The organism is Streptococcus sp. A25 (assembly GCF_043674095.1).
Taxonomy (GTDB): Bacteria; Bacillota; Bacilli; order Lactobacillales; family Streptococcaceae; genus Streptococcus; species Streptococcus suis_V.
In genome coordinates, this window is the sequence record NZ_JBIMJO010000002.1 from 57,672 (window position 1) to 161,907 (window position 104,236).

General features: G+C 41.2%; 108 protein-coding genes, 3 tRNA genes, 4 pseudogenes and 1 other annotated feature (1 of these 116 running past the window's edge). Of the genes and pseudogenes, 33 read left to right on the top strand and 82 right to left on the bottom strand.

Annotation, left to right across the window (positions count from 1 at the left end; translation table 11 throughout):
* The 19 genes from ACHBID_RS01180 to ACHBID_RS01270 all read left to right on the top strand — a co-directional run.
* On the top strand, positions 1-927 hold the 3' portion of the coding sequence (locus ACHBID_RS01180; protein WP_394731426.1) for a tyrosine-type recombinase/integrase. It extends 276 nt beyond the left edge of the window; only the last 927 of its 1,203 coding nucleotides appear in the window; its start codon lies beyond the left edge, outside the window; the stop codon is at positions 925-927.
* Positions 928-1,225: 298 nt separating this feature from the next.
* Entirely contained in the window at positions 1,226-4,834 is a 3,609-nt protein-coding gene (locus ACHBID_RS01185) for an Eco57I restriction-modification methylase domain-containing protein (protein ID WP_394731427.1), read from the top strand.
* A 13-nt stretch (positions 4,835-4,847) separates the two neighbouring features.
* Positions 4,848-5,339, top strand: coding sequence for a hypothetical protein (locus tag ACHBID_RS01190; RefSeq protein WP_248029825.1), 492 nt, complete (start codon positions 4,848-4,850; stop codon positions 5,337-5,339).
* A 237-nt stretch (positions 5,340-5,576) separates the two neighbouring features.
* Positions 5,577-6,329, top strand: coding sequence for an HAD family hydrolase (locus ACHBID_RS01195; protein ID WP_394731428.1), 753 nt, complete (start codon positions 5,577-5,579; stop codon positions 6,327-6,329).
* Positions 6,330-6,540: 211 nt separating this feature from the next.
* On the top strand, positions 6,541-7,875 hold the full coding sequence (gene trmFO, locus ACHBID_RS01200; RefSeq protein WP_394731430.1) for a methylenetetrahydrofolate--tRNA-(uracil(54)-C(5))-methyltransferase (FADH(2)-oxidizing) TrmFO: 1,335 nt from the start codon (positions 6,541-6,543) through the stop codon (positions 7,873-7,875).
* A 76-nt stretch (positions 7,876-7,951) separates the two neighbouring features.
* Positions 7,952-8,980, top strand: coding sequence for a DNA glycosylase AlkZ-like family protein (locus ACHBID_RS01205; RefSeq protein WP_394731431.1), 1,029 nt, complete (start codon positions 7,952-7,954; stop codon positions 8,978-8,980).
* Between the two features lie 91 nt (positions 8,981-9,071).
* Positions 9,072-9,896 (top strand): alpha/beta hydrolase, encoded by an 825-nt coding sequence (locus ACHBID_RS01210; RefSeq protein WP_394731432.1) that lies wholly within the window; start codon positions 9,072-9,074, stop codon positions 9,894-9,896.
* Between the two features lie 27 nt (positions 9,897-9,923).
* A complete protein-coding gene (locus ACHBID_RS01215; protein WP_394731433.1) occupies positions 9,924-10,670 on the top strand; it encodes an esterase family protein in 747 nt (248 codons plus the stop codon).
* A 19-nt stretch (positions 10,671-10,689) separates the two neighbouring features.
* A complete protein-coding gene (locus ACHBID_RS01220) occupies positions 10,690-11,856 on the top strand; it encodes an acetyl-CoA carboxylase biotin carboxylase subunit family protein (RefSeq protein ID WP_394731434.1) in 1,167 nt (388 codons plus the stop codon).
* 137 nt (positions 11,857-11,993) lie between these two features.
* Positions 11,994-12,134 carry a hypothetical protein gene (locus ACHBID_RS01225; protein WP_105144602.1) on the top strand — a complete coding sequence of 47 codons (141 nt, stop codon included), beginning with the start codon at positions 11,994-11,996 and terminating at the stop codon, positions 12,132-12,134.
* A gap of 12 nt (positions 12,135-12,146) precedes the next feature.
* Positions 12,147-12,536, top strand: coding sequence for a NisI/SpaI family lantibiotic immunity lipoprotein (locus ACHBID_RS01230; protein WP_105144601.1), 390 nt, complete (start codon positions 12,147-12,149; stop codon positions 12,534-12,536).
* An 8-nt stretch (positions 12,537-12,544) separates the two neighbouring features.
* Complete coding sequence (locus ACHBID_RS01235; RefSeq protein WP_024410062.1) at positions 12,545-13,297, top strand: ABC transporter ATP-binding protein; 753 nt, start codon at positions 12,545-12,547, stop codon at positions 13,295-13,297.
* Positions 13,298-15,268, top strand: a complete 1,971-nt coding sequence (locus ACHBID_RS01240; protein WP_394731435.1) for an ABC transporter permease — start codon at positions 13,298-13,300, stop codon at positions 15,266-15,268. It begins immediately after the preceding gene.
* 90 nt (positions 15,269-15,358) lie between these two features.
* Positions 15,359-15,598 (top strand): type II toxin-antitoxin system RelB family antitoxin, encoded by a 240-nt coding sequence (gene relB / locus ACHBID_RS01245; RefSeq protein ID WP_024411326.1) that lies wholly within the window; start codon positions 15,359-15,361, stop codon positions 15,596-15,598.
* A complete protein-coding gene (locus ACHBID_RS01250; RefSeq protein WP_024404678.1) occupies positions 15,588-15,845 on the top strand; it encodes a type II toxin-antitoxin system RelE/ParE family toxin in 258 nt (85 codons plus the stop codon). Before relB ends, ACHBID_RS01250 begins: the two co-directional genes overlap by 11 nt.
* Before the next feature lie 38 nt (positions 15,846-15,883).
* Positions 15,884-16,552: a response regulator transcription factor gene (locus tag ACHBID_RS01255; protein WP_024381849.1), complete on the top strand. Its 669-nt coding sequence runs from the start codon at positions 15,884-15,886 to the stop codon at positions 16,550-16,552.
* Positions 16,549-17,490: a sensor histidine kinase gene (locus ACHBID_RS01260; RefSeq protein ID WP_394731436.1), complete on the top strand. Its 942-nt coding sequence runs from the start codon at positions 16,549-16,551 to the stop codon at positions 17,488-17,490. Before ACHBID_RS01255 ends, ACHBID_RS01260 begins: the two co-directional genes overlap by 4 nt.
* Positions 17,491-17,550: 60 nt before the next feature.
* Positions 17,551-19,056, top strand: coding sequence for a phosphomannomutase/phosphoglucomutase (locus tag ACHBID_RS01265; RefSeq protein WP_394731437.1), 1,506 nt, complete (start codon positions 17,551-17,553; stop codon positions 19,054-19,056).
* Positions 19,057-19,223: 167 nt separating this feature from the next.
* Positions 19,224-20,516, top strand: a complete 1,293-nt coding sequence (locus tag ACHBID_RS01270) for a hypothetical protein (protein ID WP_394731438.1) — start codon at positions 19,224-19,226, stop codon at positions 20,514-20,516.
* 98 nt (positions 20,517-20,614) lie between these two features.
* On the opposite strand, the gene ACHBID_RS01275 is transcribed toward ACHBID_RS01270, so the two are convergent.
* Complete coding sequence (locus ACHBID_RS01275; protein ID WP_105123301.1) at positions 20,615-21,238, bottom strand: YitT family protein; 624 nt, start codon at positions 21,236-21,238, stop codon at positions 20,615-20,617.
* A 94-nt stretch (positions 21,239-21,332) separates the two neighbouring features.
* Positions 21,333-22,403, bottom strand: a complete 1,071-nt coding sequence (gene xerS, locus ACHBID_RS01280) for a tyrosine recombinase XerS (RefSeq protein ID WP_105110182.1) — start codon at positions 22,401-22,403, stop codon at positions 21,333-21,335.
* 350 nt (positions 22,404-22,753) lie between these two features.
* Between xerS and ACHBID_RS01285 the strand changes: the two genes are divergently transcribed.
* Positions 22,754-23,188, top strand: coding sequence for a GNAT family N-acetyltransferase (locus ACHBID_RS01285; protein ID WP_394731439.1), 435 nt, complete (start codon positions 22,754-22,756; stop codon positions 23,186-23,188).
* 40 nt (positions 23,189-23,228) lie between these two features.
* Here the strand turns inward: ACHBID_RS01285 and ACHBID_RS01290 are convergent, their stop codons facing one another.
* From ACHBID_RS01290 to ACHBID_RS01310, 5 genes are all read right to left on the bottom strand, one after another.
* Entirely contained in the window at positions 23,229-23,885 is a 657-nt protein-coding gene (locus ACHBID_RS01290; RefSeq protein ID WP_394734385.1) for a SatD family protein, read from the bottom strand.
* 237 nt (positions 23,886-24,122) lie between these two features.
* Positions 24,123-24,770: a glycoside hydrolase family 73 protein gene (locus ACHBID_RS01295; protein WP_105160925.1), complete on the bottom strand. Its 648-nt coding sequence runs from the start codon at positions 24,768-24,770 to the stop codon at positions 24,123-24,125.
* A gap of 217 nt (positions 24,771-24,987) precedes the next feature.
* Positions 24,988-26,439, bottom strand: a complete 1,452-nt coding sequence (locus ACHBID_RS01300) for an alpha-amylase (protein WP_105160924.1) — start codon at positions 26,437-26,439, stop codon at positions 24,988-24,990.
* A 30-nt stretch (positions 26,440-26,469) separates the two neighbouring features.
* Positions 26,470-28,038, bottom strand: a complete 1,569-nt coding sequence (gene ffh, locus ACHBID_RS01305; protein WP_105137850.1) for a signal recognition particle protein — start codon at positions 28,036-28,038, stop codon at positions 26,470-26,472.
* Positions 28,039-28,049: 11 nt separating this feature from the next.
* A complete protein-coding gene (locus tag ACHBID_RS01310) occupies positions 28,050-28,382 on the bottom strand; it encodes a putative DNA-binding protein (RefSeq protein ID WP_105110178.1) in 333 nt (110 codons plus the stop codon).
* A 187-nt stretch (positions 28,383-28,569) separates the two neighbouring features.
* On the opposite strand from ACHBID_RS01310, the gene mazE reads away from it, so the two are divergent.
* Positions 28,570-28,785, top strand: a complete 216-nt coding sequence (gene mazE, locus ACHBID_RS01315; protein ID WP_105160922.1) for a type II toxin-antitoxin system PemI/MazE family antitoxin — start codon at positions 28,570-28,572, stop codon at positions 28,783-28,785.
* Entirely contained in the window at positions 28,775-29,119 is a 345-nt protein-coding gene (locus tag ACHBID_RS01320; protein ID WP_105160921.1) for a type II toxin-antitoxin system PemK/MazF family toxin, read from the top strand. The genes mazE and ACHBID_RS01320 overlap by 11 nt, the downstream gene beginning before the upstream one ends.
* A gap of 32 nt (positions 29,120-29,151) precedes the next feature.
* Here ACHBID_RS01320 and ACHBID_RS01325 read toward each other — a convergent pair whose 3' ends face one another.
* A complete protein-coding gene (locus ACHBID_RS01325) occupies positions 29,152-29,850 on the bottom strand; it encodes a GntR family transcriptional regulator (RefSeq protein ID WP_105123328.1) in 699 nt (232 codons plus the stop codon).
* 272 nt (positions 29,851-30,122) lie between these two features.
* On the opposite strand from ACHBID_RS01325, the gene guaA reads away from it, so the two are divergent.
* From guaA to ACHBID_RS01345, 4 genes are all read left to right on the top strand, one after another.
* Positions 30,123-31,673: a glutamine-hydrolyzing GMP synthase gene (gene guaA / locus ACHBID_RS01330; RefSeq protein ID WP_105160920.1), complete on the top strand. Its 1,551-nt coding sequence runs from the start codon at positions 30,123-30,125 to the stop codon at positions 31,671-31,673.
* 127 nt (positions 31,674-31,800) lie between these two features.
* Positions 31,801-32,268: an MFS transporter gene (locus ACHBID_RS01335; protein WP_394731470.1), complete on the top strand. Its 468-nt coding sequence runs from the start codon at positions 31,801-31,803 to the stop codon at positions 32,266-32,268.
* Positions 32,269-32,328: 60 nt separating this feature from the next.
* Positions 32,329-32,859 carry an MFS transporter gene (locus ACHBID_RS01340; RefSeq protein WP_394731441.1) on the top strand — a complete coding sequence of 177 codons (531 nt, stop codon included), beginning with the start codon at positions 32,329-32,331 and terminating at the stop codon, positions 32,857-32,859.
* Positions 32,860-32,869: 10 nt separating this feature from the next.
* Positions 32,870-33,064 carry a hypothetical protein gene (locus tag ACHBID_RS01345; RefSeq protein WP_394731474.1) on the top strand — a complete coding sequence of 65 codons (195 nt, stop codon included), beginning with the start codon at positions 32,870-32,872 and terminating at the stop codon, positions 33,062-33,064.
* Here the strand turns inward: ACHBID_RS01345 and ACHBID_RS01350 are convergent.
* From ACHBID_RS01350 to ACHBID_RS01375, 6 genes and pseudogenes are all read right to left on the bottom strand, one after another.
* Positions 33,060-33,188 (bottom strand): annotated as a pseudogene (locus ACHBID_RS01350) (DNA cytosine methyltransferase); the annotation flags it as partial. The gene ACHBID_RS01345 and the pseudogene ACHBID_RS01350 overlap by 5 nt on opposite strands.
* 148 nt (positions 33,189-33,336) lie before the next feature.
* On the bottom strand, positions 33,337-34,155 hold the full coding sequence (locus ACHBID_RS01355; RefSeq protein WP_394731442.1) for a replication initiator protein A: 819 nt from the start codon (positions 34,153-34,155) through the stop codon (positions 33,337-33,339).
* A complete protein-coding gene (locus ACHBID_RS01360) occupies positions 34,152-34,325 on the bottom strand; it encodes a hypothetical protein (RefSeq protein WP_394731443.1) in 174 nt (57 codons plus the stop codon). The genes ACHBID_RS01355 and ACHBID_RS01360 overlap by 4 nt, the downstream gene beginning before the upstream one ends.
* 418 nt (positions 34,326-34,743) lie before the next feature.
* Positions 34,744-35,520 carry an aminoglycoside nucleotidyltransferase ANT(9) gene (gene ant(9), locus ACHBID_RS01365; RefSeq protein WP_029750077.1) on the bottom strand — a complete coding sequence of 259 codons (777 nt, stop codon included), beginning with the start codon at positions 35,518-35,520 and terminating at the stop codon, positions 34,744-34,746.
* Positions 35,521-35,650: 130 nt separating this feature from the next.
* Entirely contained in the window at positions 35,651-35,851 is a 201-nt protein-coding gene (locus ACHBID_RS01370; protein ID WP_394731444.1) for a hypothetical protein, read from the bottom strand.
* A gap of 49 nt (positions 35,852-35,900) precedes the next feature.
* The gene (locus tag ACHBID_RS01375) at positions 35,901-36,923 is read right to left on the bottom strand and encodes an IS30 family transposase (protein ID WP_394731471.1); all 1,023 of its coding nucleotides are present in this window, start codon (positions 36,921-36,923) and stop codon (positions 35,901-35,903) included.
* 157 nt (positions 36,924-37,080) lie between these two features.
* Between ACHBID_RS01375 and ACHBID_RS01380 the strand changes: the two genes are divergently transcribed.
* Positions 37,081-37,941: a hypothetical protein gene (locus tag ACHBID_RS01380; protein ID WP_125266347.1), complete on the top strand. Its 861-nt coding sequence runs from the start codon at positions 37,081-37,083 to the stop codon at positions 37,939-37,941.
* Positions 37,942-38,014: 73 nt separating this feature from the next.
* Here ACHBID_RS01380 and ACHBID_RS01385 read toward each other — a convergent pair whose 3' ends face one another.
* The 11 genes from ACHBID_RS01385 to ACHBID_RS01435 all read right to left on the bottom strand — a co-directional run bounded on the left by ACHBID_RS01385 (position 38,015) and on the right by ACHBID_RS01435 (position 47,083).
* A complete protein-coding gene (locus ACHBID_RS01385; protein WP_394731445.1) occupies positions 38,015-38,428 on the bottom strand; it encodes a hypothetical protein in 414 nt (137 codons plus the stop codon).
* Positions 38,429-38,439: 11 nt separating this feature from the next.
* Complete coding sequence (locus tag ACHBID_RS01390; protein WP_394731446.1) at positions 38,440-39,198, bottom strand: SDR family NAD(P)-dependent oxidoreductase; 759 nt, start codon at positions 39,196-39,198, stop codon at positions 38,440-38,442.
* Between the two features lie 52 nt (positions 39,199-39,250).
* Positions 39,251-39,850 carry a lysozyme family protein gene (locus tag ACHBID_RS01395; protein ID WP_167785406.1) on the bottom strand — a complete coding sequence of 200 codons (600 nt, stop codon included), beginning with the start codon at positions 39,848-39,850 and terminating at the stop codon, positions 39,251-39,253.
* Positions 39,851-40,825 carry a nucleoid-associated protein gene (locus tag ACHBID_RS01400; protein ID WP_394731447.1) on the bottom strand — a complete coding sequence of 325 codons (975 nt, stop codon included), beginning with the start codon at positions 40,823-40,825 and terminating at the stop codon, positions 39,851-39,853.
* 2 nt (positions 40,826-40,827) lie between these two features.
* Positions 40,828-42,084: a serine hydroxymethyltransferase gene (gene glyA, locus ACHBID_RS01405; RefSeq protein ID WP_172021442.1), complete on the bottom strand. Its 1,257-nt coding sequence runs from the start codon at positions 42,082-42,084 to the stop codon at positions 40,828-40,830.
* Positions 42,085-42,117: 33 nt separating this feature from the next.
* Positions 42,118-42,720: an L-threonylcarbamoyladenylate synthase gene (locus tag ACHBID_RS01410; RefSeq protein ID WP_185741522.1), complete on the bottom strand. Its 603-nt coding sequence runs from the start codon at positions 42,718-42,720 to the stop codon at positions 42,118-42,120.
* Complete coding sequence (gene prmC / locus ACHBID_RS01415; RefSeq protein ID WP_394731448.1) at positions 42,707-43,540, bottom strand: peptide chain release factor N(5)-glutamine methyltransferase; 834 nt, start codon at positions 43,538-43,540, stop codon at positions 42,707-42,709. Before prmC ends, ACHBID_RS01410 begins: the two co-directional genes overlap by 14 nt.
* Positions 43,540-44,619 (bottom strand): peptide chain release factor 1, encoded by a 1,080-nt coding sequence (gene prfA / locus ACHBID_RS01420; protein ID WP_257104520.1) that lies wholly within the window; start codon positions 44,617-44,619, stop codon positions 43,540-43,542. Before prfA ends, prmC begins: the two co-directional genes overlap by 1 nt.
* 228 nt (positions 44,620-44,847) lie before the next feature.
* Complete coding sequence (locus ACHBID_RS01425; protein ID WP_125266353.1) at positions 44,848-45,417, bottom strand: thymidine kinase; 570 nt, start codon at positions 45,415-45,417, stop codon at positions 44,848-44,850.
* A gap of 98 nt (positions 45,418-45,515) precedes the next feature.
* Entirely contained in the window at positions 45,516-45,734 is a 219-nt protein-coding gene (locus ACHBID_RS01430; RefSeq protein WP_105110162.1) for a hypothetical protein, read from the bottom strand.
* 20 nt (positions 45,735-45,754) lie between these two features.
* The gene (locus ACHBID_RS01435; protein WP_394731449.1) at positions 45,755-47,083 is read right to left on the bottom strand and encodes an excalibur calcium-binding domain-containing protein; all 1,329 of its coding nucleotides are present in this window, start codon (positions 47,081-47,083) and stop codon (positions 45,755-45,757) included.
* Between the two features lie 121 nt (positions 47,084-47,204).
* On the opposite strand from ACHBID_RS01435, the gene ACHBID_RS01440 reads away from it, so the two are divergent.
* Positions 47,205-47,387: a 4-oxalocrotonate tautomerase gene (locus ACHBID_RS01440; protein WP_024413156.1), complete on the top strand. Its 183-nt coding sequence runs from the start codon at positions 47,205-47,207 to the stop codon at positions 47,385-47,387.
* 45 nt (positions 47,388-47,432) lie between these two features.
* Here ACHBID_RS01440 and ACHBID_RS01445 read toward each other — a convergent pair whose 3' ends face one another.
* From ACHBID_RS01445 to ACHBID_RS01465, 5 genes are all read right to left on the bottom strand, one after another.
* The gene (locus ACHBID_RS01445) at positions 47,433-48,770 is read right to left on the bottom strand and encodes an MATE family efflux transporter (RefSeq protein WP_394731473.1); all 1,338 of its coding nucleotides are present in this window, start codon (positions 48,768-48,770) and stop codon (positions 47,433-47,435) included.
* Between the two features lie 83 nt (positions 48,771-48,853).
* A complete protein-coding gene (gene guaC, locus ACHBID_RS01450) occupies positions 48,854-49,837 on the bottom strand; it encodes a GMP reductase (protein ID WP_105160907.1) in 984 nt (327 codons plus the stop codon).
* Positions 49,838-50,121: 284 nt separating this feature from the next.
* Positions 50,122-50,745 (bottom strand): endonuclease III, encoded by a 624-nt coding sequence (gene nth, locus ACHBID_RS01455; protein ID WP_105160906.1) that lies wholly within the window; start codon positions 50,743-50,745, stop codon positions 50,122-50,124.
* An 8-nt stretch (positions 50,746-50,753) separates the two neighbouring features.
* Complete coding sequence (locus ACHBID_RS01460) at positions 50,754-51,548, bottom strand: hypothetical protein (RefSeq protein WP_105160905.1); 795 nt, start codon at positions 51,546-51,548, stop codon at positions 50,754-50,756.
* Between the two features lie 2 nt (positions 51,549-51,550).
* Entirely contained in the window at positions 51,551-52,321 is a 771-nt protein-coding gene (locus ACHBID_RS01465) for a glycosyltransferase family 2 protein (RefSeq protein ID WP_105123345.1), read from the bottom strand.
* Between the two features lie 85 nt (positions 52,322-52,406).
* Between ACHBID_RS01465 and ACHBID_RS01470 the strand changes: the two genes are divergently transcribed.
* Positions 52,407-53,306 (top strand): glycosyltransferase family A protein, encoded by a 900-nt coding sequence (locus ACHBID_RS01470; protein ID WP_161948260.1) that lies wholly within the window; start codon positions 52,407-52,409, stop codon positions 53,304-53,306.
* 39 nt (positions 53,307-53,345) lie between these two features.
* Here the strand turns inward: ACHBID_RS01470 and ACHBID_RS01475 are convergent, their stop codons facing one another.
* Positions 53,346-53,795: a hypothetical protein gene (locus ACHBID_RS01475; protein WP_394731450.1), complete on the bottom strand. Its 450-nt coding sequence runs from the start codon at positions 53,793-53,795 to the stop codon at positions 53,346-53,348.
* A gap of 69 nt (positions 53,796-53,864) precedes the next feature.
* Between ACHBID_RS01475 and ACHBID_RS01480 the strand changes: the two genes are divergently transcribed.
* Positions 53,865-55,355 (top strand): lipopolysaccharide biosynthesis protein, encoded by a 1,491-nt coding sequence (locus ACHBID_RS01480; protein WP_394731451.1) that lies wholly within the window; start codon positions 53,865-53,867, stop codon positions 55,353-55,355.
* Between the two features lie 75 nt (positions 55,356-55,430).
* Here ACHBID_RS01480 and ACHBID_RS01485 read toward each other — a convergent pair whose 3' ends face one another.
* The gene (locus ACHBID_RS01485) at positions 55,431-56,606 is read right to left on the bottom strand and encodes a hypothetical protein (protein WP_394731452.1); all 1,176 of its coding nucleotides are present in this window, start codon (positions 56,604-56,606) and stop codon (positions 55,431-55,433) included.
* A gap of 298 nt (positions 56,607-56,904) precedes the next feature.
* Here ACHBID_RS01485 and ACHBID_RS01490 point away from each other — a divergent pair, with 298 nt between their 5' ends.
* A complete protein-coding gene (locus tag ACHBID_RS01490) occupies positions 56,905-57,849 on the top strand; it encodes a glycosyltransferase family 2 protein (protein WP_394731453.1) in 945 nt (314 codons plus the stop codon).
* 57 nt (positions 57,850-57,906) lie between these two features.
* Here the strand turns inward: ACHBID_RS01490 and ACHBID_RS01495 are convergent, their stop codons facing one another.
* The 4 genes and pseudogenes from ACHBID_RS01495 to ACHBID_RS01510 form a co-directional block, all read right to left on the bottom strand.
* Entirely contained in the window at positions 57,907-58,650 is a 744-nt protein-coding gene (locus ACHBID_RS01495) for a CpsD/CapB family tyrosine-protein kinase (protein ID WP_394731454.1), read from the bottom strand.
* Positions 58,651-58,667: 17 nt separating this feature from the next.
* Entirely contained in the window at positions 58,668-59,405 is a 738-nt protein-coding gene (locus ACHBID_RS01500) for a YveK family protein (protein WP_394731455.1), read from the bottom strand.
* 88 nt (positions 59,406-59,493) lie between these two features.
* Positions 59,494-60,840 (bottom strand): sugar transferase, encoded by a 1,347-nt coding sequence (locus tag ACHBID_RS01505; protein WP_394731456.1) that lies wholly within the window; start codon positions 60,838-60,840, stop codon positions 59,494-59,496.
* Between the two features lie 287 nt (positions 60,841-61,127).
* Positions 61,128-62,198, bottom strand: a pseudogene (locus ACHBID_RS01510) (IS630 family transposase).
* A 33-nt stretch (positions 62,199-62,231) separates the two neighbouring features.
* Here ACHBID_RS01510 and ACHBID_RS01515 point away from each other — a divergent pair.
* Positions 62,232-62,459: a hypothetical protein gene (locus ACHBID_RS01515; protein ID WP_238140780.1), complete on the top strand. Its 228-nt coding sequence runs from the start codon at positions 62,232-62,234 to the stop codon at positions 62,457-62,459.
* A 227-nt stretch (positions 62,460-62,686) separates the two neighbouring features.
* On the opposite strand, the gene ACHBID_RS01520 is transcribed toward ACHBID_RS01515, so the two are convergent.
* From ACHBID_RS01520 to ACHBID_RS01550, 7 genes are all read right to left on the bottom strand, one after another.
* On the bottom strand, positions 62,687-63,757 hold the full coding sequence (locus ACHBID_RS01520) for an ABC transporter substrate-binding protein (RefSeq protein ID WP_105123352.1): 1,071 nt from the start codon (positions 63,755-63,757) through the stop codon (positions 62,687-62,689).
* Positions 63,757-64,527: an ABC transporter permease gene (locus tag ACHBID_RS01525; protein WP_105123353.1), complete on the bottom strand. Its 771-nt coding sequence runs from the start codon at positions 64,525-64,527 to the stop codon at positions 63,757-63,759. The genes ACHBID_RS01520 and ACHBID_RS01525 overlap by 1 nt, the downstream gene beginning before the upstream one ends.
* Positions 64,528-65,328, bottom strand: a complete 801-nt coding sequence (locus ACHBID_RS01530) for an ABC transporter permease (protein WP_105110145.1) — start codon at positions 65,326-65,328, stop codon at positions 64,528-64,530.
* Entirely contained in the window at positions 65,312-66,466 is a 1,155-nt protein-coding gene (locus ACHBID_RS01535; RefSeq protein ID WP_105137431.1) for an ABC transporter ATP-binding protein, read from the bottom strand. The genes ACHBID_RS01530 and ACHBID_RS01535 overlap by 17 nt, the downstream gene beginning before the upstream one ends.
* Positions 66,467-66,598: 132 nt before the next feature.
* Positions 66,599-67,498 (bottom strand): UDP-N-acetylmuramate dehydrogenase, encoded by a 900-nt coding sequence (murB, locus tag ACHBID_RS01540; protein WP_105110143.1) that lies wholly within the window; start codon positions 67,496-67,498, stop codon positions 66,599-66,601.
* 126 nt (positions 67,499-67,624) lie between these two features.
* Complete coding sequence (thrB, locus tag ACHBID_RS01545; protein WP_394731457.1) at positions 67,625-68,485, bottom strand: homoserine kinase; 861 nt, start codon at positions 68,483-68,485, stop codon at positions 67,625-67,627.
* Between the two features lie 2 nt (positions 68,486-68,487).
* Positions 68,488-69,774 carry a homoserine dehydrogenase gene (locus tag ACHBID_RS01550; RefSeq protein WP_394731458.1) on the bottom strand — a complete coding sequence of 429 codons (1,287 nt, stop codon included), beginning with the start codon at positions 69,772-69,774 and terminating at the stop codon, positions 68,488-68,490.
* A gap of 111 nt (positions 69,775-69,885) precedes the next feature.
* Here ACHBID_RS01550 and ACHBID_RS01555 point away from each other — a divergent pair, with 111 nt between their 5' ends.
* Positions 69,886-70,812, top strand: a complete 927-nt coding sequence (locus ACHBID_RS01555) for a polysaccharide deacetylase family protein (RefSeq protein WP_105160892.1) — start codon at positions 69,886-69,888, stop codon at positions 70,810-70,812.
* A 49-nt stretch (positions 70,813-70,861) separates the two neighbouring features.
* Here the strand turns inward: ACHBID_RS01555 and ACHBID_RS01560 are convergent, their stop codons facing one another.
* From ACHBID_RS01560 to pezA, 39 genes and pseudogenes are all read right to left on the bottom strand, one after another.
* Positions 70,862-71,173, bottom strand: coding sequence for a hypothetical protein (locus ACHBID_RS01560; RefSeq protein WP_105110139.1), 312 nt, complete (start codon positions 71,171-71,173; stop codon positions 70,862-70,864).
* Positions 71,174-71,210: 37 nt separating this feature from the next.
* Positions 71,211-74,390 (bottom strand): carbamoyl-phosphate synthase large subunit, encoded by a 3,180-nt coding sequence (gene carB, locus ACHBID_RS01565; protein WP_394731459.1) that lies wholly within the window; start codon positions 74,388-74,390, stop codon positions 71,211-71,213.
* A gap of 384 nt (positions 74,391-74,774) precedes the next feature.
* The gene (locus ACHBID_RS01570; protein WP_105110138.1) at positions 74,775-75,854 is read right to left on the bottom strand and encodes a carbamoyl phosphate synthase small subunit; all 1,080 of its coding nucleotides are present in this window, start codon (positions 75,852-75,854) and stop codon (positions 74,775-74,777) included.
* A 108-nt stretch (positions 75,855-75,962) separates the two neighbouring features.
* Positions 75,963-76,886 (bottom strand): aspartate carbamoyltransferase catalytic subunit, encoded by a 924-nt coding sequence (locus ACHBID_RS01575; protein WP_105160891.1) that lies wholly within the window; start codon positions 76,884-76,886, stop codon positions 75,963-75,965.
* A 27-nt stretch (positions 76,887-76,913) separates the two neighbouring features.
* Positions 76,914-77,435 carry a bifunctional pyr operon transcriptional regulator/uracil phosphoribosyltransferase PyrR gene (gene pyrR, locus ACHBID_RS01580; protein WP_105123364.1) on the bottom strand — a complete coding sequence of 174 codons (522 nt, stop codon included), beginning with the start codon at positions 77,433-77,435 and terminating at the stop codon, positions 76,914-76,916.
* Positions 77,436-77,675: 240 nt separating this feature from the next.
* Complete coding sequence (locus ACHBID_RS01585) at positions 77,676-78,320, bottom strand: Pr6Pr family membrane protein (RefSeq protein WP_394731460.1); 645 nt, start codon at positions 78,318-78,320, stop codon at positions 77,676-77,678.
* A gap of 396 nt (positions 78,321-78,716) precedes the next feature.
* Positions 78,717-79,055, bottom strand: a complete 339-nt coding sequence (locus tag ACHBID_RS01590; RefSeq protein WP_394731461.1) for a zinc ribbon domain-containing protein YjdM — start codon at positions 79,053-79,055, stop codon at positions 78,717-78,719.
* Between the two features lie 74 nt (positions 79,056-79,129).
* A complete protein-coding gene (locus ACHBID_RS01595) occupies positions 79,130-80,026 on the bottom strand; it encodes an RluA family pseudouridine synthase (RefSeq protein WP_394731462.1) in 897 nt (298 codons plus the stop codon).
* Positions 80,010-80,474 carry a signal peptidase II gene (lspA, locus tag ACHBID_RS01600; RefSeq protein ID WP_394731463.1) on the bottom strand — a complete coding sequence of 155 codons (465 nt, stop codon included), beginning with the start codon at positions 80,472-80,474 and terminating at the stop codon, positions 80,010-80,012. The genes ACHBID_RS01595 and lspA overlap by 17 nt, the downstream gene beginning before the upstream one ends.
* A complete protein-coding gene (locus ACHBID_RS01605; protein WP_105110131.1) occupies positions 80,467-81,381 on the bottom strand; it encodes a LysR family transcriptional regulator in 915 nt (304 codons plus the stop codon). Before ACHBID_RS01605 ends, lspA begins: the two co-directional genes overlap by 8 nt.
* An 86-nt stretch (positions 81,382-81,467) precedes the next feature.
* On the bottom strand, positions 81,468-81,923 hold the full coding sequence (locus ACHBID_RS01610) for a GNAT family N-acetyltransferase (RefSeq protein ID WP_394731464.1): 456 nt from the start codon (positions 81,921-81,923) through the stop codon (positions 81,468-81,470).
* 407 nt (positions 81,924-82,330) lie between these two features.
* Positions 82,331-82,624 carry a 50S ribosomal protein L27 gene (gene rpmA, locus ACHBID_RS01615; protein ID WP_009909754.1) on the bottom strand — a complete coding sequence of 98 codons (294 nt, stop codon included), beginning with the start codon at positions 82,622-82,624 and terminating at the stop codon, positions 82,331-82,333.
* Between the two features lie 45 nt (positions 82,625-82,669).
* Positions 82,670-82,984, bottom strand: coding sequence for a 50S ribosomal protein L21 (gene rplU / locus ACHBID_RS01620; protein ID WP_002941330.1), 315 nt, complete (start codon positions 82,982-82,984; stop codon positions 82,670-82,672).
* A 36-nt stretch (positions 82,985-83,020) separates the two neighbouring features.
* Positions 83,021-83,091, bottom strand: a sequence feature (ribosomal protein L21 leader region).
* Positions 83,092-83,155: 64 nt separating this feature from the next.
* Positions 83,156-84,481: a branched-chain amino acid transport system II carrier protein gene (gene brnQ, locus ACHBID_RS01625; protein ID WP_394731465.1), complete on the bottom strand. Its 1,326-nt coding sequence runs from the start codon at positions 84,479-84,481 to the stop codon at positions 83,156-83,158.
* A gap of 216 nt (positions 84,482-84,697) precedes the next feature.
* Complete coding sequence (thiI, locus tag ACHBID_RS01630; RefSeq protein ID WP_105123371.1) at positions 84,698-85,915, bottom strand: tRNA uracil 4-sulfurtransferase ThiI; 1,218 nt, start codon at positions 85,913-85,915, stop codon at positions 84,698-84,700.
* A gap of 1 nt (position 85,916) precedes the next feature.
* Entirely contained in the window at positions 85,917-87,059 is a 1,143-nt protein-coding gene (locus ACHBID_RS01635) for a cysteine desulfurase family protein (RefSeq protein ID WP_105123372.1), read from the bottom strand.
* Between the two features lie 100 nt (positions 87,060-87,159).
* A complete protein-coding gene (locus tag ACHBID_RS01640) occupies positions 87,160-88,188 on the bottom strand; it encodes a threonine aldolase family protein (RefSeq protein ID WP_394731466.1) in 1,029 nt (342 codons plus the stop codon).
* Between the two features lie 65 nt (positions 88,189-88,253).
* A tRNA-Arg gene (locus tag ACHBID_RS01645) sits at positions 88,254-88,325 on the bottom strand.
* Between the two features lie 37 nt (positions 88,326-88,362).
* The gene (gene rpsA / locus ACHBID_RS01650) at positions 88,363-89,568 is read right to left on the bottom strand and encodes a 30S ribosomal protein S1 (RefSeq protein ID WP_105111014.1); all 1,206 of its coding nucleotides are present in this window, start codon (positions 89,566-89,568) and stop codon (positions 88,363-88,365) included.
* A 123-nt stretch (positions 89,569-89,691) separates the two neighbouring features.
* Positions 89,692-89,763 (bottom strand) — tRNA-Gln (locus ACHBID_RS01655).
* A gap of 138 nt (positions 89,764-89,901) precedes the next feature.
* Positions 89,902-89,982: transfer RNA gene (locus tag ACHBID_RS01660), tRNA-Tyr, on the bottom strand.
* Between the two features lie 51 nt (positions 89,983-90,033).
* Positions 90,034-90,267, bottom strand: a complete 234-nt coding sequence (locus ACHBID_RS01665; RefSeq protein ID WP_105111013.1) for a DUF2969 domain-containing protein — start codon at positions 90,265-90,267, stop codon at positions 90,034-90,036.
* Positions 90,268-90,456: 189 nt separating this feature from the next.
* Complete coding sequence (locus ACHBID_RS01670; protein WP_238140782.1) at positions 90,457-90,693, bottom strand: YdeI/OmpD-associated family protein; 237 nt, start codon at positions 90,691-90,693, stop codon at positions 90,457-90,459.
* A 132-nt stretch (positions 90,694-90,825) separates the two neighbouring features.
* On the bottom strand, positions 90,826-91,047 hold the full coding sequence (locus tag ACHBID_RS01675; RefSeq protein WP_238140783.1) for a hypothetical protein: 222 nt from the start codon (positions 91,045-91,047) through the stop codon (positions 90,826-90,828).
* A gap of 4 nt (positions 91,048-91,051) precedes the next feature.
* A complete protein-coding gene (locus ACHBID_RS01680) occupies positions 91,052-91,462 on the bottom strand; it encodes a DUF1801 domain-containing protein (RefSeq protein WP_105123374.1) in 411 nt (136 codons plus the stop codon).
* Positions 91,463-92,406: 944 nt separating this feature from the next.
* A complete protein-coding gene (locus ACHBID_RS01685) occupies positions 92,407-93,126 on the bottom strand; it encodes a CPBP family intramembrane glutamic endopeptidase (protein WP_105123376.1) in 720 nt (239 codons plus the stop codon).
* Between the two features lie 128 nt (positions 93,127-93,254).
* Positions 93,255-93,644, bottom strand: a complete 390-nt coding sequence (locus tag ACHBID_RS01690) for a SpaA isopeptide-forming pilin-related protein (RefSeq protein WP_105160879.1) — start codon at positions 93,642-93,644, stop codon at positions 93,255-93,257.
* A gap of 200 nt (positions 93,645-93,844) precedes the next feature.
* Positions 93,845-94,768: an alpha/beta fold hydrolase gene (locus ACHBID_RS01695; protein ID WP_105111008.1), complete on the bottom strand. Its 924-nt coding sequence runs from the start codon at positions 94,766-94,768 to the stop codon at positions 93,845-93,847.
* A gap of 33 nt (positions 94,769-94,801) precedes the next feature.
* Positions 94,802-95,863 (bottom strand): annotated as a pseudogene (locus ACHBID_RS01700) (recombinase family protein); the annotation flags it as partial.
* 475 nt (positions 95,864-96,338) lie between these two features.
* On the bottom strand, positions 96,339-97,742 hold the full coding sequence (tet(L), locus tag ACHBID_RS01705) for a tetracycline efflux MFS transporter Tet(L) (protein WP_105160878.1): 1,404 nt from the start codon (positions 97,740-97,742) through the stop codon (positions 96,339-96,341).
* Between the two features lie 103 nt (positions 97,743-97,845).
* Entirely contained in the window at positions 97,846-98,229 is a 384-nt protein-coding gene (locus ACHBID_RS01710) for a protein rep (RefSeq protein ID WP_269089472.1), read from the bottom strand.
* A gap of 296 nt (positions 98,230-98,525) precedes the next feature.
* Entirely contained in the window at positions 98,526-98,699 is a 174-nt protein-coding gene (locus ACHBID_RS01715; RefSeq protein ID WP_002779755.1) for a cysteine-rich KTR domain-containing protein, read from the bottom strand.
* A gap of 51 nt (positions 98,700-98,750) precedes the next feature.
* On the bottom strand, positions 98,751-100,670 hold the full coding sequence (tet(O/W/32/O), locus tag ACHBID_RS01720) for a tetracycline resistance ribosomal protection mosaic protein Tet(O/W/32/O) (RefSeq protein ID WP_394731468.1): 1,920 nt from the start codon (positions 100,668-100,670) through the stop codon (positions 98,751-98,753).
* A gap of 389 nt (positions 100,671-101,059) precedes the next feature.
* A complete protein-coding gene (locus tag ACHBID_RS01725) occupies positions 101,060-101,434 on the bottom strand; it encodes a TnpV protein (protein ID WP_044681971.1) in 375 nt (124 codons plus the stop codon).
* Between the two features lie 41 nt (positions 101,435-101,475).
* Positions 101,476-101,736: pseudogene (locus tag ACHBID_RS01730) on the bottom strand (topoisomerase DNA-binding C4 zinc finger domain-containing protein); the annotation flags it as partial.
* Positions 101,737-101,905: 169 nt separating this feature from the next.
* The gene (erm(B), locus tag ACHBID_RS01735; RefSeq protein ID WP_336382959.1) at positions 101,906-102,643 is read right to left on the bottom strand and encodes a 23S rRNA (adenine(2058)-N(6))-methyltransferase Erm(B); all 738 of its coding nucleotides are present in this window, start codon (positions 102,641-102,643) and stop codon (positions 101,906-101,908) included.
* Positions 102,644-102,767: 124 nt separating this feature from the next.
* On the bottom strand, positions 102,768-102,851 hold the full coding sequence (locus tag ACHBID_RS01740) for a 23S rRNA methyltransferase attenuation leader peptide (protein ID WP_001865637.1): 84 nt from the start codon (positions 102,849-102,851) through the stop codon (positions 102,768-102,770).
* A 69-nt stretch (positions 102,852-102,920) separates the two neighbouring features.
* The gene (gene pezT, locus ACHBID_RS01745) at positions 102,921-103,688 is read right to left on the bottom strand and encodes a type II toxin-antitoxin system toxin PezT (protein ID WP_001235242.1); all 768 of its coding nucleotides are present in this window, start codon (positions 103,686-103,688) and stop codon (positions 102,921-102,923) included.
* Positions 103,688-104,164: a type II toxin-antitoxin system antitoxin PezA gene (pezA, locus tag ACHBID_RS01750; RefSeq protein WP_000578719.1), complete on the bottom strand. Its 477-nt coding sequence runs from the start codon at positions 104,162-104,164 to the stop codon at positions 103,688-103,690. The genes pezT and pezA overlap by 1 nt, the downstream gene beginning before the upstream one ends.
* Positions 104,165-104,236 lie beyond the last annotated feature (72 nt).

Sequence of the window (104,236 nt, forward strand, 5' to 3'; positions counted from 1 at the left end):
CAAAAAGTTCAGTCTGTGACATATAAGACGGCTCTTCCTCATCATAAACTTTTTATTCAATATTTTGGTTCAAAGCCATTAAAAGCAATAACTCCTAGAGATTGTGAGGCTTTTAGATTGCATATCATAGAAAATTATTCTGAAAACTATGCGAAAAATTTATGGTCAAGGTTTAAAGCTTGTATGGGTTATGCAGAAAGACTTGGCTATATTTCAGATATGCCTTGTAAAGCATTAGATAATCCTAGAGGTAAGCATCCAGAAACTCCATTTTGGACCTATGCGGAGTTTCAGACATTTATCAAATCATTTGACTTACATGATTATGAAGAATTACAACGATTTACTGCCATCTGGTTATATTATATGACAGGTGTACGAGTGAGTGAAGGTTTATCTTTATGTTGGGAGGATATTGATTTTGATAAAAAATTCCTAAAGGTACATACAACCTTGGAGAAAGATGAAAATGGAAATTGGTATCGTAAAGACCAAACAAAGACTCCAGCAGGTGAACGACTTATTGAATTGGATGATATAACTATTGAAGTACTTCAAGTTTGGCGAAAAAATCAGTTTGCAAATCAAGATACAGATTTTATCATTTCAAGATTTGGAGATCCTTTTTGTAAATCAACCATTTGTCGTATCATTAAACGTAAAGCGCAGCAAGTAGGAGTGCCTGTTATAACAGGGAAAGGTCTTAGACATAGTCATGCTTCTTATCTAATAAATGTTTTGAAAAAAGATATTTTATATGTGGCAAGACGAATGGGACATGCTGATAAATCAACAACTTTGAACACATATAGTCATTGGTTTAATGCTTTAGATAAAACAGTTTCTGAAGAAATCACACAAAATATTAAAAGTGCAGGATTGGATTCAATTTTATGCCAAAATTCCTGCCAAACTTCAAATTTATGAACTCAAACCCCTTGATACTGCACATTTAACAGGTTGTGCAATTGTTACTCTTAAATAATAGAGTATCGCAATTTGATTGCGGAAGCCCAGTATTACAGGGTTTAAGCATTGCTTAGAGCGATAAAAAATCGGGAGAATGTTATTATTCCCCACCAAAACCCCACCAAGATTTAATCTTGGTGGGGTTTTATTTATGGTATAATATGTATATATATCGCTAAGGGTACCCTTAGTCTATTGCTTACACAATAGACTAATACTATCAGCTCTTAGATAAATCTGTTTAGGAGTCTATTTCATGGCAATAAAGGGAATTACATTAAAAGAGAGTATGAATCGCTCTGTTCAAGCAATTATGCCACTTGATGAAGAAAAAGAGGTATTTAATCAAAAATTGGTTAGTTATTTGACTCATTTAAAAGACAAAGAGGATGAGTCAGAGGAATACCAGAAAAATCTTCTCAAGGGATTTTTAGAAAGTGTATTGCCTTATAATTTTATAAATACTTCTAGTAGAATAGACCTTGCTATCTATAATGGTAAAGACGCCAATTCGTCACTAGGTATTCTTTTTGAATGCAAGAGTTTGACTAACAAGTCTGAAATGATGTCAACGGAAAAAATCAATTCCAAAGCACTTCAAGAAGTTGTTTATTATTACCTACAAGAACGCCTATTTAATAAAAATTTAGAAATCAAAAAGTGTATTATCACAAATGGCCTATCTTGGTTTGTGATAGAGGCTAAAGAATTTGAAAAGCATTTTTTCAAAAATATAAAGCTAGTTGACCTCGTGACAAAGTTCAGAAATAATCAACTTTCTAGCAATAAAACAGATTTTTTATATTCTGAAGTTATCGCACCAGAAATTGATAAAGCAATTGAAAAGGGAATCGTTATTGCTCACTTTGATCTTAGTCAAGCTCTAGTTAAGACCAGTAAGTATATTGAAATCAAGAAAAATAATCTGACTCAGCTTTATCGATTCTTCACAGCAGAGAATCTTCTTAATAAAGAGATTTTCACTGATTCAAACAAGCTTAATAAGAATTTCTATGATGAATTGCTTTATTTGATGGGGCTAGAAGAAACGAAGTCAGGGACTTCAAAAATTATTTCACGTTTGAAACCTGCTAAACGCCAACGGTATTCTTTTGTTGAGAATATCATTGATAAATTGGAGATGAAAGATGTTTCAAAAGAAAAGCAGGAAGACATTGCTATTCAACTAACAGTTGTCTGGACAAATAGAATTCTATTTTTGAAACTGTTAGAATCTCAGCTGGTGTTGTTCAACAAAGATGAATCTTATAGGTTCTTGACCTATGAAAAACTGCCTAACTTTGAGGAGATTTATAGCTTATTCTTTGCCGTACTTGCTAAGAAAGTATCGGAAAGAAATGATCGAATGCAAGAAAAGTTCGGTTATGTCCCTTATCTGAACTCATCATTGTTTGAAGAAACAGAATTAGAAATTTCTAGAGATGGGATTGGTATTGATAGATTACCAGAGGGAGATATTGAAATTTTCTCCAAAACAGCTCTTAAAGGTGTAGATAAAAAACGTAAAAAAGGGAACATCAATTTTATTGATTATCTCTTTGAGTTTTTGGATTCTTATGACTTCTCGACCTCCATCAGCCACCATGAGAAATCTAAGAATGACCTTATCAATGCGTCAGTTCTGGGATTAATTTTTGAGAAAATCAACGGCTACCGTGAAGGCTCTTTTTATACGCCAGGCAATATTACCATGTATATGTCACGTAAAGCGATTCGTACAGCAGCAGTGGACAAAGTCAATGAAGCACTCGACTGGCAGTGTGAAACAATCGAAGATATAAAGTTTAACATACGTAATGCTCAGATTGCTAAAAAGGTATCAGATGCGATTGACAGTTTGAAGGTTTGTGACCCAGCGGTTGGATCCGGTCACTTCCTCGTATCAGTCCTGAATGAAATTATTGCTCTTAAAAGTGATTTAAATGTTTTGTTTGACGCTGATGGCAACTATATTGGAAACCTGATTCAATGTTATGTTATTAATGATGAGCTAGTCATTCAAGATATGTCTGGAAATAATTTTTTGTATCAGACAGGTAATCAGCAGTCAGAACAAATTCAAAAGGCAATTTTCAACCAGAAGAGGTATATTCTGGAAAATTCGCTCTTTGCAGTGGATATTAACCCAAGTTCAGTCAATATTTGCCGTTTGCGTCTCTGGATTGAACTCTTGAAGTCTTCTTATTACTATCAGGATACTGATACCAACCAACCTGTTTTGACGACTTTGCCAAATATTGATATCAATATTAAAGTAGGCGATAGTCTCTTACATAAGTTTGATTTTGACTATGAATTTGATATGAGAAAAACAGATTTCAAGGACTATCTATCTCTAGTTAAAGACTATAAGGAGACGAATAATAAACGAGTAAAAGCAGAAATCTGGGAGAAAATTGAAAGGCTCAAACATTCCTTTGATGATACGGCTTCAAGTCCTGAATTAAAGAAATTATCTCGGCTCATATCCGAACGAAATAAGGCTGGTGCCATTAGCTTATTTGAGGAAGAAAACAAAAACTCTAAAGAAGTAGCGGAATTAAATAAGCAACTAGCAAAAGCTGAAAAGGAATTGGAATACAGACTGAAAAATCCATTATTCGCTAAAGGTATGGAATGGCGAATGGAATTTCCTGAGATTTTGGGAGAAGCGGGCGAATTTATCGGCTTTGACCTTGTAATTGGGAATCCGCCTTATATCTTTGCTCGTAATCAGTCCTTTACAGATGAGATGAAAGCCTACTATTCAAGGACTTATCAAGTAAGTGAATACCAAGCCAATACCTATACTATATTCATGGAATTGGCTTATCAACTTTTGCGTAAAGGTGGGACATTCTCCTATATCATTCCAAATAATTTTCTGACCATTCAGACCAATTCAAGAGTTCGTCAGTTTATCACAGAGCAGACGAGTGATGTTGTTCTGATCAATTCTCTGGATAAGATTTTTGCGGATGCTAGCGTGGATAATTGTATCATTTTCTTCAAGAAGAATGCGCCAAACTGGATTGAAGTAGCAGAATTGTATCATGGAGAATATAATACTATCGGACGAGTTGCGCCAGATTTCTTTGGTGAAATCCCTACCTTTTCAATCTCGATGGTCAAGTATCGTCAGGCGATCGACATTTTCTGGAAAGTCAACCATTTTCCAATACTAGGACGACCAGAAATTTCGACTGTAAAATCTGGAATTAAAGCCTATGAAACTGGAAAAGGGAATCCCAAAATGACCGCTCAAGATAAAGATAATCGCATTTATCATGCAAGAGAAAGGTTAGACGATTCATACCGTCCCTATCTTGATGGCGAGAATGTGTCACGCTATAAACTGACTTGGAATGGCGAATATGTCAAATATGGTGAAAATTTAGCTGCACCAAGAGATAAAGAAATTTTTGAAAAACCACGAATTTTAGTTCGTCAGATTCCAAGTAAATCAACTTATGCTGTTGAAGCAGTTTATACTGATAGTGATGTTATTAACGACTTAAACTCCATGGTTATTACAGATATTCAGGTTAATCCGTTTTATCTGTTGGGTATTTTGAACTCTCGCTTAATCTCTCTTTGGTTTTTCATGAAGTTTGATAAATTCCAACGTCGCCTATTCCCACAGTTCAAAGTTAATGAACTAGGAGATTTCCCAATTCCAGATGCTACTGATTCCCAGCAAGAAGACATAGCACAAGTTGTTGAGCAACTGATGGAAGAAATGAAAAAAGATTCTCCTGACACTGACATAGTTCACCAGCTCAATCTAAAGATTGATGACTTGGTTATGGACTTGTTTGATTTGAAAGAAGAAGAAAAACAGATTGTAAGAAATTTTGAAGTATAGAAAGTAGGTATAAATGGCAAAAAGTTTGCAAAGTCAATTCAGAGATATTGAGAGAAATTTAATCAGAGAAACGAATAAAATGGTGAAGAGAGCTAATAAGAAGATAAAGCCTGTTATCCTTCCAACACAACTAGATTCCTCTAAAGCAGCACTAAACTTTAACGAATATCATCAAGATAATAGTACTCATGTTTCTGTTAATGGAGATTTGATAAACTCACAGATTGGTGGACAAAATAATGCGTTAAACATTACCTATACTGAGATGGAAATTGAGAGAGTATTTGAGAATATCAGAGAGTACTCTAGGACATTAGATGAAGAAGAACAGACAGAATTAGTGACAATTTTAAATGAGGTACAAGAAGTCGGAAAAGTTGATAACCATCAAACTTTCTTTGAAAAGCACCCGATACTTGCAATGGCTCTTAGTGCTAGTGTAAGCTGGGGAGTTGAGAATGGAATTGATAGATTAGTTAGTGTCATTTCAAATACATTTAAGTGAAAGTGAGATTTACTTGACTTAGAAAGAATCTTGAAAAAGATAATCACTTGTTCTTTAATACAACTTTCACTCGAAATATTTTGATAAGCTGATCTACCTTTTAAAATGTTAGATTTATTATTAGTAGATTCGTTATATAAAATATTTTTTATAATTCATTAAAGATGACGAAGTTCTTATTGCAAACGATTTCAGTTTTCGGTATAATAGTATATAATGATTGTTGGAGAAAGTTTCATGAAAAGATACAAGAATTATATTTTTGACTTTTATGGTACCTTGGTAGATATTATAACGGATGAAAACAAGTTGGAATTGTGGGAAAAGTTAGCTGAGATTTACCATTCTTTTGGCTGTACCTATGGTGCACGTCAGTTAAGAAGTTCCTTTCAAGAAAAGGCCAGTGAGGCCGAGCTAGATTTGATTCGGATTAGTCCCTATGAAAACGTTGAAATTGACCTTGAGAAAGTCTTTATTCAATTACTAACGGATGAAAAATACCGCCGTCCAACTAAGAATGAACCAGCAGATTTAAAAACATTTGGTCAAGTGGTGGCTTCCATATTTAGAGTCCTGTCACGTGAGAAATTGACGACTTATGCCAATACCTTGTCAACACTTGCTTATCTAAAGGATAAGGGGAATCATCTCTATTTATTGTCCAATGCTCAACGTGTTTTTACGCAGGCTGAAATTGAAATAACAGGTTGTGCTGAATATATTGAAAGTATTTACATTTCCTCTGATTATCGAATCAAAAAACCTGAACCAGAATTTTTACAAGGTGTTTTGAATGAAAATCAGTTAGATCCTGCTGAGACGGTTCTTATCGGAAATGATTTGACTACAGATATTGCAATCGCGCAAGAGCTAGGTATAGATGCTATACTTTTGAACACTTTCCCGTATTCTCCAGAGGAGATTCAAGCTTATCGAGATTTAGGATGGAAGTTTGAAGTCATTGAGGATATTTCAGAACTAGTTTACTAGATGGACTAGAGTAACAGTTAAATCTATCAGGTGCTGTTTGCGTAAATAATATTATGTAAATTCCATCAAACTACTTTCATCTCCATGAGAGTAGTTTTTGTATTTTCCAGCCATTTTTTGATATACTAGATAGGTTAAAAAATTTAGAAAGGTTCTGTTTTGGGTCATTCCCAAACAGTAGTCAGATAGTCTGGCTAGAGGTATTAGTTTCATGTCTCAAACCCATATTAACGTTATCGGAGCTGGCTTGGCCGGCTCAGAAGCGGCATATCAGATTGCCAAGCGTGGCATTCCTGTTAAACTCTACGAGATGCGTGGTGTCAAGCCAACGCCCCAGCACAAGACCGACAAGTTTGCGGAGTTGGTTTGTTCTAACTCTTTCCGTGGTGATAGTTTGACCAACGCTGTCGGTCTTCTCAAGGAAGAAATGCGTCGCTTGGATTCCATTATCATGCGGGCTGGTGAGGCTCACCGTGTGCCTGCTGGCGGTGCTATGGCTATGGACCGTGAGAATTTCTCCCAAGCGGTCACAGATGAGATTCACAACCACCCACTGATTGAGGTCATTCGCGGTGAGATTACAGAAATCCCTGAAGATGCTATCACAGTTATTGCGACAGGGCCTTTGACGTCAGACGCCTTGGCGGAGAAGATTCACGCGCTCAATGGTGGCGACGGTTTTTACTTCTACGATGCGGCAGCACCAATTGTGGATAGCTCGACTATTAACATGGACTTGGTCTATCTCAAGTCCCGGTATGACAAGGGAGAGGCTGCCTATCTCAATGCTCCGATGAACAAGGAGCAGTTCACCGCTTTCTATGAGGCCTTGATTTCTGCAGAGGAAGCACCGCTCAACTCCTTTGAAAAAGAAAAATACTTTGAGGGCTGTATGCCTATTGAAGTCATGGCCAAACGTGGTATCAAAACCATGCTCTATGGCCCAATGAAGCCAGTTGGTCTGGAATATCCAGAAGATTACAAGGGACCTCGTGACGGTGAATACAAGACACCTTACGCTGTGGTCCAACTCCGTCAGGACAACGCAGCAGGTAGCCTCTACAATATCGTAGGCTTCCAAACCCATCTCAAGTGGGGTGAGCAGAAGCGGGTCTTCCAGATGATTCCAGGACTCGAAAATGCAGAATTTGTCCGCTACGGTGTTATGCACCGTAATTCCTACATGGATTCGCCAAACTTATTGGAACAGACCTTTGCGACCAAGAAAAATCCAAATCTGTTCTTTGCAGGTCAAATGACAGGTGTAGAAGGCTATGTTGAGTCTGCTGCCTCTGGCTTAGTGGCCGGTATCAATGCTGTACGCCGTTTCCGTGGCGAAGAACCAGTTATCTTCCCACAGACCACTGCCATCGGTGCTCTGCCATTCTACATCACCCACACGGAAAGCAAGCACTTCCAGCCTATGAATGTTAACTTTGGTATCATCAAGGAGCTGGACGGACCGCGTATCCGCGATAAGAAAGAGCGTTATGAGGCAATAGCAGAGCGTTCCCTCAAGGACTTGGAAGAGTTTTTGTCTTACTAAGATAATCAGCTATCTCCAGACACCTTCGGGTGTCTTTTGTGTTATACTGGGGTTAGAAACCCGAAGGAGAAACACGATGAATCACGATACTTGGAAGGGGATTATCTTGCAGAAGCAGGGCTTATTAGCCCCCCAGTCTGTCCAGCAGATTTGCCAAAATCTCAATGGCTTACAGGCTCAGTTTCAACCCTATGTTCATGTCGGATTTCGTAACCGAATGACAGCGGAGGATTTTCACGAGGGTAGCTGGCAGGAGGAGCTGACACGCCAGTGGTCCATTCGGCGAACGGTTCATGCCTATCTCAAGTCGGAAATCCCCCTCTATATCCACGAGGGACGGATGGCTAGTACCGACTATCTTCAAACCGTCGGCCGCGATGATTTTTCACCTCAAACTAAGCAGAAGTATCATCGGCTCATCCTAGAAGCCTTGGAACAAGCCCCTATGACCCGAGAGGAGCTGAAAATCCTCTGTCGTGCGGAAAAGATGACGCAGGAAGAGGAGAAGCAGGTTTTCAACGCTTGGGGAGGCCTTTTTCGCTACATGGTCGAGCGTGGGGAAGTCTATCAGGAGTACGGTGCCAAACGTTTTCATCGCCTGACAGACTTTCAGCCACTTTCACGGGAAAAAGCAGAGCTGGAAATCGCACGGCGGTATTTTTCAGGTTTTGGTCCTGTCAGCTTAGCGGATGCCCGTTACTACTTCAAGGAAAATAAATCTATGGTCCTAAATTGGATGAAACAATTGGATTTGAAAACTATAGAAGTAGCAGGGGAAGAACGCTTCTATCTAGGAAAATTAGAAGAAGCAGAAGTACCAGACTGCCTCTTCATTGCAGGTTTTGACCAACTTTTGCTAGGTTACGAAAAGAAAGCCAATCCCTTCTTTGATCCCAAGCATATTCGGCAGATTTATACGCTGACAGGCATTGTCAAACCAGTTGTTTTCTACAAGGGACGATTGGTTGCGACCTGGCGACGTGATAAGGACAGGATTGAATTGGCTATATTTGAAAATCTGACCAGTCGTGAACTGAAAGAACTGGAACGTTACCGTCGAGTCTACGAGGAACACTTGAAAACTGAGCAAAAATTGTTCGGATAATCCGAAAAATGACGTAATATAACTAAATTTTCTGAATATTTCAGAAAATCTGTGGTATAATACTAAAAACACTGTTTAGAAAGAGATAGCAATGAATAAGTCCTACTTTTATTTGGATATGAAAACGCATGAATTGGAAGTTCCATTTACTGCTAGAAAACGCCGAGTCCGTGTTTTATTGCCAAAAGGATATGAGGAAGATGTGGATAAAACCTACCCAGTTGTCTATTTTCATGACGGACAAAATGTCTTGTATAGTAAAGAAGCCTTTTCAGGACATTCCTGGAAGGTGATTCCAACTATCAAACGAAATCCTGATATTGAAAAAATGATTATTGTGGCCATAGACAATGATGGTTTGGAGCGCATGCATGAATATGCTGCTTGGAAGTATAGTGAGATGGGCATTCCTGGTATTCAGTTTGGTGGGAAAGGGACCCTGTATGCTGAATTTGTCATGGATGTGGTCAAGCCCTTCATTGACCAAACCTATCGCACCAAGCCTGACAAGGCTCACACAGCCATGATTGGCTCATCACTTGGCGGTAATATCACTCAGTTTATGGGATTGGCCTATCAGGACCAAATTGGCTGTCTGGGAGTATTTTCATCAGCTAACTGGCTCCATCAAGAAGCCTTTGACCGCTATATTGAGCGACAAGCACTGGATAAAAATCAACGAGTTTATATCTACGTTGGAACAGAAGAAGCAGATGATACCGACAAGACCCTCATGGCAGGTAATATCAAACAGGCCTATATCAATTCCTCGCTGACCTACTATCGTCAATTGATAGCGGGAGGCGTTGATTTGGACAATATCGCCTTGGAAGTTGTTTCTGGTGCCGTCCATAATGAGGAAGCCTGGGCAGCTTATTTGCCAGATTGCTTGCGCTTTTTAAGCGAAAAGTGGTAATGTAAAGAATTAGTTAGGAGAATGAATATGCATGTAGAATTTTTAAGTCACTGGTCTGGCCATCTTGGTCGAGAAATGAATGTGAACAGATATGGTCACGCGGGTATTCCAGTAGTTGTTTTTGCCTCATCAGGCGGTTCGTACAATGAATTCGCAGATTTTGGAATGATTGAAGCTTGCCGTGGTTCCATCGAGGCTGGTCATGTTCAATTTTTCACTCTAACCAGTCACGATAAAGAAAGCTGGTTGGCGGATTGGAAATCCATCCATGACAAGGCAGAGGCTCACCGTGCCTATGAGCGTTATGTGATTGAAGAGGCAATTCCGTTTATCAAGCATAAGACTGGTTGGTTTGATGGTATGATGACAACTGGTTGCTCAATGGGGGCCTACCACGCGCTGAATTTCTTCCTCCAGCATCCAGATGTATTTACAAAAGTCATCGCCCTTTCAGGTGTCTATGATGCTCGTTTCTTCAACAACAACCATGATTATGGTCATGATGATGCAGTTTATCAAAATTCACCAGCAGACTATATCTGGAACCAAAATGATGGTTGGTTTATCGACAAATACCGCCAAGCAGATATCATCGTCTGCACAGGATTGGGTGACTGGGAACAAGATGGTTTAGACTCTTTCTACAATCTGAAACGTGCATTTGAAGAGAAGAATATCCCAGCTTGGTTTGACACTTGGGGCACAGATGTGGCTCACGATTGGGTATGGTGGAGAAAGCAAATGCCATTCTTCCTTCACTCCATCGGACTATAAAAATTAGAAAGGACTGCCTATGAATTATCTCGTTATTTCCCCTTTTTATCCAGAAAATTTCCAACCATTTACCATTGAATTGGCTAAAAAAGAAGGCGTTACGGTTCTAGGTATCGGGCAAGAACCCTACGACCAACTGCCTGAGGAGCTCCGCCATGCCCTTACAGAATACTTCCGTGTGGAAGATTTGGAAAATATTGATGAAGTCAAGCGTGCAGCTGCCTTCTTGATATACAAGCACGGCCCTATTGACCGTGTGGAATCCCACAATGAGCATTGGCTTGAAAATGATGCGGCTCTCCGTGAACAATTTAATATCTTTGGAGCTAAGCCAAAACACCTGAAAAAGACTAAATTTAAGTCTGAGATGAAAAAATATTTCAAAAAAGCAGGTGTTCCAGTCGTTCCTGGTGTTGTTGTCAAAACAGAACGTGATTTTGGTAGAGCCTTGAAGAATGTTGGTTTCCCCATGATTGCTAAGCCAGATAATGGTGTTGGTGCATCTGGTACCTTCAAAATCGAGAATAAAGAAGATTTTGATCGATTTATTGAAAACTGGGATAGAACCACTGTCTATTTCTTTGAAAAATTCGTCAATTCAAGTATTATCACTACTTATGATGGTTTGTTAGACCATGACGGCAATGTTATTTTTGAAACAGGCTTGACCTATACTCACACACCGTTTGAGTTGATGCAAACCAAGAAGGACAATGCCTACTTTATCGAGAAAGAGCTGGATCCTAAGTTGGTGGAATATGGCAGAGCTATTATCAAGGCATTTGGTATGAGAGAACGTTTCTTCCATATTGAATTTTTCAAGGAAGGGGATGACTACATCGCCATTGAGTACAATAACCGTATGGCTGGTGGATTTACCGTAGAAGCCTATAACTACGCACATTCCATTGATTTGTTTAAGGATTATGCCAATGTCGTAACAGGTGGTACAGTAGAAGAACGTCGTTTTGAACCTCAATACTGCTTGGTAGCCACACGTCGTGATACAACAGACTATGTTCACTCAGCAGATGATATTCATCAGAAATTCGCTGGTAAGATTAAAACCGTCAAACGCATGCCAGATGCCTTTGCAGAATTGCAAGGAAATGATGCCTACCTCCTTGTGACAGAGAGCAAGGAAGAGTTGGATGAAATGATTGCCTACATTGGTCTAACAAAATAAAACTAACTGTAAGACGCCAGAAATGGTGTCTTTTCATTTTCTTACAAAGCTGTAAGTTATCATATCAGAACTGTAAGGGAGCGAGGTAGTAATATTTTCTATAATAAACTCATAAGAAACAGAAAGAAGGAAATCATATGTCATTCAAATTTCTACAAGCAAAGAGAATAGAAGAAAAGGTATTCTCAGAAAAAGAGAAGATTGAACTCATGGAACAAGCTACATTCTTGGAAGAGCTAGACCATGATTTGCAAAGTATGCGATTTATGGCATACTAGAAGGAGGAAACGATGAGAAAGAAGATATTTGGCTTGCTGGCTTTGGGCAGTATAATGTTAGCTGCTTGTTCTTCCTCTTCAGCAGGCCTTAGCTTTGATGAGGGCTATCAAACTTTCCATTACAAGGGAAAAGACTATGCCGTTAGCAAACAGGAAGTTGCCGAAGATAGTATTCAAGGAACAGAAGTTAAGTTTATGGAATGGCCCGTTGTCAAAGAAGAGGGTTCAGTGAAAAAGACAGTGTCCTTGAATAATCTCTATGTAACATCCAGCAATGACTGGGCCATCGGTGTCCAGGATGGTTATTATAAGGTGGATTTAGAAGATAATATTGCTGAGTCAGACCGAATCGACTATCAAGCATTACTTGATGAAGTTGATTTATCCAAAGAAAACAATTAGGAGTTTGTATGTTATTAGAAATCAATCATTTAGAAAAAGTTTACCGTACGCGCTTTTCAAAAGAGGAAACTCGTGCCTTGCAAGATGTGGATTTTAAGGTAGAAGAGGGCGAGTTTATCGCTATCATGGGGGAAAGTGGTTCAGGTAAGACGACTTTGCTCAATATTCTAGCAACCTTGGACAAGCCAACTCGTGGCTCTGTTCTTTTGAACAATCAAGATATTACCAAAATCAAGGAGAGCGAGCTGGCCGATTTTCGCTTGCGTAATCTTGGCTTTGTCTTCCAAGATTTTAATCTCTTGGACACCCTGTCCATCCAAGACAATATCTTTTTACCTCTGGTATTGGCACGTACCAGCCATGAGGAAATGGAAAAACGTTTGAAAGCTTTAGCTCCAAAATTACGCATTCAAGATTTGCTGAAAAAACGTCCCTTTGAACTTTCTGGTGGACAAAAGCAGCGCGTGGCCATTGCTCGTAGTTTGATTACCCAGCCACAGATTGTCCTAGCGGACGAACCGACAGCTGCCCTAGATTACCGCAATTCGGAAGACTTGCTGAATTTGTTTGAGGACATCAACCTAGATGGACAAACCATTCTCATGGTGACCCACTCAGCCAACGCAGCCAGCCATGCCAAACGGGTTCTCTTTATCAAGGACGGTCGCATTTTCCATCAACTATACAAGGCAGGCAAGAGCAATCAAGACTTTGCCAAGGAAATTTCGCTCAATATGTCTGCACTTTTAGGGGGTGAGTAGATGTTTTACCTCAAACTTGCTGGGCAAAATATCCGAAAATCCATGGGTGTTTTTGCTCCATTCGTTTTAGCCAGTCTTGTGCTATTTACTCTGATTTGTTCCATGTTCTTACTCATGCTAAGTCCAGTTATGGAGACCATGGGCTCTGGTGCCGTTTCTATCGGTCTTGGCGTTGTTATTCTGACCATTTTCTCGGTCATTATGGAGATTTATAGTTTTAATTTCCTGATGAAACAACGGGCGAGAGAATTTGGTCTCTATAACATGCTGGGGATGAACAAGAAAAAAGTAGCCTTGATAGCCAGCTTAGAATTGATGATGATTTTCTTGCTAGTTGTGGTTCTTGGTTCTGTCTTAGCTGGTGTGTTTGCAAATGTTCTCTACTTGATTTTTGTCAATATAACACATTATAGTGATTTGCATTTTGGAATAGCCCCTTTGGCCTTTGTCATGACCGCCTTTCTCTTTGCTGGTATCTTCTTTCTCTTGGAATTGCTAGCCATTCGGACCATTGGTAAGACCAGTCCGCTGATTTTGTTCCGAGCTAGTGAGAAAGGGGAGAAGGAGCCAAAAGGCAATGTTCTTCTAGCTGCTCTTGGTGTAGTGGGACTGGGTATTGGATACTACCTATCACTTTCATCTAAAGCAGAAGGTGTAGCTCTTATCTTTCGGTTCTTTATCGCTGTGCTCTTTGTTATTGCGGGGACCTATCTGTTCTACATCAGCTTTATGACTTGGTATTTGAAGGCTCGTCGAAAAAACAAGCGGTATTTCTATACGCCAGAGCATTTCATTACGACTTCGCAGATGATTTTTCGGATGAAGCAGCACGCAACGGGTTTGGCCAATATTACGTTACTTGTAGTCATGGCCTTTGTGACCATTGCAACAACGACTTCACTTTATACTGGCATGTCAAGCATGACAAGTGGTCTTTATCCAAAGGAAACATCTATTACCTACAAAGTTGCGGATAGAAGTCAGGGTGAAAGTGCCTATCAGCAATCGGTGCTCAGCCATTTTCCAGAAAAAGCGGAAGATAGTCTGTCCTACCTGACCTACCAAGCTGGTCTGGTCTATGACGGTGGGAAGGAGATTGTCATTAGTCCAGAAACCATTGCCAATCCAGACTTTAGCAAAATAGCCTTTACCTACTTCGTCACCCAAGATGATTTCCGGAAGTTGGGCAATGACCTGCCAGAGCTGGCTGCCAATCAAGTTGCCTTTATCCGTCCAAGTGAAATGCCGTTGCTAGAGAAAGTCACTTTGGGAGATAGTACTTTCGAGAATGTAGTAAATCTTGATACAGCTATTTTCCCTGATATTACTAATACGCTAATTGCCGCCGTCATGGTAGTCAGTGATGACACTGTATTGAATACTGTTCGTGAGTATTATGAGTCCAATAATCCGCAAGGCTATCAAGTCAGTCTGGACTACCGTGTCTTTACCGATTTGACGGATGAAGAGGTACTCTCTCTTGGAGAGCAATCTGGTGAAATATATGAAATTCTCGATGAAAATGGAGAATATCTTGGAAATGTTATGCAACGTACGGATTTCAACAATTCACTGATGGGCTTTACAGGCGGTTTCCTCTTTACAGGCTTCTTGTTGGGCATTAGTTTCCTACTGGGTGCAGCCTTGATTATCTACTACAAGCAGTACTCAGAAGGGCATGAGGACAAGAAATCCTACAAGATTTTACAAGAAGTGGGCATGAGTGCAGCAGCTGTCAAAAAGACCATCAACTCTCAAACACTTTTGGTCTTCTTTATGCCTTTGGTCATGGCAACTGTGCATTTTGTGGTATCCTTGGTCATGCTGAAGCAAATGCTACTGACCTTTGGGGTTACCTCATCTCTTATGATTTATACGGTCAGCGGAATTACTTTGCTTGCAGTTGCTCTGATTTACTTCGTCATTTACAAGTGGACTAGTCGCACCTATTATCGCATTATTGAACGGTAGAAGAAGTCTCGCTTATGCGGGATTTCTTGCTTTTTCAGGGAAGTGGTGTTACAATGGTAATACCAAATGAATACTAGAAAAGGTGAGAAAATGGCAGCTATTACATTGAAAGTTTCTGAGCAGGACAAGCTTTTTATGCAGGCTATGGCAAAGTTTGAAGGTGTCAGTTTGTCAGAACTCATTCGGACTAAAACCCTTGAAGCCCTTGAAGACGAATACGATGCGCGTGTGGCAGACCTTGCTTGGGCAGAATACCAAGAAGACTTGGCGAATGGCATTGAACCGATAACATTAGAACAAATGGCTGAGGAGTTGGGCATTGAGTTATAAGGTTATTTTGTCTGCTAAGGCTCAAAAGCAAATTCGAAAGATGGATAAAACGGCTGCAAGTTTGATTTTGCGGTATCTTTACAAGCATATTGACGGGTGCGACAATCCCAGACAATACGGAAAAGCCTTAACTGCCAATCGTTCAGGCCAATGGCGCTATCGTATCGGCAATTACAGGGTGATCGTCAGTATTGAAATCGACAAATTGATTTTGACAAGTCTAAAAATGAGAAATGGAAGTATATAGAAAGCCAAGACCTGTTTCCTGGCTTTTGCAGAATGAAGATGATGAAAAAAGAGAAGATTTATATTGTTGAAGATGATGAGATGATTGTCCAACTCTTGAAGCAGCATTTGGGAAAATCTTATCAGGTAGAAAGTGTGCAGAATTTCCGTGCTGTCAGTCAGGAAGTGGCAGAAATCAAACCAGACTTGGTGCTGATGGACATAAGCCTACCCTATTACAACGGTTTTTATTGGACGACAGAAATCCGTAAAACCATGACCATGCCCATTATCTTTATCTCCTCTAGCGATGATGAGATGAATGCGGTCATGGCTATGAACATGGGTGGCGATGATTTTGTATCCAAACCGTTTTCACTGGGAATTTTGGATGCCAAAATCGGTGCCTTCTTGCGTAGGGTCAATCAATTCAGCAAATCAACTGATTTGTCTATCGACCAATTCCAGCTTAGTTTAGACGGGCGATTTTCAAACGAATCGGAACAGGTTCAATTGTCACCTACGGAAACCAAGATTTTGTCCGCCTTGCTAGAAAGACAAGGGCAGATTGTTAGCAAGGAGGAACTCTTGGAAAAACTCTGGGAAAATGAAGAATTTATCGACCAGAATACACTCAATGTCAACATGACCAGATTGCGTAAGAAGGTGAGCGAGGTCGGTTTTGAACGTATTCATACGGTTCGTGGCGTGGGGTACCTGGTCAAATGATAGCAAAATTTATCCGAGAATACCGTAGTTTTTACATCTCCTACATTGTTCTGGCTACTAGTTTTATCTTGCTTTTCTTTCTCTATCAACTGCCCACCGAATTCTTGCAAAACGCTCTGCTATTGTCCCTAACCTTCTTAATCCTTCTGACTGCAGGGCTTTTCTGGAAGTTTCGCAACCGCATGAGAGCCTTGGAAGACTATGTCCATGAAGAAGCACTACCCCTGCTTAATAAGCCTGTGGACCTTGCCTATCTCAACTTGATTGAAGCGGAGAAGGAGGCGACGCGGGAGCAGCTTTTGGTCTATAAGTCACGAGAAGAAGACCTGCAAGCTATGGTTAAAATGTGGTCTCACCAAATGAAAGTGCCTCTGGCTGCCCTGTCTTTGATGAGCCAGACTGACAATCTCAACCAGCAGGATGTCGATCACCAGCTCTTACGCTTGGATAATTACATGGCAAATCTCCTCAACTACCTCAAACTGACCAACCATGCCAGCGATTTTCGCTTTGAGCAGGTGGAAGTGAGAGAAGTAGTGGTAGATTTGGTCAAAAAATACCGCAATCAGTTCTTGCAAAAGGACATTTCAGTGACCATCAATGGAAATTGGCTACTGAAAACCGACAGAAAGTGGCTTAGTTTTGCCCTGTCGCAAGTCTTAGACAATGCCCTGAAATATAACAAAACAGGTGGTTCAGTGACCATTGCCTTGGACAAGGGAATCACGATTTCTGATACAGGATTAGGCATTTTACCAGAGGATATTCCGCGCCTTTTTGACGAAGGTTTTACGGGCTATAATGGACGTGAACACCAGAAAGCCACTGGTTTTGGCCTCTATCTCACCAAGCGCGTCTTGCACCAGCTAGAATTAGATATTGATGTGGACAGTCAGGTTGAAGTTGGGACAAATGTGCGGATATTTAAATCAGATTAAGAGTTTGCAACCGCCTCCAAAAGTGCTATACTAAGGATAGTATTTCATTGGAGGTTTTTTATGTCTCATCATGTTTTGCAAAATGGATCCGACATTCGCGGGATTGCCATTGCTACTGACGAATATGCTGTTAAATTGACGCCCCAAGCAACCAAGGAAATTGTTAGAGGGTTGATTCATTGGCTGACCCAAAATCAGGAATTGTCCACTCTCTATAAAGAAGGAAAATTGACCATTGGTATTGGTCGTGATAGCCGTCTGAGCGGTCCAGATTTGGCAGATGCTTTTATCGAAGAAGCTGTTGGTCTGGGGGTTCAGGTGATTGACTTTGGTATGGCCACAACGCCAGCTCTCTTCATGAGCACCCAGTATCCGCAGTTTGCCTGCCACGCAGGGGTGATGATTACTGCCAGCCATCTGCCTTATTATTTTAATGGTCTCAAGATTTTTTCGCAAAATGGCGGAGCGGAACACGAGGATATTGACTATATCTTGTCGCATACAGAGGCATTCCCAGCCTTAAGTCTGGGAAGTCTGACCCATGCGGATCTGATTACGCCTTATGCCCAAGATTTGGTTGATAAAATTCGTACAGCCTGCGATGGTCAAGACAAGCCATTGACCGGACTCAATATCATCATCGATGCTGGAAATGGTGCAGGCGGTTTCTTTGCGGAAAAAGTTTTGGCCGAGCTGGGAGCTGATACAACGGGTTCACAGTTTTTAGAACCGAACGGCACCTTCCCTAATCATGTCCCAAATCCCGACAACAAAGAGGCCATGGAAAGTATTCGTCAAGCAGTACTTAAACAAGGTGCCGACTTAGGCATTATATTTGATACAGATGTGGACCGCGCTGCCTTGGTTACCAAGTCAGGACAAATTCTCAACCGTAACAATCTAATTGCTGTCTTGGCTCAAATTACCTTGTCCGAGCATCCGGGTACGAGTATTGTGACCAATTCCCCAACCTCAGAACACCTAAAAGATTTTATCGAAAGTCTGGGTGGCAAGCAAATTCGCTATATTTCAGGTTATCGTAATGTGATCAATCGCGCCATTGCTGCCAACCAAGCTGGTGTAGATTGTCAATTGGCTATCGAGACGTCAGGTCATGCAGCCTTTAAGGAAAATTATTTCTTGGATGATGGTACCTATGTGGCTGCCAAAATTCTCATGCTTCTGCCTCAGTTGCAAAAGGACGGCAAGTCCCTGGATGATTTGATTGCACAGCTGAAACAACCTTTAGAAACGCAGGAAGTGCGCTTTAAGTTGGAGGTTGAAGATTATCGCGCGCTAGGTGAGCAAGTCATTGCCGACTTGCAAGCGACATCCATTGCCGGTTTTATTTTCAATCCAGAGAATGAAGAAGGAGTGCGCTTTGATGTAACAGACCCTTATGGAGACGGCTGGTTCCTTCTCCGCATGAGTCTCCACGAACCGCTCCTGGTCCTTCAAATTGAAAACGACCAATCAGGTTATATGCCGAGCATTTTGAAACGTTTGTCTGAATTCTTGGACGGCTATCCAGCTGTTAATCAGACCAAATTAAAAGAATTAGCATAATTAGATGAAAGTCAGCCACTTGGTTGGCTTTTTGGTGTTTTTCTGGCTAGTTTTAAGCAGTTTTGAAAACATTTACAAGATTTTTTCTTAAATTTTCACACAAAATGCTTGACTTATCAATAATTAGTGATAAAATAGACTTACAGAAAGAAAGTGAGGTACTTAACATGACACTCGTTTCAAATCCTACTCAATTAATTAACGCTTTGGACAATAATGAAAAAGAAATTGTTATCACACGTACCATGACTTTTGCAAGTTCCATCTATCTTCCAGCTGGTATCGACATCAAAGGTCAAGCACAAGAAAATGGCGTTCTGCCAACTGTATTCTTTTCACATTCTGATGGTTTTATCTTGAAAGGTGATGCTAAGATTTCTGATTTAACAATCTCAGCTCTTCAAGATAAGAAAGCTATTTCACTTGTGCCACAACAAGTTCGTGACAACTTTGGTCAGATTTCACTTGAAAACTTGATCGTGGACGGTCAAATTTCAATGATTTTCCGTGCACCAACCATGACTGCACATGTCGACACACACAACGTCTTGGTTCGCAAAGCAGATACGCGCACCTACCTTGAGCAACCACAAAAATATGGCGTAAACGTCCTGCAAGGTGCTTATACCCTTTACAATTTTAACCCCGATGCTAACAGTAAGATTACAGCAGCTATCAGTGAATTGAACATCGGTCAAGACGGTCAACCTGTCATCGGATCTGGTGTCTTTATTTCAGGTTTCAATGATGCTGGTGGTCAAGTTGCGATGGATAAAATGGTCTTGGGTTCAGTTTATTCTACTGGTCTCCTTCCTCAAGGTGCGGCAGATTTCATCACCGGTGGTGTCTTTGTTGTCTATGGTGCCCATGTTCACGAATTGTATCAGCTCGGTAAAACCGTTACTTACGGCGTCAATGACATGGTCTTGGATGCTTGGGGAACTGTTGATAAATGGGTCGTAGAAGATGAAGTGATTTCCTACGGTCAATCTGGTGTTGGTTTCGTAAACTTCGGTAAAGTCAATGATTTCCAAGCGAAAAAAGCCATTTCTACCTACGGTGTCGGAGCTCGCGCCTACAATCAATACGATGGTACCTTGAAAGTCGGTCATTTTGCTGAAATCAATACCTACAATGACGGTGCTGTTGGTATTCAAATTTCCAAAGAAGTCGGTGAACTGCATATTGAAGGCGATATTACAACCCACGGTGGTGTTGGCCAATCTCTTGTAAAAGGTGTCAACGTGGATCTTCCAGCCCATGCCTTTTCTATCAAAGATGGCGGTTACCTTCATAAACTTCATGTCAAAGGCTCTATCCTTAGCCACGGTGATAATGTTACAACTGTCACTATGGAAGAAGGCGGTCGTTTAGACCAAGTCGCAGTGGATGGTAAAGTCGCTGCACTGGGCAACAATAGCAAAGCCTTCAGCGATGAAACTGTTGAAAAACGATTTTAAGAATGAAGCTAAACGAGACTAGGATTTCTTGGTCTCGTTTTTAGTAGTAAATTCCGATTAGAAAATTGGCATAGAAAAATGAGATTGGAAGTACAACCTCATTTTTTTCTTCTGAAAGCAAGTTGTTGCAAGAGCGAGATAATTGGTCCAGTGAAGAGCATGGCAATAATTGTTCCTTCGCGAATTCCTAGAAATGGATTACCAAAGAGGAAAGAGAGAAGAAGCGCTGTTACAACCATTCCAATATCACAGGCCAATTTGACGCTAGAAAATGGTTTATTGGTCACTTGGGCAATTGTTTTGGGCAACCCTTCGCCCGGCATGACAATCGTATCCGCATTGACCTCAACAATGACACCGATTGCCAAGATAAAGACAGAGATAATCAAGACAATCAACTGGACTGGATAAGATTTACTGGACAAGATTGGAGCGAGCAGACCGTAGAAAAAGTTAATAAACAAGCCAAACAAGGTTCCGGGTATTAACTGAATGAGGTAAGGAATTGCCTCGCTCATCTTCTTTGGACTAGCCAAGACGAGCTGAATAACAACTAGCAGGGCTAAGAAGAGCGCCGTGTTCAGACCGATGGATGAACCCATAGATTCTGAGACGACGTTGGGCACAGCAGCAATTGGCGACGTGCCGAGCAGGGATATTTTTGACATGGCAACAGCAATGGCCATGATTGTGATTCCAATAACAAATTTTACGATTTTCATAATTATATTTTAATACAATATCGACAAAAATCAAGCATTAACTCACTAATTAGTAGATTTGTTATTGACTTTTGCATAAAACAAATTATGTAAATCATAGTTTGTCCAATGCATTTTTTTGCTCATCATTGACAATATGGGTATACAAATCAGTAACTTGCGTATTGGCATGCCCCAGTTGATGGCTGACCAAGACCTGCGACTTGGTTGCATCATAGAGTCTGGTCGCAAGTGTGTGGCGGAGTTTGTGGGGCGTTACACGAATTTTGAAATCAGCCGAATACTTGGCAACCATTTTTTCAATAGAAGAGGCATCCATGCGATTGGGTATCCCACGATATTCGGAAAGAAAGAATGCGACGTCAGTCTTTTCTGCCTTGTAGCGTTGCTGCCGGATGGTCATATAGGCTTCCAGATAGGGCTTGGCAAAGCCAGCAATATTAACAGAATCCCGTTTACCACCTTTTCGAGTGACTTCGATAATCATCAATTTCAGATTAACATCCTTGAGGTCCAAATTGACGGCCTCAGACAGACGGACGCCAGAGGCCAAGAGCAGGGCAAGAATGGCTAAATCACGCTCCTTATTTTTTCGGAAAGAAGATTTTGCACGGTTGGAGAGTTTATTTTCGTATTCTGTGTCCACGTATTCCAGAAATTCCATGGTCTCGTCGCCCAAAAAGAGTTTCTGCTTGATATTTTCCGCCCGGGCAGCCAAGGTTTCTTTTTTCTTCTTGGTCGACACCTTTTTCATGACATTACGGTAGAAGTAGGGCTCACCCTGATCATTTTCCACTTCTTCGGTTAAATACTTGAAGAGACTAGAAAGTGCCGACAGAGTGCGGTTAATGGTGGTCTGCGACACACCATTCTGCGTGGTATTGGCGTTCAGCAAGGGGCGCTCCCGCAGATAAAGAATGAAGGCTTCCATATCTTTTTTGGTCAAATGTTCCAGAATATCCAACGGAATGTCAGCAATCCGTTCCACAGATACCAAATCTGAATCCTGTAACCACTCAAAAAAACGACGATATTCTTTGAGGTATTCATAAAGGGTTGTAAAACTATAGGGAACCGCCAACTTGGATTGGTAATAATCCAAGACATACCAAGGCATGATTTCTTTCAATTCCTCAATTTTTTCCAATAATAATTCACGACGCATGATGATTTCTCCGAGATATTTTATTTAAAATTAAGGATTGTATTTTGGAAGAATTCACAGCCTTCGCATTTATTTCGAAATTATAAAGTACATATTTTCGGCAAAAATTTTTTCTAGTTATCATACCAGTAGTATACCATAGTTTTATATAAGTTTCAAGAAAATTATAGTTTTTCGGAAAGATGTTATATAGATTTTCTATTTTATAACCAAAAAATTTTTTTTTAGGAAAAATCAGCTAAAAATGTACTTAATTCAAGGCTAAACTGGAATTTCTAGATACCCTTATTTTTCCATAAAAATGTACTTTATTAACTAGAAAACTGGAAATTTTTTCAGTGGTTAAATTTATGCTAAATTTCATACCTATTAATCCTGACAACTGGCGAATTCCGCTTTCCATTTTTCATTCACAGACAGGCTTTGTTGCTGATAAGATGACCACGCTGGCTCAAGCTTTTGCCTACCGTGAATTTAATAGCCAGGCTTATTTGATTTATGACCATCAATTGCCTGTCGGTTTAATCATGTATCACGATTTACCTCAAGTCCAAGCCTATCACCTATCAGAATTTTTCATTGATAAACATTACCAGGTTCAGGGCTATGGTCGACAAACTATGAATCAATTTTTAGACAATATTCGTAGAGAAAAACGTTTTTCAGCCGTTGAATTATGTATCCTTGAAAACAATGATTTAGCAAGAAAACGATATGGATTCCTTGGATTTGTGGAAACAGGTGATGCTGACGGAGATGAAATCGTATTTCGTTTGAATTTATAAAATCCAAAATTTGCATATTAAATATTATGTAAACTATTTTTTATTTATTTGATAACTGCATCATTAACTCCATAGCCGTTTCTTGATTACGGAGATAGACCTTGATGCCTGTTGATTTGACCCGTTTTGTAAAGGCACTTTGACTGAGTTTCAGTTTCTGAGCTAGTGATTTTTGCTTAAAATGTTCAGAATAAATGCCAGTCTCTACCAATCTTAGGATGAATTGCTTTTGCGAATGACTCCACCGATCTCGCATAAAATCGCTGGTCGCTAAAAGACTGTTAATGACCTTGTCAATATGGGGATAGTCGGAAGAAAATCCGTTGGCTCTACTTCCGTAATCGTCTTGTGTCTGGACTAAAGTTAGGGCTTTCTCAGCCTCATGCTGAGCTTGAGAATTGCTTGAGAAAATGCTGGTTTTCTGCACTGCATCATCCAGCTCACCCAAACCAATTCCTATTTGCAACTGATAACCTTCGGCCAGAGACAGATGTAAATAATCAAGAATTTGCAATAAATCCGCGTTGGGTTTGACTTGAGCCTCTAGCAGTCCACCTCTATGGAGAGTAAAATCAGTCAATAATTGACTAGCATAAACCTGATTTAGACGACTAATAATCGTGAGAATGTTTATTTCTGTTTGTGATTGGCTTGATAAAGGTGTAATCTGGCCAGTAATCATCATCATTTTATTCATCATTCTATTTTAATGGAAAAATATAAAAATGTCCATTATAATAGAATTATTTAAAATATTTATTATGTAACTAGGTCATTACTAAACTTCTATCAAGACTGAAAGAAACTATACTAGCACTTCCCTGACTTTTTTACATTTTACATATTAAAACCCAGCTAAATGGAATAATCAGTCTAGCTGGGTTTAGTTAATTAGTTCATTGTGGTACGGATAAATATAGATGAATGGAAGATTCTAGCGATTTGCCCAGGCGATATCAAGATTTAGAGTCTCTTGAGTTGTATATTGTGCGCGATATGGATTCCAAATTAAATTAGCTACTGACGAAACATTCTCATTAATATAATATCCATCGTATTGTGTCAATCCATGAAGTTCAATGATATCATTAAGTTTTTCAGCGTAGGCTGTATCTGTTGCGTATGTACCAGTTAAAGCATTAGTAGCATCCAAGTAGCTACTGGTGTTGGAACGCCAAAAACTGTTAAAGCGAGGTTGGCGAACAATATTTACGTAATCAGCTAAAGACTCATAATAACTTGGATAAGTACGAAAATAATCAACGATATCATAGGTATTTCCATATCCATCATCTTCCCATGTTTGAAGGGATACAGATTGTCCATTGTATGCTCCCTTGATACCAAATATGTTATTGTACGGGGAAATTGATAACCCAGATTGTCCATAATTAGATTCATGTATAGCCTGTGCAATCATGACAGATGGATACAAATCATAGGTGTTGGCTAATTGCTGCGCAGATGGTGCAATTGTATTGATGAATTGTTGTCTATAATCTGCCACTACATATTCTGTAGCTTCAGCCTGTCGAATCGTCTTATTCCAAAATACAAATAAACTAATCGTTAAAAAGACCATACCACTGCCAGTAATATTGAGAGAGGATGTTTTTTCATTGATTGAAAATATTGACTTCTTGAATACTGCATAATACCTAAATCCTTTTTCATAGTTTAATGGTAATCATTATACAATTTTCAGACATTAATACTCAAGATAGTTTACTTTATTACTTTGTTAATTTTATATTACAAAAAAGTTTGCATAATATTTGTTATGTAAACTTAATTGTTAGTTATTCTTCTACCCATACGGAAACCGAGCCTGGATTGACATAGAAACGCCCCCATCCATTTTCATCTAATTGAACGGTGTCTTGTCGATGACCGGTTGCATCTACAAATACTTTTCCAGCATTTAAAGTTCCCATATCCATGTCTTTGTATCCTTCATCTGCATTGCTGATAACGCAGGCTAGACCTTTAGGATGCTCATTATCCCCTTGGCAAACCCAACCAATACAATTTGGATGATCGAGATAATCAATCTGTGGACCGTAGGTATGATGCTGACGGATAGCAAGTAATTTATCCAAGATCTCATTGAAGGCAGCTTGTCCAAATTCACCTGAAATGCCGTAATAATCACCGTAGAATAAGGTTGGCAATCCTTGTTGACGTAGCAAAATCAAGGCGTAAGCAGCTGGTTTAAACCAATCTGCAACTGTTGATTCTAGCGCCTGTCCACGTTGTGTATCATGGTTTTCGACAAATGTAACAGCAAAATCAGGCTTTGTTTGCACCAAGCTACCATCAAAAATGGTCCGTAAATCGAAAGATTGCCCTTCATCACCCGCCTGAAAGAAATTCATGTGAAGCGGAACATCCACCAAGTCAAGTTGGTAATCTGTACCGTCGATATAACTTTGACTATCTACTTCACTGTCTTTCCAATATTCTGCGAAAGCATACAGGTCAGGTTTAACTTCTTGTCGGATAAATTCCATAAAGGAAGCGATAAAATCTTCCCCAATATGCTTGGCAGCGTCAATCCGAAAGCCATCAACCTGAGTTGTTTCGATAAACCATTTTACCCAATCTTTGAGATGCTCTACTACTTCTGGGTGTTTGAAATCAATGTCATTGAACATCAGGTAATCGTAGTTCCCGTGCTCTCCGTCGACCTGATCTTGATTGGCCCAGCCCTTGTTCTCTCCTACGATTTGATAAATGCCCGTTTCATTGTGGGCGGCATCAAAATCAAGCCCTGTGAAATGGTACCAATGCCACTTAAAATCATTGTAGACATCGTTACGACCTTGGAAATCATAACCAGTATAACCCTTGATTTCATAGGGCTCAGAAAGACTTTCTTGCCGATTATCAGGGTTCATCCGACGAACTTGGAAGCTTTCTTGGTAGTCTCCACCAGCCTTGTGGTTGAGGACAATATCCGCAATCACTGCTATCCCTTGTTCGTTGAGAGCATGAATAGCAGCTAGATACTCATCTTTTGTTCCGTATTTGGTTGGAATGGTGCCTTTTTGGTCGAATTCTCCCAAATCAAACAGATCATAAATCCCATAGCCGACGTCATCTGGTCCTGTCGCTTTAAAGGCAGGTGGCGTCCAAACATGGCTAATTCCTAATTCTTTCAGATGCGGAGCGTCATTTTTTAGCCGATTCCAATGGTCGTGATCAGCAGGCAGATACCATTCAAAGTATTGCATTAATGTAGAACGTGTCATCAAATCTTCTTTCTATTTGTGGAGAACGAATTATTTACGCTTTTTCTTAGCTTTTTTCATCTTGTTGACTTGACGTTTCATGGCCTGCTCCATGGCAAATTTTCCAATCTTGCCTTTGAGCCCACCACCAAACATGGATGACATGTCAGGCATACCAGCCCCGCCCATCAGTTGGCTCATATCGGGCATTCCGCTACCACCCATCATATCTTCTAAGGCAGACATATCCATATTGTTTGGCATATTTTTCGGAAGATTATTAGGGTTAATACCCATCTGTTTCATCATTTTGCTCATGTCACCAGACATCATGCCTTGCATGAGGGATTTTGCTTGGTTGAAATCCTTGATAAATTTATTGACTTCGACAAAGCTATTCCCTGAACCTTCCGCAATCCGACGGCGACGGCTCGGAGTTAATAAATCCGGATTTTCTCGTTCTTCAGGCGTCATTGAGGACACAATGGCACGCTTACGAGCAATCTGTTTTTGATCAACCTTTAGATTTGCCAGAGCTGGATTGGTTGACATACCAGGAAGCATTTTGAGCAAGTCTTCCATCGGTCCCATGCTTTGTACTTGGTCGAGCTGGTCAATGAAATCGTTGAAATCAAAGGTGTTCTCGCGCATTTTTTCCGCCAGTTCCAATGATTTCTTCTCGTCGTACTCCTTGCTGGCCTTTTCAATCAGCGTCAACATATCCCCCATACCGAGAATACGAGATGACATACGGTCTGGATGGAAGGTTTCGATGTCTGTGATCTTCTCACCAGTACCAGTGAATTTGATAGGTTGGCCAGTAATGTGACGAACAGAAAGCGCCGCACCACCACGCGTATCACCGTCAATCTTGGTCAAAATCACACCAGTGATCGCCAACTGGTCATTAAATTCCTTGGCAACATTAGCGGCCTCTTGACCAATCATAGCATCGACTACCAAGAGGATTTCATTTGGTTGGACAAAGTCTTTAATATCGCGCAATTCCGCCATCAGGGCTTGGTCAATCTGCAAACGACCGGCCGTATCGATGAGGACATAGTCATTGTGGTTGGCTTTGGCTTGTTCCAAACCTTGGCGCACAATTTCAAGGGCAGGAACTTGGTTGCCCAATTCAAAGACAGGAACGTCAATTTGTTGCCCTAGCGTTTTCAACTGGTCAATGGCCGCTGGACGGTAAATATCCGCCGCAATCAAGAGAGGACGCGCATTCTCCTCTTGCTTGAGTTTGTTGGCCAATTTACCGGTAAAGGTCGTTTTACCAGCACCTTGGAGACCAGCCATCATGATAACGGTTGGAATTTTCGGTGATTTGATAATCTCAGCCGTTTCCGAACCCAGAACCGCCGTCAATTCTTCGTCGACAATCTTGATGATTTGTTGAGCTGGATTGAGGGTATCGATGACTTCGTGGCCAATGGCACGCTCACGCACCTTCTTGATAAAATCTTTGACGACTGGCAAGGCTACGTCCGCCTCAAGCAAGGCCAAACGGATTTCCTTGGTCGCTTCTTGAATGTCGCTCTCGCTGATTTTTCCTTTTCCACGCAGATTTTTAAATACGTTCTGCAAACGCTGGGTTAAATTTTCAAAAGCCATGTGTTCTCCTTTTAATCTCGATTATCAATGCTGGTTAGGACAGAGATTTTTTCATGCAAAAACGCATCTTCTGGATATTTTTCCAAAATCTCATCGAAAATTTGGCTGCGCACAACATAGTCCGAGTACATGTGCAACTTCATTTCGTAGTCCTCTAGCAATTTTTCGGTTCGTTTGATGTTATCATAAACCGCCTGACGGCTCACCTGAAATTCCTCAGCTATCTCTGCTAAACTATAATCATCCGCATAATATAGCTCGATATAGTTCATTTGCTTGTCCGTCAATAAGGCAGCGTAGAATTCAAATAAGGCATTCATTCGATTGGTTTTTTCAATTTCCATAAACTTTATTATATCAAAAATTCTAGCGTTAATAAATAAGAAAATCCGTTTCTAGTGGGAAAACGGATCATTTGTTTGCATAATTTTATTTACGTCTATTTAGAGAGTTTTAAGACGAGCGAAAATACTCAAAAACCTTTGACTTTTTTGTCAAAATCGTGTATACGATGTACGGAGGTATCCTTTTATGAATATTGTGAAAACGCGTAAGGTGGGTAATTCACCGGCAGTAACCATTCCTAAAGAACTAGGTATTCGTGAGGGCAAAGAATTCCTTGTCTACAAAGGAGTTGACGATGTGATTGTTCTTGCGCCCAAAATCCCTAATCCCTTTGACAATATGGAACCCTTCATCATGGAAAATGACTTTGAGGGGGAGGTGTTACTCGATAATGAAGGTTGAGTATATTCCTCAAAAGCAGGATATTATCTGGATTGATTTTGACACTTCTATTGGTAAGGAAATTCAGAATCGCCGTCCTGTTTTAGTTATCTCCAGTCAAAAATACAGCCGAGCAACAGGTTTCGTCGCTGTCTGTCCTATTACACACGGTGCAAAAACTTTAGAGAGCCGTGGGCTATCTGTGCCGATTGACTCAGAAAAAGTCGACAGATTCGTCAATCCTATGCAACTCTATACTTTTGATTTCATATCTAGGAATGCCAGCAAAATCACACAGTTAGATACTTGGACTTTCCAGAAAGTCGTTCAGCTTTACAATTATATTTTTGAATAGAGTCGAAAGGCTCTATTTTGCTTGCTCTTTTCCTAATTATTCTCCAAATAAAACTCAAACCGTTCGCCAACGTACTGGCTGTTAACAAATTCAAAGGCCTGGCCGTCATCCAGGTAGGAAACCTGTCTCAGAGCCAAAATTGGCTGATTTTTGCTGATGTCTAGGTAGTTAGCCACCTTCTCATTGGCCAGCCGTGCAAAAATGGTCTGCTTGCTGGTGCCGATTTTATAGCCATTGTCCGTCAAGGTCTTGAAGAAATGGTTGGTCACTTCCTCCTTGGGAACGCTTTTAATCAGACGCTCCGGAATGCTGGCAACTTCATAAACGACAGGGACATTATCAGCATAGCGAACCCGTTCCATCCGGACGACATATTCCCCCTTGGTCAAGGCTAGCTGTTCAACTTCTTTCTCATTTGGTTTGGTTCGAGTATAAGACAAGAGCTTGCTACTCGGCTTTTTGCCCTGCAAGAGAACCAACTCTGTAAAGGAGGTCGTGCCGCGCATCTTTTCTTGAACCCGAGTGCTGGCCACATAGGTGCCGGAACCGACCTTACGCTGGAGCACTCCTTCTTCGACCAGGAGGGTGATGCCTTGGCGCAGGGTCATGCGGGAAACGCCGAACTCATCGGACAGGTCACGCTCGCTGGGCAGGCGCTGGCCAATCTTCCAAACACCCTGGTCAATCTGCTCCTTAATCTTATCGTGAATGGTAATATATGCTGCTTTCATTTGTCAAACCTCTCTCCGTCTAGTCTACCAAAATTAGACCAATTTTACAAAGGTCAGCTGTTTTTTATGAGTAAAAATAAGGCAGGCAAACAATGACTGGTAATCTGCTTTAATAAAATGAGTAAAATCTAGAAAAAAACGAACATGGGATTTCAAAAAAATCGCCATAGTTTGGAAAACTGATAATTGGCAAATATAGTTTGGAAAATGTTCGTATTTATGGTAAAATAGCTATCAGTATTTGAATGATTTTCAAATGGAAAGGGAAAAACATGACAAAACAAGATGTCCAAAAAATTATCGTTCTGGATTATGGTAGCCAGTACAACCAGCTGATTTCACGTCGCATCCGTGAATTCGGTGTCTTTTCAGAACTGAAAAACCACAAAATTACTGCTGAGGAGGTCCGCCAAATCAATCCGATTGGTATCGTTCTTTCTGGTGGGCCAAACTCAGTTTACGCGGAAAATGCCTTTGACATTGACTCAGAAATTTTTGAACTGGGGATTCCAATTTTGGGGATTTGCTACGGTATGCAGCTAATTACCCATAAATTGGGCGGTAAGGTGGTGCCTGCTAGCGAGGCTGGTAACCGTGAATATGGTCAGTCAACACTTGAACTCAAGGCTGAGTCTGCTCTTTTTGCTGACACTCCTTCTGAGCAATTGGTTCTTATGAGCCACGGTGACGCTGTGACGGAAATTCCAGCTGACTTCCACTTGGTCGGTCTGTCTACGGATTGCCCTTATGCTGCCATTGAAAATATCGAACGTCGCATCTACGGTATCCAGTTCCACCCAGAAGTTCGTCATTCCGTATACGGTAATGACATCTTGAAGAATTTTGCCTTTGGTATCTGTGGTGCGCGTGGTGACTGGACCATGGAAAACTTCATCGAGACTGAAATCGAGAAAATCCGTGCAACTGTTGGAGACAAGAAGGTTCTTCTGGGTCTGTCTGGCGGTGTGGACTCGTCTGTTGTCGGTGTCCTTCTGCAACGTGCAATCGGTGACCAGTTGACCTGTATCTTCGTTGACCATGGTCTTCTTCGTAAGAATGAAGGCAAACAGGTTATGGAGATGTTGGGTGGCAAATTCGGTCTCAATATCATTCGCGTAGACGCTTCTAAACGTTTCCTAGATTTACTTGCTGGCGTATCTGACCCTGAGAAGAAACGTAAAATCATCGGCAATGAATTTGTTTACGTATTTGACGACGAGGCAAGCAAGCTGACAGATGTAAAATTCCTGGCTCAAGGCACGCTTTACACCGATATTATCGAGTCTGGGACGGATACGGCTGAGACAATCAAGTCTCACCACAATGTGGGCGGACTTCCAGAGGATATGCAATTTGAGTTGATTGAGCCGCTCAATACCCTCTTCAAGGATGAAGTACGTGCGCTAGGAACGGCACTCGGTATGCCTGATGAGGTTGTGTGGCGTCAGCCATTCCCAGGTCCTGGACTGGCTATCCGTATCATGGGCGAAATCACCGAGGAAAAACTCTACACTGTCCGTGAGTCAGACGCTATCCTCCGTGAGGAAATTGCCAAGGCTGGCCTGGACCGTGATGTGTGGCAGTATTTCACGGTCAATACTGGAGTTCGTTCGGTAGGTGTCATGGGAGACGGTCGTACTTATGACTATACCATTGCTATCCGTGCTATCACTTCTGTCGATGGAATGACGGCTGACTTCGCCAAACTTCCTTGGGAAGTTCTTCAGAAAATCTCTGTCCGCATCGTCAACGAAGTCGACCACGTCAACCGCATCGTCTACGACATTACAAGCAAACCACCAGCAACAGTTGAGTGGGAATAGAATAAGTTACTCAAAAAACCGCATGAAATAAAGTGTTTCATCGGTTTTCTTTTATCGTTAGCACCAGTTTAGCACCAAAATATAAAAACTACCAAAATTAATGGTAGTTCATCCTACTTAAAAGCAAATATATTCTTTCTCTCTTCTCCTACCCTATTTTGGTGCCTTGTCTGACAGGTTCAACAGCCGGAACGGCAAGCGGATTCCCTTCGTCTTTCTAGGCAGTCTGCTAACCTGCTTTGGACTGGTCCTTCTACCCTATGCGACCAGCCACAAACTTTTCTGGCTCTTCAATCTTGGCTTGGAACTTGTCTTATTTGCCATGTCCATTTCTCGGGCTCCTGCTATTGCCCTCGTGCCCGATTTGACACTCAAGCCTTTGCGTAGCAAGGCTAATGCCATCATCAATCTTATGGGTGCTGTCGGTGCAATTCTAACGCTCATTGCCCTAGCCCTGCTGGTCGATAAGTCAGACCAGCCTGACTATACTGCCCTCTTCCTGACAGTTGGACTCATTTTGCTAGTCAGCTTTGTCATTCTCCTCTGGAAAATTGATGAGAAAAAAATGGTCATCCCAGTCCAAAATGAAGAGTAAGAGACTGGAGGAACGGGCGAGCTCGACAAGGAAGTCAAGATTTCCCTCTTTTTCCTGCTGGTGTCCATCTTCCTGTGGTTCATGGCCTACAACGGCATTACGACTGCTTTTTCACGCTATGCTATCGCTGTCTGGGACATGGATGCTGGCCAGGTGGCACCCTCGCTCATGCTGGCTACTATTGCAGCAATCATTACCTATATTCCCTTTGGATTTTTAGGGACAAAAATCGGTCGCAGAAAGGCGATTTTGTTAGGAATTTGCCTGGTTTCTGCGACCGATCTTCTCGGTATCATCCCGACCGCTTTTTCAGCCCTGGTCTATCTATCTTTTGCTATTATGGGGGTGGGTTGGGCCTTCATCAATGCTAATTCCCTGCCTATGATTGTAGAGATGAGTCATGTTTCGGATGTGGGCAAGTACACTGGCATGTACTACACTGCCTCTATGGCGGCGCATATTGTGACTCCCATTTTGTCTGGTTTTCTCATGGAGGTGCTGGGATTTGGTGCCCTCTTTCCCTATGCCCTCCTCTTCTCCATCCTGTCCTTGCTGACAATGATTTTGGTCCGGCACGGGGATAGTTCCTAGAAAGGTTGCTATGCTTTATTTACTCGGATTCCTCATTCTCATTGGTTTATTGATTTTTTTGCTCAAGCCTCACATGGGGCGGGTTGACTTTGGTCCCTTTCTGGGCTGGGATTATGCTCACAGGGGTTTTTATGATAATAGCGGAGCTGCACCGGAAAATAGTCTGGCAGCCTATGCTCTAGCTGTGCAGAAAGGCTACGGTTAAACATGGCTTTATAAGATGTTCTGGCGAATTTATCAATTTCACAAAAGCCCAGGCATTTATGACCCTGTGATTCCATCCCTAGCCTAAAACCGCCTATCCCAGCAAATAAATCTAAAAATTTCATTTTTCCTCTCTTTCCAACTAAAAAAGAGCCTTACACATGTAAAACTCTTGCCTATATATGATCATCCATATCTGGTGCACGGATGATTTCAACAATCAAAATGACGATAGAAATCAGATAGATTCCACCTAGTATCCACCAAATCAACTTAATCACCTCCCTTTACTTCTTGTCGTCTCAGTTGCTTGGTCCACTCCGATAGCACACCATTAAATACATATTCAGCTATTACTTCCGCTGACCGAGCAAATCGCATATGTTCCAATGCATACTGATAACGGTCACTAAAATAAATCATGGCATAGTCACTAGCTGACTGAGATAGACCCGTCTGTTTTAACTGGTCATGAACCAAACCCCAAATATAGTCTCGATCGTACTTGGTCACGCCATCGACTTTTGAAGTAAAGTTTTCTTCTTGTTTCTCATCTACTTGCTGCCTCTCCTCCTCGTCCTCAATAAGGAAATCACTCCCTTTAGTTTCACTATATTTAGTCTCACTTCCTTCAGTCTCACTAGGGGCTGAATTTAAGACCGGCCCCGTCTTTCTTTGAGACCCCCCTAGTGTTTTTTTAACACTAGCCCCGTCTGTATGTAAGACTGGGGTAGTTTCATGTTCTAATTCCCCCAAGTAAATTTTATTTGCCATTCGACCTTTTTCACTAGAGGACTGTTGGACTTCATCAATTAAGCCATAGTCACGTAAGGTTTTCTTGATAGAGAGTAATTTTGACTTTGAACAGCCTAAAAGTGCCATCAGATTTGAATTGGAATAAATCAAGTAAATAGCCCCATCCTCATCAATCCAGCCCTTACTCAAAGACAGCTCCAACCTATCTTTTAAAACCGCGTAGGCTACCTTAACCTCCAGCTTTATATCCTTATAACGTTCACTCTCAAACAAAATTTTAGGGAGTTTATAATAACGCTCTGATGTCTGATACTGATTAGCGGTAATTCGTTTCATGATTGTCCCTCCAAGACTAATATTCCAACATTTCCAAATTCATCAAATCGGATTAAACCTAGTTGTTCCAATTCATCAACCAGATGAGTTGCTTTCACAATATCAACTCCTAAGATAGTCACGAGATGACACATCACGATTTGGCGTGATGATTGTTCCTTTTTTTTCATGAATTCCTCCTGAAAATAAAAAAACGAGAACACTTAGTAAAATGTTCTCGCTGAACTATTATATTTTATGACGTATCTATTTTTTGTCTACGCAGTCGACATCCAAACAGACATTCACATCAATGTACTTTTTTTGAACCTTTTTTATGTCAAAATCACTCTTTTCAATAAAGACAAAATGCTTGAAAAAGTGCTTAAAATAAAGGATTTTTACCCGTTGCTTCGTTGTAGCAACACTACGCACTCCACGTGGCTCGAGTTGATGGCATTGATGTCATATTACTTTGCCCGTCTGTGGAAACATATCAGCAGCATTTTTGGAACTATCGGTAGACGGGAACATATCCAGCGGTTTTTGACCATTTTAAGAAATTTCGGTATGAGAGAACCTATCAATGGAATTCTCAACACCAGCCTTTTAGAGATTAAGGGAAGATTCTATAGACTTCTTCATATAATTAACGAGTTCAGTCACCTCAGACTCCATTCCTTTCCACTTATCAATATACTCTCCCAGATAAGCCTTGCTTGCTTTGTCAAGTAAAATGGCATACTCAAAGGGTAATTGAGGTATTGCCCATTCAGCTGCCAGATCTTTTGATCTGATTTCACCAGTAGATGCTGTCAGCCACATTCTGGCTAAAGTTAAAATCACATTGCGTTCATCACCTTTAATGCTAGCTATCAACCCAGGCAAAGATTCTTTAATTGCTTTTCGAATATCTGTCATTGGCACAGGCTCAATTACTTCTGTTGCCTTTGGTCCCAAAAGGTTAATACTATTTTTTCTTAGTTGTGCTAAAAGTATTGCTAAATCCGGATCATAAGTCGGCTCAGGAATTTCTCCCTTTTCAAACTGCTCTCTAAGCCACTCGCCGTACATAAATTCATATTTGGGAGGAAAATGCCAAGGAATAATATCTTTTTGATTAATGACTGTAACTTCAAGAGGTCTCATATCTTTTGTGTTTCCTATTTTCCCAGATATAAGCATTAGTCTGTCTGTAAGATCTCTTCGAGTTCTTTCAGATAAACTACGATTTATTACAACCAAAATATCTACATCGCTATTAATGCGTAATCCTCCCATAACAGCAGAACCGTACAAATATATACCCACTAATATACTATCGAGTAGCTCCTCTATAATTTTCGATGCTTGAATTGCTTCTTTCGGTATTTCTTTGTTATTCATATTCTCGAATGCGAGCTCCTTTCGCGCAAACTTTCTGGGCATCCCGACACATATCTCGAGACCTTTATGGATGTAATTGGGGATGATTCCTTGGGCTTATCCCGTACATTTAAATTCCCGTACATTTAAATTAAAACTGGTTTATTTTAGAAGATTTTACTGCTTTCAAAAAATCCTCAGGTGCTTCTGCAAATTGCAGCTTTTCAAAATCTTTTTGCGGCATATGTTCTTTTAGAATGGTTAAACATTCCTCCAAATCATTTTTTCTATATCCGATTATTGGGTCTGTTAAAAAAGCAAATCCAAAATCAGAATACAATTTTATTCGCACATTGTCAAGTCAAGTGCAACAAGTTCATTGATAACTAGAGATCCAGAGGTTAAGCTGTCTGGGCTAGCCCAAACAGAAATTTCGAGGATTGATATTGAAGAAGTCGTCTGGGGCGCTCATTGATGGCAGTGATATACTTGTCTAGTTCTTCAGAGGTTAGTGAATTAAGTGAGACTCCTTTAGGGACATATTCTCTGAGGAGACCATTGAAGTTCTCGTTTGTGCCTCTCTCATGTGAAGAATAAGGATGTGCAAAGTAAACATCAACGGCTTCCAGGTCTGAGAGTAAACTAAACTCCGCACCATTATCTGCTGTGATGGATGCAATAGGATACAGACTGGTGAGATGCCTTACAGCACTATTAATGGTGTGGGACTGTTTGTCTTCTAGCTTAACGCCCAGTGCATAGCGTGTCTGGCGCTCTACCAAGGTCAAAATAACTGCTTCACCTTTGGTTTTCTTGCCAAGAACTAAATCAATCTCCCAATGCCCAAATTCAGAACGGTCATTGATACACTCTGGACGCTCTTCGATAGACTTACCTAAAGTCTTCCGATTCGTCTTCGTGACTTTCTTAGAACGTTGTCTGATACAAACCATCTTAGGCAAATCGATTGGTTTAATAGCTAACAGCCCCTCTTTGATATAACGATAAATCGTTTTGGTAGAGGGGACGACTTCTTCAGGATGGCTTGCTTTATAAGTCTGAACAAAACTATCTACGCTATGGAGACGGACGTTAGCCTTCAAGGCATCTCCTAATTGTTCAATGAACCTAGCGGAGCAGTCATTCAACTTGAGATAAGAACACTTTCGGCGATTGGTCTCATAGACACGTTGTCCACTATCAGCGAAATAGGCGCTGAAATAAGTTCGTTTCCCATTTTTATCCTGTACCTGATCTACTGAACCACGTTTGATTTCTCGACAGATTGTAGACCGGTGACGACCCAGAAGCCGAGCGATTTCAATTGGTTTCTTTCCCATTTTAAGATAAGCTGCAATTTCACCACGTTCTGTGGCTGAGAGATGAGAATAGGATGAGTTTCTGGTAGAATGAGTGTTGGACATGTTCATCTGCTTTCTATACTGAGTTGGGGAATTCTAGTATATCAGACGAACATGTCTTTTTTGTTGCACTTCATTTTACAACGCGGGTTTTAAAAATAAGTTTAACAAGTTTTACTTTTTGCTGGATTTGCAGAAAATTTTCTGCTATACTGGTCTTATGAAAAAAATGAAACTTGGACAACTCCTGGATTTACCCACTTTTCACCAATTATACAGCATTCCTATCGAAAGAAAAGCCGAACAGCATGAGAATTATATAATCGTTTTTAGCCAGGGCGAAACGCTTTTTGTAGACAGCCAGAGTGAGAACGGTCAGACTTCCCAAGCCCGCTTTGCCAGTCATTTTACAAGGGAGCAACTCCTGATTGGCCTTGGCGCAGTCCCTCACGATAGCTTGGATACCTGCCGTATCCTTGACATCCAGCCAAATATCAGCCATAGAGGTGCTACGACATCTTATTTGCTGGAAAACTATGGTAGCTTGCCTCATTTTAAGAAAATGGCAGAGCGTTACCGAGTTCATGAACGGTCGATCATCTTTGACCCCTACCGCTATTCTTACACGGTAGATGAGAAAAAAATTGCCAAGGACAGAGGATTTACAATCGTTGACCAGAAGGATTACAAAAACTTCCGTGATTTCAAGCCTTTCTTGCAAACCAATCGTGGCACGGTCTATGCCCTTCCCTGTACGTATCAGGATATCAAACGCCAGCAAGAAACCAAGATTTATATCATGGGCTGGTATTTTTATGACCAGCAAATCAAAATCTCCTGGAAACCGTCCCATTCACGAAAGTCCCGCTGGCGCTCCTCGATCATCTTTATTGACAAGGTTACTGATAAATTCTTCTTTCAAGGAGAACTCTATAAAAAGGGAATCTTCCCAATTTTCTTAGAAAATCTAGCCCTTTCCACTGGAACCTCTCAAAAATTCCCCGCCGTTAAACAGACCTATGACCACTTCTTGGACACAGTAAACCAGCAGAAAATTGGAACCGGTGTACGGAAAAAGTAAAAACTGGGCATGAAACCCAGTTTTAGAATATTTACCTGTAGAGCTAAAGGACATTCAAATCTTCACCTGTTTCTTATGGCTGGTGGACCAGTTTGTTGTCTTTATCATAGATTTCGCCATCTTGGTAGACCCAGTAGAGCGAACCGTCATTCCCTTGTAGCAGATTGTAGGGAATAGACTCTGTCCGAGTATAATTTCCTTCAATGACAATCCAATCCTTGTCGCCTAAGATCATTTTGGCATAGTCAATGGTATCCTGCCCACTCTCTAGTTGGATCCCTATGTTTAATTCTGAAAAATCTTTTCCAGAAACTTTTGTGGTCTCAGAGCTACTGGTGCTAGTTGAACTACTTGCCCTTGTCGATGAAGAGCTGCTAGATGGGGAACTGCTGGTGCTTATCTGCCCTATTCTTGTTTTATTGGTGCAGGCACCTAAGAACATGGCAGATAGAAGTAAGATGGATAAACTGCTTCCAAACTTTCTCATAGCAAGACCTCCTACTCACGGTGAATGGTAAATCCTGTTGCTTGCTTGGTGGCCATGATCGTCATATCTGAAATCTGCACATGGGCTGGTTGATTGGCTATAAAAATGGTGCAGTTGGCAATATCTTCTGCCTGAAGTGCATCAATCCCTTGGTAAACTGTTGCTGCTCGCTCCTTGTCTCCATGGAAACGCACCTGGCTGAAGTCCGTCTCCACAATTCCTGGTTGCAATGTTGTCACCTTGATGTTTTTATCAATGGTATCAATGCGGATACCGTCGCTCAAGACCTTGACAGCGGACTTGGTTGCAGCATAAACAGCCGCACCTGCATAGGCATAAATCCCAGCAGTTGAGCCGATATTGACGATGTGACCATTATTGTTTTCTACCATTTGTGGCAAAATCTGACGGGTCACAGTCAGCAGACCACGAACATTGGTATCAATCATAGTCAACATATCAGCCAAATCATATTCTTGGAACTTATCCAGTCCCAAAGCCAGACCAGCATTGTTGACCAAGACGGCCACCTGTCCAACTTCTTTCATAATCTGCTGGCACTGCTCTATAACTTCTTCTACATTTGTTACATCAAACACAGCCAGAGTCACATTGATGCTATAACTTGTTTCCAAGTCCTTTTTAATCGTTTCTAGCTGCTCCTTCCGGCGCCCAGTAATAACTACATTATCACCGTTTTTGGCAAAGGCATATGCAATGGCCTTCCCAATTCCGCTAGTTGCACCAGTAATCATACAGGTTCTTGTCATCTTGGCACACCTCCGTTCATATTTCTATTATAACACTTTTTAAGAGGGAGGGTTAAAAAAGATTGATAAAGCGCATCAGATACATGTTAAATTGGACCTGGCGTGAATAGTACATATTGCCCCCGTTGACATAGAGCTTGCCGCCATTGACAAGAGCAAGTGGATGCCAGTAGGTATAAGTTTCTAGACTAGTATTACCCAAACTTGGTGCGACTACTGTTTTGGAATACTCCTCAGCCAAATCCAGGGAGTTCTCACCTCCATTTGCAGCTACATAATCAATATAAGTCTGCCCAAAATTGTAGGCCTGGACTGCTGTCCAAACATCCACACCACGTTCTCCTGCCAACTGCAAATTCTGACTGAGATAGATAACGCCTTGGCGGATGCTCTCCTTGCTATCTGTAATGGCATTGATATAACCCGTCGCAGACTCGCTAGACTGCATTACGTCGACCTGTTTTCCTTTTGTCTCTGTATAAATCATAGCCAGTACCAGTTCTTCATTTGCTGCGGTATCATTTTCAGCCAGGACTTCTTGGACCAAGGGCTGAAAAGTCATGACCTGCTCAACCGCATGATAGGTCTGGTACAATTGATAACAAAGAAAAACAAGGACGACAAGAAAAATCGTTCTTGTAATTTTTTTCATTTATTTACTCTTAATATCTTCGATGTTTTTAATCAAAATGGAGTAGGTTCCGTTAGGATTTTGGATGAACTCCACCGACTCTGCATCCTCATAGACTGAATTCGGTACAATCAGCTCGATGCCATTTGATAGGGACAATTTCTGATTTTCAAATTTTTTGAGCTGACGGCTGGCATCAATCTCATCAAAGGAAACCTTGTCTGGGATGACTTCCTTCAGCTGGTCGACAAAATTCAAGCGGGCTGTGAGATTGTTGTCAAAAAGCTGGTCGGCCAATTTCTCAGGCGATAACTCATTATCCTCTTCCAAATGATTATAGATAGCCGACTTGACCCTGGACTGGAATTGGAAATCCCCCTGATGAAAACTATCCGCAATTTTTTGTGCGGTCTGCTCAAGGGCCTTAATGGATTTTTTGGCAGAATGAGCTGGCGTAACTTGCAAAAGATTATCTGAAAAATAGTTGAGAAAGGCTCCGTTGTGCTTGATTCTTTTCTCAATCAGGTGGTATTTGTAGGTCTGCAAGTTGATGATGAGGGCTTCGTCAGGTGCGGAGCCTGGACCAGGCAGATTGTTCTGGGTAATCTTCAACGGGCTGTCGCTTTCCGAGCCAACGTGGGCCAGGTTTTCACGTAGAGAAATCCGCAAAAATCCAAAATGTTCAATTCCATTTTTCTCAAAAGCCACAAAAATTAAGTCATTGGTCTTAAGGTTTTCAGAAATTGAAAACTTTTCCTTCCAGAGATTGGCAATTTTGACCGAATTTTCCATCAGATTACCTGACAGATTTTCTAGGAAGGGATTTTCTGAATCAAATTGGCCAGTTTTGGCCTCGTCTGAAAAGACACGTTCAATTTTTTTGCGTAAATATTCTTCTATTTTAGGACTGACAGTCAAAAGCTGGTCGGCAAGGACCAGCTCTGTATCGTCAGGACTAAATTGATGTATGATTGCTTGTTTTACAAATATATCCATTTTTAATTTTCATAGAGTGGGAAGCGGTCTGTCAAGCTGCGAACATCTTGGCGGACTTGCTCCAACACAGTTTCATTTTCAGCATTTTTCAAGGCTGTAATGATGAAGTTAGCTACCTGGCGGCACTCTTCTTCCTTGAAACCACGAGCTGTCACAGCCGCTGTCCCGATACGAATACCAGAGGTCTTAAATGGAGACAAGGTTTCAAATGGAATAGAGTTCTTGTTAAGGGTGATACTTACTTCATCCAGCAAGTTTTGGGCAACTTTTCCGTTTTCAACGACTTTAGTCACATCAACCAAGAAGACATGGTTGTCTGTTCCACCAGAAATAACACGGAAATTCTCGTCAGCTTTGAAGACATCTGCCATTGCCTGACAGTTTTTGATAATCTGGCTTGCGTAGTCTTTGAAGGCTGGGTCCAAGTTTTCCTTGAAGGCAACAGCCTTAGCAGCAATAACGTGCTCCAATGGACCACCCTGCATACCTGGGAAAACTGCAGAATTGATTTTCTTAGCCAATTCTTCGTCGTTGGTCAAAATCAAGCCACCACGAGGGCCACGAAGGGTCTTATGAGTGGTTGTGGTAACAATATGTGCATGTGGAACGGGATTTGGATGAAGACCAGCTGCAACAAGACCTGCGATATGAGCCATATCTACCATCAAGTAAGCACCAACTTCATCAGCAATTGCACGGAATTTTTCAAAGTCAATGGTACGAGAATAGGCAGATGCACCTGCAACAATCAATTTGGGTGATACTTCTTTTGCACGAGCCAAAATTGCATCGTAGTCCAAGACTTCTGTCTCCTTATCAACACCATAAGCTACGAAATTGTAAGTCTTACCTGAGAAGTTGACAGGAGAACCGTGGGTCAGGTGACCACCAGCTGACAAATCCATACCCAAAACAGTATCACCTGGCTGGATGAGCGCCATATAGGCTGCTGCATTAGCCTGGCTACCAGAATGCGGTTGTACATTGGCAAAGTTAGCACCGAAAATTTCCTTAGCGCGCTCGATAGCAAGATTTTCAATCACGTCAACTACTTCTGTACCACCATAATAACGTTTACCAGGGTAGCCTTCCGCATATTTATTAGTAAGAATAGATCCCTGAGCTGCCATAACAGCCTTAGAAACGACATTTTCAGAGGCAATCAATTCAATATTGTGTTGCTGACGATCTTCCTCGTCCTTAATCGCATCCCAAAGTTCTTTGTCAAATTCTTTATAATCAACTAAATCGAAAATCATCTATGATACTCCTATTTTATGGTTAGACGTGGGTCAATCTGCAAATTCAATTTCAGGTACAGCAGCCAAAATTTCTTCCTTGGTGATAGCACCTTGACGCAAAATTCGTGCTTGCTGACCAGAAAGGTCCAAAATGGTCGAATCTACACCAGTCAGGGCTTGATCATCCTCAAAGCCTACCAGCTCTTGAGAAAACTGGGCCTGAATATCCTGGAAATATCTTCCGCTTTCTTTTCCTGATAAATTAGCAGATGGACCAATGAGAGGGCCAATCATGTTTATCAATTGTAAGGTTATTTCGTGCTTTGGCACCCGAAAACCTACAGTTGCCAGACCTGAATTTATCCAAACAGGAACATTATTGTTCGCTTTTAGGATAATTGTTAGGGGGCCAGGCATAAAACTATTATACACTTTTTCAAGAAAAAAGGGAGGATTTTGACTAAAATAATGGATATCGTTCAGGTTTGACACATTTAGGTTCATAGCCTTATCGCGCGGGCGTCGCTTGAGTTCATAAACATGATTAACAGCAGTTTCCGACAGGGCCTTGGCAAAAAGCCCGTAGACGGTCTCCGTCGGCATAATGACTGCACCGTCGTTTTCAATTATTGTTCGGAATTTATCCATTATCATCAGCAACCACCTTTCTATCCTGGCCAAACTGGTCCTTCAGTACTCGGACATTTTTTTCTGGGAAATGCTGACGCAGTAAATCAGACACCTGCTGCCCTTGTTTGTAGCCAATTTCAAAGTAGATTTTTCCATTATTAGTCAAAAATTGACCAGCTTGCTCAATGATATTTCGATAGATAGCCAAGCCATCTTCTTCTGCAAAGAGCGCTACATGTGGCTCTGATGCAAGGACATTTAGCTCGACCTCAGCCTTATCATCTGGCGAAATATAGGGCGGATTGGAGACGATGATGTCAAAGGTTCCAGAAATATTTTCAAACAAATCGGACAGGATAAACTGGACGTCAACCTTGTTGCGCTCAGCATTTTCCTGGGCTAAAGTCAGTGCGTCGGGTGAAATATCTACTGCAACTACATCCCAATCTGCTCTAGCATGAGCAAGAGAAACCGCAATAGCACCGCTGCCAGCTCCAATGTCCAAAACTCGTAAATTAGCTCTGCTATTTTCCGACAAAACCAAATCAACCAACTCCTCTGTCTCCGGTCTCGGAATGAGCACCCGCTCGTCCACCTTGAAACGCAATCCGTGAAAGTCCTCGTAACCAAGGATGTACTGAGCTGGCTGATGCGCTTTGAGCTGCTGAAAAATCTGCTCGATTACGTCCCGCTCCTCAGCCGACACTTCTTGACGAAGTAGCAAGACAAAGGCGGTCAGATCAAGATTTTTCAGACCTCGATAGACAAAAGAGAGGCTCTCAGGCTCCTCTCCCACTGCCAAAAGCTCTGCCTCATAGACAGAAAAAAGTTGGGCGTATGTCATTACTTATTCAGCTCTTCCAGTTTTTGCGTTTGATCATAGAGTACCAAGGCATCGACAACCTCATCCATCTTACCAGACAAAATGGTGTCCAGTTTTTGCAGGGTAAGACCGATACGGTGGTCGGTCACACGGTTTTGCGGGAAGTTGTAAGTACGAATCCGCTCCGAACGGTCACCAGTGCCGATGGTTGACTTGCGCTCAGCATCTTGCTCGTCTTGGGCAATTTGGGCAAAATGGTCAGCCACACGCGCTCGGATGATTTTCATAGCCTTGTCACGGTTCTTTTGCTGGGTACGCTCTTCCTGCATTTCGACCTTAATGTTGGTCGGCAAGTGAACGATACGAACGGCAGTCGCCACCTTGTTGACGTTCTGACCACCAGCACCAGAGGCATGGTAAATGTCGACACGAAGGTCTTTTGGATCGATGTCATATTCCACTTCTTCTACTTCTGGCATAATTAGGACAGTTGCTGTTGAGGTGTGGACACGACCTTGGCTTTCTGTCACAGGGACACGTTGGACACGATGTGCTCCTGATTCATACTTGAGTTTTGAATAAACGGATTGACCAGAGACCATGGCAACTACTTCCTTGATACCGCCGACACCATTATAAGAAGCCTCCATGACTTCAAAGCGCCAGCCTTGGCTTTCTGCGTATTTTTGGTACATGGTCAACAAATCGCCAGCAAAAAGTGCGGCCTCATCACCACCTGCTGCACCACGGATTTCCAAGATGATATTTTTGTCATCGTTAGGGTCTTTTGGTAAAAGAAGGATTTTCAGCTTTTCTTCGTACGCCTCTTTATCAGACTTAGCTTGTTTAAGTTCTTCCTTAGCCATTTCCTCCAAGTCAGCATCGCCAGAAGATTCTTTGATCATCTCTTCTGCATCGATGATGTTTTGAAGTACAGTCTTATATTCGCGGTAGGCTGTTACTGTATCACGAGTTGCCGCTTCTTCTTTGGACAACTCCATAAAACGCTTGGTATCACTGACCACATCAGGGTCAGACAACAATTCACCAAGTTCCTCGTAGCGATCTTCCACCGCCTGTAATTGATCGTAGATGTTCATAAAATTAAGATACAAAGCCCGTTAAACAAGCACAGTCAAAATAGGAATTTCGGCCAAGCGTTACAAACACTTGGAGAAATTATCTTTTTGACACAGCTTGTAGGGCGTGTTCAATTCCCTTCTATAATGTGTAGGTCATGAAACAGGCACAGTTCGTAGCCCGTGTTCAATTCCTCTCTAAAAATTGTTTGGAACAAAATGTTCCACTCTTTTTATCCTATTAAATGACTATATTTCAGGTGAAAAATAGTGTCTGCGGCAGACTGGAATATAGGTTTCGTTGCCTCCGATTTGGATTTGCTCTCCCTCGTAGGTCGGTTTGCCGTCCTGAGTTCGCAAGACCATGGTTGCTTTCTTTGAGCAATACTGGCAAATGGTTTTGATTTCTTCAATCTTGTCCGACAAGAGTAACAAATGTTTCGAGCCTTCAAACAATTCATTTCTAAAATCATTTTTAAGACCGAAGGCCATAACTGGCACACCGAGTTCGTCTACCACACGGGCAAGGTCATAGACGTGATGACGTCGGAGAAACTGAGCCTCGTCGATGAGGACACAATAAGGAAGCGGGTCCATTTTCTCAATATAACCAAATACATCCATCTGGTCGTCAATTGCCACCGCATCTCTTCTCATACCAATTCGACTAGAAACGATTCCGAAAGCATCACGGGTATCCAGTGCCGAAGTCATAATGACAACGGGTTTTCCCTGCTCCTCGTAGTTGTGGGCTACCTTGAGAATTTCAATGGTCTTACCAGAGTTCATGGTACCGTATTTATAGTATAATTGAGCCATTTTTCCTCTTCCGTTCTAAAATTTCACTCCCTCCATTTTATCATAAAATCACTATTATGGGAAAGAGAAAAACAAGCCCAGTTGAGCTTGTTTGGAAATCATGGCCACATGAATAAATTTAAAACCAACTCTAATAGCAGCTCACCCCATTTGGGCTTCCATTTATAGAGAACCAGGATGGTGTAAATAGCAGAAAACAATGTTATGGTTACCAGGATGGGTCCGATGATGGTGCTGATTGGAAACACTGCCATTGCAAAATAAAGGGTAAATAGACCTAGTAACAAAGCTAAGATGATGCGGTATGCAGGTTTCATAACAGTCCCTCCTGTTTTATCTACTCGCAACCAATTCCGTCGCCATCTCTGTCTAGGTGACTTCCATAACCAGGTTGACCTTGATAGACCGGAGCTGCTCCTGCTGCTCTCGCTGCCTTACAGTTCGGATAGTAAACATTGCTTGCAGGTGCTTGCGCAAAACCATGGATTTGACCTTGTGATTGAGCCGCCGCTTGAGCCTGGGCTGCAGCTTGCTCTTCAGCAATTCGTTTGGCCTCAGCCGCCTGGCGCTCTTCCTCCTCTTTACGAGCCTTTTCTGCGATAGCCTTCTCAGCATTCCAGTATTTGATGACAACCTTGCTATTTTTCTTATAAACAGTATCCTTCTGGGAATCCCAAGCCTTCCCATCTATTTCAATAACGCTCACCTGACCATTTTTACTGATATCATCTGTTTCGGTAGCAACTTCGGAAATCTGAGTGAAGCCCGCAGCAGTAAATAACTCCTTATTTTTTTCTACTGTTGCATTTGAAATATTCTTAGGTACTTCAGCAAAGTTTGAAAAATCATAGTAACTGATGACGATTGGCGTTGCTTTTTTTAAGATAATATCTTGCTTGGTATCTAGTCTTAGTTTCTCACCATCTACTGTAATATCGCGGATGGTCCCGTGTTTTGACTTGTCCTTTTCTTCAATTTTATCCCACTTTACCTGTGTAAATCCGACTTCAGTCAGGGATTTTTCTAAATCTGCCTTATTTTTAGTCTCTAAAGCATCCTGTGGAAATTTCAAATTATCCTTGCTAGCATCAAAATAAGTTACTTTGACAGGAAGACTTGTCGAATAAAAGTAGCCTTTCTGATAGGAATAGGGACCAATTTCCAAATTCTCTACTTGATCGTGCTTGTCATTATTTCCTTCTGCCAACAACATAACAGAAGATAGCTCAATATTGTCAAACCCTGCCTCTGTCAACTCTTTTTCAAGCTCAGTGACATTTCCAGGATAGGAAAGATTGCTTAATTCAACCGCATCATCTTTCGGGGCATGATAAGATATAGAAATCGGTACATTTTTTGAGGCAGTCCCTTCTTTCCATTCTTCGCCATCAACAAGAACAACTTCTACCTTACTACTTTCATCAATTTTTCCGTACTCTAAATCTGCAATTTTTAAACTTTCCTTGATATTTTCAAATCCAGCCTCTTTATAGATTTGTAGAACTTTTTCAATAGGTTGGCCGTAAACTTGTTCTTTCGCCGGCAACTCAGCAGTCGTCAATTGAATTCCTGCAACACTTGCTACCAACAAACCACCTGCTACAGTAGCTGTTTTTCTGTTGAAAATCTTTCTGATTTTACTTTGATTTATAATCTTATCTAGCATATCTATCTCCTTTCTTTCACAATATTATTATATAGAACAAAGGATAAAATTGCAATTATTTATAAAATACTTGAATAATTTTTTTACTGTGATAAAATATTCAACAAAAAGGAGAATTTATATGCCATTTGTACGTATTGATTTATTTGAAGGTCGCACTGAGGAGCAAAAAATTGCCCTAGCTCGTGAGGTGACAGAGGTTGTTTCGCGTAATACCAACGCCCCGAAGGAAGCTATCCATGTCTTTATTAACGACATGAAAGAGGGAACTTATTTCCCGCATGGCGAAATGAAACGCAAATAAGTAAAAACTGACTTGTCTTCTTTCAAGTCAGCTTTTTCTTATTGCTTATCTTTTTTTTACAATATATCGTAAGCGTAGATTCAAGGAAATCCCGCAGGTGAATATCCCGACAATCAAGCCAATCCAGTAAGCTTTTGGTCCCAAGTCTGTCAGACTATCCAGCAACCAGGCAATAGGGAAGGTCATGGACCAGTAGGACACCAGGCCTAGCACAAAGGGAAAGGTGGTGTCCTTGTAGCCCCGTAAAATCCCCTGAATCGGTGCTGTAAAGGCATCTGCCAGTTGGAAAAAGAGGGCAAAGACCAGGAAGTCAGATGTTAAGGCGATAAATTCAGGTTCTATACCATAAAGACCTGCTACCATTTCCCGATTAAAATAAAGGAAAGTCAAGGTCAGACTGGCAAAGAGAACGGCTGTCAAGCGGCCAATCAGACTGTACTGCTGGACATCTTTCAGGCGTTTTGCCCCGTGTTCGTAGGAAACCAGAATAGGCAGGGCCATGGAAATGCTGAGCGGGAAGGCATACATGAGAGTCGCAAAATTCATAGCTGCCTGGTGGGCCGCAATGGTCTGCGCAGAATATTTGGACATGTAGAGCCCGACCACTGCAAAAATGGCTACTTCTGCGAAAACCTGCAGACCGATGGGAAGACCGATTTTTACCCCTTCTTTGAGCATGGCAGGATTAAAGGATGTCCAGTCCCACACTTGGTAGGATGCAATCTGCTTATTTTTCCTCATGACCAGGACAACCACTGCTAAGACTGCCCAATAAGCCAAAGCAGTCCCAAGTCCAGCACCTGATCCGCCCAGGGCCGGCAGTCCCAATTTCCCATAAATCAAGAAATAGTTAAAGAGGGTGTTAAAGGGAACCAGGAGCAACATGAGGTACATGGACAGTCGGGTCAGACCGAGGGCATCGAAAAAGGACCGGCAGACGCTGAAGATGAGAAAAGGCGGGATGCCAATGGAAATATAGTAGAGATAGGACAGAGCAACTCCTGCAACTTCAACATCTAAGCCTAGCCAGCTCAAAATAGGCCTAGCAAAAACAAAGACCAATATATACAAAATTAAGGCCAAAAAGCCAGACAAATAGACAAACTGGTGAAATTCTTCGCGAATCTTGTTCTTATCGCCCTTGCCCAGATGATAGCCGATAATGGGAACCAAAGCCGACACAATCCCTGTCAAAAAGGAGAAAAATGGGTTCCACAAACTGGTCGCCATAGAAACACCCGCCAAATCAAGGGTACTAAACTGTCCCGTCATCATGGTATCGATGAAAGAAGCCGAAAAGTTAGCAAATTGATAAATCAAAATCGGCAGAAAAATTTTTAGAAAGAGAAGAAACTTTTCTTTTATTGTTTTAGTTGGATACATAATCGGTCCTTTAATCTTAGTCAATCTATTGTTTCAAGAAAAGGACCTGCACTGCAAGTCCTCTATTTCATTACAAACATAAATTAAATCGAATCGCCGTTCCAGATGGAATTTTTCACGACGACATAGTCCACATGGCGCAGGCTGTTCAAATCACGACCACCTGCGTAAGAAATGGATGACTGCAGGTCCTGTTCCATTTCCACCAAAGTATCCTTGAGATGCCCCTTAGCTGGCAGGAGAATTTTCTTGCCTTCTACATTTTTATAAGCACCTTTTTGATATTCAGAGGCCGATCCGTAGTATTCTTTGAATTTCTCGCCGTCCACTTCAATGGTTTTACCCGGACTTTCAATATGCCCTGCAAAGAGGGAACCAATCATGACCATGCTGGCACCGAAACGGATGGATTTGGCAATGTCACCATGCGTACGAATACCACCATCCGCAATAATGGGTTTACGAGCCGCTTTAGCACACCAACGAAGGGCTGCCAGCTGCCAACCACCTGTACCAAAACCTGTCTTAACCTTAGTAATACATACTTTACCCGGACCAATGCCGACCTTGGTTGCGTCAGCACCCGCATTCTCCAACTCACGAACCGCTTCAGGCGTCCCAACATTTCCTGCGATAACAAATGTCTCTGGTAACTCTTTCTTAATATGCTTGATCATCTTGATGACACTGTCCGCATGACCATGCGCAATGTCAATGGTGATAAATTCGGGCACATCGTTTTTCAAGCTAGTCACAAAATCATATTCGTAGTCTTTGACACCGACCGAAATAGAAGCAATCAAACCTTGGTCATGCATCCGTTTGATAAAGGGAATGCGTCCTTCTTCGTCAAAACGGTGCATAATGTAGAAATAACCGTCCTTAGCCAGCATCTCCGCCACATCCTCATCAATAATGGTCTGCATATTGGCTGGAACTACAGGAAGTTTGAAACTGTACTTGCCCAAAGTCACCGTCGTATCCGCCTCAGAACGGCTGTTGATGATACACTTGTTGGGAATTAACTGAATATCCTCATAGTCAAATACCGGCATTTCGTTGTACATAGCTTTACCTCATTTTCTGAACTATCTTACGAAAAATACATTGTTTTTTCGTTTTTTAATCAACTTACAGAATAAATTATATACTATCGTTTGGTTTTTGTCAAATACAAAACCATACAGATGATTAACGTTCGTTTATTCTCGTTTATTCAACGTTTAGAACGTCACTTCATTCGTATTATTCGATTTTTGAGAATATTTTAGAACAAATTCAAAAAATCATTCTTGTTTTCTGAATGAAATTGTCCTAACAATCAAAAAAATCTCCAAAAACTGAAGATTTTTTAATCAAATTCATATAACTGCGGAAATTTTGCACATTCTGGATTTTTCGGATGGCAGACTTCCCGTCCAAAATAAATCATGGCCTGATGGGCTGGGAGCCAGAGTTCTGGTGGCAAAACTTCCATGACCCGTTTTTCTGTTTCCAGTGGCGTAGCGGATTTTTTAACAATATCATGGTGTTTGCAGATGCGACCGACATGCGTATCCACCGCAAAAGCTGGGATGCCAAAGCCGACACTCATGACGACGTTGGCGGTCTTTCGCCCTACTCCTGCCAAACTTTCCAATTCCTCGCGTGTCTGTGGAACTACACCGTCAAATTGATCCAACAACTGCTGGGCGCATTCTTTAAGGAATTTAGCCTTGTTACGGTAAAGACCCAAGCGTGAAATATAGGGCTCAATGTCTTTGACCTCGGCTGCTGCCATAGCCTCTGGTGTCGGATAGGCCTCAAACAAGGCAGGTGTTTCCTTATTGACCGCCACATCTGTCGTCTGAGCAGACAACATGACCGCTACCAGCAGTTCAAAATGATTTCTAAAATCCAAACTTGGCTTGGCGTCTGGATAGAGGGCAATAATTTCTTCAATCACTTTTCGTGCACGTTTTTTTGATAATACCATGTAAACCTCTAGTCCTTATTTCTTGAAAATTCTCTTGCTCCTTGGAACATATAGCGAATATTGTCCGCTATTTTTATTTCTGGTAGCATCATTTTTCGTTTTCGTATGGCAAATTGCAAAATCAATAACCAATACCAGTTGGCTGTCATCCGCTTGAAGATTGCACCTTTTTTTCGACAAAATTCTGGTGAATTAGACCGATCCCAATAAGAAGCTCTAGCATCTATCAAAGTTGCAATTTTGACAGGATAACTATAAATTTTCAATCCCTTGCGAAGAGCATCGAATAATAAAATATTTTCTTCACCCGAACCATATTTAGCACCAATTCCGAACCGTTCATCAAACACAATTCCTTTTTGTAATATACTAGATTTTTTAAAGCTAATCTGCACAGAAGAGGTTCTCATTGCCCCAATATGATGAATTCTTCCTTTTTTCAATGGTTTCTTGGCCATGGTTGCCACCTCATTGTCTACATAAAAGACAATCACATCCGCATCTGGAAATTCCTGATAGGCCTCAGCCACAATCTCCTGGTAGTTATCGACAAAAACCATGTCATCATCTGCAATTTGACAAATCGCATGCTCAGGTGCTAGGGCAAGAGCATCGTTTCTACTGGCACTCAAGCCCAAACGATTGGAATGCAGTATGGTCGAACGCTCTTTTGTTACCAATTCAGACTGCTCACGACCTGACCGATACTGATTAACAATAATCGTGACAACAGATGTTAAATTCATCGTCTCAAGTAATTTGTCTACATTGTGATTATCCACTGTTGCTACTAATACAACCATTCCTATATCCTCCTCTTCACAGCGTTATAGGCATACCCAATGAAGGGAATAATCGTTTGAATTAAGGATAGACCTTCTACTTTTCTAAATAGATACCATGTCCGTTTGATGGCCTTTAGTTTGTTTGCAGATAAGGAAGAGTTGACGCGGCGGTAGATAGACAGAGCTTCAGGTAAGCTATAAGCGTAACCTGTAACTTTCAGTATCTTCCACCAAGTAGCAGTATCCTGTCCTCTACGGACATCAGGCATCGCAATCTGCTCTTTTGTCAACTGGTGTAAATCCAGCATAACGGTTGAAGTGAAAATCGTGTGATTGCGTAGCGATTCCTGGTAAGAGATTTTAGCAGGAACTTTGACTATTTTGTTTAAACTTGTACCGTTTTCGTCAGCAAATTGGTAGGCTGTAAATGTAAAAGCATGACCGTTTGCTTCTGCGAAGGCAAGTTGCTTTTCTAATTTTGTTGGCAACCAAAGGTCATCTGCGTCTAAGAAGCAAATATAGCGACCATGCGCCGCTGCTACCCCTTTATTCCTAGATATTGCCACCCCTGAATTAGTGGGATTCTCCAAGAGATTCAAATCGGGTACCCAAGTCATCATCTCTTTAACAAGGACAACAGACTGGTCTGTCGAGCAATCGTCTACCACGATAATTTCATAATTCTGATAGGTTTGTTGTAAAACAGAGTTAATTGTCTCAGTAATATAGTCAGCTGCATTATACATGGGTATAATTACGCTAACCAATGGACGAGATAGGTCTTTATTCATTGCATATCCTCAGCAAATATATTTGAAAATTAGTATCTATTATAGTAATATTAATAGCGATAATAGACGAGAAGGAAAAAACAAAATGTCTTTACCATTAATTTCAGTAGTTATTCCCAACTACAATAGAGGTCATCTACTGCAAGAAGTCGTCAAAAGTGTCATTAGTCAAACCTACTCCAATTGGGAAATTATTGTTGTGGATGACTTTTCGACAGATGACTCACTAGCTGTCCTAAAGCAATTGCAGGAGCAAATCCCTCAGCTTATTGTACACCAATTAGCTGAAAATAGTGGCGCTAATGTTTGTCGCAATAAGGGCGTTGAGCTAGCTAAAGGTGAATTGATTGCCTTTCTGGATTCCGATGACTATTTCTTGCCAAGTAAGTTAGAAAAACAAGAACTTATCTTCCGAAAATATCCCGGAGTAGGATTTGTCGTGACTGGATTTGGCTCAACTGCTATCCATGTACCATCGGAAGGACTTCTGTATGTTGGAGATACTATTTTACAAAATAATCTCGGTGGTTTCTCAACCTTGATGGTAAAAAAATCCTTGTTCCTACAGATTGGTGGCTTGGATAACAGCTTATTAAGCTGTCAAGATTGGGATCTCTTTTTAAAACTCCTAGAAGTTTCCAAGGGCTATAAGATTTCGGAAGACCTAGTTGTCTATGAAATTCAAGATGACAGCATTTCAAAAAACAGCAACAAGGTCATTCAAGGTTATCAGATTGTTTCCAAACGTGCTGCCGAGATAAATAGCAGACTAAAACTCGTGCCTGCGAGAAAACTAGCTAGCTACCAGGAATATTATCTAGCTCTGCGCTACTATGGTTTAAGAGACATTGGTCAGGTACGCCATCATCTGTGGCAGTCACTGCGTATCCAACCAACTCCACTTGCAGCTATCTATCTCCTTGTTTCTTGTTTTGGTTGGCAAGCCCTTCGTGGTTTTATTAACCTAAAAAATAAAATAAAGTAAAAGCGTAGAATCTGTGTTCACAAGTTGTAAATACAGGTTCTAAGGAAACAAAACCAAGCAAGAGGGATGACAGCCGATAATTGGTTGGCAGTAGATACAAAATAGCAAGAAAAACAGGTAAGAATACTCATTTTTTAAGAGACTATACAAGTATTTGTTCTTTCTGAAATCCAATCTTTTCAGGTATGCTTTAGCAGATTGATAGGTTTCTTTATTGTTTTCTTTGATGGAAACCATCAATAATTGCAAGAGCGCCTCAATCAATTTAAATTCATAATACTCTTTATGATTCTTGCAATTTTTAAGCAAAAGCTCGCAGGAAGCAACTAATTCGAGAATATTCTTTACTCGGAAATCTGAACTGAGCGAATTTGCACAAATACGATAGGTGTACATCTGATCATGAACACTTGTAATATTATTAGCTGCAACCATTAAGTCAACATAGACACCATCACTATTTCCTTTTAAAATTATGAAACCCTTCACATCATTCTACCAAAAAAGGGTTTACTTTTCAAAAAATGTTACCAAAAAATTCACAAGGAAAGGCTTGGAATGAATACAAAATCACTGAAAATCAACGGGATTATTTCCCTTTTGAACAAATGTATTTCAATCGTCTGTAGTTTAATTCTCCCTCGGCTTTTCATCACAGCTTATGGTTCAGAAGTCAATGGGCTCATGTCCAGTATTACTCAATATCTGACCTTGATTAGCCTATTGGATATGGGAATGGGAACTGTCGTCCAAGTTGCTATGTATAAACCATTGTTGGACCAAGATTATGGGAAGCTGTCCACCATTTATTATAAGTCTCAGCAATTTTTCAATAAGATTGGACTCTTTTTAATCGTTTATGTCGGTGCGCTCTGCCTCTTTCTCCCTCAGGTACTGTCCAGCCATTTCTCACAGCAACAAATAATGAGTCTGATTGCTATTCTTTCTCTGTCGCATCTCCTTCAATTTTTTGTTGGCATCACCAGTCAAATCATTTTAGGCTCTGATCAAAAAGCCTATATCAAGGAAATCTTACAAGGATTGACCAATATTGCCAATCTCTTACTTTCCATGTTTCTCATTAAACAGGGACAAACTGTATTTCTAGTTAAATTCGTTTCAGCATTGGTCTTTATAATCCCACCAATCTCTATCAGTTACTACGTCCACAAGCATTACCATATTTCCAAGCAAGGAATTGATAAAAACTTTAAAATCAATCAACAATGGTATGGAATTGGTCAGCATATCGCCTATACTGTTCAAGAAAGTACCGATATTGTCATCCTTTCTATGTTCTCAAGCTTGAACAGTGTATCTGTCTATGCGATTTATAACACGGTCTTTCAGGGAATTAAAACTTTTCTCAATGCAGCAACCAGTGGCCTGCGTCCCTTTCTTGGGCGTGCCTTACATTTGGACGATCACCAACTTCTCTTTCGGCAATTTAGAAAGTTAGAATGGCTCTTACATACTGGTTCAACCATTGTCCTTGCGACAACCTTTCAATTGGTGACGCCATTCATCCTTCTCTATACGGATAAGGTGACCGATGCCAATTATAACCAGCCCTTGTTTGGTTATATCATGACCCTTTCCCTGCTTCTCTATGCAATTCGCTTGCCTTACCGGACCTTGGTTTTCGCTAGCGGTGAATTTAAGAAAACACAGTTTGGAACCTATACCGAAGCTATCTTAAACTTAGCGATTTCTCTGATGTTAGTTGTACCTTTAAACATTGTTGGCGTTGCCATAGGCACAGCTGTTTCGCAAGCCTTCAGTCTGGGCTATTATATCTGGTATACCTACCGTTTTATCATTATAGGTCAACCCGTTTCAATCTCTAAACAATTACTGATGGATGCGGCTATCTTTACCTTGTCCAACCTCCTGCTCCTTCCATTTACTGGAAGTATTGGTTCCATTGTCGGTTGGATTGTCTTTGGCAGCATCAGTATCCTTGTCACAACCATTATCAGTTTGATGATCAATTATGCTTTCTCTCGGAAAGAATTATTTGACTTTTTAAAACGAAAACTGCCAGCATAAGAAATACCATACTAGTTCAAGACAAGTTTGTCCATCTAGTATGGTATTTTTCTATATGGCTACGCTAAGGTAGATTTAATCCTTCCACATCTCTTGCCGATAAACAGCATAGACTACTGAAAGCATGATGATGAGACTATAATCTCCATACATACTCCCCGTTACAAAGAATTTCAAAAAGAAGGCTGAGACTGCAAAAACGACAACTTTCTTATTGGTCATAGATGCTCGGAAAAAGGTTGTGCCGATAAAATAAACGAGAAAGAGCAAGATCATTGTCCCCAAAACCCAGCCAAAGCTCAGATAGGTTTCCAAGATAAAATTATGGACATATATACCATCCGGCATCAAGGTTCTGTCAAAAAAGGCCCCGTTGATTTCCCCACCCATGATTTTCAAATGCGCGATAGCCGTCTCTATCATAAACTTACGCCCTGTGCTCTCGCCAATAATCCCTTGATTAATACGGTTGAGAATATAGGAACCTTCTATATGAACAGAAGCAAGTACCCGTCTAAGAAAGAGGAAAATTCCGGCAAACAGGGCCAAGCCAGAGAAAATTTGTAAGAAGGTTTTTAAGGTTAGGTGACGCAGGACTTTTTTTTCAATCAAATCTATGAACAAGCATAGAAAACTACCCACTGCCAACCAAATCAAGGGACCACGCGCCCCATAAATAACCCCTTCTAGCAACATAACAATCGCAATGCCTGCTTTCAACAGGCTTGGGCGATGAATGAAATTAAAGACAAACAACAGCCAAATCGGTAACAAGTTATAGGAATATGGCATGTAATTTGTCGCATTATGAAAGACATATTTTGCGATAAAAGCACTGACAATAATCACATAATTCATATATTCTATGAACTTGCTGGTAAAGAGATAGGAAAAATCAGTTATTCGGGATAAAATCAAGACCGCATAGGGTAAATAAAAGGTGTAAATCATCACCATCTCAACCCCTGTAAAAGTCCTTTTGACAAATCGATTACTGGTCAAATACAAAATAATATACAAGAGATAGATGAAATATAAACTCGTCAGCCGTTTCATGGACAAAGGGAAACGCACAAAGATAACAAAAGCAAATAGATAAATAAGCGCATAGAAGAAAAAGATGCTTTTGCTCGCGAGATAGGCAAATCCCAGCCGTTGTAAGGCCGTCGCCATCACCATACTGAGGGGATAGATGCTAATCGAGACATAAAAGAAAATGACACTCCACTTATTGAAGGTATTATTCTCCATACCTGTTTACCCATAACACAAGTTTTTCCCTACAAGATTGTTGTAGAAACATCGATTGTGGCCCTCCCATATCCTGTTCTTTCCGGCGTTCGTACAATTTATGTACTCCTACTTCTCTAATCATTTCTCTTCCTTCGTCTGATAATATTTACTAACACCATATTATAACACCTCGATTTCAAAAATAGAAATAATAGATATTCTCGAACCCAAAATCCCCATTTTAAAAGTGCCCAACCAAGGATAAAAGACTTCTCTGTGCTATAATAGTAGCAGGACAGAAAGGAATAGGTAAAATATGGTAGCGCCTAAAGTTTCTATTATCGTACCCGTTTACAATACGGAACAATATATCGCGGAATGTATCCAATCCATTCTCCAACAAAGTTTGAAGGATATTGAACTGATTTTGGTCAATGATTGTTCAACAGACCGTTCTTTACAGATTTTAAAAACGTATCAACAAGAAGATAGTCGTGTTACTGTGATTGACCTGCCTGAAAATGTGGGGGTCGGCGATGCTCGCAATAAAGGCATAGATATTTCTAGTGGCGAATTCGTTGCCTTTGTCGATTCAGACGACTTGGTCAAGGTAGATATGTTTGAAAAACTGTATCAGCAAGCCAAGAAAGATCAGGCTGATTTAGTATTGTGCGACACAGGCACTCTCTCATCTGATGGGCGCGAAAAAACTGTTTGGCACAAGCCAATATACGGGAAAGCAAGGCTGCAAGACATCTATCACAATACACAACCCACGGCTCGCATGGTCGCTCGAACACTGATTGACCAAACGAACTTTCGTTTTCTATCGGGTATGGGTGAAGGTATCTATTTCGAGTTGATGATTGCTGCTAACACTATCACAACGGTTCCCGAAAAACTCTATATTTACCGTTCACGCCAAGGTTCACTCAGTACCACTCCTAATCCTGATAACAACCGCAAGTCTATGGAAAATAGCCGCATTATGGGCCAACGTAATCCTGACTATGCTGATTATTTCACCTTCAAAATGATTGAAGATTTACTTCAAATGGTTGCTAATGCAGTCAAAATCGGTGACCAATCAGCCTATCAGGAGGCTGTTGCAGAGCTCGAAAAATTAAACTTTAAACAAAACCCATTTATTCCAACATTTTATAAAAGGGAATATAGCTGGCACCGCTATTATCTCAAAGTCTATTTACTCCCGGCAAATTATTATCTGGGACGAATGATTTCCTTGTTACTATTTAGATAGCCTGCTGATGTACAAAAGAGTTGAGCCAACGCTCAACTCTTTTGTACAATCTATTTTTTAATCCTGAGAACCTTGTTCCCGACCATAATAATACTGGTAGGAATCTTTGCGCTCTTTAGGAACATCGTTCATGACATAGCCAAGCAATTGTGCATCGACATTGTTTAGCAAGCGCAAGCTTTTTTCCAATTCATTTTTCTGAACATAGCCTTGACGTACCACCAATATCATGCCATCGACCTTTCGAGCCATAATCTGAGCATCCGTCACACTGTTGACAGGAGGCAAATCATAGATGACAAAATCAAAAGAATGTTCTAATTCTTCCATCAGACTTGTTATATTATTAGACAACAATAATTCCGCTGGATTTGGTGGGATAGCACCCGAAGTTAAGACATAGACTCCCAAATCTTCAGGATAGTCTAACAAATCTGCAAATGATTGTTTTGTGTCAATCACTAAGTCAGTCAATCCACGTAAATTGGACAATTTAAAGGTCCGGTGAACGGTTGGCTTTCGCAAATCTGCATCCACAATCAACACTTTCTTACCAGCAGCCGCCAAGCTATGAGCTAGATTGGCTGATACAGTTGATTTTCCTTCACCCGGTATCGAAGAAGTCACCCCGATGGAAGTAATCTTACCATTCAACTGGGCATATTGTAGGTTGGTCCGCAGAACACGGATTTGTTCCGCATTTAAGCCAGTTGGCTGGGTTGCAGAATACAGTGGCGCCCCTTGTAATTGTTGTTTATTTAGTTCTCTTTGTCTTCTTTTTCTTCCAAAAAACATCAGCATACTCACTTTCTAAGATGCTATTTATCTAATTTATAATGGGCATTACTGATTTCACTAGCAGTCATATCATATAATTCCGTCAGTAATGTTAAGTTCTGCGCCTGAAGGTAGGCATCATTCTTCACTGTTTGATCAAATAGATTTCTAGAAATGATGAAGCCAAATGATAGGAAGATTCCTGCCAGAATACCCGTCACGACATTTTTGATAATACTAGGTGAAACTTTATTGGCATTGTAAGAAGCAGGTGAGAGGACGACCACCTTACCAAATCCTTCACTGTAAATATCTTGCAAGGTGTCACTAAAGACCGTTGTAATTTCCTCAAGTACAGCCTGGGCTTCCTGAGCATCATCCATACGCAAATTGACTACAAAGGCTTGAGAATCTTCTGTCTGAGTGAAGGTCAAGCGCTCTTTCAAGTAATAAGCCGGATATTTACCACCAAATGAATCTGCAACCTTACCCAAGACAGGCACACCAAAAAGAATATCTCGATAGGTCGGAATCATTTCAAGGTTTGTTCGGATTGAGTTAGCCGCACTGACATAAGCATTCTGATTGCCAACATCAATAGGATCCTGAGCAACCAGCAACTGAGCGCTAGATGCATACTGGGGAGCAACAGCCAAACTAGCGTATAATCCCATAAATGCTCCCCCAATGAGAGAACCAATGGCAATGATCACGATATTTTTCTTAAAAAGTGCTATCAACTCAAAAATATCTATGAAATCATCTCTCTGTTTATTCATTAACTTGTTTACCTTTCATACGGTGAGATTTTTTCCAAACAACATTATATCAGAAAGTTTCTAAATGATGTATTTCTAGGACTGCTTTCTATTTGACAACGATCGAATAAGCTTCCAATTGCTTCAAGCTCGTGATTTTGTTGTCAGTATTTTCATCTACACCCTTCGCACTTAACTTATCCAATAAGATATTCAATGTACGCAATACCAGTTTGAGATCAAAATAGAAAGAATAGCGTTGAATGTACAATAAATCATACTTTAATTTACTATTGAAATCTGAATTATAGGTCCCGTAAATCTGAGCATAGCCTGTCAAGCCAGCTCTTACTCTATGCCGAAGATGATAATAGGGACTCTGTTTTTCATATTGTTCGACAAAGTGAGGACGCTCGGGTCTCGGACCAACGATAGACATATCTCCCCTTAAAATATTAAACAATTGTGGCAATTCATCCAGGCGAGTCGCTCTTAAAAATTGGCCCAAGCGTGTTACCCGACTGTCATTAGATGTAGCAAGGACTGGTCCAGACTGACCTTCAGCATTATTGACCATAGAACGGAATTTTAAAACTTGAAACAGTCTGCCATTCATTGTGACACGCTGCTGGGTATAGAAGACCGGGCCTTTTGAATCCAGCTTGATTGCTAGAGCGACTAAAAGCATGATAGGCCATGTCAGCATCAATAAGACTAATGAAATAAGAATATCAAATATTCTCTTGAAAAAACGTTCCACTTTTGTAAGCTGAAAGGTCTTGAATCCTAAGAAAATATCATCGCCGAATTGATAGATGGAAGACTGAATTTCCAGACCAGAACGAAAATATACAGCATTGTAAATCCCCTTATTCTCCCTTATCAGCATAGTGTAAATTACTTCTCGATCGCTTCCGACCTCGCCAGCAAAGTAAACTGCATCAATATCATCGAGATAGTTGGTGACATTTGTAACAAAATCTGTCGTAAAGGCATGAGTGACAGTAAAAATCGTATTTTCAAACTTCATCAGATTTACTACTGATTTGACTACTTCATCCTCATGTCCAATAACACATAATCGTTTACCACTAAAAATTTTCCGATAAACATATAAGGCCAGATAATTATATAAATGAGTACAGCTTGTGGCCAATAATAGAGCTAGTAATAAAGTAGGCCAATCTGGATACCTTATCAGGTGAAAGGCTGCTAAGATTGTCAGAATAACAAAGACAATCAGCTGAACTGAAGAGGTTACATAGGCCAGCGTTTTATAAGACTTGTTGTAAAAGTGATGATTACCAGCCATCAAAGCTACCAGAGCCTGAATACCCCCGATATAAGCATATTCCAGTGTAGACAAGGACTTGTCACAAACAATGGCAAAACTAATCGAGAAAATGATTGCGCTAATTGTAAGATAGAAGATGTGAAATAATCTTCTATATTCCATATTATTCCCTTCTTTCTGTTTATGATATGGATTGTCAAAAGAGATTTTTAGTAAATACTGAATAAACTTAATTATCCAACGAAAAAACTACTTCTCTTAAAATTACCAAAGAAAAGTATATTTTTGTAATTTTATACATTTGTATTCCGAGCTGTATAGTAATTATTTTCCAGATAGAATCCTTTGATACATCAATTCATTTTATCATAAAATGATGAAATTATTACTAATTATGCTTATTGAAAATATCCTGAAAACGTTTCATATCAGTCGTTTTTAATTAATACTCAACTAAATTCAAAAATAGCCAAGCTCCAATCTCTACGTGCAATTGATTTGAGTTGAGAAGGAGATAGGTTTTGAATAACCTCTTGAAGTTTATCAATAACCTCATTCAAGCTTCTAAATATCTTATTCTTGAAACCACGTTTGCGGATTTCGGCCCAGACTTGCTCAATAGGGTTCATCTCTGGTGTGTAAGGTGGAATAAAGGTAAATTCTATATTCTCAGGGATATTCAATGTCTGAGATTTATGCCAGATGGCATTGTCCATGACTAGAATAATGTAGTCATCTGAATAATCTTCTGACAATTGGTGTAGAAATTTATTCATCCAATCACTATTACAACCACCTGCTATGATGAAAAATGATTCTCCTGAGTGGGCGTCCAAAGCACCATAACAATAGCGATATTCACGGTTATGTTGACTTGCGACACTAGGTCTATACCCTTTTGGAGCCCAAGATTTTCCTAGTTTACTAATAGGACCAAAACCCGCCTCATCCTGATACATAAGGCGGATTTTTTGATACGATTTCCCATTACTAAAGCGCTTACTCAATCTCTCCTCGCACAAAGATTTTATTTTTAGACGCTAAAATGGCTTCCGCATCTGCTTTTTTAGGATGTTTGGGCGTGGGCTGACTTTTGTTGCTTACTGCGTAAGCTTTATCTCCCACCTCAAAGAATCTCTTGATTCTTTGACCCAACCATGGCTTTTTAAGAGAGCTTATAATCCTTCTCGAGTCGTTTTTCGACCAACTTTTGCCTGATAGGCTGCCAAAAGAGAATTAATCGTCACCAATTCTCCCTTAAGAGCAGAAGAAAGTTGCTCATTCAGGAATTGTTCTTCCTCTTCTTGTGTCATGTAGGCGCGACGACGTCCGCCACGATTGTCAGTAAGGAGTGCCTCTAAGCCTCTGTCAAGATAGCGATTCAAGAGGTTTCGAACTGTTTGATGGACAAAGCTCACTGATTTTGCGCTAGCTGTTAGGTTCTAGTTTTCTGAGTAAAGAATGAGAGCCTGAATTTTTCTGTGATGTGGAGCATTTGTCTGAAAGGAACTAACATAAATGACTTATACCCATGAACCACAAATGAACTCATAATGATAGAAGATTATTACCAAGAAGGTATAAAAGTTACAGATATCATGGTAGCTCTTGGAAGATCAAAGCAGACCGTCTATCATGTTATCAACTTTCTCAAAGACGGACATTCTACCTACGACTATTATGAACACAATAAAGCCAATAAGAAACGCTGTGCTCGGAGGAAAAGAAGTCTGTCGCAAGCAGAAAAAGACTTTATTCAAACTCATATAGATCAAAGCTAGAGCCTTGATGTCATTAAAGGAACTTATCCAGATAGGATTTCTTGTTCTATGAGAACTCTCTATCGACTGGCTGACCGTGGTGTTTTCAAGAAGGAAGACCTCCCTTGGAAAGGAAAACGAAAACTAGAAACAGAATGGTAGATATGAACCGCACCCCAAAAGTTAGATTTTTCTCTCTAACTTTTGGGGTGCGGTTCAATCCAGTAGTAAGTCTTCAGTCTTATCCTCTACTTCCGATACATTTTAAATTGTAGGAAGAGGTCATTATAGAGACCGAGCATTTCCTTGCCCAGGTTGTCATAGACTTCCATCTCTTTCATGGTTTCCTCGGAAGGATAGAAAGCCTCGTCATTTTGAGTTTCTTCATCCAACATAGCCTTGGCTGCAGGAATCGGCGTTGAATAGCCAACATATTCCGCATTGCGAAGGGCATTTTCAGGACGAAGCATGAAGCTCATAAATGCATGGGCCCCGTCGATGTTCTTAGCTGTCTTTGGAATAACCATATTATCAAACCAGAGGTTAGAACCTTTTGACGGTACGACATAGTGCAGCTTTTCATTGCCATCCAGCATTTCACTGGCCTCACCTGAGAAACTAACAGCAATAGCCGCCGCATCCTGAATCATGTAACCCTTGATTTCATCAGCAACAATGGCTTTGACATTCGGAGTCAAGTTATAGAGATGTTCCGCAGCTTGGGCAATTTCAGCCTTATCCTGCGAATTGAGACTGTAGCCGAGAGATTGTAGACCAAAGCCCATGACCTCACGGACACCGTCAATCAGCATGATATTGTCACGATATTCCTCAGACCACAAATCCTCCCATTCCTGTGGCGGATTGTCAACCATGGTTTCATTGTAAACAATTCCCAGGGTTCCCCAGAAATAAGGAATGGAGTAATCATTGTTCTCATCAAAGCTGAGCCCCATAAATTGTGGGTCGATATTTTCCAATCCCTCAATTTTCGACTTATCCAACTTGATCAGCATATCTTCTTCAGCCATCTTAGAAATCATATACTCAGACGGCACAGCCAAGTCATAGGTTGTCCCACCCTGCTGAATCTTTGTGTACATGGACTCGTTGGAATCAAAGGTCTGGTAATCAACCTGGATACCGGTTTCGGCGGTAAATTCGTCCAACAATTCTGGGTCGATATAATCACCCCAGTTATAGATGACCAATTTATCAGTGGTTCCTTGGGTAGAATCAGCCTCTAGTTTGCTAGAAATTCCCCAAAGCACGAGAATGATAGCAAGAATACCAACAAAAAATGATGTCAATCGTTTCATTAGTTTGCCTCCTTCTCACGCGAAATAAAATAATAACCTACGACAAGCACAATACTGAAGAGGAAGACCAGGGTGGACAGGGCATTGATTTCCAAAGAAATCCCCTGACGAGCCCGTGAGTAAATCTCAACAGACAGGTTTGAGTAGCCATTTCCTGTGACAAAGAAGGTCACGGCAAAATCATCCAGCGAATAAGTAAAGGCCATAAAGTAGCCTGCAATAATGGCTGGAGTCAAATAAGGCAACATGATTTCTCGGAGCATTTGCGGTTGCGTTGCCCCCAAGTCATAGGCTGCGGAAATCATATCAGCATTCATTTCTTTGAGTCGTGGCAAGACCATGAGGACCACAATCGGAATCGAAAAGGCAATGTGGCTGAGTAAGACAGAGACAAAGCCCAGCTGGAAACCAATCATGGTAAAGAGAATCAAGAAACTCGCACCAATCATAACGTCCGGTGCTACCATGAGGATATTGTTGACCGATAAAAGGGCATTCTGAAACCTCTGCTTGGACTGGTAGATATAAATGGCACCGAAGGTCCCGATAATTGTCGCAATTAGCGAGCTGAGGAAGGCTAAAAAGAAGGTTTGAGCCAAAATCAACATCAGGCGACTATCTCCCAGCATGGCTGAGAAATGCTCTAACGTAAAACCAGTAAAGCCATTCATATCCCCACCTTCATTGAAGGCATAGAAAATCAAATAGAAAATTGGCAGATACAAGACAAGGAAGGCAGTGGTTAGATAAATCTTTGCAAATTTTTTCATTTATTTCTTCCTCTCTTTCGTTAGCCACATAATGGCCAGCATGGCAAGAATCAAGACGACACCAATGGTGGAGCCCATGCCCCAGTTCTGGGTTGTCAAGAAATGCTGCTCAATGGCTGTACCCAGCGTAATCACACGGTTACCACCGATAAGGCGGGTCAACATAAACAAGCTCAAACTTGGGATAAAGACCGCCTGCACACCTGAACGAACACCATTCATGGACAGAGGAAAAATAACTTTTGTAAAGGTCTGCCAAGGAGTTGCCCCCAAATCTCGACTAGCATTGATAAGATTAGGATCTAAATCATCCAAGGCATTGAAAATCGGCAAAATCATGAAAGGAATTTCAATATAGGCCGCAACAGTGATAAATGAAAAATCTGTAAAGAGAATTTGCTGGGCACCCAGGCCAATAAATTCCAAGAACTGATTGACCGAGCCATATTGACCAAAAATCCCGATAAAGGCATAGGCCTTTAGCAAGAGGTTGACCCAAGTCGGCAGGATAATCAACATGAGCCAGAGCTGCTTGTGCTTGAGCTTGGTCAAAAAATAGGCTGTTGGATAGGATACCAACAAAGTAACCAAGGTAATCAAACCTGCGTAAAAAATGGAGTTAAAACTCATCCGCAAGTAAGTATTATTTGGCGAGTTAAAGTAAGTTTGGTAGTTGGCTAGGGTAAAGTTGCCATGAATATCAAAGAAAGACTTAAAGACAATCAGGGCAACAGGCGCCAGTACAAAGAGGAAAACCCATAAAGCATAGGGGATGGCAAAGAGCTTAGAGGTTTTCTTCATTGCGTTCCTCCTCAATGGCATTGATCAAGCCATCTTCCACTTCTTCGACTTCTACATATTCCTCGATACGGGCATCAAATTCTTCTTCCGTTTCGTTGAGACGCATGATATGGATGTCTTCTGGTTCAAAGTCCAGACCGATGACCTCACCGACAATAGCCTTGCGCGTCGAGTGAATCATCCACTCATTGCCCAAATCATCATAGGCGATGATTTCGTAATGAACCCCACGGAAGAGCTGGGTATCCACCTTAACCTGCAACTTGCCTTCTTCAGGCAGGGTAATCCGCAAATCTTCCGGACGGATGACCACTTGTACCTCTTCATTTGGACGCATACCACCGTCCACAGCCTCAAAACGCTTGCCGTTGAACTCAACCAGGTAGTCCTCAAGCATGCGACCAGGCAGGATATTGGACTCCCCGATAAAGGTCGCTACAAAATGGTTGATTGGCTCATCATAAATGTCAACTGGTGTCCCTGATTGAACAATTTCACCATCATTCATGACGAAAATCCAGTCAGACATAGCCAGCGCCTCTTCTTGGTCGTGAGTAACAAAGACAAAGGTAATGCCCAGACGCTGCTGCAATTCACGCAATTCGTATTGCATCTCGGTCCGTAGTTTCAAGTCAAGAGCTGACAAAGGCTCATCTAGCAAGACAACGCGCGGTTGGTTGATGATTGCACGCGCAATGGCCACACGCTGACGTTGACCTCCAGACAATTTCTGGATGGCACGGTTCTCATAACCAGATAAACGAACCATCTGCAGAGCCTCTTTGACACGGCGGTCAATTTCAGCCTTATCAACCTTGCGTAATTTTAGTGGAAAAGCCACATTTTCAAAGACGGTCATATGCGGGAAAAGGGCATATGATTGAAAGACAGTATGGACATCCCGCTTGTTGGTCGGAACATCATTGATCCGCTGTCCATCCAGATAAATGTCACCAGACGTCGCATCCAGGAGACCTGCGATAATATTCAAAATCGTTGATTTACCGGAACCAGAAGCACCAAGCAAAGTGTAAAACTTGCCTTCTTCCAGTTCAAAACTAATGTTTTTCAAGACAGTTGTTCCACTGTCCTCGAAGACCTTAGAAACGTCTTTAAATTCAATAATTGGCTTTTTCAATTCTCATAAATTCCTTCTTTAGGTAAACTAACAGATTCCAGGCTCTGTTGGGCCTATACCACCTCGTGGGCAAGAAAACTGCTCGTCATACTACCTGCTACGATAAGCCTCACCCCTCAACTGTACCGATGATTACAAACTATCACCGATAATCCGAACCTCTCTCTCCAAGGTTACTCCTGAAAATTCTTTGACTGTTTCAATGACATGAGCAATCAAGTTTTCATAATCCTGAGCTGACCCATCTGCTACATTGACCATAAAGCCTGCATGCTTTTCCGAAACTTCCACACCGCCAATACGATGCCCCATGAGACCGGCCTCCATGATGAGCTGGCCAGCAAACATTCCTGGTGGACGCTTAAAGACAGATCCACAAGAAGGGTACTCCAGTGGTTGCTTAAGCTCGCGCAAATGTGTCAATCGGTCCATTTCATATTTGATAACCGGATGATTACCAGGCTTCAAAGCAAATTTGGCAGATAGGACAATTGCCCCATTTTCCTGCAGGATGGATGACCGATAACCAAAGCGCAAATCACGATTATCCAATGTTTCGACATAACCAGCAGGAGTTAAAATTTGTGCAGATACCAAGATATGGGCCACTTCACCACCATAAGCACCGGCATTCATATAAACAGCACCGCCGACACTACCAGGAATGCCGCAGGCAAATTCAAAGCCAGTCAAGGAATGAAAGAGGGCAACCTTGGTCGTCTCAATCAGGTTGGCACCTGCCTCAGCCTCAATCGTATAGCCAGAAACCGTCACTGAGTTGAGCTTATCCATCCTGATAACAAAGCCCCTGATGCCACCATCACGGACGATAATATTACTAGAATTTCCTAAAACCTGCCAGGGAATACCTTCACGATTGGCAAATTCTACGATGCGTACGATCTCATAGCGATTACGTGGAAAAGCCAGGTAGTCTACTGCACCCCCGACTTTTGTATACGTATATTCCTTTAAGGGCTCATCAAATCGAATATCGATTCCCTCAAGCTCCTGTCTAATCTTATCCTTCATTATCATTCTCATTTCAAAAATAGATATACGGTTCATATTATACCAAAAATTTAACTAGATTACGATTATTTTTGGACAATTGCATCAAAAACAAAAAATACAGTTCCCTCAAGAACCGTATTTTGTTTAGGATACCTTAATCCCGTCTTTATCTACCTGTAGGATATGCACACTGCCGTCCAATTCAAGCTTTTCTATGGCAAGTTTAATGGCCTCTTCCTTATCCTTAGAGGCTAGTACCATAACGGTTGGACCTGCTCCAGAAAGGTAGGTTGCATAAGCACCCAACTCCTGAGCTGTTTGCTTGATGGGGCAAAATTCCTTGACCAAGAGTTGGCGATGAGGCTCGTGGAACATATCTGATTGGATAAGTTGACCAGCTTTTTCCAAATCACCGGACATAAGACTGGCAATAGCGACGTTGGCAATACTGCTTGCTGCCACGGCCTTCTTATAGCCCATCTGCGATGGCAGAACTCCACGGCTTTCACTGGTCCGCAGAGGATAGTTAGGAATAAAAGCGATAAAGCTGGCCTCTGGGAAGTCCGTCACAACAGCATGGACTTTCTTATTGACATAGCTGGCAATAACTAGATTTCCATAAATAGCTGGCGCTACATTATCAGGATGACCTTCTATCTTAGTTGCCAATTGCAACTTTTCTTCCTGGCTTAGGTTCAATTGACCCAATAGATTGGCCAACTCAATCCCTGCTACAATGACAGAGCTGGACGAACCCAAGCCACGGGCCAAAGGAACATCGCTTGTCATTTTCAAGCGGTGAGGTGGCAGGTTTTTGGAAACTTTCAAAGCTGTCTTAATCAGCAGATTACTCTTATCAGATGGAACATGCTCTAGGTCATGCTCAATAAACCATTCATCTGCAGGCGCTAGAATTTCAATGGCCAGGTATTTTGAGAGGGCAACACCGACCGAGTCAAAACCCGGTCCTATATTGGCTGAAGTAGCTGGAACTGTAATTTTCATGCTTATTCTCCCAAGACCTTGAAAGTATTTAAGACAGTGAAGTCCTCAGCCTGGGCAAGCTTTTCAGTCACATTTTCTAGCTGGGTCTTGCTCATCTCATGGGTCACGATAACCATACGAGCTGTCTCACCGTTTGCCTCCTTCTGCAGAATTTGCTTGAAGGAGATTTCTTCAGAGTTGAAAATTTCTGCCAAACGGAGCATTTTTCCGTTCTGGTCAGATGCTACGATAGAGAAATAATATTCGCTCATCACATCAGACGGAGCTGCCAACTGGAGCGGACGGCTATACTCATTAAATGCTTTGCCAATCGTACCGTCTTTCAGACGACGAACAATGCGAATCAGGTCGGCAGTCACGCTAGTAGCTGTTGGTTTTTGTCCAGCACCTGGTCCGTAGTACATAGACTGGCCGATACCAATGGACTCGACAAAGACCGCATTCATAACGCCATTGACACTAGCAAGCGGGTGATTTTTTGGCAGGAAGGTTGGTGACACTTCTGCTGCAATTCCAGAAGCTGTTTCACGAATATCCCCTACCAACTTGATGACATAGCCAAGCTCTTGTGCTACTGCTACATCTTCAGGTGTGATATTGGAAATTCCCTTGTGGGCAACGTGGTCAAAATCAACAGTCATACCAAAGGCAAATTGGCTGAGGATAACGGCCTTATAGGCTGCATCAATTCCTTCAACGTCGTTGGTCGGATCTGACTCTGCGTAACCTAGTTCCTGGGCTGTCTGCAGGGCTGTTTCGTAAGTCCATCCTTCGTCTAGCATCTTGGTCAGCATGAAGTTAGATGTCCCATTCAAGACACCCAAAACACGGGTAATATTATCCGCAGCAAGAGAATTGACTAAGGTACGCAAGACTGGGATACCGCCTGCAACCGCTGCTTCGTAGTAAAGGGCCAGTCCTTTTTCCTGAGCCAGAGTACGCAATTCACTGCCATGCACAGCCAACAGGTCTTTGTTAGCTGTCACGATATGCTTGCCTGCCTCCAAAGCGCGTGTGATGAAAGTTTTTGCTGGCTCGATACGTCCCATAAGCTCAACGACAATAGCAATGTCGTCGTCTGCCAAAATCTCGTCAATGTTGGTCACGAAATCATAGTCATGGCCTGCAGCCAATAAACGCTCTTTTTCCGCATCGTCCTTTACAAGAACCTTTGAAATCTCTATGCTGTCTTGGGCTGCCAATTCAATCTTTTCCTTATTTTCTGTCAGAAGGAATGGCACACCACTCGCTACCGTACCAAACCCCAATAATCCAATCTTAACTACCATATTATCTCCTTAAAACTATTTTTCCTATTATACCAAATATTCTGACTATTTGGCAAAAATTTTGGTATAATTAAAGTAGTAAGAAGAATTACATATATTGAGGTAGTGAATATGGCGAAGAGAAAGCATGGGCGGCACAAGCATCAAAAAGTGAAAAGATTTCCAGTAATATTTACTCTGCTGAGTGTTTTGCTGATTGGAACCCTTGTTTTTTGCCTCGTCTACTTCTATCAAGACCCAGGATCCAGAACAGACTTGGTCCAGCAAACTCCAGAAACCCCTAAAAAAGAGATTGATACAACTCCTTCACAGAAAACTGGTCCTGAAGAAGTAACTTGGGTTAAGCAAGAAAGTCCGGTCCGTCTGCCCATTCTGATGTACCATGCTATCCATGTCATGGCTCCTGAAGAGGCTGCCAACGCCAATTTAATTGTGGATCCTTCTACGTTTGAAAGTCATCTCAAGGCCCTCCAGGAAGCTGGCTATTACACCCTTTCACCTGAAGAAGCTCTGCGGGTTCTCAGGGACAATGAAGTTCCTGACGGCAAGAAAGTCGTCTGGCTAACTTTCGATGATAGCCTCTGGGATTTCCATAGCCATGCCTATCCTTTGCTTAAGCAGTACCAGATGAAGGCTACCAACTTTGTTATCACTGGTTTTACGGAAAATGGCACAGCGGGCTACCTGACTGTCGATCAGATGCTGGAGATGAAAGAGCACAAAATGTCTTTCCAAGGTCATACGGTCAATCATCCCGACCTGGCACAAAGCAGCCTTGAAAGCCAATCCATTGAGCTTTCCTACTCCAAACAATTCCTAAACCAGCAACTTAGTCAGGAAACCATTGCTCTAGCCTATCCTGCTGGTCGCTATTCAGCCGATACCCTGGCTTTGGCAGAAAATACCGGCTACCAATTGGGATTGACCACCAACCATGACCTAGCAACTGTTGATAACGGAATGCTTAGTTTAAATCGTCTGAGGGTATTGCCAACGACCACTGCCGACATCTTGCTAGAGATGATTCAAGCCGACTGACATAGAGATACAAGAAAAGATGACCTCATACGAAATCATCTTTTTCTTTTTATATTCCCTTGGACTGCAACAGCTGCGCATCAAAGTCTGTTGCTGGGCGCCAACCCTTGGCTAATAAGTCTCTGATATGGAGTTTATTATAGAATGCCGCCATGACAATATTGACGATAAAGACAAGATAGCCCTTTTCTATTGAGTAGGCGTAGTTACCAAGAGCTGCATTGGCCAGTAGCATAATAGCCGCCCATTTCCAATCCCGTCTAAAGACGGCAACCCACATGGTAAAAAACAGGGTCGTCCAAGAAAAACCAAGGGGAGCCTGTTTAAATTGCCCCCGATGATTGGTCAGATTTACTTTCATTTCTATCTCCTCTTCTAATGCATAATCCTATTATACACTAAATAGCCTGGGTCATGAAACTTCTGCTTTCCAAGACTTTGACCATAGCCGCAGCTGTATCAATGGCTGTAAAGAGTGGGATACCACCTTCAATGGCTGAGCTACGAATGACTTGACCATCCGAGTCTGCCACACGCTTTTTACCAACTGTATTGACAATGGCTTGAATTTTTCCAGCTCGAACCAGACTTGGAATATCGAAACCACCTACATCACCAACTTTATTGACCAAGGTAACAGGAAGTTGGTGGTCCGTCAGATAGGCTGCCGTTCCGCTAGTCGCAAAAATGCCATACCCCAAATCGTGGAAACGACGCGCCAGCTCCAAGGTTTCTTCCTTATCTTCATCCGCAATGGTAAAGACGACATTGCCAAATTCTTCCAAGTGCTGGTAGCTAGCTTCAAATGCCTTGTAAAGTGCTTTTTCAAGCGTCACATCTGAACCCATGATTTCGCCCGTTGACTTCATTTCAGGTCCCAAAAGACTGTCAACCTTCGCCAATTTTGTGAATGAGAAGACTGGAGCTTTGACGTGGACCTGCTTGCTTTCTGGATAGAGACCGTCTGCATAACCAAGTTCTGCCAAGGATTGACCCAAAATCAATTTGGTCGCGACTTGAGCCATCGGAATGTCTGTCACTTTTGACAGGAAGGGAACGGTTCGGCTGGCACGTGGATTGACCTCAATGACATAGACCTTTTCGTCCTTGATAACAAACTGAATGTTCATCATACCGATACAGTTGAGACCAATAGCCAATCGCTTGGTGTAATCAGCAATGGTTGCTTGTACCGCTGGCGACAGGGTTTGCGGTGGGTAAACTGCCATCGAGTCCCCCGAATGGACACCTGCCCGCTCGATGTGTTCCATAATTCCCGGAATGAGAACATCCTTGCCATCAGAAATCGCATCTACTTCACACTCTTGACCAACGATATAACTGTCAACGAGAACAGGGTGCTCAGGACTAGCCTTGACCGCCGTCCGCATGTAGGAACGTAGGTCATTTTCATTTTCAACAATCTCCATGGCACGCCCACCCAAGACATAAGATGGACGGACAAGGACTGGAAAGCCAATTTTGCGGGCCGCTTCAAGAGCCTCTTCTTCATTGGTTGCGGTTTGACCTGGTGGCTGCGGGATGTCCAAGTCTTTCAGAGCTTTTTCAAACAAATCGCGGTCCTCAGCCCGGTCTAAATCTGCTACCTGAGTTCCCAATATCGGAATACCAGCCTTGGCAAGCGGTTCAGCCAAATTGATGGCTGTCTGCCCACCGAATTGCACAATGACACCTTTGGGCTGCTCCAAATCAATCACATTGAGTACATCTTCCAAGGTCAAAGGTTCAAAATAGAGCTTGTCCGAAACCGAGAAATCTGTCGAAACAGTTTCAGGGTTGGAGTTCATGATAATAGCCTCGTAACCTGCTGCCTGAATGGCTTTGACAGAGTGAACCGTCGCATAGTCAAATTCAACCCCTTGACCGATGCGGATTGGCCCAGAACCTAACACAAGGACCGATTCCTTGTCTGATTTGATGGATTCATTTTCCCAAGCATAGGTTGAATAGAAATAAGGCGTCGCGCTCTCAAATTCTGCTGCACAGGTATCCACCATTTTGTAAACTGGGACAATGCCATTTTCAGTCCGGAGCTGGCGAATGTAGCATTCCGTTCGCCCCCACAGCTCTGCTATTTTACGATCTGCAAAGCCGTATTTTTTCGCTTTTTTGAGGACATCTAAGTTATCAAAATGAGTCGCCAATTCCTGCTCAAGCTCTATAATATGCAACAACTTATCAAGGAAGAACAGGTCAATCTTGGTTAATTGGGCTAGTTCCTCAATCGTATAGCCACGATGAATGGCCTCAGAAAGGTAAAAGAGTCGGTCGTCCTGCGCTTTGACAATCTTTTCCACTAAGTGATCGTCCGGCACTTGGCTGAGTTCTGTCATTTCATTGTGATAAACACCGATTTCCAAGGAACGGCAGGCTTTCAAAAGGCTTTCTTCAATGTTCCGTCCGATGGCCATGACTTCCCCTGTCGCCTTCATCTGTGTTCCCAGACGGCGCTCCCCTTTTTCAAATTTATCAAATGGGAAACGGGGGATTTTAGCAACTACGTAGTCCAAAGCAGGCTCAAACATGGCATAGGTTGTCCCAGTTACTGGGTTAATCATTTCATCCAAGGTCAAACCAACCGCAATTTTTGCCGCTAATTTGGCAATAGGATAGCCAGTTGCTTTTGAAGCCAAGGCTGACGAGCGTGACACGCGCGGATTAACTTCGATGACATAGTATTTGAAACTATGGGGATCCAAGGCCAACTGGACATTACAGCCACCTTCGATTTTCAAGGCGCGAATAATGCTGAGGCTGGCATCGCGGAGCATCTGGTTTTCAATATCCGAAAGCGTCTGCGTTGGAGCAAATACGATAGAATCTCCTGTATGAATTCCCACAGGGTCAAAGTTTTCCATGTTACACACCACAAGTGCATTGTCTGCCGCATCGCGCATCACTTCGTACTCGATTTCCTTGAAACCTGCAATTGAGCGCTCAATCAAACATTGAGTTACTGGCGACAATTTCAAGCCATTTCCTGCGATTTCGCGGAGTTCTTCCTCGTTGGCACACATACCGCCGCCTGTACCGCCCAGCGTGAAGGCCGGACGCACAATAACAGGGTAGCCGATAGAATTGGCAAAGTTCAACGCCTCATCAACGGTCGTCACAATTTCAGACTCAGGAATGGGCTGATTGAGATCCTCCATCAATTGTTTGAACAAATCGCGGTCCTCAGCTTGGTCAATGGCCGACAATTTTGTTCCCAAGAGCTCAACACCCAGCTCTTCCAAAATTCCAGCCTTGGACAATTCCATAGCCATGTTGAGACCTGTTTGTCCACCAAGGGTTGGCAAGAGAGCATCAGGACGCTCTTTTCGCAAAATACGACTGACAAATTCCAGCGTAATCGGCTCGATATACACCTTATCCGCAATTTCCTTGTCGGTCATAATTGTTGCGGGGTTAGAATTGACCAGTACAACGCTGTAGCCTTCTTCTTTCAAGGCCAAACACGCCTGCGTCCCCGCATAATCAAACTCCGCAGCCTGACCAATAATAATCGGACCAGATCCAATCACCATAATTTTTTTAATATCGTTTCTTTTTGGCATAATGTATGATACAAAGCCCGTTAAGAGGACAAAGCGAAAATAGGAAACGCGCCGCTGATGCTTCAAGCAGCCAAACGACGTTTATCTTTTACACACAGTCCTTAGAGCATGTTCGAATTTTAAAATCAAATCGTACTCGAACCTGTATCTTCTCCTTTCTATTTGTCAACTCACAGGTTGACATTAAATAAGATCAGTCCGACGTTAGGAAAGTCAATTCGATACTAATTGGCTTTCCTAACTAGTGCAAGGGATAGCCTGACCTCCATAGAGGCAGGCGTAGGGAAATGAGTTGCGTGCAACCATTGACCTGTCCCTTGCCTTTCTATTTTCTATCTCTCTGGATAGAATTAAATAACTTTCTGACGCTTAGCAACCATTCAACTAGCGTTCTTGCTTAAATGAATCCATCAAGTCCATAAATTCGTCAAATAAATAGCTGGCATCATGCGGACCGGGTGCTGCATCTGGGTGGAATTGCACTGAAAATCCGGGAAGGTATTTGTGACGGACGCCTTCGACAGACTTGTCGTTGATTTCCTCGTGGGTAATCATCAAGCAATCCGGCAGTTCCTCGCGTGACACTGCATAACCGTGGTTTTGACTGGTAAAATCAACACGTCCTGTCGCAATTTCGCGCACGGCATGGTTAAATCCACGGTGACCGAATTTCATCTTGTAGGTCTGGGCACCATTTGCCTTCGCATACAATTGATGGCCCATACAAATACCGAAAATCGGAATCTTCCCTTGAATACCACGAATCATATCAAGCGCCTCTGGAACATCATCTGGGTTCCCCGGTCCATTGGACAACATAACACCGTCTGGAGCCAGAGCCAAAATTTCCTCTGCGGTCGTGTCATAAGGAACGACAGTTACATTGCAATCACGCTTGGCCAATTCACGTAAAATCGAATGCTTGAGACCAAAATCGACCAGTACAACGCTCCGACCGACACCCGGAGCAGGATAGGCTGTCTTGGTAGACACCTGCTCAATATTATTGGTCGGCAAGACTGTCGCCCGTAGCTGATCGGTCAAATGTTCAACACTATCTCCAACATTAGCCAAGGTCGCCTTCATCGTCCCGTGCTGACGAATAATCTTGGTTAAAGCTCGCGTATCAATCCCTGAAATACCGGGAATTTTTTTAGCTTTCAAAAATTCATCCAAGGTCAATTGGTTGCGCCAATTACTAGCACGACGGGCCCACTCACTGACCACCACACCCTTACAAGTTGGCGTGATAGATTCGTAATCATCGCGATTGATACCATAATTTCCTACCAAAGGATATGTAAAGGTCAAAATCTGACCGTTATAAGATTGGTCGGTAATGGACTCCTGATAGCCTGTCATTCCAGTAGAAAAAACCAGCTCTCCAGTCACATCAATATCCGCTCCAAAGGCCTCGCCCTCGAAAATTGTTCCATCTTCTAAAATTAATCTTCTTTTCGTCATATCTACCTCGTTGATTCTCTCAGGAATCCTTTAACGTTTTGAAATTATATTCACAAAGGGGGCAGAAAACCAGCCTTAGTTAAATGTGCCGAGCTGTGAATACAGGTTCTATACCTTACCATTTACAATCGCCTCCAAAATCGCCATTCGGACAAAGACGCCGTTTTGCATCTGACGAACAATCCGCGATTTGGGAGCCTCTACCAGCTGGTCATCAATTTCAACATCACGATTGACAGGCGCAGGGTGCATAACAATCGCCTGTTCCTTCAAGCGCTTGTACCGTTCCCCCGTCAATCCATGTAGACGATTATAGGTTTCTTTTGAAAAACTTTCTGATCCATCGTGGCGCTCATGTTGGACACGCAGAAGCATCAAGACATCCACTTCCTCGACAATATCATCAATCGCAACATGTTGACCGTAGACATCAAATTCCGCCGAATACCACTCTTCTGGGCCGGTAAAGTAAATATCTGCCCCCAGTCGCTTGAGGATTTGCATGTTGGACTTTGCAACCCGCGAGTGAGTAATATCGCCTGCAATGGCAATTTTCAGATTTTCAAAGGTGCCAAATTCTTCATAAATGGTCATCAAATCCAGCAAGGACTGGCTTGGGTGTTGCCCAGAACCGTCCCCACCATTGACAATGGAGGTCTGGATGCTCGGACTATCAATCAATTGTTTGTAGTAATCAACCTCGGAATGGCGGATGACACAAATATCAACGCCCAAGGCTGACATGGTTAAAATGGTATCGTACAAGGTCTCGCCCTTGTTGACCGAGCTGGTTCGAGCATCAAAGTCAATCATGCCCATATCCAAGCGCAGCTCCGCCATTTCAAATGACTTATGCGTTCGCGTCGAATCTTCAAAGAAGAGATTGGAGGCATAATACTTCCGACTTAATGTAACGGACTCGCCTTTCTTGAAAGCCAGTCCGCGTTGAATGAGACCCAACACCTCTTCATTCGAAAGTGTTTCCATTGTTACCAAGTGTTTGAGAGAAACCTTACCATCTACAATTGTCATGATACTACCTGCCTTTTTGTGCCTGACCTATTCTGCCTCTACTAATAAAACTGCGTCATGACCGTCAATTTCAGTCATGTGAACGATAATTTCCTCCACCCGACTGGTCGGGATATTTTTCCCAACATAGTCCGCACGAATTGGCAATTCCCGGTGGCCACGATCGACCAAGACAGCTAAACTAACACGAGCAGGTCTGCCCAACGATACGAGATTGTCAATGGCGGCACGAATGGTACGTCCAGTGTAGAGAACGTCATCCACCAAAATAACATCACGATCATTGACATCGGCGGTGATGCTGGTGGTATCTTCTTCTACTTTCACATCGTCGCGGAAGGGCTTGGTATCTAATTCTCCCAGAGGAACATCAATTCCTTCCAACTGTTTCAGACGTTCTTGAATCCGTCGGGCAATGAAAACACCTCGTGTCTTGATACCAGCCAAGACGATATTGTCCAAATTCTTATTGCGCTCGATAATCTCATAGGTGATACGGGTAATTGCCCGTTTCATGGTCATATCGTCTACGATTTCTTTGGTTTTCATTCTAAACCTCCATAAATATGATACAAAAAAACTCTCCCTTTCAGGAGAGTTCAGAAAATACAGGACCAGTGCATGAAAAACTCCAACAGAATTTCCCATCTTGTATGTCCACATTTGCTCAATGCTCTCCTTGCCTGTCTCGCTGGACAGCACTTAAAGGATCTCTAGCATCAGTATAGCACACTTTACCTACGGCGACAAATTCTTACTATAAAAAATTTAATAATCTTCGTATTTTGCTTAGAATGGTGCTGATTGAGCCAAAAAAGACTGTGGTTTTAGGGATTTTACACCCGCCAAAACATAACCAAAGAGCAGATAGGTCACAAAGATAATGGCGCAGTAGGTCAAAACGTAGTTCCAGCCATACTTGGGAACATTGAGAAAGAAATAGGCAAATGGACTATCCTTGGCGTCAGGAATAGGAATTTTGAGGAAAAATCCATTGACCAAGCCAAAAGCCATGTAGGCAAGTGGTAGACTGGTCCACCAAACGGGGTCCAACCGCTTGTACTGTCGCTGCCGATCGACAATAATCGTATCCAGCAAGAAATAAATGGGAACGATATAGTGGCAGAGAAGATTTTCCACGCGCCAAAAATGCTCAGCCAGCGGTGCCAACATGATATGATAGACCACACAGGTTATCATGATGGACATAGTCACACCAGCCTTGATTCGCAGAAAGTTCTGGTCTTGCAAATTTTGGCCCTTGTTCATGGCATAGACCATATAGACCGCAAACACAGAAACCAGCAAGTTGGATTGCACCGTGTAGTACATAAGCATGCCAATACCATATTTAATGATTTCTAGAGCTGTTCCCGTAATCGCTAAAGCAGCCAGCAGACAGCGACTGTAAAATAAAATACTTTGATTCTTCATACTATCCTTTCTTATGTTAAAACCTTTTTCAAACTTTCCTGAGGTGATGGCGGACGGTAGTAAACTTTCTTGTTTCTAGGTTTACTCCTCAAACAGTCCCCCAGACCATTTGGGCTACCTACGGAATTCCATACCTGTATTTGAGACATTTGTCGCTTTTTTATTTCCAAGCAACAACCTACAAAGGTCTGGGAGTCCTTTGGAGCCCGAAATACTCCGAATGCCTGAAACGATAACGTTTCAGGCATTTTCATCATAGCGGAAAGTCGTGGTTTGGGCTCGCTCCGCTCGCAAAATAAAATAATTTTTTGTTTTATTAGCAGAGCTACTCAGATTATTTGAGCCAATACATAGTTTGTCTACGTCTTGAAAAGACTGGATTTCCCAGTCTAATTGCTAAATCTTCTTCACAAATTCTGATTTGAGTTTCATGGCTCCGAATCCGTCGATTTTGCAGTCGATATTGTGGTCGCCTTCAACGATGCGGACACCTTTAACGCGCGTGCCCTGCTTGAGATCCTTCGGTGCGCCTTTGACTTTCAAATCCTTGATCAGCGTCACTGTATCTCCATCAGCCAAGCGATTGCCATTGGCATCAATAGCGACTGGACCGCTCTCTTCCTCAGCAACCTCGGCTGGGTTCCATTCGTATGCGCATTCTGGACAGACCAAAAGCGCGCCGTCCTCATAGACATATTCTGAATTGCACTGTGGGCAATTTGGTAAAGTTTCCATTCTCGTTCTCCTTCTTTTTCATCTGTATCAGTCTATCATCTTTTTGGAAAATGGGCAAGATGCTCTTATTGTCACTACTGAGTGGCTTGACGTAGTTTTTCCAATGTTTCTTGGAAAATAGCTGGCGCATCAGCCGTAAATTCTACCAGCTCTCCCGTTCTCGGATGGGTAAATCCAAGCGTCTGAGCATGCAGAAATTGACCCTGCCCCTTGAGCGTTTTACGTGGTCCATAGGCCTCATCGCCAGCCACAGGATGACCGATATAAGCCATGTGAACACGGATTTGGTGGGTTCGTCCCGTTTCCAAGGTTAATTCAACCAAGGTATAGTCACCGAAACGTTCCAAGACTTGAAAACGTGTGACTGCTTCCTTGCCATTGGCTGTGACTGCCTGTTTCTTACGATCTTTCTCCGAACGACCAATCGGTGCCTCAATCATACCGCGGTCATTTGGCAGATTGCCGTGGACAATGGCAATATATTTGCGGAGGGATTTCTTGGCTTTCAATTCCTCAGCCAACCTGGTGTGGGCCTCGTCATTCTTTGCAATCATGAGAAGACCAGATGTGTCCTTGTCAATCCGATGGACAATTCCTGGACGAAGCACACCGTTGATACCTGATAAGTCCTTGACATGATACAAAAGAGCATTGACAAGTGTACCAGATGTATGACCAGCAGACGGATGCACGACCATGCCCTGTGGCTTATTGACAACCGCAACATCCGTATCTTGATAGACAATTTCTAAAGGAATATCTTCTGCTACATAATCGATTTCTTCCACTTCTGGCACCTGATAGGAAATCATATCTCCTGCCTGCACACTATACTTAGCTTTCTTGGCTTGACCATTGACCAAAACCTGCCCAGCCTTGATTTGCTCATTGGCAACCGAGCGGGACAATTCCGTCAAATCCGCCAAAGCCTTATCCAGACGAACACCGCCTGTCTCAACTCTTACTTCCATTACTCTCTTCTTTCATGATACAAATAAACAGGAGCCCAACTCCCACCGACAGACACATATCAGCCACATTAAAGACCGGGAAATTGATAAAATCCAGCTGGAACATATCCACCACGTAGCCCAGACGGACACGGTCGATAAAATTTCCCAAAGCCCCCGCCATCATCAAGGACAAACTGAACAAGGTCAAGAGATTTCCCTTGATATTTTTGACATAATACCAGACCAAGCCAATCATGACAACTACTGTAACAATGGTGAAAAACCACTGCTGTCCCTGCAAAATAGACCAAGCCGCACCATAATTTCTCAGATAGGACAAACTCATAAAACCTGGCAAAAATTCCCGACTGGCGTGCAATTCAATATTGGCTACGGTCCAAGCCTTGACCAACTGGTCCACACCGATAAAAGCCACTGCCAAAAGTGGCAATCCAAACTTACGCATTTTCTTCCTTCTTCTTATCAAAATAAGCCTGCATGGTATCGACAAAATCAAGCGCACAATGGCTCAGTTCATCGCCAGCCCGCTTGACATAGACCATGCGGTTATCCACCTTCCCCTTAAAGGGAATGACCGTAATCCCATTGACCGACTTGTCGTCCAAAAATCCCGAACCCGTCGCATAGGCGTCCGTCCGCTCTAGAATCCCGTTCAAGGTAGCGCGATCCGTCACATCAAAAACAACCGACGAATCCGACGTGTCAATCAAATTCTCAGAATAATAAAGATAAGCCTCTTTTTCTTGGGTAAATCGGACCGTTGGCAAACCAACCAAATCCTCAGCCTCAATCTCTGCCTTTGCAGTCAAAGGATGATCCTCCCGCAGGTAGATATGGGTCTGAAACTCCGCCAACTCAATCGCCTGCAAATGCAATTTGTCCAGCTTTTGCATAATCCCCTTGGTATTGCGATCGTTGAGATAAATAATTCCCAGCTCACTATACCCCTGCGCCACCTCATCCAAAATTTGTACCGTAGTCGACTCAAAAATCCGAAAATGTGGATATTGAGGATGCTGCCGAGAAAAATCCGTAATCAAGGGAGGCAAGAAATCATAGTGCTGACTGCTGATAGAAAAAGTTTTTTCACCTTCTTCTGATTGCAAATAAAGATGCTCAAATTGATCAAAGCCCTTGACTAAACTCTGAGCCTTCTCATAAAATTCCATTCCTTTTTGGGTCAAAAAAGTTCCAGAACTGGTCCGACTGAAAATCTGAAAACCTAGCTCTTTTTCTAAATCTTTGATGGAAATGGATAGGCTAGGCTGAGATACGTACATTTTCTCCGCTGCCTCACGAAAAGTCCCGCTGTTGGCAATCGCCACCACATAGCGCAATTGTTGAATATTCATCAACTCGTCCTTTCTTCATTCCATTTTACTATCTTTCTATTATACCACATAATAAAACCACCAGCAAAATTGCTGGCGGTAAGTGACTATAACTTTTTAATCATGATAAGACAGGGATTCCATTCGTCCCGCAAGTTTGGAAAAACTTCCAACTTAGCAAAGCCACAAGAGTGATAAAAGCCAATCGTCTGATCATATTCTTTATAATGCTCTTGGTCAACCGTTTTGACTTGTAGATAGGCATAAGATTTTCTCGCCTCTCCTTCTAATGCTTGCATCAACGCTCGTCCCAGTCCTTTTCGATGATGAGATTTTTTAACACCCATACAGTGAACTTCCCCACAATCGTCGGAGGTGCTCGTTAAGGTTACGAATCCTACTGGCTCATCTTCGTCAAATGCAGCCCACAACGGCAGCAAACTCCCATCCTGGATATATTCTTTAGTGCTTTCAGGTAAGCCAAACCACTCAGGTAAATCTGCTAATACCGTTTTAATAATCTCAGCTTTTTCAACTGAATCCCTTATTGCAACAATCTTCATTATTTTCTCCTTTCGGAGGTTAATTTGCCCTAACCTCCTTACTCTTGATTCCTTGTTTTCTGAAATATCTTACTATTCCTTTCATTTGAATCGCCTCCCTTCATTCTATTATATGGTTATTCTAGCATCTATTGCCCTTGTCAGTCAACCTATATTTACATGTTCATTTTCAACTGATAACTTTTTATATAACTACCAATGCCTGACCATTTCACACCAAGCCCTTGGTAAATGAAAAATGGGTATCAAAACAAAAAAAAGGCCTTCCGAAATCTCGGAAAGCCTATTGTTTGCTATTTCTAGCTCAACTCTCTCTTTTATTTCAAGGAGAGTTGCTAAAAAGGTTCGAACCTTGCCTTTCATTTAATTCAAAAAGGCAAGAAAAAATGGTCCACTGGACCATTTTTTTACTTAGCGATTGGGTAAACAGATACTTGTTTCTTATCGCGACCTTTACGTTCGAAGCGTACAACGCCTTCTACTTTAGCGTAAAGAGTGTCATCTCCACCACGACCTACGTTAGCTCCTGGGTAGATTTTTGTACCACGTTGGCGGTAAAGAATTGAACCACCTGATACAGTTTGGCCGTCAGCAGCTTTCGCACCAAGGCGTTTCGCTTGTGAGTCACGACCGTTTGACGTTGAACCTCCACCTTTTTTGTGGGCCATAAATTGCAAGTTAGCAAGATTCAAGTTTAACATATGTTATTCCTCCGAATTTCTGTAATGATTGCTTCAAGCTACGCCTTAAGCGTTGATAGCGTTGATAACAACTTTTGTGTAAGGTTGACGGTGACCTTGTTTGCGGTGGCTACCTTTTTTAGGTTTGTACTTGAAGGTAACAACTTTTTTCTGTTTACCTTGTTTTTCAACAGTACCAACAACAGTAGCGCCTGCTACGAGTGGAGTACCCACAACAGTTTTCTCACCACCAACAAGAACTACTTCTTCGAAAGTAACTTCTTGACCTGCTTCAACGTTCAATTTTTCAACGTAGATAGCTTGACCGACTTCAACTTTAACTTGTTTGCCGCCAGTTTTAATGATTGCATATGTGCTCATTATGCACCTCCTATGAATTTTAGGGCTCAGCCCGAATTTAATGTGAAGACTCGCCTAGTACCGTGGGACGAACCACTTAAACGGTAGTCGTGCGGTTGCACAGGGTGTGCATAGTCAACACTCCAATTATAACAAAAACACCTGCAAATGCAAGTGTTTTGTATGATTTTTTTACATTTCAAAAACTTCGCTCTCCTGCTTGTTTGGCAAGAAAAGTGAAAGAACGATTCCGACAAGAGCAGGCAATAACCATGCTAATGATTGTCCGGCCAATGGCAGAGCTGAAATGATTGTTGAAATAGCTGTCCAACCAAATTGACCAGCCAAAACTTCTACCAATGACAAAGCTGTCACTAGTCCCACAGTTAATTGCATACCGTAAGTAGAAAGCGGTACAAATTTGTTAACAATGGTAATCAAGACAATACAGATGGTAATTGGATAGAGAACCAAAAGAACAGGAACTGAGAAAGTGATGATATTGTTCAAACCGAGGTTGGCAATCCCAAAACCAATCAAGGTAAAGACAGTTGCATACACTTTATAACTAAAACGTGGGAAACGCTCCGCGAAAAATTCACCTGAAGATACGATCAAGCCAGCTGTTGTCGTGAAACATGTCACGATAACCATAGCTGCCAAGAAAATCTGTGCACTTGGCCCAAAGATGGCTTGTGTTGCTTGCGAAAGAATGTAAACACCTTTGTTAGTATCTGATACCAAAACATCAGCAGGCACAGGGAAATGATTTCCTAAGAAAGCCAAACCAACATATAGTGCTGAGAAAGCTAAGGCCACAACAAGACCAACTGACCAGATGGTTGAGACGTATTCCTTCTTGCTAGAGAAACCAAGTTGTTTTAAGGTATTGACCGCTACCACACTAAAGGCAACCGCCGCAAGAGCATCAAGGGTATTGTATCCTTCAATAAATCCTGTACCAAAGGCCTGTCCAACTGAATAAGCTTCTGCTGCTGGCAGAGGACTGGTCGAACCATATTTGGCAATACCTAGCACCACCAAAATCACAATCAAAATAGCAAAAACAGGGGTCAAAATTCGTCCGATACTGTTCAAGATTTGAGACGGTTTAAGGGCAATCAGGTAGGCTGCCACAAAGTAAAGAGCTGTAAAACCAAACAACCAGAGACTCGGATTCCCATCGCCCAATAATGGCGCAATACCAATTTCGAAGGACGTTGTAGCCGTACGCGGAATGGCAAAGAAGGGACCAATGGCCAAATACAAGGCAACAAGATAGCCCGTTGCAAAAGCCGGTGAAATCTTGCGAGAAATTTCATGTACATAACCTTTGGGATTCAATGTCCCGACAATCAGGGCAATGACAGCAATACCGACACCTGACACAACAAATCCTAATATAGCTGGCCAGAAATTCTCACCAGATAAGACACCAAGTGCAGGTGGGAAAATCAAGTTTCCTGCACCAAAAAACATACCAAACAGGAGTAATCCTGTTAGAGCTCCTTTTTTCATAAAAACTCCTTCTTATCTTTTTCGAAAGTCCATTATACCACAAAAATTCGATTTTTTCCGAACGTTAGGTTATTAAGGTAACGACACCTAAGTCAAATAATTAAAAAACGCATCAAATCAAGTTAAAATTAACCTTCATTTGATGCGCGAATGAATTTCTTTCTAAAGCTGTCTATTCTTTCCCAACCGTGTCAGACATTAAACTTCATCAACAGTTTACAGTAAATCTTCGATTAAATTGTCAATCTCATCTTTTGCTTCCACTTTTGGAGTAATTTCTGTCACAATAATTCCTGCAACAGCACGTTCTACCAATCCTTCTACATCCATGCGAGCTTCGTACTGCTCGACATGTTTGATTTTCGGATTGGTTTTTGGACGGTCAGGGGCAAAGATGGTACAGCAATCCTCAAATGGCTGGATGGAAATATCAAAGGTATCAATTTCCTGAGCAATATCAATGATTTCCAACTTGTCCATGGTCACAACTGGACGGATAACAGGTGTATTTGTCACCGCATTGATAGCCTGCATGGATTCCAGGGTCTGACTTGCCACTTGTCCTAGACTTTCACCATTGATAATAACCATAGCACCACGCTCTTCCCGTACTCGGTCTGTAATCCGCATCATGAAGCGGCGTGTCAAGGTCATCAAATAAGCTTCAGGTGCTTTTTCCTTGATTTCTTCCTGAATTTCTGTAAATGGTACTTCGATAAAGGTGATATTACCACCAAAGGCAGTCAATTTACGGGTCAAATCATGGGCTTTTTTAAGAGCACCTGGACTAGTGTATGGAGGGCTAGCAAAGTGAAGAGCTTCAATTTCTACCCCACGTTTCAGTGCTAAATAGCCCGCAACAGGCGAATCAATACCACCTGATAACATAAGCGTTCCTTTTCCAGATGTTCCAACTGGAAGACCGCCTGCCCCCTTGATTTCTTCATGGGAAATATAAGCTGCGTCTGGACGGATTTCCACTCGCAAGGTAATATCTGGCGACTTCATCTGTACCTGTACATTTGGAATGGCTGTGAAAACCACATCTCCTAGGACTTGGTTAAGGTCACGGCTATCCAATTCAAAGCTGTGGTCGCTACGACGCGCAGCAATCTTGAAGGTCATCCCTTCCTTGTAAATGGACTGCATAATCTCCACAACCGCTTCTTTCAAGGCTGGAACAGACTTCTCAATCTTATAAGACGGTGCGAAATTTTGGATCCCAAAAATCTTCTTCAAAGAAGCTGAAACTTCCTGATAATCTGCCCCGTTCAAATAGACATGACCACGATCACGGTCAAAATAAACGGTCACTTCTGGGTAGACAGAAAGGACATGTTTGATATTATTGCGGAGTTTGTTGACAAACCGCATCTTGTTTTTCCCTTTGGTTGACAATTCGCCATAGCGAATCATAATTTCTGAATAGTTCATTCTACCTTACTTTCTGTGTATTGTGATAAATTTGCTTGAAAATCGTGAGGAATTGCTCGATTTGCCCCATGTCATTATCATCGTCTAAGCTGATACGGACGGCCGTTTGAGCCAGCTTCTGCGGTACTCCCATGGCAATCAAGGTTCCAGCCGGTTTTCCAGCCTTGGACGAGCAGGCTGAAGTGGTCGAAATGTAAATCTGGTGGTCTTCAAAGGCATGGACGATGACTTCACCACGGATATTTTTAATGCCAAAGGTCAAAATACTTGGTGCAAAATTATCCATGCCTGAAAAAACAGTCACATGGTCAAATGTGCTGAGTTCTTCCAAGAGGATTTGCTTCATGGCAGACAATCGTTTCTGGCTATCCTGCGCCTTGTCCAAACTGAGGCGGAGCGCTTTAGCAGTTGCTGCAATACCAGCCACATTTTCCGTTGTTGATCTCTTGTCACTCTCTTGACCACCGCCTGTCAAAAGCGGAGAAATTTTCTTACCAGATTTGACATAGATAAAGCCGACTCCACGAACTGAATGGAATTTATGACCAGAGAAGGTCGCAAAATCAACGCGTTCCGTCAAAAATCGTTCTGTCGGGATTTTAGTGATAGCCTGAACAGCATCCACGTGGAAGGAAATAGTCGGTTTGTCCATCAGCAAGTTTGAAATTTCCGCAATCGGCTGGATAGAGCCAATTTCATTGTTGACTGCCATGACGGATACCAAAATCGTATCGGGACGTAACAAGCTCTCCAATGCCGAAACGTCCACAAACCCTTGGGCATTGACCGGCGCAAAATCCACCTCAAATCCCTGCGATTGGAGCCAAAGGGCGGATTCCTTGACCGCTGGATGCTCAATGTCAGACACAATGATATGCTTGCCCAAATGCGACCGTTCAAAGGCAACCCCCTTGAGAACCCAGTTGTCCCCCTCTGTACCACCAGAGGTAAAAAAGATTTCCTTGCTATCCTTGCCTAGCAATTCTGCAATTTGCTTACGGGAGGCCTCTAAGATACGGGTCGCCTGACTGCCCAAATTGTGCAGACTAGACGGATTGCCCCAAATTTTTGTCGCTACTTCTGTATAGGTCTTGAGCGTCTCAGGATAGACCTGAGTCGTCGCTGCGTTATCAAAATAAATCATGATATCATTCCTTTGTTTGCAATAGTCCTATTTTATCACTTTTTACCAGCTTTTGCCAACCATCACTACGAAAAGACAGCCCACGGACTGTCTTGCATACCTATAAAATTTCTTTCAACCGTTCGATGTCAGCCTGGCTAGTTGACCAGCTAGTTGCAAAGCGTATGATACTGTGACTATCATCATATTTTTCCCAGAAACTGTAAGCAATGCCTGATTCAGACAATTTCGGCAACTCTTCATTTTTGACAATAATAAACTGCTGATTAGTCGGCGAATTGAGATAAAACCGATAGCCTTTTTCAACTAAAACTGCCTTGAGTTGCTCTGCCATGTCGATCGCATGCCGTCCGATGCTCATATAGAGATCATCAGTGAACAATCGATCAAACTGGACTCCAATCAATCGTCCCTTAGCTAACAAGGCACCGTGATGTTTGACAATAGATACAAAATTCTTTGGCTGATTATTCTTTGTAAATACAAGAGCTTCTCCCAACAAGGCGCCAAGTTTTGTCCCTCCGATGTAGAAGACATCTGTCAGCTCTGCTATGGCCTGCAAATCAAGATCCGTATCGCGTGCAGCAAGCCCATAACCCAAGCGAGCACCGTCTAAAAAGAGCGGAATATTGTGCTGCTGGCAAACTTTGGACAAGTCTTCTAACTCTGTTTTGCTATAAAGCGTACCATATTCAGTCGGGTGAGAAATATAAACCATTCCTGGATGAACCATATGGGCATGATTAGCATCAGCATAGAAATCTTTGATGAAATTATCAACCTCACTTGCCGTTATTTTCCCTTCATGATGCAGCAGTGTCAAAACCTTGTGTCCAGAAAATTCAATAGCACCTGCCTCATGTGTAGAAATATGGCCTGTATTTGCGGCAATCACACCCTCATAAGAAGCCAGCATGGAATTGATGGCAATCTGATTGGTCTGAGTACCTCCAGCCAGAAAAGTGATTTGAGCTTGAGGACAAGCGATCGCCTTTCGAATTTTCTCAATAGCTGACTGGGTATATTTATCCGTTCCATAGCCAGATAAACCTTCTTGGTTGCTAGCAACCAAGGCTTCAAGCAGAACTGGGTGGGCACCTTTGTTGTAGTCATTTTCAAAATGTAGCATGGTTGGCCTCCAAAATCAAAAGAATATAGAAAAAGCCTGCACACCAGGCTTCTTCTACTATTTAGTCCACCCTGAGGGAATCGAACCCCCATCTCAAGAACCGGAATCTTACGTGATATCCATTACACTAAGGGTGGAAAGGAAAAACTTGCGCAAGGCAAGTTTTTAATCGAATTACAATTCAATGTCACCGAAAAGGTCTGCCATTGAGAAACCAGTTTGTGTTTCTGGCAATTCGAAGTCACGTTTTTCTTCGCGTTTTTGACGACGTGGACGTGGTGCACGTTTTTCAGCTTTTTCTTCGCCTTCAGCTGCTGCTGGACGCTCTTCCAAAGCCTTAATAGAAAGTGATACACGCTCATCAGCTGCATTCACTTCAAGAACTTTAACAGTAACTTCTTGACCTACTGACAAAGCATCTTTTGGATTTTCAACACGTTTGTGTGAAATTTGTGAGATGTGTACCAAACCATCGATACCTGGCAATACTTCAACGAAAGCACCGAAGTCAGTCAAACGTTTCACTTTACCTTCAATCACATCACCAGCTGCCAATTTTTGCTCAACGCCGTCCCACGGACCAGGCTGTGTAGCTTTCAATGACAATGATACGCGACCTTCAACTTCGTCGATAGCAAGAACTTTAACTTCAACTTCTTCACCAACAGTAACTGCTGATTTAGGAGATACGTTACGCTCATGTGACAATTCAGTTAAGTGAACCAAACCATCAACACCACCAAGGTCGATGAAAGCACCGAAGCTAGTGATACGAGCAACTTTACCAGTTACAACTTCACCTACTGACAACTTACCAAATACTTCTGCACGTGCTGCTGCTGCTGATTCTTCAACAACGTCACGTCGTGACAAGATGAAGCGGTTTTCTGCTGGATCAACTTCTTTGATTTTAGCATCAAATTCTTGACCTACAAAGCGCTCAGTGTTACGAGTGAAACGGCTATCGATCATTGAAGCTGGGATAAATCCACGAAGACCTTCAAATTCAACTGCAAGACCGCCTTTAACGGCACGAGTAACTTTAACTGTAACAACTTCGTCTTCACGACCAACAAGCTTGTCCCATGCTTTACGTGCTTCCAAACGTTTCTTAGAAACAAGATATGTAACAGTGTCAGTATCTTTCCCTACTACTTGACGAAGCACAAGCAATTCAAGTGTTTCACCAACTTTAACAAGGTCGTTGATATCAGCATCACGGTCGTTTGTCAACTCACGAAGAGTCAATACGCCTTCTACACCAGTACCTGAAATAGCTACATTCGCTTGACCAGCATCAACTGTCAATACTTCTGCAGTTACGACATCACCAGGTGTAACTTCGCTTACACTGTTCAACAAATCTTCAAATTCGTTCATTATAAATAAACCTCCGACAATCGGGCCTCCCGACCCAACATAAAATATATTTTATTAAGGCACACGCAAGGACAACAACAATATGGACATCTTTGACGAATTAGGATAAACCTAATACCTTGACTGGGGTAGCTGGATTCGAACCAACGCATGAGGGAGTCAAAGTCCCTTGCCTTACCGCTTGGCGATACCCCAAAATACACCACTAAGATAACGTTCTGAAATGAACTCGGGCTAAACGCTGTGTAAAAAAGATAAGTTGCCTAGCAAATCAGGATTTGCTGTCAACTTCCTATTTTTACTGTGCGTTTGACGCCCTTAGTATCTTAGATATGGAGAGAGAGGGATTCGAACCCCCGAACCCGAAGGAGCGGATTTACAGTCCGCCGCGTTTAGCCTCTTCGCTATCTCTCCGCGCACTAACATTCACTATTCTACCATAGAATAGTGATAATTACAAGTCTTCTAATTGCTTAAATTGTAATTTTCGATAATATTTGCTACTGCTGATTCCAAAGATTTATAAAAACTATCAACAGCTCCGTTTTTTACCACTGCAAGATTTTTTTCTTCAAATTCAGCAATCTCACCGATAACTTTTTTTCCGATAACCAAACGATAGCCTGAAAATTCTTCTTTATTAACCACAACCTTGCTATCTTCTAGTTGGATTTCAATTTTTTTATCTTTTTTACTCATTTTAAAACCTCACTTTTACTATTCTACAAAAAAATAGAAGAGCATGCAAGTGCAAGCGCTCCTATTTTACTATTTGTTCGGATTTACATTTTTTACTATGATAAACAATTATTTTTTACCTTCTCGATACAATTGCTTTGTCTTGTAGCCTTGTTCTAAAATATCAACCATTTCAGCCAGACGCTTGTTCTACGTGGCCTCTGTCTTGGCTGAGTAAACATACCTGGCCCAATCTCGTTGATAGCCTGGCGTTAAACTCTGATAAAAGCTCAATTCTTTTGGATGATGTTCCAAAAACCCCTCAATGTCTGCGACCTTATCCAGATAATCGCCTACTCTGGCTGACGATCGACTGCTTGACTGGACCTTTGTTTCTGGTTGGAATTTGACTGCCACCATGGTGTAGTTGTCATCAAGCGCTACCATTCGATTGAACTTGTAGGCTGTGCCCTTGATATAGCCATCCTCATCAGTAACTTCTAGATAGGGAAAAATGTGATCTCGATGAATGGGAGCGTGCCCTAGCTTGTTTTTATTTTTGGGATAGAAGAGATAAAGCTAACCATTTTCAACTAGGAGATGTTGTGCAGATGCCTGCAAAATTATGTTCTTCATCTCCTCTAAGCTATAAACGTAGGCTAGCCCAAGCTCAAGTTTCTCCGCTACTTCTGTCGGAAAGCCATAGCCATCAAAAGCAGTTTCTTCCTCCTGCGCTGGTTTCATCATAGCCACATCTGTGAACTTATCCAACTTTAGCTTTTTCAATAAGGTTTCATCCATGATTTTACTCCCCTTTTTGACGGTGGTATTCAATAGATTTGACCAGAATTTCCTCTAGAACTTCCATATCAATGTCTGCCAATTTATTAACATAGACACAACCAACTGCTGCCTTATGCTTGCCCAAACGGTCCAATAGCTCCTGGCGTCCAGGCAGATTTTGATCAATATAAAGACTAATCTTGGCCTGTCTGGCCGCAAAAGCGAGAATGGGTGAATCTCCTTCCGTCCCACTATCATACTTATAATGGTAGCAACCAAAGCCAATAATGCTGGGATACCAAACGACAGCTTCCTCCTGGCTGATGCGCTGGTGCAATTCTAGTAATTTGTAGGCATCTTCCTGCTTACGGACTGTTTTCAATTCTGCAAACAATTCATGGACCGACTGTCCAGTAGGGGAAAATTTTGACATAGATTTCCTTTCTGATGAGTGGCTCTAATAATATCCAAGGATTATAAAATTTAGTTACAACATTTCCCTAGTTTTATATCCAAGTGTACGTAGACTATCTTGCATCTATTTTCTCCTTAATATCTTGTTTTATTTTTGATAGTACAATTGATTTTAAAACTAAATTCCATCCAATATTTGGAATTAAAGAGTGTTTTTGAAAAGGTATCTTGGTCTTCAATTCCAATTTTTCTAAATAATCACATAATTTTTCAGAAAAAATATACTGATCAATCCGATTATCCTCCAAAAAGGAAAATTGAATATACTCTCCAAATAAGTAAAGCTTTGATATTCTTAAACTCTATAGAACTGAAATCCATTATAGTTTCTTTTATGAAGTCATTATATTTCATACTCTCTTCTCATTCTATACAATAATTTTTCTTTTATTATATCACATTTCACATCTACTCATTTCCCTTTCTCTCCACTTTCAGGGGTAATCATTTAAACGATTTAAAGGTAGTTACGTTTCTATTCCCCAAAACTCCTTGTCAATGGAAATAAACACGTACCCACAGGGTAAATGGAAATAGAATTGGATAATTTCTAGCTATCACTTCTACTCCCTCTAAAAATTTTCTTACTCTGATACTTCCCCACCCCAAGCTAAAAAGCCTTGTCTCCAAGGCTTTTCAATATGCTTTCATTCAAAGGTTTCTAGGCTTTCACCAGCAGAGCGACTACCTCATAAGGAGGATTGGTGGTAAAAACAATCACATTCCGCTTTCGCATCCCTCTCATTTTAACTTCGGACACCAGAAAAGACGATAGATTTTGGGGTATGATACTCCATTTCTATCGCCTTATATCTTTGAATTCAGTTTTATTCAGTTTTATTAAGTTTCGTTCACCTCGACCAATCTGAATGTCGGAGAAGCATATAAAATTGTATTCCCTTACTAGCTGAAAAAACTTTCTTTTTTCCTTAGAAGTTTAATTATTATTACAAGGGAAATAACCACCTCTAAAACATATACCCCTATCAATACTATAGGCAGAATTTGAACTTCTGCAAGGCTACCGCTGAGCAATATGTAATCCCAAAGAGAATGGAAAATTATAGGGAACAGTATTTTTCGTGTGTCCAAATACATAGCTCCTAAGAACACTCCCATAACAAAGGTTGAGCAAAGTTGTCCCATTAGCTCGGAGACTGATAGACCTCCTATAACATTTATTAAATGTAATGCACAAAATAGCACTGAAGATAGCAGTATGGCAAGAGCCGGATTCATCTTCTTCGCCATTGCACCAAGCAATATCCCTCTGTACATGCCTTCTTCAGCTATTCCAATCAAAGCAGTATCTATTATCAATATAACAAATGCTAAATCCGGACTAAATCCTCTGACAATTGAATATAGTCCAAACCCTACTACAGGGATGAACAAAAGTGCTGAAAATACATAGCTCGGCTTGCTTTCTGAGTGCAAGGTTAATTCATTTTTATTTTTTATGCCGTAGTACAAAACCAATATCGCTAATATAAACATAAACGGCAAAAACTTCCTGCTGAACTCCGTTGAATTATATGGAGTATTTAAGAAATGATTACTTATAAAAAGTCCTATTCCCATTATAATCATATACGCTGTTAATAAAATATAGTTCTTCTTCATATACAACCTCCTGCTTTCATCTATCAAAAAGTCCTCCAATTATTTGCTTGAAGTGCTTTGATTTTGCCTCTAAGTCCACTACAATATAGAGATAGCTATATGTAAGCCATTCTAATTCATCTGACTAATCAATTATTCTTTCTATGGTTCTTACCAATCAATCCAAGCAACATAAACAAAGCAACAACGCCTGTCACCAAGTAAAAACTAATGTTGGAGCTATCTCCGGTTTCCGGAGCTTTATATTTCTTAACTACCGTAGGAACATTTGCAGGAGGATTAGTTTTGTTATCCTTATCATTTTTAACAGAAAGCTTTATAACGGCTTCACCCTCATCCAAATCTTTTACATTAACTTTTACAGGTTCCTTATTTAAAACATATCCGTTAGGAGCCTTTGTTTCAACCAATATATACTCTTTGTCATAATCCAGCTCATCAATTATAGCCTTACCGTCAGCCCCTGTTGTCACAGTTTTTATAGGTTTACCTGAGCAGAGCCGACTTTTACCAAGAATAAATCAAATGTTGCATTTGCCAATCCCATATTACTTTTCAATATCTTCTTTTTGAAATTTTCTAATCATACCTTTACCATCCAATCTGTTCCATTCTATTAATAATAAATAGTTTTTGCAAGCAGTAACATTAGTCCTGTCCAATACAGAACTAAATCCTTTCAATAATTATTTGTCCAACTTTTTGGGGTCAGTACATTCTAAATCTTTTCTTTTTTATTTGTATCAGAGCGTAAAAATTCTAGCACGTCCTGATAAATAGTTTCTTTATCTCTTTCATTAAGTATTTCATGTCTCATACCTTTATAAAGCTTGCTTTTAATGTTTTTATATCCAAGACTTTTTAAGAATCCTTCTAAACCCTTAAACTTTTCGTTTCCTTGAATAACAGGATCATCTTCTCCAGCTATTAAAAATATTGGTAAAGCAGTGTTTTTTGGTCTCCAGTCTTTGCCATTGTACGCTGATTTTAATAATTTAAAAAGATTGATAAATGCATTTGTAGTAAATATAAAACCACAAAGCGGATCTGCATCGTATTCCTTGACTGTGTCTGGATTAGCGCAAATCCAATCTAGCTGGCTTTCATATCCCTTGCTATATTGACCGGCTGATAAAGAATTAAAAAATTTATTGGGCTTATATTTGCCATAAAAAACACTGCTTATTTTTGCTAAAAATACTGCAAATCCCGCTAATTTATTCTCAGTTGGTGGCCCACATAAAACTATTTTATCAAGCTCGTAATCGTATTTCTTTAAATAATTTCTAGAAACAAGAGTGCCCATGCTATGACTAAATATTGAAATACTTAACGAAGGATATCTTTCTTTTAAGTATTCTGTCACTTGATAAGCATCGTCAACAATAACAGAGCTGTCCTCTGTATAAAAATATCCTAAGTGAGATGAGTCTTTAACGCTAGCTCCGTGACCTCTATGGTCATGAATCGCACAGACATAACCGTTTTGAGCTAAGTAATTCATAAAATCGTAGTATCTTTCTTTATGTTCTGACATTCCATGAACTAACTGAACAATTCCAATAGGATTAGAGCTTGGCTCTATAATAGCAAGTTCGAGCTCCAGTCCATCTCGCTTAGATTTAATTTTTTTAGTAATCATAATTTCACCTACTATCTAATTACAATATAATTATTAATACACTTCGTTTACGCTCGTGACATCAATACTACACTCTCCACATGTGTAGTCTGGTCCTTGAGAATACAATTTTTTATCCTCGTCACTGTTTTGAGGACACAATTTATCTGTTTCTAGTTTAGCATTTTTACGTTTACTTTTAAATTGTTTACCATCCTTGTTTTGAGTTTCACCTGTTTTGAATATTATGGTTAACATTGCAGGATCAATTTCTCCGTCGCTATTAACTCCACCTACAATAATTTTCTCAACAATACTTTCAAAAACTGCACGATCAAACTCCGTAAGCATTTTCTGTGAAGATAGCAAGTGCTTAAACTCAGTTAGTCTTTTCTTTACATCGATTTCTGATTTTAAGGTTGTTTCAATATTTACCTTCTCTTCTGCTAGAAACTCTTTTTCTGAGGAAATTTCATTGTACTTTTCATTGTATATGGTATCGCTAATTTTCCCTTTGAGCCTTAGATTTACAAGATTTTCCTCTTTTTTTAGTAATGTTCGAAGTTTGTTTGTAATCCTTTTTAATTCCTTGCTAAGGCTATTGTCATTCAATTCAGATTCAATCGTTTCAAGTAAGTCTGTCATTAAGTTTTCATTTGAATGATAAAGTTGTCTGTAAGCTTCCATGAAAGCCCCCTCAATAGCGAGCTCTTCTAATCCTTTACTATGCTTACAAAATTTCTTTCCTTTCTTTATCGATGTAACACAGTGCCACACAACCTTACGATAATCTGAACGGCAGTGCCAACTTCTTCTAGATAATATTGAACCACAAAAACCACATTCTAACATGCTACTAAAAGCATACATTTTTGAATAGCGTTCACGCTTACCATTTACATTTGCAGCAGTCTTCTTATTTCCTGCTCGACGCAGTCTAATCTCCTGAGCTTTCTCAAAGTCTTCTTTAGATATTATAGGTTCATGATTATCTTTGATGTAGTACTTATCTTCTTCACCAAAATTACTTAAACGTCTCTTGCTTATTGGATCCACTGTAAAAGTTTTGCCCATTAGAATATCGCCTTTATATTTTTCATTCTTTATGATTCCTATACTTTATATTCATAAAGTGTGTGCTCTGCGAGGCTGTCGGCAGTGCCGACCAAAACCATAAAACCTTTAAGACCTTTCTTTTTTTTACGAGAAAAAAGAAACAAAAAAACCTGCCCTCTGCCACCTCAGCAAAGGGGGGTTTTGCTCTCGTGCTCGTTTAAAAATCAGCAAGGGACAGGTAGTATTTTTTGAGAAGATCACTCAAAAAATCTCCACCTTTAAACCCTTGCCAATTTTTATTTTGTCCGTTTTGTCTAGCTTACCGAAAGCCAGACTCAGCAAGAATAAAATTTTTATTGTCTTTCGGTTTTCTAGTGTAACGGACAAAACCACTCAAAATAAAAAAGATACAAGAGAGGTCTCTCGTATCTTTTATTCAGCAATCGCGCCCTTTAATGGAACAAAAAGATTTGAATTCCTGTTATAAAAAAAGGATCAATTTTGAACTCTCTCCCAAAGTTGATCCCTTAACGATTTAGAAATCCCTTTGAGAATGTTTATATACATTCAAGGTAACCAGCCAACTAATGACAATGATTCCTGAAAAAAGTAATAACAAATTACTATACAGATAAGTTGACTGATCAACTTCCATAGGTAACAACCTTTGATCAAGTAAGGGTATGGATAATAAACCACCTACAATTGCAATACCTGTTCCCTCTGATAAAAAGCTGGTAAAGTTAAGCAAACTCATTCCAGCACCAGCTTCCTGCTGTTTCAAGCTACTTGAAACAATTGTTGATATAACTGTTTTGGTGAACGAAAGCCCACCTAAAACAAATACGATTATAATTGTCATGAACCATGATGTTGTTTCTAAAAGAAAGGAAGCAGTTAAAAAGCTAACAGAAAGAAATGTAACTCCGATGTTTAACACGTATAAAGGACCTCTTCTATCAACAAGTATCCCACCAATGTAGCCGAAAATAATGACACTCATTGTTCCAGGGAAAATAATTACACTTCCGATTTCGGCAGTACTTAGCTGGTGAACATCTTTCATCATATAAGGAACCATAGAGACAAACCCTGCTACTGTTCCAAATATAATTCCCCCACAAAGAACTCCAATCATAAAAGGTATATTTTTCCCTAATCCGGGATCAACAAAAGGATCTGTTACTTTCCTGATATGTTTTACAAATATCAGGAATGACAGCACGCTAACGATAAGAAAAGAAATGCTATATGATGTTGTAAACAACATAAAAAATACAATGCCTACAGACATTAGTATAATTCCTTTGATATCAAAATGACCTTTTATCCTTACTTCTTTCTTTAATAATTTCATAAGAAACGGAACAGTGATAATTGTTATCATAGGAATGAGTAGAAGATAGGACCAATGAATATAATGGGCTATCATTCCACCAATAGCTGGACCGATACCTTCTCCCATAGCTACTATGGAGCCAATAAGACCAAACGCTTTACCCCTATTTTCCTTTGGAATATAGCGCGCAACTACAACCATCACGAGTGCTGGAAATGCAGCTGCACCAGCTCCTTGAATAAATCGAGCCAGAATAAGTATGGGAAAAAAAGAATGTCCAACAAACCCAATTACCGACCCGAAACAATTTATTATAATTCCAAATAGGAGTAACCTTTTGATGCCTAATTGATCAGATAGCTTTCCATATAGAGCTGTTCCAATAGAAAAGGTTAACATAAAGGCTGTGTTCACCCAGCTTGTACTCGCCGGTGATTTATTAAAATCATTTGCAATATCAGGTAATGAGACGTTCAAAACCATTTCATTTAATACGCTAAAAAAAGATAAAATGCAAAGCCAAATTAAAATTTGGTTGTGTCGTAAAAATGATACGCTTCCCTCTTTTAATTGAACCCTGTTACATTCATTACACTTCATAATTAATTCCTCCTAAACTTGATTAAAACATTTTACCACATATAAACTAAGTTTTAAATTCAGTATTTCATCACTTATACAACAATATGGCCCGTTTGTTGAACTACTCTTTAATAAAATAATTTTTCCGTTCCCAATTCCACATTGCAATAATAGAAAATCCATCTTCATCGGCTTTTTCGTCATCATCTGTATGAATCAAATCGCCTTCTTCTGTGTCATCAAGGTTTAATTTTTTATGTATTTCTTTTAACAAACCACCATAGGAGATTAACCTTTTACGGTGTAAACCTTCCTCCAAATCAGACAAACGTTTCAAATTCTTTTCTTCATCATCGGTCATAAAATCCGTATCCTTTACAGGATATTTTGCAGTTTCGTCAATTGCCGATTGTATATCCGATTTATATTTATTTTTCGGTCGAATCATTTGAACTTTTACATTTGGATCATAGTCTAATTTCATTGCCTTTTTCCAAAATTGAATCCATTTCTAGCAATTCATTTTCAGCAAAAGAAACAGGCTTATTTTGAGGGTTATATTTCTTTTTCAATAAGCTATACATATCTTTTATGCTGTTTTTATCAACACCTAAAATTAATCTAACAGCTTCTTCTTCAATAAATCTATTATGCTGCTAAATAGTTTATAGGACAAATAAGTATAACAAAATAACCCACCCGAATATCGTTTTTTTTATTTGGTGAGTTTGTTCTTTCAAATACGAAACAAAAAGAGCCGATGATTCGTGAATTGTTCCACAATTTCATCGGCTCTGCGTCTTAAGCGTCTGGCTCTTTGATGACAGTTATCTTCAAGTTGTCAACTTTAATCAATCTTTCTTGTCTGCATTTTGGACAATAAAGGGGATAATTCTCCAAAACAGTGTCCTTCCTAATTTTATTACGGGTTTTGCTCCCACAAACAGGACACAATATCCATTCGCATTTCATCATAATTAGTCTCTAATCCTTTCAAATCTCATTTTATATGACTTTTGCAAGCTGTTAAGCTAACTTGTGGAACATATGCCGAACCTTATCTATACGGCTATTCGGGCGGCGGGGTTGGCAAATAAATTTACCAATAGCTGGCTGGTATCCTTTTAACTCTGTCAAGCAGACTCCCTGCCCATTTGTGAAATAAGTTAAATCGTTCCTGTATTCTTGAATACATCTAGCAGGGATTTCTCCTTTCAGAATGACCTCGTCATTCTTTATCTGAGTACTTACAATATCTGCACAATACCTTGGAGCATCATGATACGCCCGTGAGAGATATTCCTGCGGTGCATAAATTTCAAAGTGGAGATATGGCTCTAATAGTTCTGTCCCTGCTTTTTTTAAAGCCTGCTCCAATACGATAGGGGAAAGCAGCCGAAAGTCTGCGGGGGTACTTACAGGACTATAATACAATCCATATTCAAAACAGATTTTACAGTCTGTCACTTTCCATCCATACAGCCCCTGCTCGCAGCCATAAAGAACCCCCTCCATAACCGCATTTTGGAACGATTGATTTAAATATCCAAGTGAAACTCTGCTTTCATACTGCACTCCGCTTCCAATAGGGAGCGGCTCTATGGACAACCCGACAGAAGCCCAGAAAGGATTTGGCGGGACTTCTATGTGGATGGTATATTCTGCTTTTCTAAGCGGTCTTTCCAGATAAATAACCGAAGGCTCTTTCATAGCCACGCCCACATGATATTTTTCTTCTAATAGCGAACAAATAACTTCTAACTGTACTTTTCCCAAAAAAGATAACATAATCTCATGTGTAACAGTATCAATGTCAAAATGCAAAAGAGGGTCTGTATCAGCAATCTCTGCGAGGGCATTTAACAGGGCTTCCCTTTGCTCCGGCTTTTGCGGCTCTACCGTTGTCCGAAGTAATGGCATGGGATTATCAATCCGTGTTTTATGAGGCAGGAGTTTTTCATTTCCTAGAATGTCGTTCAGTTTCAAAGTATCATCAGCTAAAATAACAATTTCTCCCGGATAAGCGGTGTCTGTCCGAACAATTTCCCCTTTGGATGGAATACGCATCTCTGTGATTTTCAGCTTTTCTCTCCCGGCCAGGGCCACCGTATCCCGCAGGCGCAGCGTTCCGCTGTATAGCCGTAGATAGACACGCCGCTGGCCGCAATCTGTATACTCCACCTTGAAAACGCTGCCGCATAGGGCGGCGCTCCCCTGTTCCCCAATCGGTTGGAACAGCCCTGTCACCGCATCCATCAACGGTTGAATGCCAAGGCCCTTTTTGGCGCTGCCATAATAGACCGGGAACAGGGAGGCGTCTTGAACCCGCCGCTGTTCCTCCCGCACAAGTTTTTCCCGGCTGATTGGTTCTCCTGCGATATACTTTTCCAATAATTTATCGTTATTTTCGATGACCGCATCCCATGCTTCTATGTCGGTATTTTCCTCCAGGACTATTTCCGGGGACAGCGACACCGTCTGCTTGATGATAATATCGGCGGAGAGCTTATCCCGAACAGACTGAACCACGCTCTGCAAATCAATCCCCTCTTGGTCAATTTTATTGATGAAAAAAATTGTCGGAATCTTCATTGTCTGTAGTGCATGAAACAGTATACGGGTCTGTGCCTGTATGCCATCCTTTGCAGAAACTAATAATACTGCTCCGTCTAATACGGATAAAGAACGGTATACTTCCGCCAAAAAATCCATATGGCCTGGCGTATCTATAATGTTGACTTTTACATCCTCCCACTGAAAAGATGTCACTGCTGTCTGGATAGTGATTCCCCTTTGACGCTCCAAATTCATTGTATCTGTCCTTGTTGTGCCTTTATCTACGCTCCCTGGTTCTGCAATTGCACCACTGGTATACAATAAACTCTCCGTTAATGTTGTCTTTCCTGCGTCAACGTGAGCCAGAATGCCTAAGTTAATTATTTTCATGTGATTTTCCTCCTATCAACACCCAAAAAAGGGCATAAAAATACCCAGTGATAAATACTCCTATCACTGGGTAAATAACTCCAATAGCCCCAAAACACTTATATGTTTTCGGGCATATAAAATTACATGATAAAAGTATTCTTAAACTGGGTACAAAAAACTAAGCCCCATATTAAAAGTGAAACGGGACTGCTACTTTTTGTTCCCACTATCAAATTGACAGTTTATTTAAGAATACCTTGCCGCATATTTATTAACTCCTTGTATAATACTGAATCTAATTATATTCCTTAACCCTTTATTTGTCAAGTCCTTAACCCTTTATTTGTCAAGCTGACAAACTAAAGCAGAAAAAGCGGCAGGATTTCCCCCTGCCACTAATCATCTGTTTATGCAAAAATAATTTCCTTTTCCACAATCTCCCTCGCACAAGCCCTTATGTTATTGAGGCATCCTGTCCATTCTAAGGCGTTTTCTGCCTTTAGCTGTTCCGTTATGCCCTGTGCCTGTTTCATACCCTCTATGAGCCTTTCAAAGCGTTCCTGTGCCTGTCTGTTGATGTCGGCAAGGTAGGCGTTTAGCCTGCCGCTTGTAAGAAGATTGGTGTATGTAACTTTGCAGTGATGCTTCAGATAATCCAAATGCCGCTGTCCCCAGATGCCTATCGGCTGTTCTTCTTCGGCGGGTACAGTTAAGCACGGTATTAAATAATCGCCTTGCCTTTCGTATTTGCCGCCCATTTCCTCAAAAATTGTCTTTGCCATTGTCTGTTACCTCAAAAGCCCTCTTTAAAGGGCTTTTATGCTTATTTTGAAAAAGAGATAAAATCAATATATCCCTTTTCTCCGATTTTTACAACGGCATTGTAGGACTTTCTATCTTTCGTTTTGATTCCTTTTACCAGGGTTTCTTTTCCCTCTAGTAATTCTTTTACATTTGTTTTGGTGAGTTTTTTCTTTCTAAAATGTTCAGCTAAAGTGAAGGTACATTCAGGATAATTTGAACAACCATAAAACGATTTTTTTAATACAATATTGTTGCCACACTTAGGACATTTTCCTACAAGGGGTCCCGAGCGCTTAGTGGGAATTTGTACCCCTTATCGATACAAATTCCCCGTAGGCGCTAGGGACCTCTTTAGCTCCTTGGAAGCTGTCAGTAGTATACCTAATAATTTATCTACATTCCCTTTAGTAACGTGTAACTTTCCAAATTTAAAAAAGCGACTCATAGAATTATTTCCTCCCGTTAAATAATAGATAACTATTAAAAATAGACAATACTTGCTCATAAGTAACGGTACTTAAATTGTTTACTTTGGCGTGTTTCATTGCTTGATGAAACTGATTTTTAGTAAACAGTTGACGATATTCTCGATTGACCCATTTTGAAACAAAGTACGTATATAGCTTCCAATATTTATCTGGAACATCTGTGGTATGGCGGGTAAGTTTTATTAAGACACTGTTTACTTTTGGTTTAGGATGAAAGCATTCCGCTGGCAGCTTAAGCAATTGCTGAATCGAGACTTGAGTGTGCAAGAGCAACCCTAGTGTTCGGTGAATATCCAAGGTACGCTTGTAGAATCCTTCTTCAACAATCAGATAGATGTCAGACGCACGGCTTTCAAAAACCACTTTTTTAATAATTTGTGTGCTTAAATGGTAAGGAATATTCCCAAAAATTTTATACCTCTGTTTGTTAGGGAATTGAAACTGTAGAATATCTTGGTGAATTAAAGTGACACGAGTATTCAGTTTTAATTTTTCTGACGATAAGTTGAATAGATGACTGTCTAATTCAATAGACGTTACCTGTTTACTTATTTTAGCCAGTTTCGTCGTTAAATGCCCTTTACCTGTTCCAATTTCGTAAACGGTATCGGTTTCTTTTAAATTCAATTGTTTTATTATTTGGTTGAGTACTTTTTCACTCGTTAAAAAGTTTTGAGAATATTTTATATTTTTGTTCATGTTATCACTCCTGAAGTGATTACATCTATAAACAAATACAGAAGTTAAACGATTTGTTTGTAATTTTAGTTATCTGTTTAAAAAGTCATAAGATTAGTCACTGGTAGGAATTAATCTAACGTATTTATTTATCTGTGTAATCACTGTTTTTAGTCTGTTTCAAAACAGTAGATGTTTTATCTACATTACGCATTTGGAATACCAACATGACGAATCCCTCCTTCTTAATTACAAATTTTTAGCATCTAATTTAACTTCAATTCCTATTATACAAAATTTATTTATTTTTCTCAAGTAATTCCTTAAGTAGGAGTTCACTCTCCTTCACCATCTCCTCCTCTACCTTGCTCCATTTTCCAAATAGGCATTCTTGTAGCACTTCTGCTGCGGAACCTTCAGCAGTTTCAGAATCATAGATACAAGTTCTATCTCTTTGATAAATTTGAATCTGGTCAAAGAGATTTTCACTTTCTAACTCCCTCAAGTTATCAACCAAGTTCTCAACAATCCCATCGTGGTGTTCTTTTGGTGTTGCTCTAGCCTGAGTCGGATCGATGGCATAAAGCTCTTCGTAACGAATCAAGGTGCTGAGATAAGAAAGCTCTGGTTTGGTACCAATCACTGCTAAGGAAACTTGGTAACCTTTAGAAGATAATAATTGAGCAGTCTGACGAGGAACTTGAGTAGTTCGCAAGGTTCCCTCAATCAGCAAATGGTAGCCTTGCGTACTGAGTTCATCAACCAACTGTTCTACCATTTTTCCTGCAAATCCCTTGGTATAGTCCACGCTATCCTTGCCATACTTTTCTTGCAGGGCTAAGTAATTGGGATGCTGAGAACGGTAGCTGTCACCATCGATAATAATGATATTACCTTGAAATTCCTTTTGCTTGATACGATGAATAGTCGTCTTACCTGCTCCGCTTTGTCCACCAAGCAAGATAGCTTTCGGTTGATCTGGAATCGTCTTTCCTCGGGTTAAGGCCCGAATGGTTCGCTGCAAGGCCTTCTGAAACTCAGCCTCACTAAATTCTTCCAGTCTCATTAAGCCACCACCCGATGATGCACCATGTCTAACATCCGCTCTATACCATCTAAATAGCCATTGTAACGCTCTATTTCATCGAAAGTAGCGACAAGGTAAATTTTCGTATTGATCAATTCGGCCAAGTCATCACTCATCAAAATCCAAGGATTAGATTCATCATCAAAAACAATATCTTGACTATCCTGGTATCTATAAAGCTTTGATAAAATGGCTGCTCCACGTTCTTTTATCACTTCTACTTTTAAAGTCAGATGGTAATCTTCGACAGGTGTTAACATCTTGTCCTCTCCTACAATATCGACATAAGAAACGTTAAATTTCTGACAAATACGGTCGATGAGTTCAGTTGAAACAGTGCTGGTACCATTTTCGTAGCGACTCAGGCTATTGCGTGAAATCCCAACCATTTTCGCAAATTCTGGCTGTGTTAAATCGTGTGTTCGGCGTAGTGATTTTATATTGTCTCCGATCATAGATAAAGACCTCCTCATATTTGCTTTCATTATACCATAAAAAACGGATAACGCACCATATTTGGTGCATTA

What these genes read in the sequence shown, in the direction of transcription:
- ACHBID_RS01185 (WP_394731427.1), top strand. Translation starts at nt 1,226, where the DNA reads ATGGCAATAAAGGGAATTACATTAAAAGAGAGTATGAATCGCTCTGTT.
- ACHBID_RS01190 (WP_248029825.1), top strand. Translation starts at nt 4,848, where the DNA reads ATGGCAAAAAGTTTGCAAAGTCAATTCAGAGATATTGAGAGAAATTTA.
- ACHBID_RS01195 (WP_394731428.1), top strand. Translation starts at nt 5,577, where the DNA reads ATGAAAAGATACAAGAATTATATTTTTGACTTTTATGGTACCTTGGTA.
- trmFO (WP_394731430.1), top strand. Translation starts at nt 6,541, where the DNA reads ATGTCTCAAACCCATATTAACGTTATCGGAGCTGGCTTGGCCGGCTCA.
- ACHBID_RS01205 (WP_394731431.1), top strand. Translation starts at nt 7,952, where the DNA reads ATGAATCACGATACTTGGAAGGGGATTATCTTGCAGAAGCAGGGCTTA.
- ACHBID_RS01210 (WP_394731432.1), top strand. Translation starts at nt 9,072, where the DNA reads ATGAATAAGTCCTACTTTTATTTGGATATGAAAACGCATGAATTGGAA.
- ACHBID_RS01215 (WP_394731433.1), top strand. Translation starts at nt 9,924, where the DNA reads ATGCATGTAGAATTTTTAAGTCACTGGTCTGGCCATCTTGGTCGAGAA.
- ACHBID_RS01220 (WP_394731434.1), top strand. Translation starts at nt 10,690, where the DNA reads ATGAATTATCTCGTTATTTCCCCTTTTTATCCAGAAAATTTCCAACCA.
- ACHBID_RS01225 (WP_105144602.1), top strand. Translation starts at nt 11,994, where the DNA reads ATGTCATTCAAATTTCTACAAGCAAAGAGAATAGAAGAAAAGGTATTC.
- ACHBID_RS01230 (WP_105144601.1), top strand. Translation starts at nt 12,147, where the DNA reads ATGAGAAAGAAGATATTTGGCTTGCTGGCTTTGGGCAGTATAATGTTA.
- ACHBID_RS01235 (WP_024410062.1), top strand. Translation starts at nt 12,545, where the DNA reads ATGTTATTAGAAATCAATCATTTAGAAAAAGTTTACCGTACGCGCTTT.
- ACHBID_RS01240 (WP_394731435.1), top strand. Translation starts at nt 13,298, where the DNA reads ATGTTTTACCTCAAACTTGCTGGGCAAAATATCCGAAAATCCATGGGT.
- relB (WP_024411326.1), top strand. Translation starts at nt 15,359, where the DNA reads ATGGCAGCTATTACATTGAAAGTTTCTGAGCAGGACAAGCTTTTTATG.
- ACHBID_RS01255 (WP_024381849.1), top strand. Translation starts at nt 15,884, where the DNA reads ATGATGAAAAAAGAGAAGATTTATATTGTTGAAGATGATGAGATGATT.
- ACHBID_RS01260 (WP_394731436.1), top strand. Translation starts at nt 16,549, where the DNA reads ATGATAGCAAAATTTATCCGAGAATACCGTAGTTTTTACATCTCCTAC.
- ACHBID_RS01265 (WP_394731437.1), top strand. Translation starts at nt 17,551, where the DNA reads ATGTCTCATCATGTTTTGCAAAATGGATCCGACATTCGCGGGATTGCC.
- ACHBID_RS01270 (WP_394731438.1), top strand. Translation starts at nt 19,224, where the DNA reads ATGACACTCGTTTCAAATCCTACTCAATTAATTAACGCTTTGGACAAT.
- ACHBID_RS01275 (WP_105123301.1), bottom strand. Translation starts at nt 21,238, where the DNA reads ATGAAAATCGTAAAATTTGTTATTGGAATCACAATCATGGCCATTGCT.
- xerS (WP_105110182.1), bottom strand. Translation starts at nt 22,403, where the DNA reads ATGCGTCGTGAATTATTATTGGAAAAAATTGAGGAATTGAAAGAAATC.
- ACHBID_RS01285 (WP_394731439.1), top strand. Translation starts at nt 22,754, where the DNA reads ATGCTAAATTTCATACCTATTAATCCTGACAACTGGCGAATTCCGCTT.
- ACHBID_RS01290 (WP_394734385.1), bottom strand. Translation starts at nt 23,885, where the DNA reads ATGAATAAAATGATGATGATTACTGGCCAGATTACACCTTTATCAAGC.
- ACHBID_RS01295 (WP_105160925.1), bottom strand. Translation starts at nt 24,770, where the DNA reads ATGGTCTTTTTAACGATTAGTTTATTTGTATTTTGGAATAAGACGATT.
- ACHBID_RS01300 (WP_105160924.1), bottom strand. Translation starts at nt 26,439, where the DNA reads ATGACACGTTCTACATTAATGCAATACTTTGAATGGTATCTGCCTGCT.
- ffh (WP_105137850.1), bottom strand. Translation starts at nt 28,038, where the DNA reads ATGGCTTTTGAAAATTTAACCCAGCGTTTGCAGAACGTATTTAAAAAT.
- ACHBID_RS01310 (WP_105110178.1), bottom strand. Translation starts at nt 28,382, where the DNA reads ATGGAAATTGAAAAAACCAATCGAATGAATGCCTTATTTGAATTCTAC.
- mazE (WP_105160922.1), top strand. Translation starts at nt 28,570, where the DNA reads ATGAATATTGTGAAAACGCGTAAGGTGGGTAATTCACCGGCAGTAACC.
- ACHBID_RS01320 (WP_105160921.1), top strand. Translation starts at nt 28,775, where the DNA reads ATGAAGGTTGAGTATATTCCTCAAAAGCAGGATATTATCTGGATTGAT.
- ACHBID_RS01325 (WP_105123328.1), bottom strand. Translation starts at nt 29,850, where the DNA reads ATGAAAGCAGCATATATTACCATTCACGATAAGATTAAGGAGCAGATT.
- guaA (WP_105160920.1), top strand. Translation starts at nt 30,123, where the DNA reads ATGACAAAACAAGATGTCCAAAAAATTATCGTTCTGGATTATGGTAGC.
- ACHBID_RS01345 (WP_394731474.1), top strand. Translation starts at nt 32,870, where the DNA reads ATGCTTTATTTACTCGGATTCCTCATTCTCATTGGTTTATTGATTTTT.
- ACHBID_RS01355 (WP_394731442.1), bottom strand. Translation starts at nt 34,155, where the DNA reads ATGAAACGAATTACCGCTAATCAGTATCAGACATCAGAGCGTTATTAT.
- ACHBID_RS01360 (WP_394731443.1), bottom strand. Translation starts at nt 34,325, where the DNA reads ATGAAAAAAAAGGAACAATCATCACGCCAAATCGTGATGTGTCATCTC.
- ACHBID_RS01375 (WP_394731471.1), bottom strand. Translation starts at nt 36,923, where the DNA reads ATGTCCAACACTCATTCTACCAGAAACTCATCCTATTCTCATCTCTCA.
- ACHBID_RS01380 (WP_125266347.1), top strand. Translation starts at nt 37,081, where the DNA reads ATGAAAAAAATGAAACTTGGACAACTCCTGGATTTACCCACTTTTCAC.
- ACHBID_RS01385 (WP_394731445.1), bottom strand. Translation starts at nt 38,428, where the DNA reads ATGAGAAAGTTTGGAAGCAGTTTATCCATCTTACTTCTATCTGCCATG.
- ACHBID_RS01390 (WP_394731446.1), bottom strand. Translation starts at nt 39,198, where the DNA reads ATGACAAGAACCTGTATGATTACTGGTGCAACTAGCGGAATTGGGAAG.
- ACHBID_RS01395 (WP_167785406.1), bottom strand. Translation starts at nt 39,850, where the DNA reads ATGAAAAAAATTACAAGAACGATTTTTCTTGTCGTCCTTGTTTTTCTT.
- ACHBID_RS01400 (WP_394731447.1), bottom strand. Translation starts at nt 40,825, where the DNA reads ATGGATATATTTGTAAAACAAGCAATCATACATCAATTTAGTCCTGAC.
- glyA (WP_172021442.1), bottom strand. Translation starts at nt 42,084, where the DNA reads ATGATTTTCGATTTAGTTGATTATAAAGAATTTGACAAAGAACTTTGG.
- ACHBID_RS01410 (WP_185741522.1), bottom strand. Translation starts at nt 42,720, where the DNA reads ATGATAATGGATAAATTCCGAACAATAATTGAAAACGACGGTGCAGTC.
- prmC (WP_394731448.1), bottom strand. Translation starts at nt 43,540, where the DNA reads ATGACATACGCCCAACTTTTTTCTGTCTATGAGGCAGAGCTTTTGGCA.
- prfA (WP_257104520.1), bottom strand. Translation starts at nt 44,619, where the DNA reads ATGAACATCTACGATCAATTACAGGCGGTGGAAGATCGCTACGAGGAA.
- ACHBID_RS01425 (WP_125266353.1), bottom strand. Translation starts at nt 45,417, where the DNA reads ATGGCTCAATTATACTATAAATACGGTACCATGAACTCTGGTAAGACC.
- ACHBID_RS01430 (WP_105110162.1), bottom strand. Translation starts at nt 45,734, where the DNA reads ATGAAACCTGCATACCGCATCATCTTAGCTTTGTTACTAGGTCTATTT.
- ACHBID_RS01435 (WP_394731449.1), bottom strand. Translation starts at nt 47,083, where the DNA reads ATGCTAGATAAGATTATAAATCAAAGTAAAATCAGAAAGATTTTCAAC.
- ACHBID_RS01440 (WP_024413156.1), top strand. Translation starts at nt 47,205, where the DNA reads ATGCCATTTGTACGTATTGATTTATTTGAAGGTCGCACTGAGGAGCAA.
- ACHBID_RS01445 (WP_394731473.1), bottom strand. Translation starts at nt 48,770, where the DNA reads ATGTATCCAACTAAAACAATAAAAGAAAAGTTTCTTCTCTTTCTAAAA.
- guaC (WP_105160907.1), bottom strand. Translation starts at nt 49,837, where the DNA reads ATGTACAACGAAATGCCGGTATTTGACTATGAGGATATTCAGTTAATT.
- nth (WP_105160906.1), bottom strand. Translation starts at nt 50,745, where the DNA reads ATGGTATTATCAAAAAAACGTGCACGAAAAGTGATTGAAGAAATTATT.
- ACHBID_RS01460 (WP_105160905.1), bottom strand. Translation starts at nt 51,548, where the DNA reads ATGGTTGTATTAGTAGCAACAGTGGATAATCACAATGTAGACAAATTA.
- ACHBID_RS01465 (WP_105123345.1), bottom strand. Translation starts at nt 52,321, where the DNA reads ATGAATAAAGACCTATCTCGTCCATTGGTTAGCGTAATTATACCCATG.
- ACHBID_RS01470 (WP_161948260.1), top strand. Translation starts at nt 52,407, where the DNA reads ATGTCTTTACCATTAATTTCAGTAGTTATTCCCAACTACAATAGAGGT.
- ACHBID_RS01480 (WP_394731451.1), top strand. Translation starts at nt 53,865, where the DNA reads ATGAATACAAAATCACTGAAAATCAACGGGATTATTTCCCTTTTGAAC.
- ACHBID_RS01485 (WP_394731452.1), bottom strand. Translation starts at nt 56,606, where the DNA reads ATGGAGAATAATACCTTCAATAAGTGGAGTGTCATTTTCTTTTATGTC.
- ACHBID_RS01490 (WP_394731453.1), top strand. Translation starts at nt 56,905, where the DNA reads ATGGTAGCGCCTAAAGTTTCTATTATCGTACCCGTTTACAATACGGAA.
- ACHBID_RS01495 (WP_394731454.1), bottom strand. Translation starts at nt 58,650, where the DNA reads ATGCTGATGTTTTTTGGAAGAAAAAGAAGACAAAGAGAACTAAATAAA.
- ACHBID_RS01500 (WP_394731455.1), bottom strand. Translation starts at nt 59,405, where the DNA reads ATGAATAAACAGAGAGATGATTTCATAGATATTTTTGAGTTGATAGCA.
- ACHBID_RS01505 (WP_394731456.1), bottom strand. Translation starts at nt 60,840, where the DNA reads ATGGAATATAGAAGATTATTTCACATCTTCTATCTTACAATTAGCGCA.
- ACHBID_RS01515 (WP_238140780.1), top strand. Translation starts at nt 62,232, where the DNA reads ATGATAGAAGATTATTACCAAGAAGGTATAAAAGTTACAGATATCATG.
- ACHBID_RS01520 (WP_105123352.1), bottom strand. Translation starts at nt 63,757, where the DNA reads ATGAAACGATTGACATCATTTTTTGTTGGTATTCTTGCTATCATTCTC.
- ACHBID_RS01525 (WP_105123353.1), bottom strand. Translation starts at nt 64,527, where the DNA reads ATGAAAAAATTTGCAAAGATTTATCTAACCACTGCCTTCCTTGTCTTG.
- ACHBID_RS01530 (WP_105110145.1), bottom strand. Translation starts at nt 65,328, where the DNA reads ATGAAGAAAACCTCTAAGCTCTTTGCCATCCCCTATGCTTTATGGGTT.
- murB (WP_105110143.1), bottom strand. Translation starts at nt 67,498, where the DNA reads ATGAAGGATAAGATTAGACAGGAGCTTGAGGGAATCGATATTCGATTT.
- thrB (WP_394731457.1), bottom strand. Translation starts at nt 68,485, where the DNA reads ATGAAAATTACAGTTCCAGCTACTTCAGCCAATATAGGACCGGGTTTT.
- ACHBID_RS01550 (WP_394731458.1), bottom strand. Translation starts at nt 69,774, where the DNA reads ATGGTAGTTAAGATTGGATTATTGGGGTTTGGTACGGTAGCGAGTGGT.
- ACHBID_RS01555 (WP_105160892.1), top strand. Translation starts at nt 69,886, where the DNA reads ATGGCGAAGAGAAAGCATGGGCGGCACAAGCATCAAAAAGTGAAAAGA.
- ACHBID_RS01560 (WP_105110139.1), bottom strand. Translation starts at nt 71,173, where the DNA reads ATGAAAGTAAATCTGACCAATCATCGGGGGCAATTTAAACAGGCTCCC.
- carB (WP_394731459.1), bottom strand. Translation starts at nt 74,390, where the DNA reads ATGCCAAAAAGAAACGATATTAAAAAAATTATGGTGATTGGATCTGGT.
- ACHBID_RS01570 (WP_105110138.1), bottom strand. Translation starts at nt 75,854, where the DNA reads ATGACGAAAAGAAGATTAATTTTAGAAGATGGAACAATTTTCGAGGGC.
- ACHBID_RS01575 (WP_105160891.1), bottom strand. Translation starts at nt 76,886, where the DNA reads ATGACAATTGTAGATGGTAAGGTTTCTCTCAAACACTTGGTAACAATG.
- pyrR (WP_105123364.1), bottom strand. Translation starts at nt 77,435, where the DNA reads ATGAAAACCAAAGAAATCGTAGACGATATGACCATGAAACGGGCAATT.
- ACHBID_RS01585 (WP_394731460.1), bottom strand. Translation starts at nt 78,320, where the DNA reads ATGAAGAATCAAAGTATTTTATTTTACAGTCGCTGTCTGCTGGCTGCT.
- ACHBID_RS01590 (WP_394731461.1), bottom strand. Translation starts at nt 79,055, where the DNA reads ATGGAAACTTTACCAAATTGCCCACAGTGCAATTCAGAATATGTCTAT.
- ACHBID_RS01595 (WP_394731462.1), bottom strand. Translation starts at nt 80,026, where the DNA reads ATGGAAGTAAGAGTTGAGACAGGCGGTGTTCGTCTGGATAAGGCTTTG.
- lspA (WP_394731463.1), bottom strand. Translation starts at nt 80,474, where the DNA reads ATGCGTAAGTTTGGATTGCCACTTTTGGCAGTGGCTTTTATCGGTGTG.
- ACHBID_RS01605 (WP_105110131.1), bottom strand. Translation starts at nt 81,381, where the DNA reads ATGAATATTCAACAATTGCGCTATGTGGTGGCGATTGCCAACAGCGGG.
- ACHBID_RS01610 (WP_394731464.1), bottom strand. Translation starts at nt 81,923, where the DNA reads ATGAAGATTGTTGCAATAAGGGATTCAGTTGAAAAAGCTGAGATTATT.
- rpmA (WP_009909754.1), bottom strand. Translation starts at nt 82,624, where the DNA reads ATGTTAAACTTGAATCTTGCTAACTTGCAATTTATGGCCCACAAAAAA.
- rplU (WP_002941330.1), bottom strand. Translation starts at nt 82,984, where the DNA reads ATGAGCACATATGCAATCATTAAAACTGGCGGCAAACAAGTTAAAGTT.
- brnQ (WP_394731465.1), bottom strand. Translation starts at nt 84,481, where the DNA reads ATGAAAAAAGGAGCTCTAACAGGATTACTCCTGTTTGGTATGTTTTTT.
- thiI (WP_105123371.1), bottom strand. Translation starts at nt 85,915, where the DNA reads ATGAACTATTCAGAAATTATGATTCGCTATGGCGAATTGTCAACCAAA.
- ACHBID_RS01635 (WP_105123372.1), bottom strand. Translation starts at nt 87,059, where the DNA reads ATGATTTATTTTGATAACGCAGCGACGACTCAGGTCTATCCTGAGACG.
- ACHBID_RS01640 (WP_394731466.1), bottom strand. Translation starts at nt 88,188, where the DNA reads ATGCTACATTTTGAAAATGACTACAACAAAGGTGCCCACCCAGTTCTG.
- rpsA (WP_105111014.1), bottom strand. Translation starts at nt 89,568, where the DNA reads ATGAACGAATTTGAAGATTTGTTGAACAGTGTAAGCGAAGTTACACCT.
- ACHBID_RS01665 (WP_105111013.1), bottom strand. Translation starts at nt 90,267, where the DNA reads ATGAGTAAAAAAGATAAAAAAATTGAAATCCAACTAGAAGATAGCAAG.
- ACHBID_RS01670 (WP_238140782.1), bottom strand. Translation starts at nt 90,693, where the DNA reads ATGGTAGCGCTTGATGACAACTACACCATGGTGGCAGTCAAATTCCAA.
- ACHBID_RS01675 (WP_238140783.1), bottom strand. Translation starts at nt 91,047, where the DNA reads ATGGATGAAACCTTATTGAAAAAGCTAAAGTTGGATAAGTTCACAGAT.
- ACHBID_RS01680 (WP_105123374.1), bottom strand. Translation starts at nt 91,462, where the DNA reads ATGTCAAAATTTTCCCCTACTGGACAGTCGGTCCATGAATTGTTTGCA.
- ACHBID_RS01685 (WP_105123376.1), bottom strand. Translation starts at nt 93,126, where the DNA reads ATGAAGAAGAACTATATTTTATTAACAGCGTATATGATTATAATGGGA.
- ACHBID_RS01695 (WP_105111008.1), bottom strand. Translation starts at nt 94,768, where the DNA reads ATGATTACTAAAAAAATTAAATCTAAGCGAGATGGACTGGAGCTCGAA.
- ACHBID_RS01715 (WP_002779755.1), bottom strand. Translation starts at nt 98,699, where the DNA reads ATGATGAAATGCGAATGGATATTGTGTCCTGTTTGTGGGAGCAAAACC.
- ACHBID_RS01725 (WP_044681971.1), bottom strand. Translation starts at nt 101,434, where the DNA reads ATGGCAAAGACAATTTTTGAGGAAATGGGCGGCAAATACGAAAGGCAA.
- ACHBID_RS01740 (WP_001865637.1), bottom strand. Translation starts at nt 102,851, where the DNA reads ATGTTGGTATTCCAAATGCGTAATGTAGATAAAACATCTACTGTTTTG.
- pezT (WP_001235242.1), bottom strand. Translation starts at nt 103,688, where the DNA reads ATGAGACTGGAAGAATTTAGTGAGGCTGAGTTTCAGAAGGCCTTGCAG.
- pezA (WP_000578719.1), bottom strand. Translation starts at nt 104,164, where the DNA reads ATGATCGGAGACAATATAAAATCACTACGCCGAACACACGATTTAACA.